At 64.7% G+C, this 115,343-nt stretch carries 90 protein-coding genes, 9 tRNA genes, 9 rRNA genes, 1 pseudogene and 1 riboswitch (2 of these 110 only partly in view); of the genes and pseudogenes, 55 read left to right on the top strand and 54 right to left on the bottom strand.

Features of this window, described 5'->3' with window-relative positions; all coding sequences use genetic code 11:
- Positions 1-415 carry the start of a tetratricopeptide repeat protein gene (locus tag ACEN98_RS19020; protein ID WP_413386441.1) on the bottom strand. Its footprint begins 2,066 nt before the window's first position, so only the first 415 of its 2,481 coding nucleotides appear in the window; its start codon is at positions 413-415; its stop codon lies off the left edge, out of view.
- A 494-nt stretch (positions 416-909) separates the two neighbouring features.
- On the opposite strand from ACEN98_RS19020, the gene ACEN98_RS19025 reads away from it, so the two are divergent.
- The gene (locus ACEN98_RS19025) at positions 910-1,692 is read left to right on the top strand and encodes an NF038120 family PEP-CTERM protein (RefSeq protein ID WP_413386443.1); all 783 of its coding nucleotides are present in this window, start codon (positions 910-912) and stop codon (positions 1,690-1,692) included.
- An 18-nt stretch (positions 1,693-1,710) separates the two neighbouring features.
- The gene (locus ACEN98_RS19030) at positions 1,711-4,863 is read left to right on the top strand and encodes a S8 family serine peptidase (RefSeq protein WP_413386445.1); all 3,153 of its coding nucleotides are present in this window, start codon (positions 1,711-1,713) and stop codon (positions 4,861-4,863) included.
- Positions 4,864-4,958: 95 nt separating this feature from the next.
- Here the strand turns inward: ACEN98_RS19030 and ACEN98_RS19035 are convergent, their stop codons facing one another.
- On the bottom strand, positions 4,959-5,399 hold the full coding sequence (locus tag ACEN98_RS19035) for a hypothetical protein (RefSeq protein WP_413386447.1): 441 nt from the start codon (positions 5,397-5,399) through the stop codon (positions 4,959-4,961).
- Between the two features lie 129 nt (positions 5,400-5,528).
- Between ACEN98_RS19035 and ACEN98_RS19040 the strand changes: the two genes are divergently transcribed.
- Both ACEN98_RS19040 and ACEN98_RS19045 read left to right on the top strand, forming a co-directional pair.
- The gene (locus ACEN98_RS19040) at positions 5,529-6,689 is read left to right on the top strand and encodes an MGDG synthase family glycosyltransferase (RefSeq protein ID WP_413389058.1); all 1,161 of its coding nucleotides are present in this window, start codon (positions 5,529-5,531) and stop codon (positions 6,687-6,689) included.
- Entirely contained in the window at positions 6,682-7,149 is a 468-nt protein-coding gene (locus ACEN98_RS19045) for a hypothetical protein (RefSeq protein ID WP_413341381.1), read from the top strand. Before ACEN98_RS19040 ends, ACEN98_RS19045 begins: the two co-directional genes overlap by 8 nt.
- Here the strand turns inward: ACEN98_RS19045 and ACEN98_RS19050 are convergent.
- From ACEN98_RS19050 to ACEN98_RS19080, 7 genes and pseudogenes are all read right to left on the bottom strand, one after another.
- Positions 7,118-7,849: an HAD family hydrolase gene (locus tag ACEN98_RS19050; RefSeq protein ID WP_413386449.1), complete on the bottom strand. Its 732-nt coding sequence runs from the start codon at positions 7,847-7,849 to the stop codon at positions 7,118-7,120. The two genes, ACEN98_RS19045 and ACEN98_RS19050, sit on opposite strands and share 32 nt — an antisense overlap.
- Before the next feature lie 64 nt (positions 7,850-7,913).
- Positions 7,914-8,204 (bottom strand): annotated as a pseudogene (locus tag ACEN98_RS19055) (lipid A hydroxylase LpxO); the annotation flags it as partial.
- 253 nt (positions 8,205-8,457) lie between these two features.
- Positions 8,458-10,137 carry a GH39 family glycosyl hydrolase gene (locus ACEN98_RS19060; protein WP_413386451.1) on the bottom strand — a complete coding sequence of 560 codons (1,680 nt, stop codon included), beginning with the start codon at positions 10,135-10,137 and terminating at the stop codon, positions 8,458-8,460.
- A 105-nt stretch (positions 10,138-10,242) separates the two neighbouring features.
- Complete coding sequence (locus tag ACEN98_RS19065; protein WP_105380867.1) at positions 10,243-10,587, bottom strand: zinc ribbon domain-containing protein YjdM; 345 nt, start codon at positions 10,585-10,587, stop codon at positions 10,243-10,245.
- A 67-nt stretch (positions 10,588-10,654) separates the two neighbouring features.
- Positions 10,655-10,730, bottom strand: a tRNA-Phe gene (locus tag ACEN98_RS19070).
- A gap of 36 nt (positions 10,731-10,766) precedes the next feature.
- A complete protein-coding gene (locus ACEN98_RS19075) occupies positions 10,767-11,252 on the bottom strand; it encodes an acyl-CoA thioesterase (RefSeq protein ID WP_056129259.1) in 486 nt (161 codons plus the stop codon).
- Between the two features lie 78 nt (positions 11,253-11,330).
- Positions 11,331-13,037, bottom strand: a complete 1,707-nt coding sequence (locus ACEN98_RS19080) for a methyl-accepting chemotaxis protein (protein WP_413386453.1) — start codon at positions 13,035-13,037, stop codon at positions 11,331-11,333.
- 136 nt (positions 13,038-13,173) lie between these two features.
- Here ACEN98_RS19080 and ACEN98_RS19085 point away from each other — a divergent pair, with 136 nt between their 5' ends.
- The gene (locus ACEN98_RS19085) at positions 13,174-13,869 is read left to right on the top strand and encodes an alpha/beta fold hydrolase (RefSeq protein WP_413386455.1); all 696 of its coding nucleotides are present in this window, start codon (positions 13,174-13,176) and stop codon (positions 13,867-13,869) included.
- 3 nt (positions 13,870-13,872) lie between these two features.
- On the opposite strand, the gene ACEN98_RS19090 is transcribed toward ACEN98_RS19085, so the two are convergent.
- The 5 genes from ACEN98_RS19090 to ACEN98_RS19110 form a co-directional block, all read right to left on the bottom strand.
- A complete protein-coding gene (locus ACEN98_RS19090; RefSeq protein WP_413386457.1) occupies positions 13,873-15,327 on the bottom strand; it encodes a catalase in 1,455 nt (484 codons plus the stop codon).
- Positions 15,328-15,559: 232 nt separating this feature from the next.
- A complete protein-coding gene (locus ACEN98_RS19095; protein ID WP_413342407.1) occupies positions 15,560-15,988 on the bottom strand; it encodes an organic hydroperoxide resistance protein in 429 nt (142 codons plus the stop codon).
- Positions 15,989-15,992: 4 nt separating this feature from the next.
- Positions 15,993-16,484 carry a MarR family winged helix-turn-helix transcriptional regulator gene (locus ACEN98_RS19100; RefSeq protein ID WP_413386459.1) on the bottom strand — a complete coding sequence of 164 codons (492 nt, stop codon included), beginning with the start codon at positions 16,482-16,484 and terminating at the stop codon, positions 15,993-15,995.
- 75 nt (positions 16,485-16,559) lie between these two features.
- Complete coding sequence (locus ACEN98_RS19105; protein ID WP_413386461.1) at positions 16,560-17,402, bottom strand: CAP domain-containing protein; 843 nt, start codon at positions 17,400-17,402, stop codon at positions 16,560-16,562.
- A 217-nt stretch (positions 17,403-17,619) separates the two neighbouring features.
- Complete coding sequence (locus ACEN98_RS19110; RefSeq protein ID WP_413386463.1) at positions 17,620-18,063, bottom strand: nuclear transport factor 2 family protein; 444 nt, start codon at positions 18,061-18,063, stop codon at positions 17,620-17,622.
- Between the two features lie 152 nt (positions 18,064-18,215).
- On the opposite strand from ACEN98_RS19110, the gene ACEN98_RS19115 reads away from it, so the two are divergent.
- Positions 18,216-19,361, top strand: coding sequence for a branched-chain amino acid ABC transporter substrate-binding protein (locus tag ACEN98_RS19115; RefSeq protein WP_413386464.1), 1,146 nt, complete (start codon positions 18,216-18,218; stop codon positions 19,359-19,361).
- Between the two features lie 7 nt (positions 19,362-19,368).
- The gene (locus ACEN98_RS19120; RefSeq protein ID WP_413386466.1) at positions 19,369-20,007 is read left to right on the top strand and encodes a hypothetical protein; all 639 of its coding nucleotides are present in this window, start codon (positions 19,369-19,371) and stop codon (positions 20,005-20,007) included.
- Between the two features lie 16 nt (positions 20,008-20,023).
- Here the strand turns inward: ACEN98_RS19120 and ACEN98_RS19125 are convergent, their stop codons facing one another.
- The gene (locus ACEN98_RS19125; protein ID WP_413386467.1) at positions 20,024-20,398 is read right to left on the bottom strand and encodes a hypothetical protein; all 375 of its coding nucleotides are present in this window, start codon (positions 20,396-20,398) and stop codon (positions 20,024-20,026) included.
- A 94-nt stretch (positions 20,399-20,492) separates the two neighbouring features.
- Between ACEN98_RS19125 and ACEN98_RS19130 the strand changes: the two genes are divergently transcribed.
- Together ACEN98_RS19130 and ACEN98_RS19135 are read left to right on the top strand one after the other, a co-directional pair.
- A complete protein-coding gene (locus tag ACEN98_RS19130) occupies positions 20,493-21,008 on the top strand; it encodes a YgjV family protein (RefSeq protein WP_413386469.1) in 516 nt (171 codons plus the stop codon).
- 80 nt (positions 21,009-21,088) lie between these two features.
- A complete protein-coding gene (locus ACEN98_RS19135) occupies positions 21,089-24,355 on the top strand; it encodes an SNF2-related protein (protein ID WP_413386471.1) in 3,267 nt (1,088 codons plus the stop codon).
- A 213-nt stretch (positions 24,356-24,568) separates the two neighbouring features.
- Here ACEN98_RS19135 and ACEN98_RS19140 read toward each other — a convergent pair whose 3' ends face one another.
- On the bottom strand, positions 24,569-24,985 hold the full coding sequence (locus ACEN98_RS19140) for an organic hydroperoxide resistance protein (RefSeq protein WP_413386473.1): 417 nt from the start codon (positions 24,983-24,985) through the stop codon (positions 24,569-24,571).
- A gap of 34 nt (positions 24,986-25,019) precedes the next feature.
- The gene (locus ACEN98_RS19145; protein WP_413386475.1) at positions 25,020-26,012 is read right to left on the bottom strand and encodes an alpha/beta fold hydrolase; all 993 of its coding nucleotides are present in this window, start codon (positions 26,010-26,012) and stop codon (positions 25,020-25,022) included.
- Between the two features lie 199 nt (positions 26,013-26,211).
- Here ACEN98_RS19145 and ACEN98_RS19150 point away from each other — a divergent pair, with 199 nt between their 5' ends.
- Positions 26,212-27,738: a carboxylesterase/lipase family protein gene (locus ACEN98_RS19150; RefSeq protein ID WP_413386477.1), complete on the top strand. Its 1,527-nt coding sequence runs from the start codon at positions 26,212-26,214 to the stop codon at positions 27,736-27,738.
- 42 nt (positions 27,739-27,780) lie between these two features.
- Positions 27,781-28,587: a class I SAM-dependent methyltransferase gene (locus ACEN98_RS19155; protein WP_413386479.1), complete on the top strand. Its 807-nt coding sequence runs from the start codon at positions 27,781-27,783 to the stop codon at positions 28,585-28,587.
- Here ACEN98_RS19155 and ACEN98_RS19160 read toward each other — a convergent pair.
- Positions 28,584-29,417: a helix-turn-helix domain-containing protein gene (locus ACEN98_RS19160; protein ID WP_413386481.1), complete on the bottom strand. Its 834-nt coding sequence runs from the start codon at positions 29,415-29,417 to the stop codon at positions 28,584-28,586. The genes ACEN98_RS19155 and ACEN98_RS19160 overlap by 4 nt on opposite strands.
- A 137-nt stretch (positions 29,418-29,554) precedes the next feature.
- Here ACEN98_RS19160 and ACEN98_RS19165 point away from each other — a divergent pair, with 137 nt between their 5' ends.
- On the top strand, positions 29,555-30,484 hold the full coding sequence (locus ACEN98_RS19165; protein WP_413386483.1) for an alpha/beta fold hydrolase: 930 nt from the start codon (positions 29,555-29,557) through the stop codon (positions 30,482-30,484).
- A gap of 283 nt (positions 30,485-30,767) precedes the next feature.
- Complete coding sequence (locus tag ACEN98_RS19170; protein ID WP_413386485.1) at positions 30,768-31,559, top strand: PEP-CTERM sorting domain-containing protein; 792 nt, start codon at positions 30,768-30,770, stop codon at positions 31,557-31,559.
- A 102-nt stretch (positions 31,560-31,661) separates the two neighbouring features.
- Here the strand turns inward: ACEN98_RS19170 and ACEN98_RS19175 are convergent.
- From ACEN98_RS19175 to ACEN98_RS19190, 4 genes are all read right to left on the bottom strand, one after another.
- Positions 31,662-31,732 (bottom strand) — tRNA-Phe (locus tag ACEN98_RS19175).
- A gap of 15 nt (positions 31,733-31,747) precedes the next feature.
- The gene (locus ACEN98_RS19180; RefSeq protein ID WP_413386487.1) at positions 31,748-32,233 is read right to left on the bottom strand and encodes a hypothetical protein; all 486 of its coding nucleotides are present in this window, start codon (positions 32,231-32,233) and stop codon (positions 31,748-31,750) included.
- Positions 32,234-32,253: 20 nt separating this feature from the next.
- The gene (locus ACEN98_RS19185; RefSeq protein ID WP_413386489.1) at positions 32,254-35,097 is read right to left on the bottom strand and encodes a UvrD-helicase domain-containing protein; all 2,844 of its coding nucleotides are present in this window, start codon (positions 35,095-35,097) and stop codon (positions 32,254-32,256) included.
- Between the two features lie 206 nt (positions 35,098-35,303).
- Positions 35,304-35,379 (bottom strand) — tRNA-Phe (locus ACEN98_RS19190).
- Between the two features lie 135 nt (positions 35,380-35,514).
- On the opposite strand from ACEN98_RS19190, the gene ACEN98_RS19195 reads away from it, so the two are divergent.
- The 6 genes from ACEN98_RS19195 (at position 35,515) to ACEN98_RS19220 (ending at position 42,974) form a co-directional block, all read left to right on the top strand.
- Positions 35,515-36,753 (top strand): FAD-dependent monooxygenase, encoded by a 1,239-nt coding sequence (locus ACEN98_RS19195; RefSeq protein WP_413386491.1) that lies wholly within the window; start codon positions 35,515-35,517, stop codon positions 36,751-36,753.
- A gap of 27 nt (positions 36,754-36,780) precedes the next feature.
- Positions 36,781-37,503 carry a DsbC family protein gene (locus ACEN98_RS19200; protein WP_371767897.1) on the top strand — a complete coding sequence of 241 codons (723 nt, stop codon included), beginning with the start codon at positions 36,781-36,783 and terminating at the stop codon, positions 37,501-37,503.
- Between the two features lie 156 nt (positions 37,504-37,659).
- Complete coding sequence (locus ACEN98_RS19205) at positions 37,660-38,118, top strand: (2Fe-2S)-binding protein (protein ID WP_413338139.1); 459 nt, start codon at positions 37,660-37,662, stop codon at positions 38,116-38,118.
- Between the two features lie 10 nt (positions 38,119-38,128).
- Complete coding sequence (locus tag ACEN98_RS19210) at positions 38,129-40,348, top strand: molybdopterin cofactor-binding domain-containing protein (RefSeq protein WP_413386493.1); 2,220 nt, start codon at positions 38,129-38,131, stop codon at positions 40,346-40,348.
- 2 nt (positions 40,349-40,350) lie between these two features.
- The gene (locus ACEN98_RS19215; protein ID WP_413389059.1) at positions 40,351-40,941 is read left to right on the top strand and encodes a nucleotidyltransferase family protein; all 591 of its coding nucleotides are present in this window, start codon (positions 40,351-40,353) and stop codon (positions 40,939-40,941) included.
- A gap of 203 nt (positions 40,942-41,144) precedes the next feature.
- A complete protein-coding gene (locus tag ACEN98_RS19220; protein WP_413386495.1) occupies positions 41,145-42,974 on the top strand; it encodes a M61 family metallopeptidase in 1,830 nt (609 codons plus the stop codon).
- A gap of 78 nt (positions 42,975-43,052) precedes the next feature.
- On the opposite strand, the gene ACEN98_RS19225 is transcribed toward ACEN98_RS19220, so the two are convergent.
- The 10 genes from ACEN98_RS19225 to rpe form a co-directional block, all read right to left on the bottom strand.
- Positions 43,053-44,609 carry an ATP-binding protein gene (locus ACEN98_RS19225; protein WP_413386497.1) on the bottom strand — a complete coding sequence of 519 codons (1,557 nt, stop codon included), beginning with the start codon at positions 44,607-44,609 and terminating at the stop codon, positions 43,053-43,055.
- A 5-nt stretch (positions 44,610-44,614) separates the two neighbouring features.
- The gene (locus ACEN98_RS19230; protein ID WP_413386499.1) at positions 44,615-45,421 is read right to left on the bottom strand and encodes an alpha/beta fold hydrolase; all 807 of its coding nucleotides are present in this window, start codon (positions 45,419-45,421) and stop codon (positions 44,615-44,617) included.
- Positions 45,422-45,497: 76 nt separating this feature from the next.
- Positions 45,498-45,983, bottom strand: coding sequence for a TonB family protein (locus tag ACEN98_RS19235; protein ID WP_413386501.1), 486 nt, complete (start codon positions 45,981-45,983; stop codon positions 45,498-45,500).
- Between the two features lies 1 nt (position 45,984).
- Positions 45,985-46,785 carry an indole-3-glycerol phosphate synthase TrpC gene (gene trpC / locus ACEN98_RS19240; protein WP_413386503.1) on the bottom strand — a complete coding sequence of 267 codons (801 nt, stop codon included), beginning with the start codon at positions 46,783-46,785 and terminating at the stop codon, positions 45,985-45,987.
- 8 nt (positions 46,786-46,793) lie between these two features.
- Complete coding sequence (locus ACEN98_RS19245; protein WP_413386505.1) at positions 46,794-47,432, bottom strand: LysE family translocator; 639 nt, start codon at positions 47,430-47,432, stop codon at positions 46,794-46,796.
- A gap of 1 nt (position 47,433) precedes the next feature.
- Positions 47,434-48,468: an anthranilate phosphoribosyltransferase gene (gene trpD / locus ACEN98_RS19250; protein ID WP_413386507.1), complete on the bottom strand. Its 1,035-nt coding sequence runs from the start codon at positions 48,466-48,468 to the stop codon at positions 47,434-47,436.
- Between the two features lie 115 nt (positions 48,469-48,583).
- The gene (locus ACEN98_RS19255) at positions 48,584-49,153 is read right to left on the bottom strand and encodes an anthranilate synthase component II (protein WP_413386509.1); all 570 of its coding nucleotides are present in this window, start codon (positions 49,151-49,153) and stop codon (positions 48,584-48,586) included.
- Between the two features lies 1 nt (position 49,154).
- Positions 49,155-50,651, bottom strand: coding sequence for an anthranilate synthase component I (gene trpE, locus ACEN98_RS19260; protein WP_413386511.1), 1,497 nt, complete (start codon positions 50,649-50,651; stop codon positions 49,155-49,157).
- Positions 50,652-50,857: 206 nt separating this feature from the next.
- The gene (locus tag ACEN98_RS19265) at positions 50,858-51,556 is read right to left on the bottom strand and encodes a phosphoglycolate phosphatase (protein WP_413386513.1); all 699 of its coding nucleotides are present in this window, start codon (positions 51,554-51,556) and stop codon (positions 50,858-50,860) included.
- Positions 51,556-52,236: a ribulose-phosphate 3-epimerase gene (rpe, locus tag ACEN98_RS19270; protein ID WP_413340269.1), complete on the bottom strand. Its 681-nt coding sequence runs from the start codon at positions 52,234-52,236 to the stop codon at positions 51,556-51,558. Before rpe ends, ACEN98_RS19265 begins: the two co-directional genes overlap by 1 nt.
- A gap of 110 nt (positions 52,237-52,346) precedes the next feature.
- Between rpe and apaG the strand changes: the two genes are divergently transcribed.
- Positions 52,347-52,721, top strand: coding sequence for a Co2+/Mg2+ efflux protein ApaG (gene apaG, locus ACEN98_RS19275; RefSeq protein ID WP_413340250.1), 375 nt, complete (start codon positions 52,347-52,349; stop codon positions 52,719-52,721).
- On the opposite strand, the gene ACEN98_RS19280 is transcribed toward apaG, so the two are convergent.
- Positions 52,722-52,850: a hypothetical protein gene (locus tag ACEN98_RS19280; RefSeq protein WP_267873821.1), complete on the bottom strand. Its 129-nt coding sequence runs from the start codon at positions 52,848-52,850 to the stop codon at positions 52,722-52,724.
- Between the two features lie 22 nt (positions 52,851-52,872).
- Between ACEN98_RS19280 and ACEN98_RS19285 the strand changes: the two genes are divergently transcribed.
- Complete coding sequence (locus tag ACEN98_RS19285) at positions 52,873-54,084, top strand: murein transglycosylase A (RefSeq protein WP_413386514.1); 1,212 nt, start codon at positions 52,873-52,875, stop codon at positions 54,082-54,084.
- Between the two features lie 3 nt (positions 54,085-54,087).
- On the opposite strand, the gene ACEN98_RS19290 is transcribed toward ACEN98_RS19285, so the two are convergent.
- Positions 54,088-55,350 (bottom strand): MFS transporter, encoded by a 1,263-nt coding sequence (locus ACEN98_RS19290; RefSeq protein ID WP_413344705.1) that lies wholly within the window; start codon positions 55,348-55,350, stop codon positions 54,088-54,090.
- A gap of 91 nt (positions 55,351-55,441) precedes the next feature.
- On the opposite strand from ACEN98_RS19290, the gene ACEN98_RS19295 reads away from it, so the two are divergent.
- The 9 genes from ACEN98_RS19295 to ACEN98_RS19335 all read left to right on the top strand — a co-directional run bounded on the left by ACEN98_RS19295 (position 55,442) and on the right by ACEN98_RS19335 (position 66,470).
- Entirely contained in the window at positions 55,442-56,218 is a 777-nt protein-coding gene (locus ACEN98_RS19295) for an enoyl-CoA hydratase (RefSeq protein WP_160406459.1), read from the top strand.
- A 380-nt stretch (positions 56,219-56,598) separates the two neighbouring features.
- Positions 56,599-58,127 (top strand): 16S ribosomal RNA (locus ACEN98_RS19300).
- Between the two features lie 81 nt (positions 58,128-58,208).
- Positions 58,209-58,285, top strand: a tRNA-Ile gene (locus ACEN98_RS19305).
- An 11-nt stretch (positions 58,286-58,296) separates the two neighbouring features.
- A tRNA-Ala gene (locus ACEN98_RS19310) sits at positions 58,297-58,372 on the top strand.
- Between the two features lie 220 nt (positions 58,373-58,592).
- A 23S ribosomal RNA gene (locus ACEN98_RS19315) occupies positions 58,593-61,469 on the top strand.
- A gap of 126 nt (positions 61,470-61,595) precedes the next feature.
- Positions 61,596-61,708: ribosomal RNA gene (rrf, locus tag ACEN98_RS19320) — 5S ribosomal RNA — on the top strand.
- The 16S, 23S and 5S rRNA genes sit together here with 2 tRNA genes alongside, the layout of an rRNA operon.
- A 190-nt stretch (positions 61,709-61,898) precedes the next feature.
- Positions 61,899-63,077, top strand: coding sequence for a helix-turn-helix domain-containing protein (locus ACEN98_RS19325; RefSeq protein ID WP_413386515.1), 1,179 nt, complete (start codon positions 61,899-61,901; stop codon positions 63,075-63,077).
- Between the two features lie 100 nt (positions 63,078-63,177).
- Positions 63,178-65,220, top strand: a complete 2,043-nt coding sequence (locus ACEN98_RS19330) for a beta-galactosidase (RefSeq protein WP_413386516.1) — start codon at positions 63,178-63,180, stop codon at positions 65,218-65,220.
- Between the two features lie 26 nt (positions 65,221-65,246).
- The gene (locus tag ACEN98_RS19335; protein WP_413386518.1) at positions 65,247-66,470 is read left to right on the top strand and encodes a glycoside hydrolase family 5 protein; all 1,224 of its coding nucleotides are present in this window, start codon (positions 65,247-65,249) and stop codon (positions 66,468-66,470) included.
- A 3-nt stretch (positions 66,471-66,473) separates the two neighbouring features.
- Here ACEN98_RS19335 and ACEN98_RS19340 read toward each other — a convergent pair whose 3' ends face one another.
- The 14 genes from ACEN98_RS19340 to cobT form a co-directional block, all read right to left on the bottom strand.
- On the bottom strand, positions 66,474-66,875 hold the full coding sequence (locus ACEN98_RS19340) for a DUF2061 domain-containing protein (RefSeq protein ID WP_413386520.1): 402 nt from the start codon (positions 66,873-66,875) through the stop codon (positions 66,474-66,476).
- 174 nt (positions 66,876-67,049) lie between these two features.
- Positions 67,050-68,507 carry a cobyric acid synthase gene (locus tag ACEN98_RS19345; protein ID WP_413386522.1) on the bottom strand — a complete coding sequence of 486 codons (1,458 nt, stop codon included), beginning with the start codon at positions 68,505-68,507 and terminating at the stop codon, positions 67,050-67,052.
- The gene (locus tag ACEN98_RS19350; RefSeq protein ID WP_413386524.1) at positions 68,504-69,382 is read right to left on the bottom strand and encodes a cobalamin-binding protein; all 879 of its coding nucleotides are present in this window, start codon (positions 69,380-69,382) and stop codon (positions 68,504-68,506) included. The genes ACEN98_RS19345 and ACEN98_RS19350 overlap by 4 nt, the downstream gene beginning before the upstream one ends.
- The gene (gene cobD, locus ACEN98_RS19355; protein WP_413386525.1) at positions 69,379-70,380 is read right to left on the bottom strand and encodes a threonine-phosphate decarboxylase CobD; all 1,002 of its coding nucleotides are present in this window, start codon (positions 70,378-70,380) and stop codon (positions 69,379-69,381) included. The genes ACEN98_RS19350 and cobD overlap by 4 nt, the downstream gene beginning before the upstream one ends.
- Positions 70,373-71,314 carry a CobD/CbiB family cobalamin biosynthesis protein gene (locus tag ACEN98_RS19360; protein ID WP_413386526.1) on the bottom strand — a complete coding sequence of 314 codons (942 nt, stop codon included), beginning with the start codon at positions 71,312-71,314 and terminating at the stop codon, positions 70,373-70,375. Before ACEN98_RS19360 ends, cobD begins: the two co-directional genes overlap by 8 nt.
- Positions 71,308-71,868 (bottom strand): bifunctional adenosylcobinamide kinase/adenosylcobinamide-phosphate guanylyltransferase, encoded by a 561-nt coding sequence (gene cobU / locus ACEN98_RS19365; RefSeq protein ID WP_413386527.1) that lies wholly within the window; start codon positions 71,866-71,868, stop codon positions 71,308-71,310. Before cobU ends, ACEN98_RS19360 begins: the two co-directional genes overlap by 7 nt.
- A complete protein-coding gene (locus ACEN98_RS19370) occupies positions 71,865-73,163 on the bottom strand; it encodes a cobyrinate a,c-diamide synthase (protein ID WP_413386528.1) in 1,299 nt (432 codons plus the stop codon). The genes cobU and ACEN98_RS19370 overlap by 4 nt, the downstream gene beginning before the upstream one ends.
- Positions 73,163-73,789, bottom strand: coding sequence for a cob(I)yrinic acid a,c-diamide adenosyltransferase (gene cobO / locus ACEN98_RS19375; protein WP_413386529.1), 627 nt, complete (start codon positions 73,787-73,789; stop codon positions 73,163-73,165). The genes ACEN98_RS19370 and cobO overlap by 1 nt, the downstream gene beginning before the upstream one ends.
- Positions 73,782-74,561: an ABC transporter ATP-binding protein gene (locus ACEN98_RS19380; protein WP_413344173.1), complete on the bottom strand. Its 780-nt coding sequence runs from the start codon at positions 74,559-74,561 to the stop codon at positions 73,782-73,784. Before ACEN98_RS19380 ends, cobO begins: the two co-directional genes overlap by 8 nt.
- A complete protein-coding gene (locus ACEN98_RS19385) occupies positions 74,558-75,580 on the bottom strand; it encodes a FecCD family ABC transporter permease (protein WP_413386530.1) in 1,023 nt (340 codons plus the stop codon). The genes ACEN98_RS19380 and ACEN98_RS19385 overlap by 4 nt, the downstream gene beginning before the upstream one ends.
- 33 nt (positions 75,581-75,613) lie before the next feature.
- Positions 75,614-77,458, bottom strand: a complete 1,845-nt coding sequence (locus ACEN98_RS19390) for a TonB-dependent receptor domain-containing protein (protein WP_413386531.1) — start codon at positions 77,456-77,458, stop codon at positions 75,614-75,616.
- 61 nt (positions 77,459-77,519) lie between these two features.
- Positions 77,520-77,754: riboswitch (cobalamin riboswitch) on the bottom strand.
- On the bottom strand, positions 77,749-78,276 hold the full coding sequence (cobC, locus tag ACEN98_RS19395; protein ID WP_413386533.1) for an alpha-ribazole phosphatase family protein: 528 nt from the start codon (positions 78,274-78,276) through the stop codon (positions 77,749-77,751). It overlaps the preceding riboswitch by 6 nt.
- Entirely contained in the window at positions 78,273-79,055 is a 783-nt protein-coding gene (locus ACEN98_RS19400; protein WP_413386534.1) for an adenosylcobinamide-GDP ribazoletransferase, read from the bottom strand. Before ACEN98_RS19400 ends, cobC begins: the two co-directional genes overlap by 4 nt.
- Positions 79,055-80,080 (bottom strand): nicotinate-nucleotide--dimethylbenzimidazole phosphoribosyltransferase, encoded by a 1,026-nt coding sequence (gene cobT / locus ACEN98_RS19405; RefSeq protein ID WP_413386535.1) that lies wholly within the window; start codon positions 80,078-80,080, stop codon positions 79,055-79,057. The genes ACEN98_RS19400 and cobT overlap by 1 nt, the downstream gene beginning before the upstream one ends.
- A 470-nt stretch (positions 80,081-80,550) precedes the next feature.
- Here cobT and ACEN98_RS19410 point away from each other — a divergent pair.
- From ACEN98_RS19410 to ACEN98_RS19465, 12 genes are all read left to right on the top strand, one after another.
- Positions 80,551-82,079 (top strand): 16S ribosomal RNA (locus ACEN98_RS19410).
- An 82-nt stretch (positions 82,080-82,161) separates the two neighbouring features.
- Positions 82,162-82,238, top strand: a tRNA-Ile gene (locus ACEN98_RS19415).
- An 11-nt stretch (positions 82,239-82,249) separates the two neighbouring features.
- Positions 82,250-82,325 (top strand) — tRNA-Ala (locus ACEN98_RS19420).
- 220 nt (positions 82,326-82,545) lie between these two features.
- Positions 82,546-85,438 (top strand): 23S ribosomal RNA (locus ACEN98_RS19425).
- Positions 85,439-85,564: 126 nt separating this feature from the next.
- Positions 85,565-85,677, top strand: a 5S ribosomal RNA gene (gene rrf / locus ACEN98_RS19430).
- A gap of 225 nt (positions 85,678-85,902) precedes the next feature.
- Entirely contained in the window at positions 85,903-86,175 is a 273-nt protein-coding gene (locus ACEN98_RS19435) for a hypothetical protein (protein ID WP_413386536.1), read from the top strand.
- 87 nt (positions 86,176-86,262) lie between these two features.
- The gene (locus ACEN98_RS19440) at positions 86,263-88,320 is read left to right on the top strand and encodes a TonB-dependent siderophore receptor (protein ID WP_413386537.1); all 2,058 of its coding nucleotides are present in this window, start codon (positions 86,263-86,265) and stop codon (positions 88,318-88,320) included.
- 9 nt (positions 88,321-88,329) lie between these two features.
- The gene (locus ACEN98_RS19445) at positions 88,330-89,436 is read left to right on the top strand and encodes a DUF1624 domain-containing protein (protein ID WP_413386538.1); all 1,107 of its coding nucleotides are present in this window, start codon (positions 88,330-88,332) and stop codon (positions 89,434-89,436) included.
- A gap of 31 nt (positions 89,437-89,467) precedes the next feature.
- On the top strand, positions 89,468-90,934 hold the full coding sequence (locus tag ACEN98_RS19450) for a DUF2868 domain-containing protein (RefSeq protein ID WP_413386539.1): 1,467 nt from the start codon (positions 89,468-89,470) through the stop codon (positions 90,932-90,934).
- Positions 90,931-92,415: a DUF3482 domain-containing protein gene (locus ACEN98_RS19455; RefSeq protein WP_413386540.1), complete on the top strand. Its 1,485-nt coding sequence runs from the start codon at positions 90,931-90,933 to the stop codon at positions 92,413-92,415. The genes ACEN98_RS19450 and ACEN98_RS19455 overlap by 4 nt, the downstream gene beginning before the upstream one ends.
- Positions 92,416-92,533: 118 nt before the next feature.
- A complete protein-coding gene (gene pedF / locus ACEN98_RS19460) occupies positions 92,534-93,007 on the top strand; it encodes a cytochrome c-550 PedF (protein ID WP_413342425.1) in 474 nt (157 codons plus the stop codon).
- A gap of 7 nt (positions 93,008-93,014) precedes the next feature.
- The gene (locus ACEN98_RS19465; RefSeq protein ID WP_413386542.1) at positions 93,015-93,845 is read left to right on the top strand and encodes a substrate-binding periplasmic protein; all 831 of its coding nucleotides are present in this window, start codon (positions 93,015-93,017) and stop codon (positions 93,843-93,845) included.
- On the opposite strand, the gene ACEN98_RS19470 is transcribed toward ACEN98_RS19465, so the two are convergent.
- From ACEN98_RS19470 to ACEN98_RS19480, 3 genes are all read right to left on the bottom strand, one after another.
- The gene (locus tag ACEN98_RS19470; RefSeq protein ID WP_056129743.1) at positions 93,846-94,031 is read right to left on the bottom strand and encodes a 4-oxalocrotonate tautomerase; all 186 of its coding nucleotides are present in this window, start codon (positions 94,029-94,031) and stop codon (positions 93,846-93,848) included.
- A gap of 10 nt (positions 94,032-94,041) precedes the next feature.
- Positions 94,042-94,773, bottom strand: coding sequence for a class II aldolase/adducin family protein (locus ACEN98_RS19475; RefSeq protein WP_413386543.1), 732 nt, complete (start codon positions 94,771-94,773; stop codon positions 94,042-94,044).
- A gap of 72 nt (positions 94,774-94,845) precedes the next feature.
- A complete protein-coding gene (locus tag ACEN98_RS19480; RefSeq protein ID WP_413386544.1) occupies positions 94,846-96,948 on the bottom strand; it encodes a TonB-dependent receptor family protein in 2,103 nt (700 codons plus the stop codon).
- A gap of 143 nt (positions 96,949-97,091) precedes the next feature.
- On the opposite strand from ACEN98_RS19480, the gene ACEN98_RS19485 reads away from it, so the two are divergent.
- From ACEN98_RS19485 to ACEN98_RS19515, 7 genes are all read left to right on the top strand, one after another.
- The gene (locus ACEN98_RS19485) at positions 97,092-98,033 is read left to right on the top strand and encodes a beta-propeller fold lactonase family protein (RefSeq protein ID WP_413386545.1); all 942 of its coding nucleotides are present in this window, start codon (positions 97,092-97,094) and stop codon (positions 98,031-98,033) included.
- 178 nt (positions 98,034-98,211) lie between these two features.
- Complete coding sequence (gene adh / locus ACEN98_RS19490) at positions 98,212-99,732, top strand: aldehyde dehydrogenase (protein ID WP_413386546.1); 1,521 nt, start codon at positions 98,212-98,214, stop codon at positions 99,730-99,732.
- A 16-nt stretch (positions 99,733-99,748) separates the two neighbouring features.
- Positions 99,749-100,129: a DUF779 domain-containing protein gene (locus tag ACEN98_RS19495; protein WP_105381157.1), complete on the top strand. Its 381-nt coding sequence runs from the start codon at positions 99,749-99,751 to the stop codon at positions 100,127-100,129.
- Positions 100,130-100,194: 65 nt separating this feature from the next.
- The gene (locus tag ACEN98_RS19500) at positions 100,195-101,940 is read left to right on the top strand and encodes a PQQ-dependent methanol/ethanol family dehydrogenase (protein WP_413386547.1); all 1,746 of its coding nucleotides are present in this window, start codon (positions 100,195-100,197) and stop codon (positions 101,938-101,940) included.
- A gap of 286 nt (positions 101,941-102,226) precedes the next feature.
- Complete coding sequence (locus ACEN98_RS19505; RefSeq protein ID WP_413386548.1) at positions 102,227-103,384, top strand: porin; 1,158 nt, start codon at positions 102,227-102,229, stop codon at positions 103,382-103,384.
- A gap of 7 nt (positions 103,385-103,391) precedes the next feature.
- Positions 103,392-105,467, top strand: a complete 2,076-nt coding sequence (locus tag ACEN98_RS19510) for a 4Fe-4S binding protein (RefSeq protein ID WP_413386549.1) — start codon at positions 103,392-103,394, stop codon at positions 105,465-105,467.
- Positions 105,464-106,438 carry an FAD:protein FMN transferase gene (locus ACEN98_RS19515; protein WP_413386550.1) on the top strand — a complete coding sequence of 325 codons (975 nt, stop codon included), beginning with the start codon at positions 105,464-105,466 and terminating at the stop codon, positions 106,436-106,438. Before ACEN98_RS19510 ends, ACEN98_RS19515 begins: the two co-directional genes overlap by 4 nt.
- 4 nt (positions 106,439-106,442) lie before the next feature.
- Here ACEN98_RS19515 and ACEN98_RS19520 read toward each other — a convergent pair whose 3' ends face one another.
- Positions 106,443-108,386 carry a sigma-54-dependent Fis family transcriptional regulator gene (locus ACEN98_RS19520; RefSeq protein ID WP_413386551.1) on the bottom strand — a complete coding sequence of 648 codons (1,944 nt, stop codon included), beginning with the start codon at positions 108,384-108,386 and terminating at the stop codon, positions 106,443-106,445.
- A gap of 586 nt (positions 108,387-108,972) precedes the next feature.
- Between ACEN98_RS19520 and ACEN98_RS19525 the strand changes: the two genes are divergently transcribed.
- From ACEN98_RS19525 to rrf (ACEN98_RS19545), 5 genes are all read left to right on the top strand, one after another.
- Positions 108,973-110,501 (top strand): 16S ribosomal RNA (locus ACEN98_RS19525).
- An 81-nt stretch (positions 110,502-110,582) separates the two neighbouring features.
- Positions 110,583-110,659, top strand: a tRNA-Ile gene (locus tag ACEN98_RS19530).
- An 11-nt stretch (positions 110,660-110,670) separates the two neighbouring features.
- Positions 110,671-110,746 (top strand) — tRNA-Ala (locus tag ACEN98_RS19535).
- A 221-nt stretch (positions 110,747-110,967) separates the two neighbouring features.
- Positions 110,968-113,860, top strand: a 23S ribosomal RNA gene (locus ACEN98_RS19540).
- A 126-nt stretch (positions 113,861-113,986) separates the two neighbouring features.
- A 5S ribosomal RNA gene (gene rrf, locus ACEN98_RS19545) occupies positions 113,987-114,099 on the top strand.
- Between the two features lie 117 nt (positions 114,100-114,216).
- Here the strand turns inward: rrf (ACEN98_RS19545) and ACEN98_RS19550 are convergent.
- Positions 114,217-114,636 carry a hypothetical protein gene (locus tag ACEN98_RS19550; RefSeq protein ID WP_413386552.1) on the bottom strand — a complete coding sequence of 140 codons (420 nt, stop codon included), beginning with the start codon at positions 114,634-114,636 and terminating at the stop codon, positions 114,217-114,219.
- A 34-nt stretch (positions 114,637-114,670) separates the two neighbouring features.
- Positions 114,671-115,117 carry a VOC family protein gene (locus ACEN98_RS19555; RefSeq protein WP_413386553.1) on the bottom strand — a complete coding sequence of 149 codons (447 nt, stop codon included), beginning with the start codon at positions 115,115-115,117 and terminating at the stop codon, positions 114,671-114,673.
- Between the two features lie 200 nt (positions 115,118-115,317).
- Here ACEN98_RS19555 and ACEN98_RS19560 point away from each other — a divergent pair, with 200 nt between their 5' ends.
- Positions 115,318-115,343: the 5' end (the start) of a glycosyl hydrolase 115 family protein gene (locus ACEN98_RS19560; RefSeq protein WP_413386554.1), read on the top strand. 2,890 nt of this gene lie beyond the right edge of the window; the window shows 26 of its 2,916 coding nt (coding positions 1-26); it begins with the start codon at positions 115,318-115,320; its stop codon lies off the right edge, out of view.

Raw genomic sequence — 115,343 nt, forward strand, 5'->3', positions numbered from 1 at the left:
CCAGGTTGTTCAGGGCCTGCACGTGCAGCGCCGGTTTCGCGGCCAGGTCCGGGATGTCGGCGAGGATGCCCTGCCATGCGGCGAGCGCGTCATCGGGCCGGTTCATGCGTTCGTACAGCGTGCCGAGATTCAGGCGCGCCTCGACGAAGCCGGGGGCGAGTTCGATCGCCTTCAGGTAATCGCCGGCGGCGCCCGCATCGTCGCCCACGTTGCCGCGCGCGACGGCGAGGTTGAAGCAGGCGGCATACGCGGCCGGGGAGGCCGTGTGCTCGATCCAGGTGGCGTACAACCGGATGGCTTCCTGCTGCATGCCCAGTTCGACCAGCGTCTGCGCACCCTGGAACAGTTCACCGAGCGGCAGCACGCCGCGTTCGGCCTGACGGAACAAAGCATCGGTGTGCGCGGGAACATTCATCCTGGATAGGTCTCTCGAGTCTGCTTCGGGGAAGCGTCATCATACTCTGTCAGCGTGTCTCCAGCGAACGTTTGTGGCCCGTGAGCAACCAACTGGTATCAACCGTTTGTACCCAAGTTTTCAATCAAGCATGAACATTTGCAAAGACTGAAATGGTTCTTGGCAAAGGCGCATCCACATCCAGTTGCACATATGAAATCTATTTCCACGTGGATACATTGTAAAAGAGTTAGCACAAGCAAAAATGCATGTCTAGCAATTTTTCTATTTGCAATGAATTGTAATTAAAAAACGACAATTTCTTGCGTTTCGACATCGCTGTTTTCATAGGGAAATCCAAATTTTGTTCAATATCAAACATTGAGCACAATAGTTAATTCGGATAATTTTTTACGAATAAATATTGTTTTCTTGCTACATTTGAAAGTCGTGTAGTTGGTAAAAAAACACGTAGGCCCGATACCCATCGGTGCTTCCATTTCAAGGCGAGAGACATGACAACCAATCCGACTTCTTGCGTTTCCCCTGCCCAATCCGGGCTGAACAAACTGGTCCTGGGTGCAGCCGCCGCGCTTGCACTGCTGGGCACGGCACCTGCCATGGCGTCCGTGGTGAACTTCGAATCCCTGAGCCCCGACGGCATCTACGTGGACGGCGACACGCTCGGCGAGGCCGGCTACACGCTGCAAGCCATCGACAATCACGGCGGCACGAGCGGCGTCGTCGGCCTGCTCGTCAATGGCATGGACCCGACCTCCTGCTGGCTGGGCGGCTGTCCGACCAACAACACGAGCCATTCCTACCTGGGCCTGAACGACGGCGGCGTCACGATCAAGAAGGACGACGGCGGCAAGTTCAGCCTGCGTCGCCTCGACTTCGGTTTCGTCGCCCCGTTCGGCGGCCTGCCGAATTTCTCGTATGGCCAACTGCTGCTGACCGGCACGTTCGCGAACGGCGGCACGCTCGGCTACGCGCTCGACTTCCCGGGCCTCGACAACAACGGCAACCCGCTGTTCGACACCGCCACGCTGCCGGCCGGCTTCGGCTACGCCGAGCTGACCAGCCTGACGATCCACGCCTGCCTGTTCGACGGCATCGGCGGCTGCACCGTCGCGGCCGACAATTCCGATCCGTCGATTTACCAGGCGCAGTTCGCCATCGACAACCTCGCACTGGCCGAAGTGCCGGAGCCGGGCAGCCTCGCGCTGATCGGCCTGGGCATGGGCGCGCTCCTGGCGCGCCGCCGCAAATCCGCTCCTTCGTCCAACAACGCCTAAGCCGCCGAGGTATCGACCATGAAACTGCGTCCCATCACTTCGGCCGTCCTGTTCGCGCTGACCGTCGCGGCCGCCACCCACGCCTATGCCGACGGCGAAGTCCGCCGCTCGTACATCGTCCAGCTGGCCGACAAGCCGGTCGCCACCTATGACGGCGGCGTCAGCGGCCTGACGGCGACCAAGCCGGCCACCGGCCAGCGCCTGAACGTCGACGCGACGAGCGTCCAGAACTACATCACCTACCTGGAGACGAAGCAGGCGGATGTCCTGTCCACCGTCAACAAGGCCCAGGTCACCAACGAATACAAGGTCGTCTTCAACGGCTTCTCGGCCATGCTGACCGACGCCGAGGTCCGCGCGCTGAAGAAGAACCCGGGCGTCGCCAGCATCTCGGCCGACTCGATCCTGCAGCTCGACACGAGCTATACCCCGACGTTCCTCGGCCTCGATAAACCGGGCGGCCTGTGGGACCAGCTCGGCGGCCAGGACAAGGCCGGCGAAGGCATCATCATCGGTATCGTCGACGGCGGCATCTGGCCGGAGCACGACAGCTTCGCCGACCGCGTCGACGCGAACGGCAATCCGAGCCGCGACGGCACCAAGCTCGCCTACGATGCCCCGCCGGCATCCTGGAAGGGCATCTGCCAGGTCGGCGAAGGCTTCGCCGTCACCGATTGCAACAACAAGCTGATCGGCGCGCGCTACTTCAAGCAGCCGACGCAGACCTTGCACTGGACCGAATTTTTGTCGGCGCGCGACTCGGTTGCCGGCGCGGAAGGCCACGGCGGCCACGGCGACCACACGGCCAGCACGGCCGGCGGCAACGCGCACGTGAATGCCAGTGCCAGCGGCGTGTCCCTCGGCAAGATCACCGGCATGGCGCCGCGCGCCCGCATCGCCGCCTATAAAGTCTGCTGGACCGACGGCGGCACCGGCCTGAACGGCTGCGCCACCTCGAACAGCGTGGCCGCGATCGAACAGGCGGTGAAGGATGGCGTGAACGTCATCAACTTCTCGATCGGCCCGAACGCCGGCGGCGGCGCGTTCAACGAACCGACCGAAGTCGCCTTCCTCGGCGCGGCCGCGGCGGGCGTGTTCGTGGCGGCATCGGCCGGCAACTCCGGTCCGGCGACGGCACCGGTCGCCCACATCAGCCCGTGGCTCACCACGGTCGGCAACTCGACGCATAACCGCACGTATGCGGGCGACGTCGCGCTGGGCAACGGCGTGACCGTCACCGGCGCGTCCGGCAATGCCAACACGCCGTCGTCGCCGCTGATCCTCGCCAAGGATGCCGGCCTGGCGGGCGTCGATCCGGCCGACCCGAACCTGAACCTGTGCTTCGGGCCGGCCGACGGTCCGACCACGTACCTCGACCCGGCCAAGGTGACGGGCAAGATCCTCGTCTGCGACCGCGGCAGCAACGTGCTCGTCAACAAGAGCGCGAACGGCAAGACGGCCGGCGCCGTCGGCGTCATCATCGCCAACACGCCGACCAGCGCGGCGACGATCCTGAACCAGGCGCACTCGATCTCGACCGTGCACATCACGGCCGCGGACGGCCAGAAGGTCAAGGATTACTATGCCTCGACCCCGGGCGCCACCGCGGCGCTGAACAACCTGCGCGGCATCGTCGATCCGAACATCGTGGCACCGCAGATGAACAGCAGCTCGTCGCGCGGCCCGAACGTGGCCAACGCCAACATCATGAAGCCGGACGTGACCGCGCCGGGCACGGACATCCTGGCGGCCGTCAGCGCCGACCTGACCAAGGCCCAGCGCGACGCGGTCGCCGCGGGCGCACCGGCGCCGTCGAAGGACTTCGCGTTCTACACCGGCACCTCGATGGCGTCGCCGCACGTGGCCGGCATCGCCGCGCTGCTGAAACAGCGCCATCCGGACTGGAGCCCGGCGATGATCAAGTCGGCCCTGATGACGACCGCGTACGACACCTTCAACGACGGCCTGAACGGTCCGGTGTCGTGGGACAGCACGGCCCGCACGACCGGCACGCTGCCGTGGGGCCAGGGCGCCGGCCATGTGGCGCCGTCCGTCGCCGTCGATCCGGGCCTCGTGTACGACCTGGCGACGATCGACTACGCGCGCTTCCTGTGCGGCCTCGGCATCACCAACGTGTTCAGCCCGGGCACCTGCCCCGCCGTCGGCTCGATCCAGCCGTACAACCTGAACCTGCCGTCGCTGACGGCCGCCAACGTGCTGGGCATCCAGACGCTGACCCGCACGGTGAAGAACGTGGGCGGCAGCGCGGCGACGTACAACGTCAGCACCACGCTGCCTGGCTACTCGGTCGACGTGCAGCCGGCCACGCTGAACCTGGCGCCGGGCGCCAGCGCCACGTACACCGTCAAGCTGACCCGCACCAGCGCGCCGATGAACACGTGGGTGTACGGCAAGCTGACCTGGAGCGACGGCACGCACACCGTGCGCAGCCCGCTGACGGCGCGCGCCTCGACGATCGCCGTGCCGGCCACGGTGCAGAGCGAAGCGACGTCCGGCACCAAGGTCGTCACCATCGGTACCGGCTACGCCGGCCCGCTGTCCCTCGCCAAGGCCGGCCTGATCCCGGCCACCGAGTTCAGCTCGACGGTCGTCACGGCGACGAACACGGCCAACAGCGTCTGCACGGGCGGCGGCGGCACGGGCGTGAACGTGCATACCGTCACCATCCCGGCCGGCACGACGACCGCCCGCTTCGCGCTGTACGACAGCGACACGGTCGGCACCGGCAACGGCCTGTCCGACCTGGACCTGGTGGTGGCACGCGGCACGACCGTCGTCGGCACCAGCGGCGGCCAGACGGCCAACGAAATGGTCACGCTGGCCAACCCGCCGGCAGGCGAGTACAAGGTGTGCGTCGTCGGCTACGATCCGGTCGGTGGCAGCGCCACGTACAAGCTGTCGACCTGGGTGCTGAGCCCGGGCGTCACCGGCGGCAACTTCAGGGCCGTCGCACCGTCCCAGGTCGCCCTGGGCGGCACGGCATCGGTGGCGCTGTCGTGGTCCGGTCTCGCGACCGGCAAGCGTCACCTGGGTTCGGTCGCCTACGTGACCGGCGGCGCCACGGTCGGCACGACGATCGTCGAAGTCGACACGACGGATCCGATCCCGCTGTTCCAGAACGCCGGCAACAAGCAGGCGAAGGTCGAGTAATCGTCGGGTTACAGCTCGACTATGGGCCGCCACAAGCGGCCCGAAAGACAAAGGTCGCGGTGCATGCCGCGGCCTTTGTCGTTCGTGATGAAGTATCAGCGGGCGACGGGTGCCATCCCGCCGGGACCGTTGTTCGTGGCGCGCAGCACGCACTGGCCGGCGGCGCACGTCGCGCCCGGATCGGGGACGACGGAGCAGGTCGACATCATGCCTTTCTTGCTGTCCTCGGCCTGGCGCGCGGCCGCGTGTTCGGCCACGAGCGCGCGCAGGCGCGTGCCGTCGTTGTTCTTGCTGGACCACGCGAGGTAGCGCTCGGGACCGCCGCAGGCCTTGTGGCCCACGCCGATCGTGTGGCATTGATCGTCCGTGTCGCAGGCGGCAGCGCCGCGCTCGGCCTCGATGCGTGCCAGCAGGGGCGCGCTGCCCGTGGCGGTGGAGGGGACCTGCGGCGCATCGCTGCGGCAGGCGCTGCTCGCGAGCAATAGGGCCAGGCCGGCCACGCGGGCAAGGGTGCGGGGTAGGTTGAGCGGGTTCATGGGCCCATGATCGCGTGCACCGCCGCGCTTGGCAAGAGGCGCACGCGTCGTCACGGCACCGTCATATTCAACCGCTACATTGCCCTCATCAATATGCACGGCGAGGCGAGCGCGATGGGTGGGCGTTGGATGGACGAAGGCAGGGCGGGCAAGCGCATCCTCGTGCTGAGCGTGCCGGCGGGCGCCGGCCATACGCGCGCGGCCGAGGCGATCCGTGCCGCCGCGTGCGCCGTCCCCGGCATCGCCGAGGTCATCCACCTGGACGCGACCGCCTACGCGACGCCGCGCCTGCGCCAGGTCTACGCCGACCTCTACATCACGCTCGTGCGGCGCGCGCCCGCCGTGTGGAGCTGGGTCTACGACACCACCAACACGGCCGCGCCGGACGGCTGGGCGCACCGGCTGCGGCGCCGCATCGAACGGCGCGACTGCGCGCCGCTGCTGGCGAAAATCGCCGAGCTGCGCCCGGATGCCATCGTCTGCACGCATTTCCTGCCGGCCGAGATCCTGTCGCGCGAGGTTGCCGATGGCATGCTGCGCTGCCCCGTGTGGGTGCAGGTGACGGACTTCGACCTGCACCGCATGTGGGTGCACCGGCACATGGCCGGCTATTGCGCGGGCAACGACGAAGTGGCGTTCCTGATGGAAAAACACGGCATCGCGCGCGACGGCATCCACGTCACCGGCATCCCGGTCATGCCGGCTTTTATGTGCCGGCCGGACCGCGCCGCGTGTGCACGCGAACTCGGCATCGATCCCGGCCGCATGACCTTCCTGTTGATGGGCGGCGGCGCGGGGCTGGGCGGCCTGTCCACGCTGGCGCAGCGCCTGCTGGCGATCCCAGGCAATTTCCAGTTGATCGCGCTGGCGGGCCGCAATGCCGCGGAACTGGCGGCGTTGCAACGCCTGGCGGCCGCGTACCCGGGCCGGCTCGTGCCGCAGGGTTTTACGGACAAGGTCGAGCGCCTGATGGCCTGCGCCGACGTGGCCATCACGAAGCCGGGCGGCGCCACGACGGCGGAGTGCCTGGCGCTGGGCCTGCCCATGATCGTGAATGCGTCGATTCCCGGGCAAGAAGAACGCAACGCCAATTTCCTGCTCGAACATGGCGCCGCGATGAAAGCGTTCGATGCGCCGTCGCTGGAATACCGCGTGCGCTACCTGATGGCCCATCCGGCCGAACTCGACACCATGCGTACCCGCGCCCTCGCGCTGGGCCGTCCCCATGCCGCGAGCGCCGTGCTGGCGGCCATCCTGAAGCAGACCGAACCCATCGATGCCTGTGTTTGAACTTTCCCATGCCGGCCAGTTCGTCGCGACGCTGGCCGCCATCGTCGTTGCCGCTTATTTTTTTGCCCGCGTCGAAGTCGAGATCGAAGGCGAGGCCGGCTGGGCCGCGAACCTGCCCACCTGGCGCATCGAAGAGCATCCGCTGCTCGACATCTTCTGGGGCGGCCGCGCGTTGACCGGCTACCACGCGTGGATGTTTTCCTTCATCGGCGTCATTTTTCACTTCCCGCTGGCCTTCATGGGCCAGTGGTCGTTGCAGCTGGAAGCACGCGCGCTGGGCGCCGTGATGCTGTTCTGGATCGTCGAGGACTGGCTGTGGTTCGTCGTCAATCCTGCTTTCGGCTGGCGCCGCTTCAAGCGCGAACTGGTTCCCTGGCACAAGCGCTGGTTCGCGGGCGCGCCCGTCGATTACTGGATGTTCGGCGTCGTCAGCGCGCTGCTGTTCTGGTACGCGTACTGACCGGTCCGCCTCGGCCCTTGCCCAGGTCGAGCGCATGACGGATGCGCTGGCACAGTTCGCCGGACGTACGCGAGATCAGCTCGTGGGGAATCTCGAATTTCTCCGTGAGCCGGTCGTAGTCCTCGAAGCCGTACGACACCATGAACGGGTGCATGCCCGAGCCGATCGCGGCAGTGAAATCCTTGTGCTCGTCGCCGCACACGTAGGCGCGCGCCGGATTGATGCCGAATTGTTCGCGGATCGCGCGGAACTGGCTCGTCTTCTTTTCCGAGAGCGGGATGTGGACGAGGAAGTCGAGCGCATTGATGTCGATGTCGTGGCGCTGGAACAGCTGGCGCAGCGTCTCCAGCGGCTCGTTCGTGATGTTGCGCGTGACCATGCCGACGACGACGTCCGGTGCGGCGACCAGTTCCCGCACGAGGTCGGGAATCCCTTCGTACATCGTCGCTTCCTGGCGATAGACCTCCGTGAGGCTGTCGACGAGCCTGGCCCGGCTGTTCTTGCGCAAATTCTTCTTGATGATCGACGGGAATTCCTTCAGCCCGCCCAGGTACTTGAACAGGTTGTGGCGCTTCTGGAACCGGGCTTCGTCGCCGATGTCCAGCCCGTGCCGCGAAAAGGCCGCTTCGATGGCGGAAAAGGCGTCGATGGTGGTGCCGTCCGCGTCGAGGATCAGCAGGCGTTTCCTGGATTTGTACATGTGCGTCGTGGCCGGATTCCGTTGCCTCATCATACTCGCCAGCATGTTACCGGCGTATGACGGATCAGCGCCAGAACAGCACGAACGCGAGCGCGCCGAACAGGAACCATTTGAAGGCGTAGTAGACGGTGCGGCTCCAGGCTTTCCACCGCTTGCCGAACCGGCGCAGCGCGTACAGGTAGCGGAAGGCGCGGTTCAGGCCGCCCGTGCGGTCGCCGGTCTCGTTCGGCGCCGCCGACGCGCGCAGGATGAAGCCGCCAACCGCGCGGCTGACGGCCTGCGCCCAGCGGTATTTCAGCGGCCGTTCGACGTCGCAGAACAGGATGATGCGGTCGTGCACCGTCCGGTTGGCCGCACGCGGCCGCGCAGGTGCGCGACCACCGCGCTGGCGACGAACAGCAGCAGGACGATCCAGCGGCATCGGCGGACTCCGCAGTGAGAAGGCGCGCGATCGACACGCGCAATCCTGAGCTGGGCGTTCTGCTCGTACGGCCAAGGTGGCGTCATTCGATTGTTTCGCCTTGTCGACGACGGCGCTGTACGCGAGTGCGTGTTACGGACACGGCGGGCGCGATCCGACGCTGTGCCCGCCGTCCCGCGCCAGTGATTCAGTAAGTCAGCGTCACCAGCGACACCGCCTGCCTGGGCAACTGCATCCTGACGGTCGCCGTGCCGTCCGTCGTCTGCAGCGTCGACGCGGGAGCGAGCTCCGCGAGTTCGCTCGCCTTCTGCAGCGCCGCCACCTGCGCCGGCGTCGGATTCGCGGGCGAGCCCATGCGCTTCCACGCGGCGTACGAGTTGCTGTGCTCCTGGTCGATGCGGTAGTGGCGCATCTGCACCCGTTTGGCGGGAATGCCGGCGATCCGCAGTTCGACGGGCGAGCCGGCGTCGATGATGTCGTCGTCGTGGTAATTCCAGACCAGGACGGACACGCTGTGCGCGTCCTTCGCCGCCAGTGCATCGATGTCGGTGCGCGCGCCGCGCACGCCGGCGGCCTGGATGCGGGCCGCGTCGTAGGCGCGGTCGCCCGTCACCGCCACGCGCTCGCCGCGCATCTTGCCGAGCATGCGGAACACGTTCAGCACCGGCTTGTTGACGCCATTGGTCGCCAGGTCGCGGAAGCCCGCGAACCACGGCTGGTCTTCGAATTCGAACGACCAGTTCACCGCGCCGATCAGGTTCACGCCGCGCCGCGCGGCCAGGTCGTACTCGCGCGCGATCGACGCGGCCGTGTAGCTGGCGTACAGCGTGCCGTTGCGGTAGGCGTTTTCCGGGTTGGTCTGCATGCCGCAGGCGGCGCAGCCTTCCGGATCGGATTCGCCGATGATGACGGGGATGTTTTTCAGTTCCGGGTATTTTTCGACGAGCGCGAAGCCTTCGTCGAGGTGGCGGAAGTGCGCGTCCATGCCCATCCGCACGATGCCGTCGACGACCTTCGGCGCGCCCTTGGCGTGGAACGCGACGAAGTCCAGCGGCGTGCCGGTCTTGCCGGTCGCGTAATTGGTCTCGTGCAGGCAGTGCTGCAGGAAGTCGTCCATGAAGCGGCCCGCGCCGGCCGTGTGCGGGCCGCCGATGCGCGCCGTCGGCAGCGCGCGCTTCACCGCGTCGGCGGCGTAGTCGTACATCTTGAAGTACTCGCGCTTCGTGTCCGGCGCGATCAGGTACAGGCCGTCCGGCTCGTTCCACACTTCCCAGTACCAGCTCTCGACTTCCTTCTGCCCGTAGCGCGCCACGCTGTGCTTCACCCATTGGTAGACCAGCTCGGACCACTTGGCGTAATCCTTCGGCGGCGTGGCCCAGCCCGTCATGATCTCCTTGTAGGGCGTGCCCGGCTTCCAGTGGTGGCGGTAGGGCTGCGGGCGCTGCGACAGCGCTTCCGGCATGAAGCCGATCTGCGCCAGCGGCTTCATGCCGCGTTCGATGTACGTGTCGAAGATGCCGTCGATGATGGTCCAGTCGTAGACCGGCTTGCCGTCCTTGTCTTCGCTGTACATGTTCGTCGAGCCCCACTTGAGCGCGTAGCTGCCGTCGCCCGACGTCATGAGGTTGTGCGCGCGGACGTACACGGGGACGGGGCTCAGCGCGGCGATGTCGCTCAGCAGCTTTTTACCGTTGGGCGCCGTCGTGTAGTTCGGTTCGTCGTAGCCGAACCAGGCCCAGATGGGCGTCATGGGCCCCTTGGCCTGCGTGGCGTCGATGGCCAGCCTGACCGGCTGTGGCGTGGAAGGTTCGGCGGCGTGCAGCGGCGCGCAGGCCGCGAGGAGGAGGGCGGCGAGGTGTCTCTTCATTGTTGTTCTCGTGGGATCGGTCCGATGGGATGATGCTAGGCCGATCCACGATGGCCGTCCAATGACGGTTTTTCCGGTGTCGATACCGGATCGGATATCTCCCGCTCAGCTCTTGCGGACAAATTCCGACTTCAGGCTCATCGCGCCGAAGCCGTCGATCTTGCAGTCGATGTCGTGGTCGCCGTCGACGAGGCGGATGTTCTTGACCTTGGTGCCCTGCTTGACGACGCCGCCGCCGCCCTTCAGTTTCAGGTCCTTGATGACGGTGACGGTGTCGCCGTCCTGCAGCACGTTGCCGGCCGCATCGCGCCACACGCGGGCCGTCTCTTCCGCCGCCGCGTCGGCCTTGACGGGCCATTCGTGCGCGCATTCCGGGCAGACGTAGTTGCCCATGCCGTCTTCGTAGGTTAGCGTGGAACCGCAGGTGGGGCAGGGAGGCAAGGTCGTCATGGCAGTGTGCGAAAGGGACAGTGGAATGCAAAACGCCAACCGCAGGGGTTGGCGTTGCTGGAATTCTTGGTGGCCCGGGGCGGAATCGAACCACCGACACAAGGATTTTCAATCCTCTGCTCTACCAACTGAGCTACCAGGCCAAGGCGGCGCAGTATAGCACGGGTTAACAAAAAACCCTAATTTTTTGCTGCGGCACGTTCCTCATGCTGGCGGTCGAGTGCCAGGCGCAGCTCCTTGCGGGCCTTCGCTTCCTTGTGGCGGCGCAGCTCGTCCGGCCCGAACGGGCGCAGCGGCGGCACGGGGACGGGCTGCTTGTCGTCGCCCACGGCCACCATCGTGAAGAAGCAGCTGTTCACGTGGCGCACCTGCTGCGTGCGGATGTCCTCGGCCACGACCTTGATGCCGATTTCCATCGACGTGCGGCCCGTGTAGTTGACGGCGGCCAGGAACGTCACCAGCTCGCCCACGTGGATGGGCTGGCGGAACGTCACCTGGTCGACGCTCATCGTCACGACATAGGTGCCGGCATAGCGGCTGGCGCAGGCGTAGGCCACCTGGTCGAGCAGTTTCAGGATGTTCCCGCCGTGCACGTTACCGGAAAAGTTCGCGGTATCCGGCGTCATCAGGACCGTCATGGTGAGTTGGTGGGCGGGCAGGTTCATGGCGTCGAGCGTAAAGATGAAGAATAGGGAGGATGTTGCCTGAGAAACCCGGTTGCGGCAACAACCCCTATCCTTTGGTCAGAACTCTTCCCAGTCCGCCTCCACCGTGGCAGGGGTCTTGCGGACGGTGGCGGGTTTCCGTGCCGGCCGGGCCGCGGGCGCGGGCGCGGCGGCGGGCGCCGCGCGGGGTGCCGGCGGCAGCGCCGGCTTCGGCGCCGCCTGGGACTTCGCCTGGACCCGGAACACTTCCACCAGCCCGGCCAGCGCCTGCGCCTGTTCATGCATCGCCCGCGTCGCGGCCGCCGATTCCTCGACGAGGGCCGCGTTCTGCTGCGTCACGCCGTCCATCTGCACGATGGCCTGGTTGACCTGGCCGATTCCGCTGGCCTGTTCGCGGCTGGAGGCGACGATCTCGTTCATGATGCCGGTGACGCGGCCGATGCTGTCGACGATGTCGCGCATCGTCTGGCCGGCTTGGCCCGCCAGGGTCGCGCCGTCGGCCACGCGCTGGGTGGAGGCGTCGATCAGGTCCTTGATCTCCTTCGCGGCGGCGCCCGAGCGCTGGGCGAGGGCACGCACCTCGGCGGCGACGACGGCGAAGCCGCGCCCCTGCTCGCCGGCGCGCGCAGCTTCCACCGCGGCGTTCAGGGCCAGGATATTGGTCTGGAAGGCGATGCCGTCGATGACGGCGATGATGTCGACGATGCGCGCGGACGACGCATTGATCGCGCCCATCGTGTCGACCAGTTGCCCGACCATCGCGCCGCCCTGCTGCGCCACGCGCGCGGCGTCGCCGGCCATGCGGTTGGCTTCCTCGGCGCTCGTCGCGTTCTGGCCGACGGCCTGCGTCAGTTCTTCCATCGACGACGCCGTCTCTTCCAGCGCCTGCGCCTGGCTTTCCGTGCGGTGCGACAGGTCCTGCGCCTCGCCGGCCATCGTCGTGGCGGCGGCGACGATCGTGCCGGTGCCCGCGCGCACGTCCGCGACGATGCCGGCGAGGCTCGCGCGCATGCGCTCGAGGGCGGCCATCAGGCTGTCCTTGTCGCCGGCGACCACCGGCACGGCCACGCACAGGTTGCCGCCCGCGATCTCGGCCGCCACCTGCGCGGCGCGGGCCGGCTCGCCGCCCAGGCGCCGGAACAGGACGCGCGCGCACAACGTGCCGGCGACGATGCTGAAGACGAGCGTGGCGAGGCACAGCGCGGTGAGGACGTGGCTGCTGCGGTCCGCGGACGCGAGCACGGTGGCGACGCGGGTATCGATCTCTTTCTGCTGCAGCTCCAGCAGCGCCTTGACCTGGCCGAGGTACGCGGTGACGGCGGGCACGAATTCGTCGTCGAAGAGCTTGCGGGCCTCGGCATCGTTGCCCGCCTTCTTGAGCGCCATCACGCGGTCGCGCGTGACGATGTAGCGCTGGCGCGCCGTGCCGATCCGCTCGAACACGGCGCGTTCTTCCGGCGTGCCGAGCAGGTCGCCGACCTGCTTCTGCAGCGCGGTGGTGCGCGTCGTCGAATCCCGCGTTTCGGCGGCGTACCAGGTCGCGAGTTCCGGATCGGCGGAGCGGGCGATGGCCCCGGTGCGCTTGGCGGCGACCGACGTGTTCAGCAGCCAGCCGGAAATCAGCCGCTCCTTGACGAGCGGACGCTGCGTGAGCGCCTGGGTGTCGTCCGACAGGACCTGCAGGCGCCAGATGGCGATGGCCGTCGCGAGGAACGACAGCACGATGACGACGGCGAACGCGAACCTGAGCTGGTTGCGCACGCTGATGGTGGCGATGGATTTCATAAGACTCCTTGGGGTTTCCAGGCAACAAGAGTCAATGAAAATCGCAACGGGGCCGGTCCGCCTTGAGGCGACTCAGGACAGTGCCGGATAGATGGCATGCCCATCCGGCGCGGGTGAAATCGGCTAGGATGGCGGCATGGCTATCCTTCTTGTCCCCGGCTTCATGGCCGATGAAACGTTATGGGACGACATGGTGCCGGCGCTGGCGCGCTTCGGTCCCGTCGTCCATGCCGACCTGCGCCACGACACGTCGGTCGAGGCGATGGCGCACCGCGTCCTCGCGACAGCGCCGCCGACTTTCCTGCTCGTGGGTTTTTCGATGGGCGGCTACGTCGCGCGCGCGATCGCACGCCGGGCGCCGGAGCGCGTGCGCGCGCTCGTGCTGATCTCGACGTCCACCCGCGGCGACACGGCCGCGCTGCAGCAGCGCAAGGGCGCGATCGGCAACGCGGCGCCGTCCATCGCCTTCAGCGGCCTCAGTCGCACGGCCGTCGCCACGTCGCTGCACCCGAAGCAGCGCGACAACGACGCGCTGATCGAGCGGATCCGCGCGATGGGCATGCGCCTCGGCGGCGACGTGTTCCGGCGCCAGTCGCTGCTGGACCGGCCGGGCGACCTCGAACGGTCAAGCGAGATCCGCTGCCCGACGCTCGTCGTGGCGGCGGAAAACGACCAGCTGCGCAGCCTGGCGGAAGCGCAGGAGATGACGGCCGCCATTCCCGGCGCGACGCTGGCCGTCATCGCGGACACGGGGCATATGATCCCGCTCGAGGCGCCGCAGCGCCTGCTCGACGTCATCGTGCCCTGGCTGGCCGCGCAGGCGGAAGGCTGACGCTTACGCCGGGTTCTGCAGCGCGCGGATCGCGTCCGCCACGCCCTGGCCGTACGCCGTGTCGGCTTTCAGGAAATGCCCGATCTGGCGATCCTGCGTGGCGGCGTCCGCATTGGACAGGGACCCGGCGATGTTGGCGATCAGGTTGCGCTTGCCTTCTTCCGTGAGCAGGCGGAACAGGTTGCCCGCCTGCGTGAAGTGGTCGTCGGTGGCGCGGGTGTCGTAGCGGCCCGCGTTGCCTTCCACCGGCCAGCCGGCGTCGCCGTGGCCGAAGCCGCCGACGGCCGGGACGTCCGCATGCACCGGATCGTAGTTCGGCGCCGCGCCGCCGTTCGCGACGGCCATCGCGCCGTCGCGCGGCTGGTTGTGGAACGGGCAGCGCGGGCGGTTCACCGGCAGGTGCTGATGGTTCGTGCCGACGCGGTACAGCTGGGCGTCGTGGTAGGCGAACAGGCGTGCCTGCAGCATCTTGTCCGGGCTGTAGCCCAGGCCCGGCACGATGTTCGACGGCGACAGGGCGGCCTGCTCGACGTCGGCGTGGTAGTTGTCCGGATTGCGGTTCAGTTCCAGGATGCCGACGGGGATGCGCGGGAATTCGCCCTGCGGCCACACCTTGGTCAGGTCGAACGCATCCCAGCCGGTCTGCGCTTCCCAGGCGGCGCGCCGGGCGTCGTCCATCACCTGGATTTCCACGCTCCAGCGCGGGTAGTCGCCTGTTGCGATCGCGTTGAACAGGTCGCGCTGCGCATAGTCCGGGTCGACGCCGGCCAGGCGCTGGGCTTCCGCCGCCGTCAGGTTCTTGATGCCCTGCAGCGTCTTGAAGTGCCACTTGACCCACACGCGCTCGCCCGCGTCGTTGATCAGGCTGTAGGTGTGGCTGCCGAAGCCGTCCATGTGGCGGTAGCCGTCCGGCGTGCCGCGGTCCGAGAACAGGATCGTCACCTGGTGCAGGCTCTCCGGCGCCTTGCTCCAGAAGTCCCATACGTTCTGTGCGGATTTCAGGTTCGTCTGCGGATCGCGTTTCTGCGTGTGGATGAAGTCCGGGAACTTGATGCCGTCCTTCAGGAAGAACGTCGGCGTGTTGTTGCCGACCAGGTCCCAGTTGCCTTCCTCGGTGTAGAAGCGGACGGCGAAACCGCGCGGATCGCGTTCCGTGTCGGCCGAGCCTTTTTCGCCGCCGACGGTCGAGAAGCGCAGGAACGTTTCCGTCTGCTTGCCGACGGCCGAAAACAGTTTCGCCTTCGTGTACTTGCTCACGTCATGGGTGACGGTGAAGGTGCCGTATGCGCCCGAACCCTTCGCATGCACGACGCGCTCGGGGATGCGCTCGCGGTTGAAGTGCTGCAGTTTCTCGATCAGGTGGAAATCCTGCAGCAGCACGGGGCCGCGCGGACCGGCCGTGATCGAGTTCTGGTTGTCGGTGACGGGAATGCCGGAGGCGGTGGTCAGTTGGGTCATGGCGGCTCTTTCATGGTTAAGCTATCGAAGATTTTTCATCGATAGCTGCGATCTATTCATAACCATGGTAGAGCTTGTGGGGTATTCGTGCAAACTATCCGTTTATATGGATCTAATAGATAAAATTAATTAACTAAAAGCATCCTCGTAGCAGCGGACTATTGCTCGAACACCGGGGTCAGAGCCCGATTTTGGTAAATTTCCCAAATCAGGGCTCTGACCCCGGTTTGATTTAGATCAGGCTCAGCGTGACATCGATATTGCCGCGGGTCGCGTTCGAGTACGGGCACACGATGTGGGCCGAGTCGACGAGATCCTGCGCCACGGCGCGGTCCAGGCCCGGCAGGCTCACGGCCAGTTCCACGGCCAGGCCGAAACCGTTCGGGATCGGGCCGATCGAGACGCTGGCGTCGATCGACGCATCGGCCGGGACGACCACTTTCTTCTGGGCGGCGACGAACTTGATGGCGCCCATGAAGCAGGCCGAGTAGCCGGCGGCGAACAGTTGTTCCGGGTTGGTGGCGTCGCCCTTGCCGCCCATTTCCTTCGGCGGTGCCAGGCGGACGTCCAGCAGGCCGTCGTCGGTGCGGGAGGCGCCTTCGCGGCCGCCGGTGGTGTGGGCCTTGGCGGTGTACAGGACTTTATCGAGTTTGGTGGTCATGGCGTTATCCTTTCAGTGGTTGGGTTCGTACTGCACATAAATCGTCTTGCATTGCGCCGGCGAGCCTGGCGCGCATCGCCTGAATTTCGCCGACCAGTCTTACAACATCCTGCACGTCGCAACCGGTGGCGCCCAGGATGCAGGCCGGGATGGCGGCCGCGTCGTCCTTCAGCGCTCGCGCCGCGGCCGTCAGCCGGATCACCACGCGGCGCTCGTCCTGCGGATCGCGGGACCGGTCGACCAGGCCTTGCGCCTCCAGGCGCTTCAGCAGCGGGGTCAACGTCCCGGAATCGAGGTACAGGCGCTCGCCGATGTCCGACACGCTCAGGCCGTCGCGCTCCCACAGCACCAGCAGCACGAGGTACTGCGGGTACGTCACGCCCAGCTTGTCCAGGTGCGGCTTGTACACCTTCGTCATCGCCAGCGATGCCGAGTGGAGTGCGAAGCACAACTGGTTGTCGAGCAGGAGCGCTGCGTTTGCGTCGTTCGTTTCCATGGGTTGAACTATAGCGCGCAATTAAATTGTGCGCAATATGTTTGTTTTTATGAACGCCATAGCATGGGGCTATGATCAACGCGGCGTGCCGAAGACTTGCGTCCAGTAGGCGGTGCGGTTGCGGTTCTGCGGATTGATCGCGTAGGCCGCGCCCATCTCCGTGAACGTCGGATTCATGATGTTGGCGCAGTGGCCGGGACTGTCCAGCCACGACGCGACGGCTTCCTCGGGCGTGCGCTGTCCCGATGCGATGTTTTCCCCGACGCGCGCCCAGCGGTAGCCGGCTTGCGTCGCCCGGTCGGCCGGCACGCTGCCATCCGGCTGCTTGTGGTTGAAGTAGTGTTTCTGCGCCATGTCCGTGCTGTGCACGAGGGCGGCCTGGCCCAGCAGCGGGTTCCACACCAGCGGACCGGCCGGACCGAACGCCTGCGTCCCGCACGTGCGCGGCTGCGCGCGTGCCGCGTTCACGAGCGCGAGGATGTCCCGGCCCGCGTCCGGCCACTCGGGCAGCGGCGGAATGACGACGGGCCGCGCCAGCACGACCTGCCAGTCGTCGCCGATGTGCGCCGTGCCGACGGCCACGAAGTCCGCGGCGCGCAAGGTGCGGCAGTATTTTTGTGCGATGGCCTGCATTGCGGCGCGCGCATCCGGCGGCCCCGTGACCGTGATTGCCTCGGCATGTGCCGCCTCGTAGCCGGCGCGCTGCAGCGCGAATTCGAGGAACGTACCTGGACCGATGCGGATGCGGGACAGGGCCGGTTCGACATTCAGCGCCGCAACCGGCGCTGCCGCGGCGTCGTCGCAGATAACGGGCGCGGCGCGGTACGCATTGATCAGGTTGGCGAGCTCGTCCGCACGCGCGGGCGCGGCGGCGGCCAGCGTGGCGGCGAGCAGGAGTAGGCGTGTGAGGGCAGGCATGGTCCTCACCCAGATGGGGACGCCGGCGCGCCGCGGCAAGGCGCGCGACGCGGCGCCGATCGCGCAAGTGAAATCCGATCCCCACTCGCCGTCGGCATGCCGCGTCAACGGCAGCCTGCGCAACCACCGGGCTTCTACGACGCGTTCGCCGTCAAACGGGGGGACAGCATGTACCTGGCGCCACAGGACCGCGTCGTGTTCTGGTAACGCGTCCGGTTCAGTGCCGCAGCGCGGTCGCCGCGGCCGTCACGTCCGGCCGGTCGGGGCGGAACGCGCGTTCGGCCGACGCCGTGTCGTACAGCGACTCGACGCGGATGAACTTATCGTCACGCATGGTGAACACGTGGACCCACTGGCTGTCGTAGCTGCGCCCGGTGGACCTGACCATCCACATGGCCTCGCCGAGGACGACGACCTTGTCGTTTTCCGCGATGACGTCCTTGATGACGAAGCGCGTGGGCTGCATGGCCGTGATCAGCTCCGAAAAGAAGCGCCCGACTTCCGCCTTGCCGTGGAAGCTGCCGGCGAAGGGGACGGCTTCGGCGTCGGGGCCGATCCACTCGGCGTCGTCGTGGGCGTAGGCCATCATGCCGGGAATGTCGCCGCTCTGGAACAGCCGGTAGCCTTCCAGGACGAGCCGTTTGTTGTCTTGTGCGTCCATGTCTCTTTCTCCTTGTGATTGTGGTGCGGCGGGGCCGCTTCATGCAGCCTAGACGCCCGGCGCGGGAAGTCAAGAATGGCCTGTGACTTCTGGTTGTCGTAAACGCGGTCGCTGGGCATTACAATCGCGACATCACCCTGAAGGAATAGCCCATGCGTCTGATCTGCTTCGCCACCCTGTTTTCGCTGGCCTGCGTGCCGGCCGCCCACGCCCAATCGCAGGTGAAGATCGGCAGCGCCTCGCCGCTGTCCGGTCCCAGCGCGCACCAGGGCAAGGACATCGAGAACGGCGCGCGCCTCGCGATCGACGATTTGAATGCGCAGGGCGCGGCGATAGCCGGCAAGAAGGTCAAATGGGTGTTGCAGGCGGAAGACGACGGCAGCGATCCGAAGCTCGGCACGGCCGTCGCGCAAAAGCTCGTCGACGGCGGCGTCGTGGCGGTCGTCGGCCACCTGAATTCCGGCACGACGGTGCCTGCCTCGAAGATCTACAACAGCGCCGGCATCCCGCAAATCTCCCCGGCCGCAACGACGCCGCTGTACACGCACCAGGGCTATAAAACGGCATTCCGCATCGTCGCCAACGACGACCTCGTGGGCCGCGTGCTGGCCAGCTACGCCATCGACACGCTGAAGGCGAAGAAGATCGCCATCATCGACGACCGCACCGCGTTCGGCCAGGGCCTCGCCGACCAGTTCGCGAAAGACGTCAAGCGTTTGAAGGGCGCGGAGATCGTCAGCCGCCAGTTCACCAACGACCGCGCGACGGATTTCAATGCGATCCTCACGCAGATCCGCGCGCGCCGGCCGGACGTGATCTTCTACGGCGGCATGGACGCGACGGCCGGACCGATGCTCAAGCAGATGCAGGCGCTGGGCATCACCGCGAAGTTCGTGTCGGGCGACGGCGTGTGCTCGGAAAAGCTGCCGCAGCTGGCAGGCAGCGCGCTCGGCGACGACAAGGTGGTGTGCGTCGTGGCGGGCGGCGTCGATGCGCCGCTGGAGGCGGGAATGGCCGCGTTTTCGGAGCGCTACAGGAAGCGCTACGGCATGGGCTTCCAGACGTATGCGCCGTACGCGTACGACGCGACGATGACGTTCGCCGCCGCCATGCGCGCGGCCGGATCGTCCGACCCGGCGAAGTTCCTGCCGGCCCTCGCAAAGATCAGGTACCAGGGCATCACGGGCACCATCGCCTTCGATGCGAACGGCGACTTGCGCGACGCGGCCCTCACGCTGTACACCTACCGCCGTGGCCAGCTGACGAAGCTGCGGGTGGTGCGCGACAGCGTGAACTGAGCGAACGATGCGCTACCTGGACTTCAGTTCGTGGCAGGCGCTGGCGACGACCTTCCTCGGTCTCGCCGTCTTCACCCTGATCGGCGTGGGCATCCGCGTGCTCATGATGCAGACGATCCAGCAGCGGCGCGAGCGCATGAACCGCCAGATCAACGAGCGCCTGCGCACCCTGATCGCCGCGTACCGCACGCTGGGCGGCTCGTTCACGGGCGAGCTGACGGTCGATCCCAAGCACCTGCGCGACCTGCGCGCGGCCGGCCTCGACGCCGGTTCGGACCGCGCGCGCCGCATCCGCGACGCCGTCGAGGCGGCGCTGGCCGACATCCTGCTGCTCGGCACGGAGGAACACTGCCGACTCGCGGGCCAGGCCGCGAGCGACCTCGCGGCGGGACGGCCGATCCACACGGCCGACCTGGTGATCTCGCTGCGCGCCTTCATCCGCGAAGCGCTCGACCTGGGGCCGGTCCCGGACGGCGTCGCGATCCCGCTGCAGGGCCCCACGCGCACGCAGGGTGCGGGCAGCCGCGGCAAAGGGGAGGGCGGCGGCGGCAAGGGCGGTGGAGGCGGCGGCATGGACGGGGGCGGCGGCATGGGCGCTGGACTGGCGCCGGGCCAGCGGCACGACGACCACGACCCGGCCGCCTGATGCCGCGGCGCGGCCGTCAATCCGTCACGACGTGCCAGACGTTCATCTTCTTGTCGCCTGCGCGGTCGCCCGCCTTCTTGTCCTTCACGAACGTGTACAGCGGCTTGCCCTGGTAGGCAAGCTGCTTGCTGCCGTCGTCGCGCGTGACGGTGGAGTACGGCGCGGACACGGCCGCGTCGCCGGCCTTCACCGGCGGCCAGTTTTCCGCGCAGCCGCCCGTGCAGGCGCTCTTGCCGCTGCCGGCGACGTCCTTGTCGAACGTGTAGACCGTCATGCCGTGGGCGTCGACGAGGACGCCGTTCATCTTCTTGACCGGCGCCGGATCGGCGGCGTGGGCGGACAGGGCGAGGAGGGCGGACAGACAGGCGATACCGAATTTCAATGCTTTCATGGTAACTCCTTGGAAGACATCGGTTGTCAGGACTGCCCGGACATTCTAGTCCAGGATGCGGACTATAATGCCGCTCCTTCCCGAAGAGTTTCCCATGTCCCTCGACTGGTTCGCGCCGGCGCAATGCGTCGGCTACATCGCGTTCGTCCTCGGCGTCGCCTGCGCGATGCAAAAGGACGACCGCCGCTTCAAGCTGTTCATGGCCGGTGAATGCCTGGCCTACATCGTCCACTTCGCCCTGCTCGGGAACCCGACGCCCGTCGCCAGCACGACCATGTCGCTGCTGCGCTCCGTGCTGGCGCTGTACACGCGTTCGGTGTGGGTGGCGGTCGGCGTCGTCGCGATGAACCTCGCCCTGGGCCTGACGCTCGCCACGCGCATGACGGACTGGCTGCCCCTGGGCGCGTCCTGCATCGGCACGCTCGCGCTGTTTCTCCTGCGCGGCGTTCCGATGCGCCTCGCGATGCTGTGCGGAACTTTTCTATGGATCGCGAACAACATCATCGCCGGCTCGATCGGCGGCACCGCGCTCGAGATCGTGATGGCGGTCGTGAACGGCACGACGATCTGGCGCATGGCGCGCGCGGCGCGGGTGGCGCAGCCGGCCTGACGTCCGTCAACGCCGCCCGTGGAGCGTGGCGCGGCGATCGCGGATAATGTCGCCTCGATTCGAACATCGTTCACCCGCACATGGAATTCACACGCGACGACGTCAAACACCAGTTCGATCCCCGCACCTTTGCCCGGGGCGAAGCCTATTGCAGCGAAGACCGCGTCGTCGCGATCGACGTCGATGGCGCGACGATCCATGGGGAAGTCGAAGGCAGCGGCGGCAAATTCTACGGGCAGGCCATCCGCGTGACGACCGGCAAGCGCGGCGTCCAGTTCAAGGGCGACTGCGATTGCCCGATGAGCTATAACTGCAAGCATGTCGTGGCCGTGTTGCTGACGCTGCTGGACCGCGCCGCGCCCGACGTGCCGCTCGCGGCCGAGCGCTGGCTGGCGCTGCTGGCCAGGGTAAAGAACCACGTGCAGGGCGCGCACGATCCGTCGGCGCAGGCCTTCAGGATCGAGTACGTGCTCGTGCCCGATCGCCATGACAAGGCGCTGAGCCTGCACCCGTACATCGTGCACCTGGACGAGGCCGGCCGCTTCGGCTCGGCCACCATCGTGAACGACCCGTTGCACCTGCTGACGCATCGGCCGCCGTTCGTCCGGCCCGAGGATGAAGAGCCGCTGCTCCTGCTGGCCGCGCTGCGCATGGGCCAGGGTGCGCCCAGGCCGACGGGGGTGGTCGGCGGACGGCTGCTGGGCGAACTCGCCGCCGCCGGCCGGCTGTGGCGCGCGGCGACCCAGCACAAGGCCACGCGCGGAGAACTGCTGCGGATGACGCCGGGGCCGCGGCGCGCCATCGGCACTGCATGGCATGCGCATCCCGCCAGCCCCGAGGCCGTCTTGCTGGGCTGGCAGATGAGCGGAGGCGAGAAGGGCGTGCAGATCCTGCCGACCGATCCCATGTACTACATGGACGATCTCGTCGTGGGCGAACTGGCGGTGCCGGAGGCGCTCGCCGGCGTCCCGTCGGCGGCCCTGATGGACATCGTGGAACAGGCGCCGGTGCTGATCGCGGAACAGCGCGGCGGGGTCGCGGTCCGCCTGCTCGAACTGGGGCTGGACGAATTCGTGCCCGTTCCCGCGACGATGGCAGTGCGCGAGCGGCACGACGTCGTGCCCGTGCCGCGTCTCGTGCTCGACAGCCAGGACGTTCCGGGGCGGCGCGACTGGGTGGTCTGCGACCTCGCGTTCTTGTCGTTCGATTATGACGGCATGTCGACGGACGGCGTCGCCGAGCCCGTGCTGCGCATTGCGCGCGAGGACGGTGTCGACGTGATCGTGCGCGACCGGAAGGCCGAAGCGGCGGCCGGCGACATGCTGGCCGCGCTCGGTTTCATGCCGGCGCCGGCGAACTCGCCCATGCGCGAGTACTGGCCGGACGCCTTGTCCCTTCCAGACGAGACGGCCTGGCTGGCCTTCGTGCGCGACGGCCTGCCGCGCCTGCGCGAAGCGGGATGGTCGATCGAGATCGACCCGGATTTCCGCTACGACTTCGCGCACGTGGACGAGTGGTATGCCGATCTCGATGAACGCGAGGGCGACGGCAACGGCTGGTTCGACCTGGAACTGGGCATCATCGTCGGCGGCGCGCGCCATCCGCTGCTGCCGCTGCTGGTGGACATGATCCGCAAGACGCCGCTCGAATTCGGTATCGACGCCCTGGCCGCCCGTGCCGATACCGACGATTTGCCGCTGACGTTGTCCGACGGTACGCGCGTGGCCCTGCCGTGGGGCCGTGTGAAACCCATCCTGGCCACGCTGGGCGAGCTGTATTTCGGCGACCGCATCGGCGCGAAGATCCAGCTGCCGGCGCTGGATGCGGCACGCCTGGCGGAACTGGAGCGCGCCGCGCGCCTGCGCTGGCTGGGCGGCGAACGCTTGCGTGAACTGGGCCGCAAGCTGCACGATTTCGACGGCATCCGGCCGGTGGACGTGCCCGCCGGCCTGACGGCGCAGTTGCGCCCTTACCAGCGCGCCGGCCTGGACTGGATGCAGTTCCTGCGCGAATACGGCTTCGGCGGCATCCTGGCCGACGACATGGGACTCGGCAAGACCATCCAGACGCTCGCCCACATCCTCGCCGAAAAAGAGGCGGGCCGCCTCGATGCGCCGGCGCTCGTCGTGGCGCCGACGAGCCTGATGGGCAACTGGCAGGCCGAAGCGGCGCGCTTCGCGCCCGGCCTGTGCGTGCTGCTCCTGCACGGCAAGGACAGGAAGGCATCGTTCGACCTGGTCGGCGACGCCGACCTCGTGCTCACGACGTATGCCCTGCTGGGCCGCGACGAGCCGGCGCTGCGCAGGCACCGCTATCACCTTCTCATCCTCGACGAAGCCCAGTACATCAAGAATAGCCGCTCGAAGGCGGCGCAGACCGTGCGCCTGCTCGATGCCCGCCACCGCCTGTGCCTGACCGGTACGCCGGTGCAGAACCACCTCGGTGAATTGTGGTCGCAGTTCCATTTCCTGATGCCGGGTCTGCTGGGTGACGACAAACAGTTCAATACCGTGTTCCGTAAGCCGATCGAGCAACGCGGAGACGTCCAGCGCAAGAACCTGCTGGCACGCCGCGTGAAACCATTCATGCTGCGCCGGACCAAGGACAAGGTTGCCACCGAATTGCCGCCCAAGACGGAGATCGTGCTGCCCATCGAACTCGACGGCGCCCAGCGCGACCTGTACGAGACCGTGCGCGTGGCGATGGACAGGAAGGTCCGCGACGCCATCGATGCCAAGGGCCTCGCGCGCAGCCAGATCATTATTCTCGATGCCTTGTTGAAATTGCGCCAGGTCTGCTGCGATCCGCGCCTGCTGGACGCGGCCGCCAGGGTGGGGTCGGCCAAGCTGGACGCGCTGCTGGAACTGCTCGACACGTTGCTGAGCGAGGGACGCAGCGTCCTCGTGTTTTCCCAGTTCACGAGCATGCTGGCGCTGATCGGCGCCGCGCTGGACGCGCGCGGTATCACATTCGTCCAACTGACAGGCGACACGGCCGATCGCGACGCTCCCGTCGGCGCGTTCCAGCGGGGTGACGTGAGCGTGTTCCTGGTCAGCCTGAAGGCCGGGGGCGTCGGCCTGAACCTCACCGCGGCCGACACCGTCATTCATTACGATCCATGGTGGAATCCAGCGAGCGAGAACCAGGCGACCGATCGCGCCTGGCGCATCGGCCAGGACCAGCCCGTGTTCGTCTACAAGCTGATCGCGCAGGGCACGCTCGAGGAAAAAATCCAGGACATGCAGCGGCGCAAGGGCGAACTGGCCAATGCCGTGCTCGATGCCGAAGGCGGGCTCGCGGCGGCCATCGGCCGGGACGACCTGCAGGTGCTGTTCGCGCAACCCTAGGCCGGCACGCGCGCTGCGTGCATTACCGTACGGACGCCCGCGCCCGCCTGCGGCATCCTGAACCCGTGATCAATCGCAAACGAAAGGAGTACGATCATGGGCAAATATTTCCTGGCCTGGATCATGGGCGTACCGGCCATCGTGCTGGTCATCCTGTACCTGTTCTTCCACTGATGACAACGCCACCAACTGGTGGCGTTGTCGTTTCCGGGCTTACGCCACGGTGATGTTCACGTCGATATTCCCACGCGACATTTTTGAATACGGGCACGTCTGGTGCGCGGCATGGACCAGGTCCAGCGCGACGTCGCGCGGCACGCCGGGCAGGCTCACGGTCAGCCGCGCCTGCAGCGAATAGCCGTCGGTGCCGGTGCCGAGGTCGACTTCCGCATCGACTGCCGTGTCTGCCGGCAGGGTCACGTGCCGGTCGCGCGCGGCGTGGCCCAGCGCGCCGATGAAGCAGGCCGACCAGCCGGCGGCAAACAACTGTTCCGGGTTCGTGCCCTTGCCGTGGCTGCCCGGCGGCGACAGCGTGATGTCGAGGCGGCCGTCGGCGCTTTTTGCACGGCCTTCGCGGCCGCCGGTGGTGCGGGTCTTGCCGGTGTAGAGAACCTTGTCGATCTTGCTCATGGTATGTCCTTTCGATTAGATGAGGAAATGCGGATTACAGGTGGCCGACGGCGATGACGGCATCGGCGAACGCGCGCGGCGCTTCCTGCGGCAGGTTGTGGCCGATGCCCCCTTTGATGAGTTCATGCTTGTACTTGCCGGTGAAGCGCCTGGCGTACGCGGCCGGTTCCGGGTGCGGGGCGCCGTTGGCGTCGCCTTCCAGGGTGATCGTCGGCACGGTGATGGCCGGGAAGGTGGCCAGGCGCTGTTCCAATTTGTCGTATTTCGCTTCGCCCTGGACCAGGCCGAGGCGCCAGCGGTAGTTGAAGATCGTGATGGCGGCATGGTCCGGGTTCTCCAGCGACGCCGCGCTGCGCTCGAACGTGCGGTCGTCGAACTGCCATCGCGGCGACGCGGTCTTCCAGATCAGCTTGGCGAAATCGTGGCGGTTCTTCGCATAGCCGGCGGCGCCGCGCTCGGTGGCGAAGTAGAACTGGTACCACCATTGCAGCTCGGCGGCCGGCGGCAGCGGCTGCTTGCCGCTTTCCTGGCTGCCGATCAGGTAGCCGCTCACGGACACCAGCCCTTTGACACGCTCGGGCCACAGCGCGGCCACGATGTCGGCGCTGCGCGCACCCCAGTCGTAGCCGGCCAGGATCGCCTTGTCGATCTTCAGCGCATCCATCAGGTCGACGACGTCCTGCGCCAGCGCGGCCGGTTCGCCGTTGCGCACGGCCTTCGGATCCAGGAAGCGGGTCGTGCCGTAGCCGCGCAGGTGCGGCACGATCACGCGGTACCCGGCCTTCGTCAGCAGCGGCACGACGTCGACATAGCTGTGAATGTCGTACGGCCAGCCGTGCAGCAGGATCACGACGGGATCGTTGGCCGGCCCCGCGTCGACGTAGCCGACGTTCAGCACGCCCGCATCGATCTGCCTGACGGACGGGAAGGTTTCGGACGTTTGGGCGTGGGCCGGGCCGAGGGCGGCGACGGTGAGGGCGGCTGCGCCGAAGACGTTGCGCAGCGTGCGGGCGATGGGCTGGTTCATTTCGATTCCTCCGGTAACTGGTCAGATGGTCTGCTGCCGTAAATTACTTATCGCGATAATCATTATGTCGATAACTTTATCCGAGCGCCGGGCGCTTTGCAAGCGCGAAAACCATTATTTCGATAATTATTTTTGACACGCTGGCCTGCCCGAAAACGAGGCCGCTAAAATGTCTTTTCGACAAATATGAGGAGACGACATGAAAGGTGCGGCTGTTGTCGCCGGATGCCTGCTCGCTGGAATGGCCCAGGCGGCCCAGGTGACGGACCCGGTGCACGTCACGGGAGGGCGGATCGTCGGCACGGCGGCCGACGGCGTGAACGTATTCAAGGGCGTGCCGTTCGCGGCGCCGCCCGTCGGCCAACTGCGCTGGCGCGCGCCGCAGCCGGTCGTGCCGTGGCAGGGCGTGAAGACCGCGCAGGCCTACGCGCCGGCCTGCGCGCAGACGGCGGCGTGGATCCCGGATCCGAAAAGCGAAGACTGCCTGTACCTGAACGTGTGGGCGCCCGCGCAGGCGCGGAAGCTGCCCGTCATCGTCTGGATCCACGGCGGCGGCTATTACGGCGGCACGGGCGCCCAGCCCGGTTATGACGGCGGCAACCTGGCGCGGCGCGGTGTCGTCGTCGTCACCATCAACTACCGCCTCGGCATTTTCGGCTTCTTCGCCCATCCCGAGCTGACGGCGGAGTCGCCGGACAAGGCGTCGGGCAACCAGGGCATGGAAGACCAGGTCGCGGCGCTGCGCTGGGTGCGGCAGAATATCGCGGCCTTCGGCGGCGATCCGGCGCGCGTCACGATCATGGGCGAATCGGCGGGCGGCGAATCGGTCGCCGTGCTCGTCGCGTCACCGCTGGCCAAGGGCCTGTTCCAGCGCGCGATCTCGCAGAGCGGCAACTTCGCGATGCCGATCGACGCCAGCGAGAACGCCTTGTTCGACCGCACAGCCGCGGAACAGGCCGGCGTGGCGTTCACCAGGGCGGTGGGCGCGAAGCGCCTGGCGGACCTGCGCGCGCTGCCCGTCGCCGCGCTGCAGAAACCGGCATGGGCGCCGCATCCGATCGTCGACGGCCATCTGCTGCGCGAAGACTTGACGACGACGTACCGCAACCATCGCCAGAACGACGTGCCTTTGCTCGCGGGCTGGAATGCGGAGGAGGGCAAGGACCTCGCACCGGAAATCCTCGGCACCGACAAGTTCACGGCCGCCAGCCACAAGGCGCTCGTGGCGAAGCTGCTGGGCCATGCGCCGTCCACCGCCGTGCTGGCTACGTATCCCGGTGCGACGGATGCCGAAGCCAGGGCGTCGATCGACCGGCTCACGACCGACTGGTGGGGCTGGCGCACGTGGTACTGGGCGGCGCTGCAGGCGCAGTACGGCCAGGCCAGGCCCTACCTCTACTATTTCACGCACCGGCCGACCGAACCCCTGACGCCGTGCGGCTATGGCTGCGGAGCGGGGCATGGCGCGGAGATCCAGTACGTATTCGATCACCTCGGCCAGGATCCGCGGCCGTGGTCCGCATACGACCGCCAGCTGGCCGCGCGCCTGGCCGACACGTGGGCAAGCTTCGCGCGCACGGGCACGCCGAACGGCAAGGGCTTGCCCGACTGGCCCGCGTTCGACGGCCGGCCGGCGACCATCCTGCGCATCGGCGACGCGGCCGACCTGCAGGCGCGGGGCAGGCTGCCGGATTTTTCCTTGTTCGGGCAGCCGCCCACACGCTAGCGAAACGGCGTAAGCTGTCCGCTTCGATGCCGGGGAGGTCCCATGACGCTTGCCGATGCCAGGTTTGGCGGTTCCATTCCGCAGCTTTATGACCGGATGCTCGTGCCGCTCATCTTCCAGCCCTATGCGGACGACCTGGCGGCGCGGGTCGCACATGAGCGGCCCACGCACGTGCTGGAGGTTGCGGCCGGCACGGGCGTCGTCACGCGCGCGCTGGCCGCGTGCCTGCCGGCGGCCAGTACGATCGTCGCGACAGACCTCAACCAGGCGATGCTCGACCAGGCCATCGCCACCGGCACGGCGCGGCCCGTCCAGTGGCAGCAGGCGGACGCCATGCGGCTGCCGTTTCCCGACGCCGTGTTCGACGCCGTCGCGTGCCAGTTCGGCGCCATGTTCTTCCCCGACAAGGTGGCCGCCTATGTCGAGGCGCGGCGCGTGCTGCATCCCGGCGGGAAATTCATTTTCAACGTCTGGGACCGTATCGAAGACAATGACTTTGCGCAAGTCGTCACGGACGCGCTGGCACAGGCGTTTCCTCTCGACCCGCCCGGATTCCTCGCGCGCACGCCGCATGGCTACCACGACCTGGCCATCATCGCGGACGACCTGGCGCGGGCCGGCTTCACGACGCCGCCCGTGTGTTCGACGCTGGCCGCGCGCAGCCGGGCCGCCACACCGGACATACCGGCCATCGCCTATTGCCAGGGCACGCCGCTGCGCAACGAGATCGCGGCCTCCAGTCTGGCGGAAGCGACCGCGCACGCGGCGGCGGCCATTGCGCAGCGGTTCGGGCCAGGACCGGTGGATGGAAAGATCCAGGCGCACGTGATTGCTGTCGCGCGCCCCTAGCTCGCACGAATCTGCGAAGGGCTGAGCCCCAGCAGCCGGCGCATCCAGCGCGCCATGTGGCTCGGATGCGCGAAGCCGGTTTCCAACGCGACTTCCGTGACGCTGAGCCGCCCCTCGAGCAGATGCAGCCGCGCCCGTTCCACGCGCCGTTCGAGCACGAACCGGTGGACCGGCGTACTGGTCGCCTGCCTGAACAAGGCCTTGAAATGCGAAGGACTGAACCCCGCGACGGCGGCCAGTTCGGCGAGCGTCAGGTCCTGGTCCAGGTGGGCGTCGATGTAGTCGACGACGTGGCGCAGGCGCCAGGCGGGCAGCGCCCGTGCCGGCACGGTCATCGACCGCGACTGCAGCGCGACGAGGCGCACGGCGAGCGCCGACGCGAGACTGTCGGCGAACAGCCGCCCGCCCGGGTGGGCGTCATGGTCCTCGGCCTGCATCATCCAGCCGATGCGCTCGATCTGCGGATCGCGGACGTGGATCGCCGGCGCGAGGTCGAAGGCGCGCGCGCCGTGTCCCATGTCGTCGGCCGTGGCGCGCAGGTGCGCGGGCGCGAGCCGGAGCAGCAGCGAGGTGGCCGGCTGCGCCAGGGTCCAGCGCGTGCTGGAGCCGCCCGGCACGACGCAGAACTGGCCGTGCAACCGTACGCCCTGCCGCTCGGCCTTGCCCGCCCGGTACGACACCGGCACCGGCCCGCCCAGGTGAAGGCACAGCACGTGGCGTTCGTCCACGGGCGAATCGAACCGGCCCGACGGCACCGGCGACGTCAGCACGTCGAGGAGCGGCAGCGGGGCCGTCGCTGGGCTGGGATAGCAAGATGGGCGGTCGGTCATCTGATCCTCCGGTACGCGTCCCGCCAATGTACAAGGAAATCATCCGTTTGTGTCCGCCGCCGGCCGCCGGTGCGCGCCGGGTCGGCTCCGCGTCGCTAGCATCCTTCCATGTCCAACGCAGCGAAGGAGAGTCGAGCATGAAACGCAGGGATTTCTTGTACGTGACCGCCGCAGCGGTCGTAGCCGGCCGTGCGCAGGCGGCGCAGACGGAGGTGGAACGTTATCGCCACGCGCGGCGCCATGTGGACCTGCCGTGTGGCCGGATTGCCTACGTCGAGCGCGGCACGGGTGCCGCGGCGCTGTTCCTGCACGGGGCGCCGCTCAACGGCTTCCAGTGGCGCGGGGCGCTCGACCGCCTCGCCCCGTACCGGCGCTGCATCGCCCCCGATTTCATGGGCCTCGGCTACTCGCAGGTCCCCGCAGACCAGTCGGTGGCGCCCGCCGCCCAGGTGGCGATGCTGGCGGCGCTGCTGGATGCGCTGGGCGTCAGCCAGGCCGACATCGTCGCTTCCGACAACGGCGGCGCGGTCGCGCAGCTGTTCCTGGTTCGCTTTCCGGCGCGCGTGCGCACGCTGGTGCTCACCAACTGCGACACGGAGCCCAACAGCCCGCCGCCGCTGATCCAGCCGGTGCTCGACATGGCCCGTGCGGGCACGCTGGCCGACGACACCGCGCAGTGGCTGGCCGACGGAAACCTGGCGCGCGCGACGTTCGGCGCGGCCGCGTACCACGACCCGGCGCTGCTCACGGACGACATCATCGACTACTACGTGGCACCGATGGTGAGCACGCCGTTGCGGCGCAGGCAGTACCACGCATTCCACGACGCGCTCGCGCCGAATCCGCTGGCGGGCATCGAGGCGGCGCTCAAACGCACCACGGCGCCGGTGCGGATGGTATGGGGCGCCAGCGACATGATCTTTCCGCTGGCGGATGCCGCTTATCTTGACCGTATTTTCCCGCGCTCGCAGGGAATATATCGAGTTCCAAAAGGAAAATTATTTTTTCAGGAGGAATTTCCCGATGTAATTGCGGAAGAGGTATTGCGATTATGGCGTGCTGGTTGAATACAAGAGTTGATTAAAATTATCGAGATTTTCCCTAATTAAATAAGAGGATGAGCATAATATGAAGCCGTATCGGGTTTAATGAATGCATATGTTTTATATTCTATCGCCGATTTACCCGATTTAAATGTCGGTGTATTTAACAGTTACAGGATCTATATCGATGCGGATTTAAAAAATCCATTTTCTTTCAAGTAGATAAGTGCGTGGCACAGGAATTGCTAAGGTGTCGCAGTGCATTAGTTGCACCCATAACTCTTATTGACTTGAAAGGACTACACAGATGAAATTAAAATTCGCGCTGGCCGCTGCCCTCGCATTCACCGCCATTACCGGTACCGCACACGCCGGCGCCTTTATCAATGGTGGTTTTGAAGATGGCAATGCAAACGGCTGGACGACTGGGGAAGGGTATCGTTGGGATACGCTGAATACGAGCCTGTCGCCCGCCACTTTCCTGCCGGGCGGCAGCAAGTACACGGGGCCGGCAACCCGCTCGTCCGTCAACGCCGCTGGCACGGTCGATCCGTTGCTGGGCTCGTTGCTGGGTTCGACCGTTTATTCGGGCCAGTACTCGTATCGTGTCGAAGACACTTCGGACGGCGGTAATGCATCGGTCCTCAGCCAGAAAGTGACGAATTACACCGAATCGAATATCTTCTTCGCCTGGAAAGCCGTGCTGGAAAATGGCGGCCACACCGCCGATGAATCGGCCGAATTGCTGATCACGCTGACCGACGATACGACGGGCACGGTCCTGATCAATCGCGTCTACAATGCCGGCGACGGCGGCGGCGGTGTCGACAGCCGTTTCACCATGAATGGCGACCTGTTTTATACGTCGGCGTGGCAAATCGAACAGCTCGCGATCGATTCGTCGCTGTCGGGCCACGATTTCACGCTGTCGATTCTGGCTGCCGATTGCCAGCCGTCCGCACACACGGGTTATGCCTATATCGACGGTTTTGGCGCGGTTATCCCGCCGGTAAAAGTTCCGGAACCGGCATCGGCCGCGCTGATGCTGCTGGGTGCCGGCGCAATGCTGCGTTCGCGTCGTCGCAAGCAGGCTAAATAAAACACGTATGAATAAAACGCCATCCGCGGATGGCGTTTTAATATCGATAGCCTGAAAACAAAAGCGCCGACCTGCAAGGGTCGGCGTTTTCGCTTGAAACTTTGGTGGCCCGGCGCGGATTCGAACCACCGACACAGGGATTTTCAATCCTGCGCGCGGTCGCTTGCGCTGCCCCCTGGCGTGACAGCTCAGACGAAGTTCCTGATGAACTCGTAGTAGGCGCACGGCCCGAAGGACGAATGGCGAATCACCGATTTCTTGATCAAGGTGATAAGAGCAACATAATCCTTGAGCGTGAGATCGTTGTCTTTGCCGATGTTTTCGACGCCAATCTCGACCACGTGGGCGACGATGCCGTCGAAGGCTGGATGGTTCAGCACCTTCTCGTTTTTCGCGAAGCCGAATTTTTGTTTCACTGCGATGATCGAATTGTCGAGACCCACGATACACAAGGCATCGGTCAGTTCGGGTATGGCTTCGTACTCGGCTCTGAGGTGGGTTTCGATGGTTTGGCAAATGCCGAGTTGCAAATCATTCTTCGGGTCCATTGTAGTTACCTCGTTGTCGTAAGCCGCTTGCTGGCGGTGGATCTGGTCAAAAAATACCGTAGCGTCGCAGTCCCGCTCATTTGTGTGGACGATCAAGACCGTTGCGGCCGGGCTGGAGGCGTTCACGGACGTCGGTACGCACAAGATCATTGCCGTCCGGCGCGTCGGATGATCGGCTCGGCCGTGACCGGCAGTCCGGCAAGCCCGAGCAGATCATTGATATGCCGATCGTAGCGCGGATCGGCCAATTCCTTGACGAGAGGAAGGTTGAGGGCTGAATACACCGGCACCCATTCGTCACTGCCATCAGGACCGCGACTGCGCAGCGACAATGCCGGATTCAACTGGTAGACCCCGGTTGCCACGCGCTTGAACAGGTGCCTGTTATAGGCGTAGTCGCGATCGACCTCGTTGCGGGCCAATACGCCTGAGATGAAGGCCCGCTTCCTGCGTTCGGGAGGCAGTACGGCAGCCGGCATCCTTTCGTACGCGCCGAGCAGCATCCCGGCATCGAAGCCGCCTCGGTCGCTGGCGTCCGCATTGCCGAAGCACGACTTGAACAGCACCCACATCGTTTGCAGTATCAGGTATTCGGACTGACGCGCGTCGATGCGCACGAGGCGCTCGCCGACCATCACGTCGATGCGAGCTGGCGCCACCAACTGGTAGACCGCGCCGAACGGCCCCTTGGCGTATTCATCGTCGCGCAGCGCAGCCGCGATCGCCCAGTGCAGCGCGTTGCGGCCCAGGTGATCGACGGCCGTGGTATCGGCGCCGCGTTCGAGCAATGCAGTCACCAGGGGAACGTTGCCGGCCGCCGTTGCCGCCATGAGCGGCGTCTGGTTCATCGGCGTCCGATGCTCGACGCCATGTTTATCGCATAATTTCAGGATGTCCTTGAAATTGCGAGCGAAATAGGGTTGGTAATGGCGCCGGCCAAACGTGACGGCATGCATGGGAAAACCGCGTGCCTGGCCGAAGCCGGCGTCGTGCACCAGGAAATAGGCGAGGATCGGTTCGTCGAAGCAGGTCGCGTAATCATACAGCTGGGTCTTGGTTTTGCTGCCCGGTACCTGTTCGCGGAACACCCTGGACAGCGTCTCACGCAGCCTGGCCTCGTCGAGCACGGGCCAGGGGACGGGTGACGTCTTCAGTATCATGCGTTCGATCGCGTCGGCCTGTTCCTGCTTGCCCTGCAATGCCAGCCTGCGCGCTTCCTTCTGCCAATCCTCGAGGCTCGATGCTTGCGCGGCCGTTTTCGCCGGGGCGTCCAGGTTTGCGATATCGAGCAGGCGCAGCAGCGGATGTCCTTTATCCGATTCGACCAGGTAGACATTGTGGATAGCCCGCGTCAGCGCCACGTACAGCGCGTTGACGTAGAACTTGTAGATTTCGAGCGATTTGTCGCCCTTGTCCCTGGCGCGGCCGTACTGCAGTTCATCCCCGGTAAGGTCGGATTCACCGACTCCCTCCGCGATTGCGGCGAACTGGGCGCGGTTGTCCGAAACAAAGCGGTACAGGACAATGCTGTCGTACTCGAGGCCCTTCGCTTCATGTACCGAGAAGATCAACGGGGTGTCGAAGTGCTTTCTCGCCTCGGCCTTATCTTCGTCGCGCAATACCAGCACCGCAAAGCGGGTCGAGCGGCGTGTTTGCGCGTTCAGGTCGCGCCGCACGGCATCGCTGTCGGTCAGCAGGCTGGCGGTGCCCTCATCCTGCTTGACGGCTTCGACCAGAAAATTGCTCTCGCGGTCAATGGAGCCAAAGCGCCTGTGCTTGATTTTCAGGAGCGTGTTGGCAATCCGCGTGACCAGCTTGCCGTTCCTGAAATTGGCGCGCAGGACTTGCAGTTGCTGTCGTTCGGCCAGTTCGGGATCGTGCCAGAACAGACTCTTGACTTTCCCCCATGAAAAGAAATTCGGGTGGACGATCTGGTTCGAGTCGCCGCACAGCAAGAATTGTCCCGGCTTCTTCAGCATGCGCAACACGAGCGCCAACTGGACCGGGGTAAGGTCCTGCACCTCGTCGATCACCACGAAATCGTAGCGCGGCTGCACTTGCCGCCGCCAGTCGTGCGACACCAGGTTCGAGTCGAACAGCCGGGCCTCCTGCAGCCAGACCCGGTATTTTTCGAACAGGTCGTACAACGCGGTGCGATCGCCGGACGAGAAGATCGATTGACGTGCGCCGAGCGCCGCATACTGGTCGCGCGTCAGCACGCCCGCGGCGTCAGCGGTGATCACGCCCCGGATTTCTTCGTATGCCTGGTGGGCGCCGATGCCCTTGAATTGCTGGCGCATGCGCGCGAACCAAGTGGAAAAATCGCGCCAGCTGGCTTCGCGGCCCTGCGGGATGCGGATCGACTCGAGGAACTCGCGGAAGGACAGGAAATCCGTTTCCTGTCCTTCGCGTTCGAAACCATGCGCGTAGTACAGGTCGCGCGCCGACTGGGCAAGGTAGGCCGACAGCGTCACGTACAGGATATCGCCCTGCGCCTGCTTCATCTTCTCGAGCGTCAGCGCGGTCTTGCCGCTTCCCGCGCTACCGACGATGATCAAGGGGGTGGCTTGCAAATAGACTGCCTGCTGTGCATCGTCGAACGAAATGACCTTGTCGAGCCAGTGCACCTGTGGCCGGTTCGGGTTCACATACCCCACCGGCTCGGCTTCCCGGATGGCTTCGGCCAGATCGGCTGCCGGAATCTTGGTATCGTCGATACTGGCCCCGCGGAGAAAGCGCGACTTGTCGTAGGCGTGCTGCTCGATCACTTCCAGCATCAGGGCATAGGTTTCGCCATCGTAGCGGACGATGGAGAACAGCAAGCGGTCGGCATAATCGAGTTTTGCTCGATAAAACTTACCCTGCGTAAGGTTGGTCAGTTTCTTGACATCGGCCGCGCGGAAGTCGTCGCGCTCGATCGCTTCTCGTACCCTGGCATACTGGTTTTTGTTGCGCGGAGGGGAAAATTCGATGTATTCGAGGATTTTCATGGACGCCTGTCACGTATTGATACGGAATAAAAATTAATCGATACCGAGACTGTGGATTAGTCAGATTGGATGAGCCAGCCTGGACAATTGGGTCTGATGCCGCCGCCTCAACGCCGCTTTGTACCGGAAATAGATCGGATGCAAGATTTCGGATCCCGGAAACGAAAACGCCGACCTGCAGGGGTCGGCGTTTTCGCTTGAAACTTTGGTGGCCCGGGGCGGAATCGAACCACCGACACAAGGATTTTCAATCCTCTGCTCTACCAACTGAGCTACCAGGCCAAAGGAGGCATGATTATAGCGACGGGTTTGCGAAGCTGCAAGGGCCTGTCGAGCAGTTTTTTTGGCAACGGCCAGGACGATATGCCCGTCCCGTTCGCAGGAAGCAGGCCACGGTGAAGGTCTATAATGTTCATCATGAGCACACAGACCACTTCCTCCGCACATCATCGCAACGTCGCCCGCCGCAGCGACATCTGCATCGTCGGCAATGGCGCCATCGCCAAGACGGCGGCCCTGGGCCTGTCGCAGGCCGGGCACAGCGTCACCTTGCTCGTGCCGCCCGCGCGGCCGGATGCGCCGGAGGCGTCGACCGGCGCCGAAAAACCCTGGGATGTGCGCGTGTACGCGCTCAACCATACGGCGCATACGTTGTTGTCGTCGCTGAAAGTATGGGGCGCGCTCGACATGGCGCGCGTGGCGCCCGTCGACGCCATGGACGTGCAGGGCGACGGGGAGCAGGGCGGCCATCTCGGGTTCGATGCGTTCGGCGCCCATGCGGGCTCGCTCGCGTGGATCGTCGAGGACAGCAACCTGAACCAGGCGCTCGACGCGGCGCTGCGCTTCGCCCAGAACGTCGAGACCGTCACGGGACGCGCCTGCCGCATCGTGAGCAGCGCGGAAGACGTCGAGGTCGAGCTGGAAGACGGCAAGGTGCTCGCGGCCCAGCTGCTCGTCGGCGCCGACGGCCGCGATTCCTGGGTGCGCGGGCAGTGCGACATCGGCATCGATTACCGTTCGTACCACCAGCGCGCCATCGTGGCGAATTTTGCGTGTGAGAAGCCGCATCACAACGTCGCCTATCAGTGGTTCACGTGCAAGGAAGGCATCGTCGCGCTGCTGCCGCTGCCGGGGAATAAAGTGTCGCTCGTGTGGTCCGCGCCGGACACGCTGGCGGACACGATCATGAACGAATCGCTGGGCGAACTGGCGATCCGCCTGGGCGAGTATTCGGAAAACAGGCTGGGCCTGCTGAAGCCGCTGCAGCCGGAAAACGTCAAGGCGATCCCGCTGGCGCTCGTGCGCCCGCACGCGATCACGGCGCCGCGCGTCGCGCTCATCGGCGACGCGGCCCACGCGGTGCATCCGCTGGCCGGGCACGGCATGAACCTGGGCTTCGGCGATATCAATGCGCTGCTCGACACGCTCGCCGCGCGCGACGACCACCAGGGCATCGGCGACGAGCGCCTGCTGGCGCGCTACGCGAGAGCGCGCAAGGAAGACGTATTGCTGATGCAACTCGCCACGGATGGCTTGGAGCGCTTGTTCGGCGCAAATCTTGAGCCCGTGCGCGTGGTTCGCAATTTAGGATTAAACTTGCTGGATAAGTTGCCTCTGATCAAGCGACGGCTGATCGCCCACGCGATGGGCAGGTAACGCGGCACATCATTAAGGAATTCACTCATGGGTAAAACGAAGCTCGCCGTCCTGCTGGCGACCGGCCTGATCACGTCATGCGTCGGCGCGCAGAATTCGGTCGAGGCGAACATCAAGAAGGCGATCGAACCGCGCCTCGGCGGCGCCAAGATCGAGTCGATCAAGGAAACGCCGTACGCCGGCCTGTACGAACTCCGCGTCGCGGGCGACATCCTGTACACGGACAAGAAAGGTGAATACCTCATCATCGGCCATGTCTACGATGCCAAGACGACGCGCGACCTGACCCGCGAGCGCATCGACGACATCAACAAGATCAAGTTCTCCGACCTGCCGCTGAACGACGCCATCAAGCAGGTCAAGGGCGACGGCAAGCGCGTGATCGCCGTGTTCGAAGACCCGAACTGCGGCTACTGCAAGCGCCTGCGCCAGACGACGCTGAAGAACATGGACAACGTGACGATCTACACGTTCCTGTACAACATCCTGTCGCCGGACTCGTTCGAGAAATCGAAGAATGTCTGGTGCGCCCCGGACCGCGCCAAGGCCTGGGATGACTGGATGATCAACAACAAGCCGGCACCGGCCGCGCCGGCGAGCTGCGAGTCGCCGAACGAGAAGGTGCTGGCGCTGGGCCAGAAGCTGCACATCACCGGCACGCCGGCGATCTTCTTCTCGGACGGCAGCCGGATTCCGGGCGCCGTCGACCAGAAGACGCTCGAGGCCAAACTGGCCGCCCTCAAGCAGTAAAACGAAAAGCCCGGCACCGCCGGGCTTTTTTTGCTCGCATGTGCAAACGTTTGGTGGGCATGGAGTGCCGTAGGGTGGGTTCCCCGAGCCCACAATGCGACCGCAACACCAAACCGGCAAACCAACAAACCAACATACCAAAGCAAGGGAGAAGACATGCTCACATTGAACATCAACGGGCGCGACGTCCAGGTCGACGCCGATCCCTCCACGCCCATCCTGTGGACGCTGCGCGACAACCTGAACATGACCGGCACCAAGTTCGGCTGCGGCGCCGCCCTGTGCGGCGCCTGCACGGTGCACCTGGACGGGCAGGCGATCCGCTCCTGTGTCACGCCGATCTCCGCCGCCACGGGCCACAAGATCACGACCATCGAAGCGATGGAATCCGACAAGGTCGGCAAGGCCGTGCAGGACGCGTGGGTCAAGCATGACGTCCCGCAGTGCGGCTATTGCCAGAGCGGCCAGGTGATGAGCGCCACGGCCCTGCTGCGCGTGAACAAGAAGCCGACCGACACCGACATCGACAACGCCATGAGCGGCAACATCTGCCGCTGCGGCACTTACCAACGCATCCGCGCGGCCATCAAGGATGCCGCCAAAACCCTGGCGTAAGGAGGCCCGCATGCTATTCGAACAGATGAAAAATGCGGCGCCCGCCGGCGGCCGCTTTGCCCCGACCTCGCGCCGCGGTTTCCTGAAAGCCGGCACGCTGGCCACCGGTGGCCTCGTGCTCGGCTTCGTGCTGCCAACTGGCGGCCGCTTCGCCCGCGCCGCCGATGCCGCCAAGCCGACGGCCTACGCGCCGAACGCCTTCCTGCGCGTGGCGCCGGACAACACGGTAACCGTGCTGGTCAACCGTCTCGAGTTCGGCCAGGGCGTGCACACGGCGCTGCCGATGGTGATCGCGGACGAACTCGATGCCGACTGGAGCCAGGTGCGCGGCGAGCTCGCGCCGGCCGCCGACGTGTACAAGGATCCGGCCTTCGGCATCCAGATGACGGGCGGCTCGGGCACCATCGCCCACTCGTTCACGCAATACCGCGAAGTGGGCGCCCGCGCCCGCGCGATGCTGGTCCAGGCCGCCGCCCAGCAGTGGAAGGTGGATCCGTCCCAGTGCCGCACGGCGAAGGGCGTCGTCTACGGCCCGGCGGGCCAGAAGGCGACTTATGGCTCGCTGGCCGAAGCGGCGATGGCCCTGCCGGTGCCGCAGACCGTCGCGTTGAAGGACCAGAAGGCGTTCCGCTACATCGGCAAGCCCATGCCGCGCCTGGACGCGCGCGCCAAGTCGACGGGCCGCCAGCAGTTCGGCCTGGACGTCAAGCCGGCCGGCACCAAGGTCGCCGTCGTCGCGCATCCGCCCGTGTTCGGCGCGAAGGTGGCGAAGTTCGATGCAGCCAAGGCCAAGGCCGTGCGCGGCGTGATCGCCGTGCTGGAGATTCCGGTTGACCGGGGCGGCCGCGGGGTGGCCGTCGTCGCCGACGGCTACTGGCCGGCGAAACAGGCACGCGACTTGCTCGCCATCGAGTGGGACACGAGCGCCGTCGAGAAAGTCGACAGCGCCAAGCAGCTGGCGCAGTTCGCGGAACTGGCGAAGACGCCGGGCGCCGTCGCCCGCAAGGCCGATACGTCGAAGCTCGCGGGCGCCAGCAAGAAAATCTCGGCCGTCTACGAATTCCCGTACCTGGCGCACGCGCCGATGGAACCGATCAACTGCACGGTCGACCTGAAGGACGACGCGTGCACCCTGTGGGTCGGCTCGCAATTCCAGACCATCGACCAGGCCGCTGCCGCCGCGACGGCAGGCCTGAAGCCCGGGCAGGTCACCCTGAACACGATGATGGCGGGCGGCGGCTTCGGCCGGCGCGCCGTGCCGACGTCGGACTTCATCGTGGAAGCCGTCAACATCGCCAAGGCCTACAAAGCGGCGGGCCATGCGGGTCCGGTGAAGCTGATCTGGAGCCGCGAGGACGACATCCGCGGCGGCTACTACCGTCCGTCGCACATCCACCGCGCGGACATCGGCCTGGACGCCGGCGGCAACATCGTCGCGTGGGACCACACGATCGTCGGCCAGTCGATCATCACCGGCACCGCGTTCGAACCGATGATGGTCAAGAACGGCGTCGACGCCACGATGGTCGAAGGCATGGGCGAGCCGTACGACGTGCCGCTGAACCTGACGGCGCATGCGGTGAAAGCCAACGTGCCCGTGCTGTGGTGGCGCTCCGTCGGGTCCACCCACACGGCGTTCGTGATGGAGACGCTGATCGACGAGGCGGCCCATGCTGCCGGCCAGGACCCGGTCGCGTACCGCAAGAAGCTGATCGACGCGAAGCATGCGCGCCATCATGCGGCGCTGGATCTCGCCGTCGCGAAATCCGGCTACGGCAAGAAGACGCTGCCGAAAGGGCGTGCATATGGCGTCGCGCTGCACGAGTCGTTCAACACGGTCGTCGCCTACGTCGTCGAAGCGTCGATCGTCGACGGCAGCCCGAAAGTGCACAAGGTCACGGCCGCCGTGCACTGCAACCTGCCCGTCAACCCGATGTCCATCGAGGCGCAAGTGCAGGGCGCCGCGCTGATGGGCCTCGGCACGACGCTGCCGGGTGCGCGCATCACGCTGAAGGATGGCGTCGTCGAGCAGCAGAACTTCGGCGACTACACGGTGGCGCGCATGAACGACATGCCGCAGGTGGACGTCCACATCGTGCCGTCGCAGGATCCGCCGACGGGCATGGGCGAGCCGGGCCTGCCGCCGCTGGCGCCGGCGCTGGCCAATGCCGTGTTCAAGCTGACCGGCAAGCGCCTGCGCAAGCTGCCGTTCGACCTGGCGGCGGCGTGAACCTGTCCCCGGTCGCGCATGTTGTCGGCCTTCTGTTGGCGGCCGGCCGGGGGCGCCGTTTCGATCCGGCCGGCGTGCGCAACAAGCTGCTGCAGCCGCTGGCCGGCGAACCCGTCGTCGTGGCCAGCGCGCGCAAGCTGCTGGCCGCCGTCCCGCGCGTCGTCGCCGTCGTGCCGCCGCTTGACGCCGGCGTGGGCGGGCAACTGGCCGCGCTCGGCTGCGACGTGACCGTGTGCCCGGATGCCGACAGCGGCATGGCGGCTTCGCTCACGCATGCCATCCGTTATTCGCTGCCATCGAACCCGCAGGCCTGGCTCGTGGCGCTGGGCGACATGCCGTATGTCGATCCGGCCACCCTGCGCCGCCTCGCCGAGACACTGGCCGCCGGTGCGGGCATCGCGGCACCCGTGCTGGATGGGCGGCGCGGCAATCCGGTCGGATTCGGGGCCGTGCACCTGGACGCGTTGCTGGCGTTAAGCGGCGACGCGGGCGCGCGGCGGCTGTTGCAGGCGTTTCCGGTGACCGAGGTGCCGGTCGACGACCCGGGGATTTTCCGCGACATCGACCTGCCGGGCGACCTTACGGGAACGTAATCCCAACCGTGTGAACATGCGGTTCTGTTCACGCTGGCCACGTGAACATGCGGATCTGTTCACGCTGGCCACGTGAACATGCAGATCTGTTCACGCTGGTCACGTGAACATGCAGATCTGTTCACGCTGGCCGCGTGAACATGCTCTTTTTCTGAAAAATCCGATTACACTACGGCGCATCGGAGAGAGATTGTTCACGTCATATGAAAAAAGCACCCCAGAAGCAGCCGCCGGCCATCCAGTACACCATCGTCCCGAAGGACCTCGCCGGGCACCTGTTCAACGTCACCGTCACCGTGGCGGCGCCGCATCCGGACGGGCAGGTGTTCGCGCTGCCGGCCTGGATCCCGGGCAGCTACATGATTCGAGAGTTCGCGCGCAACATCGTGCGCATCCGCGCCGAGGCCGCGGGTGAAGCGGTCCGTCTCACGAAGCTGGACAAGCATAGCTGGCAGGCCGCGCCCGCCGCCGGGCCGCTGACGCTGCATTACGAGGTGTATGCGTGGGACCTGTCGGTGCGCGCCGCCCACCTGGACCAGACCCACGGCTTCTTCAACGGCACGAGCGTGTTCCTGCGCGTCGTGGGCCAGGAGACGCGGCCGCACCAGGTCGACATCCAGCGTCCGGGCGACCCGGCCGCCCGCACGTGGCGCGTGGCCACCTCGCTGCCGGAAGGGGGCGCGAAGCGCTACGGCTTCGGCACCTATGTCGCGGGCGACTACGATGAGCTGATCGACCACCCCGTCGAGATGGGCGATTTCGTGCTGGGCGGCTTTACCGCGCACGGCGTACGCCACGATATCGTCATCACGGGCCGCGTGCCGAACCTGGACATGGCGCGCCTGGAAAAAGACCTGAAAGCCATCTGCGAGACCCAGATCGCGTTCTTCGAGCCGAAGACGAAGAAGGCGCCGATGGACCGCTACGTGTTCCTGACGATGGTCGTCGGCGACGGCTACGGCGGCCTGGAACACCGCGCGTCGACGGCGCTGATCTGCGCGCGCACCGACCTGCCGACGACGGCCGCGCCGAAGACCGCCGAGCCAAACGAGGGCTACATCAAGTTCCTGGGCCTGTGCAGCCACGAGTACTTCCACACCTGGAACGTCAAGCGCATCAAGCCGGCCGTGTTCGCGCCGTATGACCTGCAGGTCGAGAACTACACGCCGCTGCTCTGGCTGTTCGAGGGTTTTACGAGCTATTACGACGACCTGATGCTCGTGCGCAGCGGGATCATCAGCGAGGCCACGTACTTCAAGCTGCTCGGCAAGACGGTCGGCAGCGTCCTGCGTGGCACGGGCCGCACGAAGCAGAGCATTGCCGAGTCCAGCTTCGACGCCTGGAGCAAGTACTACCGCCAGGACGAGAACGCGCCGAACGCGATCATCAGCTATTACACCAAGGGTTCGCTGGTCGGCCTCGCGCTCGACCTGACGATCCGCGCGAAGACGGAAGGCGCGAAGTCGCTGGACGACATCATGCTCGCCTTGTGGGACCGCTACGGCCGCGACTTCTACAAAGGCAAGGAAGGAGGTGGGCGCGGGGTCACCGAGCAGGAGGTGGAAAGCCTGTTCGACGAGGTGAGCGGCGTGCGGTTGAAGTCGATCTTCGACCGCTACATCCGCGGCACGGAAGACATCCCGCTGGCCAAGCTGTACGCACCGTTCAGCGTGAAGGTGATGGAAGAGCGCAAGAACGCCAAGCCGTCGCTGGACGCCGGCATCGGCCGCGACGCCGCCGGGGTCAAGCTGACGCAGGTGCACGAAGGCGGCGCGGCGCACCAGGCGGGCCTGTCGGCCGGCGACATCCTGATCGCCGTCGACAGCCTGCGCGTGAACGGCAACCCGTCCAACCTGGACCAGCTGCTCGCGCGCTACCGCGTGGGCGACACGGTGACCGTGCACGCGTTCCGCCGCGACGAGCTGATGGCGTTCGACGTCACCCTGCAGGGCGACCGCGTGCCGTGCGTGCAGATCTCGGTGGCGCCGGGCACGCGCAAGGGGCCGGCGGTGAAGCGGCCGAGCGCCAGCTGAGCGTAGGGTGGGCGGCCCTCCGCCCACGCGTAATGCTTGCACATCGCCGGCGTCACGCGTGGGCACGGGGTGCCCACCCTACGGCAAATAGGATCGCAAGAGATCGAAATCGATCGGCTTGGTGAGGTGACGGTCGAACCCGGCCGCGAACGCCCGCTCGCGGTCCTTCTGCTGGCCCCACCCGGTCGTCGCAATCAGCGTGATGCCGGCCCCCGCAGACAGCTGGCGCACGCGGCGCGCCAGTTCGTAGCCGTTCATGTCCGGCAGGCCGATGTCGAGCAGGGCAACGGCCGGCGCGAAGGCGGGGAGCATCTCCAGCGCCTGGGCGGCCGTCGCCGCCGTTTTCACCTCGCAGCCGTGCAGCTCCAGCGTCATCGCCAGCGTCTCGGCGGCATCCTCGTTGTCGTCCACGACGAGGACGCGCAGTTGGGCCGGCGCCGCCGTTCCGGACGGTGCCTGCAAAGACGGCGCCCACACGCTGCCTTGCGCCAGCGGCAGCCGGATCGTGAACGTGCTGCCCAGGCCCGGGCCCGGGCTGTCCGCATGCACGCTGCCGCCGTGCAGTTCGACGATCCCGCGCACGAGCGCCAGGCCGATCCCGAGGCCGCCTTTCGACCGTTCGAGCGCCGGTTCGAGTTGCGAGAACATGTTGAAGACGGTGGCGAGCGCCGAGGCGGGCAGGCCGATGCCGTTGTCGCGCACGCTGATCTCGGCCGTGCCGTCGTCGCACGACAGCCGCAGCTCGATCGTGCCGCCATCCGGCGTGTACTTGGCCGCGTTGGTGAGCAGGTTGATGACGACCTGCGCGAGCCGCGTCGCATCGCCGTCCACGACCACGGGCGGCGCCGCGATGGACAGGCGCAGCGTGTGGCGCGCCGCTTCCATCGTCGCGGCGAGGTCGTGCGCCGCGCCCTGCACGAGGGCGGACAATTCCACCGGCGCGCGTTGCAGTTGCATGCGGCCCTGCGTGATGCGCGAGACTTCCATCAGGTCGTCGACGAGGCGCGTCAGGTGGCGCATCTGCCGGTCGAACGCCTGGAGCAGGCGGTTGTCCGTTCCGTGGCCGAACTTCAGCTTGAGGACGTCGAGCGCGCTGCGCATCGGCGCGAGCGGGTTGCGCAGTTCATGCGACAGGGTTGCGAGGAATTCGTCCTTGCGCCGGTCCGCGGCCGACAGCTGCGCATTCAGCTTTTGTAATTCCTCCTCGGCGCTGCGGCGCGCGTCCAGCGCCGCTTCCGCCGCCTTGCGGGCCGCCAGCAGTTCGCGTTCGTACGCGCGCCGGTCGGAGGCCTTGAACAGGGCCCAGTGGTCGATCATGCCGTCCGCTTCCTGGCGGCGGCTGATGTTGATCAGCATGGGCAGGCGCTCCTGGCGCTTGTTGCGCAGGTCGACCTGGATCTCGGCCACGGAGCCCTGCACCTGCAGGATCGGCTGGCAATGCGTGTGGTAGAACAGGCGGGCGCCCACCGGCAGCAGATCCTGCATGCGCACCTTGCCGACGAGCTCCTCCTCCGCATAGCCGAGCCACGTGCACGCCATGCTGTTCGCCCTCAGGATCACGCCGTCGGCCTCCGTCAGCAGCAATGCGCAGGCGGCTTGATCGAACAGGATGTCGCCGGAGGGCGCGGTCGGCACGGATGTCAGCGCAGTGCGTGCGCGAGGAAGTTGTCGATGGCGCGCGAGCTTTCCGTGGGCGCGCTCATGTGCGGGCAATGACCGACGTTCTCGATGACGTGCAGGACGCTGTCTGGCAGGTGCCGGTGCAGGAAGTCGCCGACGGCACGGGGCGCAACGAGGTCGTCGCTGCATTGCAGGATCAACGCCGGCACGGTCGAACGGGGCACGTCCGCGCGGTGGTCGGACAGGAATGTCACGCGGGCGAAATGCTTGGCGATCTCGGGATCGTTGCGGCAAAAGCTCTCGGTCAGCTCCTTGCGCAGTTCCGGACGGTCGGGCACGCCCATGATTGCGGGCGCCAGGCTGCTCGACCAGCCGAGGTAATTGGCGTCCATCGTCTCGAGCAGCTCGTCGATGTCTTCCCGGCTGAACCCGCCGACGTAGTCGCCGTCGTTGATGTAGCAGGGCGACGGGCCCACCATGACCTGCGCGACGAATTTTTCCGGTGCCTTGATCGTGGCCAGCAGGCCGATCATCGTGCTGACGGAATGGCCGACGAAGATGACGGGACCGGTCGCGCATTCGTCGACGATCTCGAGCAGGTCGTCCGCGTAGCCGTGCAGGGTGCCGTACTTGTCGCGGTCGTACGCGGACAGGTCGGAACCGCCGCTGCCGACCAGGTCGAACGCGATCGTGCGGAAGCGATCCTCATAGGCCGGCGCCAGGAACCGCCACATGGTCTGGTCGCAGCCGAAGCCGTGGGCAAACACCATCGTCGCCGGGCCGGTGCCGGCCAGCCGGACATTGTTCCTGCGCTGTATTGTCGACATGAATATCAAATGTGTAAAAGTGTAACGAATAATTATAGACCGAATATTGCCGAGCAGGCGCACCCGTCGCGCATGGTCACGGCGACGGCGATTCCGACGCCTGCGGCCCCGCCAGGCTGCGCAGCTGATACCGCTCGCTGTCCGCGAACAGGAAGGTTTCGGAGAACGTGAGCCGGCCCGCCGGCGGGGGCGGCAGCGGCGAACTGCGCCGCACGGACGCCAGCGCGATCTCGGACGCATCCGGATTGCGCGAGCGCTGCACGGCCACGTCCGCCAGCTGGCCGTCGCGGTCGACGGTGATCTCGAGCACGACGATGGCCGGCAGCATGGGCGGCAAGGTGCCCGTCCAGGCGCGTTCGGGATTGTGGTCGGCCACGTGGTGCGCGACCTGGGTCTTGTAGTCGTCCAGGCCAGCGGGCGCGGGGGCCGTCGGCGGGGCGGGATGGAAGATACGTCCGACGGAAGAGGTGACAGCCTCGGTGGCCGTCCTGACGCTCGAGCATCCGCACAGGCCTGCGATCGAGATAACGAGAACGAGGCCTGCGCGGATGATCGTGTTCATGTCAGTCGAATAAGCGTTTGAGTTCCGTGCCGGGATCGGGCGCGCGCATGAACGCTTCGCCCACCAGGAACGCATGCACGTTGGCGTCGCGCATGCGCTTGACGTCGGCGGGCGCCAGGATCGCGGACTCCGTGACCACGAGCCGTTCCGCCGGAATGCGCGGCAGCAGGCCGATGGTCGTGTCGAGCGTGACCTCGAAGGTGCGCAGGTTGCGGTTGTTGATGCCCAGCAGGCGCGTCTTGAGCTTCAGGGCCGCATCCAGTTCGTCGCCGTCATGGACTTCGACCAGCACGTCCATGCCGAGTTCCTGGGCACATGCCTCAAGATCCGCCATCAGGCCATGATCCAGCGCAGCGACGATCAGCAGAATCGCGTCCGCACCCATCGCGCGGGCTTCGTATACCTGGTACGGGTCGATGATGAAATCCTTGCGGATCACGGGCAGGTTGCACGCGGCGCGCGCCTGCTTCAGGTACTCGGGCGAGCCCTGGAAGAATTGCACGTCGGTCAGGACGGACAGGCACGATGCGCCGCCCGCGGCATAGCTCCGGGCGATCTCGGCCGGACGGAAGTCGGCGCGGATCACGCCTTTCGACGGCGACGCTTTTTTCACTTCGGCGATCACGCCCGCACGGCCCGCGTCGATGCTGCGGCGCAGGCTCGCCTCGAAGCCGCGCAGGTCGGCGCGCAGGGCGGCATCGCTTTCGACGTCGCGGCGCAGGCTGTTGAAATCGCGCTGCTGCTTGGCCGCGGCGACTTCCGTGGCTTTGACGTCGAGGATCTTGTTCAGGATATCGGACATGGTGGTATTCAGTGTTGTTTCGCCAGCGCCAGCTTGACGCCGAGCCAGACGAACAGGCCGCCGGTGGCGCGGTTGAGCCATTGCGCGACGGCGGGATTCAGTTTCAGGCGCGCGCGTGCCTGCGCGGTGAACAGCGCCAGCGCATGGCACCACAACATGCCGTTGATGTTGAAGATGGCGCCCAGGATCAGGAAGGCGGCCGCCTTGTGCGGCGCGCTCGCGTCGATGAATTGCGGGACGAAGGCGAGGAAGAACAGCGCCACCTTCGGGTTCAGCACGTTCGTCAGGATGCCTTGCGCGTAGATGCGGCGCAGGGGCAGCGGGGCGATGGTGAGCGGCTGAGCGGCGGCACCGTCGCCGCGCTTGCTGAGCAGCATGCCGATAGCCAGGTACAGGATGTACGCGGCGCCAAGCAGCTTGACGACGGTGAACGCGGCGGCCGACGTGGCCAGGATCGCCGACAGCCCGAGGGCCGCAGCGAAGATGTGCACGAAGGTGCCCGTGCCGATGCCGAGGGCCGCCGCGCTGCCGGCGCGCCAGCCCTGCGTCGCGCTGCGCGTCATGATGAGCAGCGAATCCGGCCCCGGCATGATGTTCAGCAGCAGGCCGGACACGACGAACAGCGCGAGGTCGTGGATGCCGAACATGTCAGCTCGCCGCGCCGAGCTGGCGCGTGACGCTCACGAACTGGTCGAGCTTCGCCAGCGCCGCGCCCGACGCGATGGCGGTGCGGGCGCGCAGCAGGCCGTCCTCGATGGACGCCGCCACGCCGGCCGCGTACAACGCCGTGCCCGCGTTCAGCGCCACGATGTCGTGGGCCGGACCCGGTTCGCCGCGCAGCGCTTCCATGATGCGCGCCTTCGATTCGGTGGCGTCGGCCACTTTCAGGTTGCGGCTGGCGATCATCGCGAGGCCGTAGTCTTCCGGGTGGATCTCGTATTCGCGGATTTCGCCGTTGACGAGTTCACCGACCATCGTGCCGGCGCCGAGCGAGACTTCGTCCATGTTGTCGCGGCCCCAGACGACGAGCGCATGCTGGGCGCCGAGGCGCTGCAGCACGCGCACCTGGATGCCGACGAGGTCCGGGTGGAACACGCCCATCAGGATGTTCGGCGCGCCGGCCGGATTCGTCAGCGGGCCGAGGATGTTGAAGATGCTGCGCACGCCCATCTCGCGCCGGACGGCGGCCACGTTCTTCATGGCCGCGTGGTGGTTCGGGGCGAACATGAAGCCGATGCCCGTCTGCGCGATCGACTGGGCAATCTGCTCGGGTTTCAGGTCGATGTGCGCGCCGAACGATTCGATGACGTCCGCGCTGCCGGACGACGACGACACACTGCGCCCGCCGTGCTTGGCGACGCGCGCGCCCGCGGCGGCTGCGACGAACATCGACGCGGTCGAGATATTGAAAGTGTGCGCGCCGTCGCCGCCGGTGCCGACGATGTCGACGAGGTGCGTCGTGTCGGCCATCGGGACCTTGGTGGAGAATTCGCGCATCACCTGCGCCGCGGCGGTGATTTCGCCGATGGTTTCCTTCTTCACGCGCAGGCCCATGGTCAGCGCGGCGACCATCGTCGGCGAGATTTCGCCGGACATGATCTGGCGGAACAGGTGCAGCATCTCGTCGTGGAAGATTTCACGGTGCTCGATGCAGCGGAGGAGGGCTTCTTGTGGGGTGATCATGGCAGGTCCAGTATGAATATACACCTCGTCGCCCCCGCGTAGGCGGGGGCCCAATTGCTGTGCGGCGTGCAAGCAACTTGGGTTCCCGCCTTCGCGGGAACGACGTCGTTCTTGCTTAGGCGGTGCGTTCGAGGAAGTTCTTCAGCATCGCATGCCCGTGCTCCGACAGGATCGACTCGGGGTGGAACTGCACGCCCTCGATGTCGAATTCCTTGTGGCGTACGCCCATGATTTCGCCGTCGTCCGTCCACGCCGTCACTTCCAGGCACGCCGGCAGCGACGCGCGCTCGATCGCCAGCGAGTGGTAGCGGATCACCGTGAAGGGGCTCGGCAGGCCCTTGAACACGCCTTCGCCGATGTGCGCGATCTTCGACGTCTTGCCGTGCATGACCTGCTTGGCGCGGATGATCTTGCCGCCGAACGCTTCGCCGATGGCCTGGTGGCCCAGGCACACGCCGAGGATCGGCTTCTTCCCCTTGAATTCGCGCAGCACGTCCACCGACACGCCGGCATCCTTCGGCGACTTCGGACCCGGCGAGATGCAGATGCGGTCCGGGTCCAGGTCCGCGATTTGTTCGAGGGTGATCTCGTCGTTGCGCACGGTGCGCACTTCCTCGCCCAGCTCACCGAAGTACTGCACGATGTTGTAGGTGAACGAGTCGTAGTTGTCGATCATGAGCAGCATGTCAGATCTCCCCATCCAGTCCGTCTTGCACTTGCTCGGCCGCGCGCAGCACGGCGCGCGCCTTGTGTTCCGTTTCCAGCCATTCCATCTCGGGGATGGAATCCGCGACGATGCCCGCCGACGCCTGCACGTACAGGTTGCCGTCCTTGATCACGCCCGTGCGGATCGCGATCGCCACGTCCATCTCGCCGCCGAAGGAGAGATAACCGCAGGCGCCGCCGTAGATGCCGCGCATCACGGGTTCGAGTTCGTCGATGATTTCCATCGCGCGCACTTTCGGCGCACCCGTCAGCGTGCCGGCCGGGAAGGTGGCGCGCAGCACGTCCAGGTTCGACATGCCGTCCTTGAGCGTGCCTTCCACGTTGGAGACGATGTGCTGCACGTGCGAGTACTTCTCGATGACCATCTGGTCCGTGACTTTCACGCTGCCGGTCGTGGCGATGCGGCCGATGTCGTTGCGCGCCAGGTCGATCAGCATCACGTGTTCCGCCACTTCCTTCGGATCGTTCAGCAGTTCGTGCGCCAGTTCGGCGTCGCGTTCCGGCGTCGAACCGCGCGGGCGCGTGCCGGCGATCGGGCGCAGCGTCACCTTGCGGCCGCCGTCGGCGTCCTTCTCGTTGCGCACCAGGATCTCGGGCGACGAACCCACGATCTGCATGTCGCCGAAGTTGTAGTAGTACATGTACGGCGACGGATTCAGCGAGCGCAGCGAACGGTACAGCGACAGCGGCGAATCCACGTACGGCTTGCGGATGCGCTGGCCGATCTGCACCTGCATCAGGTCGCCCGCCATCACGTATTCCTTCGCGACGGCGACGGCCTTCAGGTAGTCTTCCTTGCTGAAGTCGCGCACGGCCTCGGTCCGTACGGAGCTCGACGTCACCGGCGCGTCCACGCTCCGGCGCAGCATCACGCGCAAGTCCTTCAGGCGCTGGCGGGCCTTGTTGTAGGCTTCGGGCTGGGACGGATCGGCATATACGATGAGATACAGTTTGCCCGACAGGTTGTCGATCACCGCCAGCTCTTCCGTCACCATCAGCTGGATTTCCGGCAGGTCCAGTTCGTCGCGCGGCGCCGTGTGCGCCAGCTTCTTCTCGATGTGGCGCACGGTGTCGTAGCCGAAGTAGCCGGCCAGGCCGCCGCAGAAGCGGGGCAGGCCCGGGCGCAGCGCGACCTTGAAGCGGGATTGATAGGCCTCGATGAAGTCGAGCGGATTGCCTTCGTGCGTCTCGATGACGTCCCCGTTCTTCTCGACCGTCGTGACATTGCCGCGCGTGCGCAGCAGCGTCCTGGCCGGCAGGCCGATGAAGGAGTAGCGGCCGAAGCGCTCGCCGCCGACCACGGACTCGAGCAGGAAGGTGTTCTTGCCGGCGTCCTGGCTCTGGGCCAGCTTCAGATACAAGGTGAGCGGGGTTTCGAGATCGGCAAATGCTTCCGCGATCAGGGGAATACGGTTATAGCCTTGCGTGGCGAGCGATTTGAATTCGAGTTCGGTCATGCTTTTCTCCGGGCCGCCCGCAGGGAAGGGGAACGGGCGGCGATTTCTTCAAAAAACCTGCCGGTATCTATGTGCACAGGGCGTGCACCGGCAGCAATCAGCTTGGGTCAGATGGACCAGGATTGCCAGCGTCGCCACAGCCAGGCCTCATGGGCACCGGTTGGGTTGACGATGTGTTTTTTGGCGAAAAACATGGAGTAGATGGTTTAGGAGTTGGCTTTGTTATGAGCGCTGATCAGTTCAGCCGCTTCAAGTAGCGAACCAACTATACCATCGGAATTAATACTTTGCACAGGTTTTCCGTGGTTGTAGCCATACGGGACCGACAACACGAAACACCCGGCCGCGCGCGCGGCTTCGGCGTCGTTGCTGGAGTCGCCGATCGCGACCACGCGCGCCGGCTCCACGTCGAAGTCGCGGCAGACCTGCAGCAGCGGCATCGGATCCGGCTTCTTGCGCGGGAACGAGTCGCCGCCGTAGACCAGCTCGAACCAGGGCGTGAGGCCCTTCTTCGCGAGGAGCGGCTGGGTGAACGCGACGGGTTTATTGGTCACGCACGCGAGGCGCAGGCCCAGGTCCTTCAGGGCCTGCAGGCCTTCGATCACGTGCGGATACAAGGTCGCGCGTTCGCCGTTGATGGCGAGGTAGTGGCGCTGGTAGGCGGCCATCGCGTCGTCGAACACGGCGTCGATGCGGTCCGTGTCGTAGTCGCGGGCCAGCACGTCGCGGATCAGCTTTTCCGATCCCTTGCCGACCATCGGTTCGATGATCTGCTGGGTGATCGGCGCCAGGCCGAATTCCGCGCGCATGCCGTTCAGCGCAAGCTCGAAATCCGGCACGGTGTGCAGCATCGTGCCGTCCAGGTCGATGATGGCGGCCCGGATCGCCGCAGCGCCAGCTTTCATCAGGCGGCCTTTTTCGAGACGGTGGCCAGTTCGGCGCGCATCGCGTCGATGACGGCCTTGTAGTCCGGCTTGCCGAAGATGGCGGAACCGGCCACGAACGTGTCGGCGCCGGCTGCTGCTGCGGCGGCGATGTTGTCGGCCTTGATGCCGCCGTCGACCTCCAGCAGGATGTCGCGGCCCGATTCATCGATCATGCGGCGCGCGAGCGCGATCTTCTTCAGCGCTTCCGGAATGAACGACTGGCCGCCGAAGCCCGGGTTGACGGACATGATGAGGATCATGTCGATCTTGTCCATCACGTGTTCCAGGTGGTGCAGCGGGGTGCCCGGGTTGAACACGAGGCCGGCCTTGCAGCCGTTGTCGCGGATGAGCTGCAGCGTGCGGTCGATGTGTTCCGACGCTTCCGGGTGGAAGGTGATGATGTCGGCACCGGCCTTGGCGAAATCGGGAATGATGCGGTCGACCGGCTTGACCATCAGGTGGACGTCGATCGGCACCTGCACGTGCGGACGGATGGCCTGGCATACCAGCGGGCCGATCGTCAGGTTGGGAACATAATGGTTGTCCATCACGTCGAAGTGGATGATGTCGGCGCCGGCGGCGACGACATTGCGCACTTCCTCGCCCAGGCGGGCGAAGTCGGCGGACAGGATGCTGGGAGCGATGCGGTAGGTCATGATGGGCCGGGGTTGCTTAAGACAAAGCCAGCATTGTACGCCGACGCCGTGCTTTCGGCCGACGTTGTATCATGTGGGCCAAGCGCTCTTTTGCCATTTCAACAAGGAACACCATGCCCGCCTACGATTTCGAGATCACCGTCAGGACCCAATACCTGCCGGAGCAATCCCACCCGGAGCGGACGCAGCACGTGTTCACCTACACGATCACGATCAGGAACACGGGCACCGTGGCGGCCCAGCTGATCTCGCGTCACTGGGTGATCACGGACGCCAACAACAAGGTGCAGGAAGTGCGGGGCCTGGGCGTCGTCGGCCACCAGCCGCTGCTGCAGCCGGGCGAGCAATTCGAATACACGAGCGGCACCCAGATGGAAACGCCGCAGGGTTCGATGGTCGGCGAGTATTTCTTCGTCGCCGAGGACGGCCACCGTTTCGAAGTCAAGATTCCCGAATTCGTGCTGTCGCTGCCGCACGCATTGCACTGATCAGATCTCGGGCGTATCGTTCTTCCTGGTCGAGGACGGCTTCTGCTCGGGCTTGCGGCCCGAGAACATCGTCCACCAGACGATGAACACCAGCAGGAACAAGGCCACGCCGGCCTCCAACATCAGCATCCACATTCCGTTGTCATCCCATATGTTTTCGACACGCCGCAGTGTACCCGCTTTATTGACCCTCGTCGCCTTGCTGGCGGCATGTACCACGACGCCGCCCCCGCAGCCGCCGGTCAGGCTGCCGCCGCCCGTCGGGCCCGTGCCGGTGCCGCCGACCCAGCCGCCGGCGCAGCCGCAACAACCGCCGCCGCCCGCGCCCCTGTTCACGCCGGTCTCGTTCGATGCGTTGCCGGGCTGGCAGCAGGACGACCTGCGCCAGGCCTGGCCTGCGTTCCAGGCTTCCTGCCGCGCGCTGGGCGCGAAGCCGGACTGGAAGGCGCCGTGCGCGGCCGGCAAATCGGTCGACCCCGACGACGGCACGGCCATCCGCCAGTTCTTCGAGACGTATTTCGTGCCGAATCTCGTGCGCACGCCCGACGGCGCGGACGCGGGCCTGATCACGGGCTACTATGAGCCGATGCTGCGCGGCGCCCGCAAGCGCGGCGGCGCATACCAGACGCCTCTCTATAAAGTACCGGACGACCTGATCACCGTGAACCTGGCGAGCGTCTACCCGAGCCTGAAGGGCATGCGGCTGCGCGGACGCCTCGTCGGCAAGACCGTCGTCCCGTACGCCACGCGCGCCGACATCGAGCGCGCGCGCATCCCGGGCAAGGAACTGGTGTGGGTCGACGATCCCGTGGAGGCGTTCTTCCTCGAAGTGCAGGGCTCCGGCCGCGTGCAGCTGGACGACGGCGACACCGTGCGCATCGCCTACGCCGACCAGAACGGCCATCCGTACAAGGCGATCGGCCGCTGGCTGATCGACCAGGGAGAGTTGGCGCCGGGCGAGGCGACGGCGCAGGGCATCAAGGCGTGGATCGCCGCGCATCCGGAGCGTCGCCAGGAACTCCTCAACGTCAACCCGAGCTACGTGTTCTTCCGCGAGGAGCGCCTGCCCGATCCGAACGTCGGCCCGAAGGGCGCCCTGGGCGTGCCGTTGACGCCCACGCGCTCCGTCGCCGTCGACCCGGCCTTCATCCCGCTCGGCGCGCCGCTGTTCCTGTCGACGACGGAACCGGCGGGCGACGTGCCGCTGCGGCGCCTCGTGATGGCGCAGGACACGGGCGGCGCCATCAAGGGCGCCGTGCGCGCGGACTTCTTCTTCGGCTTCGGCGGCCAGGCGGCCGACAACGCGGGCCGCATGAAGCAGCGCGGGCAGATCTGGGCGCTGCTGCCGCGACCGGGTAACTGAGGCTTATTGCCGTATCCGGTGCAGGCGGGTGCCGAACAGCGTGGTGAACGTCAGCAGCAGGGCGCCCGCCGCGACGACCGTCAGGCCGCCGCGCACGCCGAGCCGCTCGGCCAGCGCACCGGCACCGGCCGCGCCGATGGGCGCCACGGCCACCGTCATGAAGCGCATCGTCGACGTCATCCGCCCCAGCAGCGCATCGGGCGTGACGCGCTGGCGCAGCGCGAGATAGGGCAGGAAGAACAGGGTGCCGCCGCAATCGAGGCAGAACACGACGCCGGCATAGGCGGCCGCCGTGGCGGCGCGGCTGCCCAGCAGGTCGCGCGGGATCGTCGGCATCAGCATGAAGCCGAGGCACGAGATGCACAGGCCCGTGGCGATGGCGCCGCCGGAGCCGAAGCGGCGCGTCAGCGGTTTCAATAGCAGAGAGCTCAACAAGACGCCGGCGCCGCCCAGCATCTGCGAGGTGCCCATCAGGCCCGGCGACATCCCCAGCACGCGCGTGGCGAACAGCACGTACAGCGCCGTGTAGCCATAGAACAGCAGGTGCCAGCAGGCGGACGTCCACGCCAGCAGGCGCAGCACCGGCTGGCTCCACACGAATTTCAATCCTTCGGCCACGTCGCGCAGTACGTGCGATTGGGGCGGCTGCGGTTGCGGCTCGCGCGTGCGGATCCGGCGCAGATTCCACAGCGAGACCGTAAAGCCGGCCACGTTGCACAGGATCGCGACAGGCGCCCCCAGTGCCTGCACGAGCAGGCCCGCGATGCCGGGACCGAGCAGGCGCGAGGCGGATTCGGTCGCGCCCAGCTTCGATTGCGCATCGATGAGGCCATCGCGGCCCACGAGGAACGTCAGGAAGATCTGCTCCGCGCTGCCGCCCACGACGAATCCCGTCCCCAACATGAACTGCACGGCGTACAGCCAGTGCACGCTGAGCCACCCCTGCCACCACGCGAACGGCACGCTGGCGAGGCTCAGCGCGACCATCGCATCGCTGGCCAGCATGACGGGCAGGCGCCGGCTGCGGTCGAGCAGGACGCCCGTCGGCAGCGAGAACAGCAGGAACGGCAGGGAGCCGACGGCGGCCAGGGTACCCATCTGGGCTGGCGTCGCGTGCAGCAGCAGGGCCGCGCAGATCGGGAGGGCCAGCAGCGTGATCTGGGCGCCGAAGTTGGTCAGCGTGCTGCTGAACCAGAAACGGCGAAAGTCGGCGTTGCGCAGCTGGCGGTCGGTCGACAGGCGGCTGAGGAGGGAGAGAGGGGGCACGGGTAGATGATAACAAACGCATGATTGCCGTATACGTCACATGCGTCGTTCAGGCGCTACAATCTGGGCTCATCTTATTAAGGGGTGTCCCATGGAATATTCTGACCTGCTGATCGAACACCACGACAAGGTGGTCGTGATCCGCCTGAACCGTCCGAAGGCGCTGAACGCCCTCAACGACAACATGATGAACGAGCTGGGCGACGCGCTCTACAAATTCGACGCCGATCCGGCCGTCAACGTCATCATCCTGACCGGCAGCGACAAGGTGTTCGCCGCGGGCGCCGACATCGCCGCGATGGCCAATTACACGTATGCCGATACGTATCCGGGTAATTACATCGGCCGCAACTGGGAACACATCCTCAATGTGCGCAAGCCGGTGATCGGCGTCGTCGCCGGCTATGCGCTGGGTGGCGGCTGCGAACTGGCGATGATGTGCGACTTCCTGATCGCGTCGGAGACGGCCAAGTTCGGCCAGCCGGAGATCAAGGTCGGCGTGACCCCGGGCGCGGGCGGTACGCAGCGCCTCCCGCGCGCGATCGGCAAGTCGAAAGCCATGGACATGCTGCTGACGGCGCGCATGATCGACGCGGCGGAAGCTGAGCGCACGGGTCTCGTGTCCCGCGTCGTGCCGGCCGACCTCGTGATGACGGTGGCGCTGGAAGTGGCGGAGACGATCGCCGCGATGCCGGTGTCGGTGGCCATGCAGATCAAGGATGCGGTCAACCGCGCGTTCGAGACGACCCTGACCGAAGGCGTACGTTATGAGCGCCGCTTCTTCCATGCGGGCTTCGGTACGCCGGCGCAGAAGGAGGGGATGGCGGCGTTCCTGGAGAAGCGCAAGCCGAATTTCGAGGGTATGTAATTCCCAACACCCCTTGCACGGATGCGGGCGGGTTTGCTATAGTTCGCGTCCTGCTTCTGCAGCGCATGAAATCGAACGAATTCAGTGTGTTGCAGAAACAGCGAGGGGTTGACGAGTTAAGCGAAGCACTGCATAATCTCACTTCTCTGCTGCTGACGAACAAAACGATTCGCAAGCGCAGCAAGGCAGTACCGAATACAGCTCTTTAACAATCAACAGTCGATAAGTGTGGGCGTTTGATGAGGTGCCAGTATCGCTTCGGTGATACTGAATGCTTAAATTATCAAATGTTCACGCAAAAGAAATACGTTGCTCAGCAATGAGTGACGGTCAGTATTTTGAGTGAGCGACATGCTACGAAAGTAGCAAAAACAGAGATTAAACTGAAGAGTTTGATCCTGGCTCAGATTGAACGCTGGCGGCATGCTTTACACATGCAAGTCGAACGGCAGCGCGGGGCAACCTGGCGGCGAGTGGCGAACGGGTGAGTAATATATCGGAACGTACCCAAGAGTGGGGGATAACGTAGCGAAAGTTACGCTAATACCGCATACGATCCAAGGATGAAAGTGGGGGACCTTCGGGCCTCATGCTCCTGGAGCGGCCGATATCTGATTAGCTAGTTGGTGAGGTAAAGGCTCACCAAGGCGACGATCAGTAGCTGGTCTGAGAGGACGACCAGCCACACTGGGACTGAGACACGGCCCAGACTCCTACGGGAGGCAGCAGTGGGGAATTTTGGACAATGGGCGCAAGCCTGATCCAGCAATGCCGCGTGAGTGAAGAAGGCCTTCGGGTTGTAAAGCTCTTTTGTCAGGGAAGAAACGGCTCAGGCTAATATCCTGGGCTAATGACGGTACCTGAAGAATAAGCACCGGCTAACTACGTGCCAGCAGCCGCGGTAATACGTAGGGTGCAAGCGTTAATCGGAATTACTGGGCGTAAAGCGTGCGCAGGCGGTTTTGTAAGTCTGTCGTGAAAGCCCCGGGCTTAACCTGGGAATTGCGATGGAGACTGCAAGGCTTGAATCTGGCAGAGGGGGGTAGAATTCCACGTGTAGCAGTGAAATGCGTAGAGATGTGGAGGAACACCGATGGCGAAGGCAGCCCCCTGGGTCAAGATTGACGCTCATGCACGAAAGCGTGGGGAGCAAACAGGATTAGATACCCTGGTAGTCCACGCCCTAAACGATGTCTACTAGTTGTCGGGTCTTAATTGACTTGGTAACGCAGCTAACGCGTGAAGTAGACCGCCTGGGGAGTACGGTCGCAAGATTAAAACTCAAAGGAATTGACGGGGACCCGCACAAGCGGTGGATGATGTGGATTAATTCGATGCAACGCGAAAAACCTTACCTACCCTTGACATGTCAGGAACCTCCGAGAGATTGGAGGGTGCCCGAAAGGGAGCCTGAACACAGGTGCTGCATGGCTGTCGTCAGCTCGTGTCGTGAGATGTTGGGTTAAGTCCCGCAACGAGCGCAACCCTTGTCATTAGTTGCTACGAAAGGGCACTCTAATGAGACTGCCGGTGACAAACCGGAGGAAGGTGGGGATGACGTCAAGTCCTCATGGCCCTTATGGGTAGGGCTTCACACGTCATACAATGGTACATACAGAGGGCCGCCAACCCGCGAGGGGGAGCTAATCCCAGAAAGTGTATCGTAGTCCGGATCGCAGTCTGCAACTCGACTGCGTGAAGTTGGAATCGCTAGTAATCGCGGATCAGCATGCCGCGGTGAATACGTTCCCGGGTCTTGTACACACCGCCCGTCACACCATGGGAGCGGGTTTTACCAGAAGTAGGTAGCTTAACCGCAAGGAGGGCGCTTACCACGGTAGGATTCGTGACTGGGGTGAAGTCGTAACAAGGTAGCCGTATCGGAAGGTGCGGCTGGATCACCTCCTTTCTAGAGTGGCACGGGAGCTAACGCTCCATCATCAAGCGCCTACGCTTATCGACTGTTCAAAGTTAAACGAGAAGAGTTTTCGGGGCTGTAGCTCAGCTGGTTAGAGCACCGTGTTGATAACGCGGGGGTCGTTGGTTCGAGTCCAACCAGCCCTACCACGTTATGCGTCGGGGGATTAGCTCAGCTGGGAGAGCACCTGCTTTGCAAGCAGGGGGTCGTCGGTTCGATCCCGTCATCCTCCACCACTCTCTGTTCACTGCATTTATGTAAGCCTGCGTGGTTTAGATAAGTGTAGTTCTCGTTCTTTAACAATCTGGAAGAAGTAAAGTTTTCTTTAAGCGTGTAGCTGGTCTAACGATCAGATGCACACTTAGGGTAGAAAATCTGTATGTATCAACAAACAACACAGCTGAACTCTTGTTGTTATGACGTTCCCTGATACTCATGCAGGGGCCAACGTTATAGGGACAAGTGAATAAGTGCACATGGTGGATGCCTTGGCGATTACAGGCGACGAAGGACGTAGTAGCTTGCGATAAGCTGCGGGGAGTGAGCAAACACACTTTGATCCGCAGATTTCCGAATGGGGAAACCCGGCCTTTTAGGTCATTGCATACTGAATACATAGGTATGCAAAGCGAACGCGGCGAACTGAAACATCTAAGTAGCTGCAGGAAAAGAAATCAACCGAGATTCCCAAAGTAGTGGCGAGCGAAATGGGATGAGCCTTGTACGTGATAGTCGATCGAATAGTGGAACAGCCTGGAAATGCTGGCCATAGAGGGTGATAGCCCCTTACACGAAATTCGAACGGTGGTACTAAGCGTACGACAAGTAGGGCGGGACACGAGAAATCCTGTCTGAAGATGGGGGGACCATCCTCCAAGGCTAAATACTCGTAATCGACCGATAGTGAACCAGTACCGTGAGGGAAAGGCGAAAAGAACCCCGGGAGGGGAGTGAAATAGATCCTGAAACCGTGTGCATACAAACAGTCGGAGCCTCTTCGTGGGGTGACGGCGTACCTTTTGTATAATGGGTCAGCGACTTACATTCAGTGGCGAGGTTAACCGAATAGGGGAGCCGTAGAGAAATCGAGTCCGAACAGGGCGACAGTCGCTGGGTGTAGACCCGAAACCAGGTGATCTACCCATGGCCAGGATGAAGGTGCGGTAACACGCCCTGGAGGTCCGAACCCACTAATGTTGAAAAATTAGGGGATGAGCTGTGGGTAGGGGTGAAAGGCTAAACAAACCTGGAAATAGCTGGTTCTCTCCGAAAACTATTTAGGTAGTGCCTCAAGTATCACCATCGGGGGTAGAGCACTGTTATGGCTAGGGGGTCATTGCGACTTACCAAACCATTGCAAACTCCGAATACCGATGAGTGCGAGCTTGGGAGACAGACGTCGGGTGCTAACGTCCGGCGTCAAGAGGGAAACAACCCAGACCGCCAGCTAAGGTCCCAAAGATTGGCTAAGTGGAAAACGAAGTGGGAAGGCTAAAACAGTCAGGATGTTGGCTTAGAAGCAGCCATCATTTAAAGAAAGCGTAATAGCTCACTGATCGAGTCGTCCTGCGCGGAAGATGTAACGGGGCTAAGCCAGTCACCGAAGCTGCGGATATGTGCTTGCACATATGGTAGGAGAGCGTTCCGTAAGCCTGAGAAGGTGTCTTGTAAAGGATGCTGGAGGTATCGGAAGTGCGAATGCTGACATGAGTAGCGATAAAGAGGGTGAAAAGCCCTCTCGCCGAAAGCCCAAGGTTTCCTGTTCAACGTTCATCGGAGCAGGGTGAGTCGGCCCCTAAGGCGAGGCAGAGATGCGTAGCTGATGGGAAGCAGGTTAATATTCCTGCACCGTCGTATGATGCGATGGGGGGACGGATCGCGGAAGGTTGTCCAACTGTTGGAATAGTTGGTTCTTGACTCATAGAAGGCGCTTAGGCAAATCCGGGCGCGTAATTCAAGGGGTCGAGACGTGTGTCCTTGTGACACGAAGCAATCGGAAGTGGTTCCAAGAAAAGCCTCTAAGCTTCAGTCATACGAGACCGTACCGCAAACCGACACAGGTGGGCGAGATGAGTATTCTAAGGCGCTTGAGAGAACTCGGGAGAAGGAACTCGGCAAATTGGTACCGTAACTTCGGGATAAGGTACGCCCCGGTAGCTTGAATGGTTTACTCCATGAGGGTGAAAGGGTTGCAATAAACTGGTGGCTGCGACTGTTTAATAAAAACACAGCACTCTGCAAACACGAAAGTGGACGTATAGGGTGTGACGCCTGCCCGGTGCTGGAAGATTAAATGATGGGGTGCAAGCTCTTGATTGAAGTCCCAGTAAACGGCGGCCGTAACTATAACGGTCCTAAGGTAGCGAAATTCCTTGTCGGGTAAGTTCCGACCTGCACGAATGGCGTAACGATGGCCACACTGTCTCCTCCCGAGACTCAGCGAAGTTGAAATGTTTGTGATGATGCAATCTACCCGCGGCTAGACGGAAAGACCCCATGAACCTTTACTGTAGCTTTGCATTGGACTTTGAACCAATCTGTGTAGGATAGGTGGGAGGCTTTGAAGCGGGGACGCCAGTTCTCGTGGAGCCAACCTTGAAATACCACCCTGGTTCGTTTGAGGTTCTAACCTTGGCCCGTGATCCGGGTCGGGGACAGTGCATGGTAGGCAGTTTGACTGGGGCGGTCTCCTCCTAAAGTGTAACGGAGGAGTTCGAAGGTACGCTAGGTACGGTCGGACATCGTGCTAATAGTGCAATGGCATAAGCGTGCTTAACTGCGAGACCGACAAGTCGAGCAGGTACGAAAGTAGGACATAGTGATCCGGTGGTTCTGTATGGAAGGGCCATCGCTCAACGGATAAAAGGTACTCTGGGGATAACAGGCTGATTCCTCCCAAGAGTTCATATCGACGGGGGAGTTTGGCACCTCGATGTCGGCTCATCACATCCTGGGGCTGTAGCCGGTCCCAAGGGTATGGCTGTTCGCCATTTAAAGTGGTACGTGAGCTGGGTTTAAAACGTCGTGAGACAGTTTGGTCCCTATCTGCCGTGGGCGTTGGAAATTTGAAGGGGGCTGCTCCTAGTACGAGAGGACCGGAGTGGACGAACCTCTGGTGTACCGGTTGTCACGCCAGTGGCATTGCCGGGTAGCTAAGTTCGGAAGAGATAACCGCTGAAAGCATCTAAGCGGGAAACTCGCCTTGAGATGAGATTTCCCGGAGCCTTGAGCTCCTTGAAGGGTCGTTCGAGACCAGGACGTTGATAGGTCAGGTGTGGAAGTGCAGTAATGCATTAAGCTAACTGATACTAATTGCCCGTACGGCTTGTCCCTATAACCTTGGCAGTCATTGCCAATGCAAGGGTTCAGCTGTTTGTTGAGACAACAGATTACGAAAACTGCTTCTTCCGGATTCAGAGTGACGCATGCACTATGCAAGCGGCACTCGTACAAGTTATGCCTGATGACCATAGCAAGTCTGTACCACCCCTTCCCATCCCGAACAGGACCGTGAAAAGACTCTGCGCCGATGATAGTGCTGCAACCAGTGTGAAAGTAGGTTATCGTCAGGCTAGTTATATGCAGAAGCCCGCTCAGTATGCACTGAGCGGGCTTTTTGCTTTTCAGCTGTCCACAATGGATATCAAATTCAGCCTCGCAAACGAAAATTTTCGCATCGTCATAGAAAAAACTGCAGCGTTGATACGATATTGAAGCCTGGTGGCGTTAAGCTTCCTTGACGAGACACCCGATGTAGCCAAGATGCAAAATTTCTATAAAAAAGCGCTTTATGCGCTCCTTTTGTTGCTGGTCGCGGACGCTTTGATCGCCTGCCTGTGCGTGTACCAAAGTTATCCATCCGCCGCGCTGATGCCGCCGGGAGGCGGGGGCCTGTACTGGCGCCCGGTCACGAAGACGGACGCGCCGGAGGGCGGTACCTCGACCATACGCGTCATCGAGACCGCCCAGCGATCGCTTCGTTTCGACTTCCGGCTCACGCGGGCGACGACGTATCCGTTCGTCTCGGCCGACATGTTGTTCGAGGACGGCGAGGGCAATGCCGTGCCGGTGGATTTGTCGAGATTCGACACCATCACGTTCACGGCCAAATGCAATCCGATGAATGCCCTCATATTCGCCCTGCCGACATTCGACGCGGCCATCTCGAAGCCGGGCGACTACCTGACCTACCCGTCGCCGCTCACGTTTTTCTCCTGCAATGAGCGGGGTACGCCCGTATCGCTGGACCTGACGCGGCTGACCATCCCCCAGTGGTGGTACGACAGGATGCATCTCGACCTGTCGCACCAGTCTTATCAACTGACCCAGGTGGCGAAATTCGTCTTCGGTGTCAGCCAGCAGACCCCGCGCGACCGCGACAGCCGCGTGGAAATCAGTCATGTCACGTTGCATGGTCGCGATTATCGCTATCTCGTCGCGCTGGCGATCGTCCTCGTGGGCAGTTGGTGCGCGTTCGCGTTCTGGTTTTTCCGGGCCCATGCGCGCGAACTGGCGGCCAGCCTGGACAGCAAGCTCAGGAAGGATTTGCCGCTCGTCGCCTATCGGCAGCTGACGCTCGAACCGTTCAAGGACAAGGAAAAAGCGGCCGTCCTGCGTTTCATCGCGACGAATTACACGAATCCCGACCTGGACCTGGACCGCGTCGTCGCGGGAACGGGCGCCAACCGCAACAAGGTCAATGAAGTACTGAAGGCGGAACTCGGCATGACGTTCACGGCCTACCTGAAAAAACTGCGGCTGACGGAATCGGCCCGGCTGCTCACCGAGGCGCCGGCCGTGACCGTGGCCGAGGTCGCCTACTCCGTCGGTTACGCCAACGTCTCGTATTTCAACAAGCTGTTCAAGGAAGAATACGGCTGCACGCCCAAGGTTTTCAAGAGCGTGGCGAGCGCCGCGCAGCAGGAGCAGCACGACTCATAACAAATCCTGCATTTTTTGCTAAATCTTCCGCATTGGCGTTAGCGAGGCGCCGCCGGGCACCTTTATTCTTTTGTGGTCGAGAAACCTTCAAAGATCCAAAATGAAACTCATTGCAAAGATCGCCTTCGCCCTGGCCACGCTGGCCGGGCCTGCCTCGCTCCCGCTCGCCGCCCCCGTGGGCTGGCCCGGCCCGGGACAACTGTTCGTCGGGACATGCTACCAGCCCGTCGACCGCACGCCCGACCAGATCCAGCGCGACATCGCCCTGATGAAGAAGGCCGGGTTCAACGTCGTCCGGATGGGCGACCTGTCCTGGGATTACTTCGAACCCGAAGACGGCAAGTTCAAATTCGAGGAATTCGACCGCATCGTCGACGCCATGCAGGCGAACGGCATCAAGGTGATCGTGGATATTCCCGGCACGCCGGCGCCCCTGTGGCTGCATCGCAAATACCCCGGCGTGAACCTCGTGAATGCACAGGGCGCGACCGTGCAGCCGGCCGAGCGCTACATGCTCGACATCAGCGATCCGGATTACCGCCGTCACGCCGTCCGTCTGGCCGAGAAGCTGACGCAGCGCTACGGCAAGCATCCGGCCGTGATCGCGATCGGCTTCGACAACGAGATCGGCAACACGTTCATGTCCTATTCGAAGGCCGACCGGACCCGCTTCGTCGCCTGGCTCAAACGAAAATACGGTACGCTGGATGCGCTGAACCAGGCGTGGGCGACCCAGCGCTGGTCGCGCCACCTGTCGTCGTGGGACGAAGTGGAGCTGCCGTATGCGGACGGTCCCGGCCCGGCCGAGCGCAACCTCGACCTGCGCCGCTTCTGGTCCGACAACACGATCGCCGTGCTGAAGGACCTCGAAGCCGTCCGCGTGAAGTATGCGCCGGACAAGCCGGCGATCTCGAACCTGTGGGACAGCGCCGGGCGCAAGGGCTTCGACTATCTGTCGACGTATCGCCAGTATGCGCATTACGGTGCGATGGGCTTTTATCCGGGCGAGCCGGTCGGATCCGGCTTTGAAGCATTGATGATGAAGGCTGGCCTGGATACGCCGATCTGGTTCAACGAATTCACCGCCGGCGGCCCGGGCTACTACGGCACGAAAGGGCGCTCGCGCATGTGGGCTCACTTCGGCCTGCTGCTCGGCGCCCAATCCGTGATGGCATGGACGTACAATTCCCACCTCGGCGGCGAGGAGCAGGCGTTGATGGGCCTTCTCGACCACGACAGCAAGCCGTCGTGGAAGCTGTGGGAATTCGGCACGATCGCCCGCGAGTTCAAGACGCTGCAGGCACTGGGCTTCCCGCGCCACACGGAACCGCAGGTCGCGTTCGCGTACTCGTTCGACAGCCGTAATGCTTCCACGCCGCCGGGGCCGTCGAACACGATGCGCCAGTACTTCACGATCCCGTACATGGACCAGCTCCACAACGCGTTCGCGCCCATCTTCAACGATAACATCGACACCGCCGTCATCCACGTGGGCCATGACGACCTGCGGCGCTACAAGATGGTCGTGGTGGCGGCCGACGTCTTGATGGACAAGGCGAGTGCGGACGCGCTGCGCCGCTACGTGCAGGACGGCGGCACCGTCGTGATGACGGCGTTCTCCGCGAAGGTCAGCGAGACGGGCCAGTGGTTCGACACCCCGCTGCCGGGCCGCCTCAGCGACGTGTTCGGCCTGCGCACCAGCGAGTACTACAACGCCGACGCGCCGCTCGACGTCGGCTTCGACGGCAAGACCGTGAAGACGACGACGAAGTTCTACGAAGTGCTGGAACCGTCCACCGCGAAGGTCGTCGCGCGCCTGACCAACGTGCCGGATGCGCCGCCCGCGATCACCGAAAACCGCTACGGCAAGGGCAGGGCGATCTACGTCGCCACGGCCGCGCAGCGCCCCGTGATGCAGGCGTTGTACCGCAGCCTGTACGGCGAACTTGGCATCAAGCCGGGCCCCGCGACACCGGAAGGCGTCTATGCCCGCGAGGTCGATGGCCGCACGCTGTACGTCAACACGACGACGCAACCGCAGGACGTGAAGTTCGACGGTACTGCCACCGGCGTGCTCGGTGGCCGCGCGTGGGAGGGCACGCTGCGGCTCGAGCCCTTCGGCGCCGAGCTGCTGCGCAAATAAGCGCCGACCATGTTCGGGAAGACGGAATGAATCGTTTCATGAAGAAGATCGGTCTTGCCTGCGCCGCGCTGCTGGTGCTGGGGTTGGCGCTCGCCGCGCTGCGCGCCCGGACGCCTGCGCCGGTACCGGTACACTACCCCAGCTACAATTCGAACCCGCTGCCCGCCGACATGTCGGGCATGCGCGACGACGCGGTGCACATGGCGGGCAGGATGCGCCTGGGCTGGAACGTCGGGAATACGATGGAAGCCATCGGCGGCGAGACCAACTGGGGCAATCCGCTCGTCAGCAACAGCCTGATCCGGCTGGTCAGGCAGAGCGGCTTCGATGCCATCCGCCTCCCCGTGGCGTGGGACCAGTATGCCGACCCGGGGACGGGCAAGATCAGCGACACCTGGCTGGCCCGTGTGAAGCAGGTGGTGCAGTACTGCGTCGACAACGACATGGTCGTGCTGGTGAACATCCACTGGGACGGCGGCTGGCTCCAGGAGAACTTCACGGCCGACAGGCAGGCCGCCGTCAACGCGAAACAGAAGGCGTACTGGGAACAGATCGCCACGCTGCTGCGCGACTTCGATGGCCGCGTGCTCTTCGCCAGCGCCAACGAACCGGACGTCAAGGACGCCGGCCAGATGGCCATCCTGGCGTCGTACCACCAGACCTTCGTCGATGCCGTGCGCTCGACCGGCGGCCGCAACGCCTACCGCGTGCTGGTGGTCCAGGGGCCAAGCACCGACATCGAGAAGACCAACAAGCTGATGACGGCCATGCCGACCGATACGGTCCCAGGCCGTCTGATGGCGGAAGTCCACTTCTATACCCCGTTCAACTTCGCCCTGATGACGAAGGACGAAGCGTGGGGCAAGCAAGCCTATTACTGGGGCGCGGCGTATCACTCCAGGACCGACACCGCCCATAATGCGACCGCGGGCGAGGAGGCACTGGTCGACGACCTGTTCGGCCGCATGAAGGCGCAGTTCGTGGACAAGGGCATCCCCGTCCTCCTCGGCGAATTCGGCGCGATCCGCCGCTCGCAACTGACGGGCGGCGATCTCGAGCGGCACCTCGCCGGCCGCGCCTACTATCACAAGTACGTCGTCAAGACCGCCCTGAAGAACGGCATGATCCCGTTTTACTGGGACACGGGCGATCTCGGTCGGAACAGCTTCGGCCTGTTCGACCGGAAGAACGGCACGGTCTTCGACCGGCAGACGCTCGAGGCGCTGCGCGAGGGCGCGTCCGGGGAGTGATTGTCAGGTTGGGGACGTACCGACGCCGCGGCCGATCGCGTTGTCCCACAACCGGTCGTGCAGCGGCATCAGGATCACGTTGCAGACCGGCTCGAGCAGCGCCGCCATGCCGCCGAAGGCCACCGACCCGGTGGCCAGGTACAGGACGCCGAACGCCACGCCACCGTGCATCGTCGCCTGGCTGATCTTTTCGAGGCTGGCCAGCAGGTAGCGGCGCCGCCCGCTGGCCGCATGCACGCGGCGCGCCCACGCCCGTTCGTGGAACGGCAGCAGCAGCACGTTCAGCACGGGTTCGACCAGCACGGCGAGTCCGCCGAGCGCGATCGACCCCGTGAACGCATAGGCGATCGCGAAACCGATCGCCATGTGCGTGATGACCTGACTGCCTTTGCGTGCCGCTGCCATGAGATACCCCTTTATCGTCCAGCTCGCTCAAATGATATCGATTCTCATTTGAGTGGGCCAATCGGATGATTTTAAGCCGGCGATAGGCTGGCTTTATCGACCATCGAAGAGACCCCGCGACGGACCTGCCGCTCGGCCTGCAGATTGACCTGATGTCGGCGCTGGGCACGGCGGCTAGGCGAGCGCCAGCAGCCGGTCGAGGAGCGGCGCCGCCGCATCCGCGATCCGGTCCAGGCTCGCCTCCCGCAGCGCCGCCGTGTCGACGACATGCGCGCTGTGCAGCCCCGCCCAGCGCAGTAGCGCCGTGCACGCATCGGCATGGTCGAACAGGCCGTGCAGATAGGTGCCCAGCACCTGGCCGTCGTCCGAGCAGGCACCTTCCGGGCGGCCGCCGATCTCGAACGCGGGCCGGGACAACGCATCGCCCGTCGACACGCCCATGTGGATCTCGTAGCCGGTAACCGCCGCCTCCAGCGCATCGGGCGCGAACACGCAGCGGCCCGTCACCTGCGCGAGGCGCTTCTGGCGCGTCAGCGTCGTGCCCAGGCTCAGCAGGCCGAGGCCTTTCGAGTGGCCGGCCGCGTCTTCCACGCCGTGCGGATCGTCGACGCAGGATCCCAGCATCTGGAAGCCGCCGCAGATGCCGATCACCCTGCCGCCATAGCGCAGGTGGCGGCGGATGCGCTCCGGCCAGCCCTGCGCCTGCAGCCAGGCCAGGTCGCCGCGCGTGTTCTTGCTGCCGGGGAGGATGATGAGGTCCGCATCGGGCACCGGCTCGCCTTCGCGCACGAAGCGCAGGTCGACGTCGGGATGGACGCGCAGCGCATCGAAATCCGTGTGGTTGCTCATGCGCGGATAGCTGGGCACGACCACGCGGAACGCGCCGGTCCCGGGCGCCACGGCCTGCACGGCATCTTCCGCATCGAGATACAGCCCGTGCAGATAAGGCAGCACGGCCAGCACCGGCTTGCCCGTCTGTTCTTCGAGCCAGTCCAGGCCCGGTTCGAGCAGCCTGATGTCGCCGCGGAAGCGGTTGATGACGAAGCCGTGGATGCGCGCGCGTTCGCTGTCCGACAGGCAGGCCAGCGTGCCGACGATGTGGGCGAATACGCCGCCGCGGTCGATGTCGGCGACGAGGATCACCGGGCAGTCGACCGCCTCCGCGAACCCCATATTGGCGATGTCGCGGTCGCGCAGGTTGATCTCGGCCGGGCTGCCGGCGCCTTCCACGATCACGGCATCGTACTGCGCACGCAGCCGCGCATGCGATTCCAGCACGGCCTGCATCGCCACCGTCTTGTACTGGTGGTAGTCGCGCGCATTCATCTCGGCGCGCACGCGGCCGTGGATGACGACTTGCGCACCCGTGTCGCTCGATGGTTTCAGCAGCACCGGGTTCATGTCCGTGTGCGGTTCGAGTCCCGCGGCGACGGCCTGCAGCGCCTGGGCGCGGCCGATCTCGCCGCCGTCGCTCGTGACGGCGCTGTTCAGGGCCATGTTCTGCGGCTTGAACGGCGCCACGCGCACGCCGCGCCGCACCAGCAGCCGGCACAGCGCGGCGACGAGCGTGCTCTTGCCCGCGTCCGACGTCGTGCCCTGCACCATCAGGGTGGGATACGGGAAGCGGGTCATTTCGGACGATGGCTGCGCGCCAGTTCGAGCTTTTCGCACAGCTGCGCGGCACCGGCGATCATGCGCGGGCCGGAGCGGTTGAGCAGGTTGCCGTCGATGGTGAACAGGTTGTGGTTGCGGACGGCGGTGAGTGTCCCGTAGGGCTTCCAGAGGCTCACGCCGCCGTAGTTCTTTTCCGCGGTGGCGAAGATCGCTTCCGGATTCTCCTGCAGCACGGCTTCGATCGACACGACGGGCGCCGTCACGGGCAGCTTGTCGAAGATGTTCTCGCCGCCGCACAGGCGCAGCGCGTCGCTGACGATGTGGCGGCCGTTCAGCGTGTACAGCGGCTTGTCCCACACCTGGTAAAAACTGCGCACGACGGGGCGCTTCGCATACCGGGCGCGCAGGTCGGCGATCTTGCCGCGCAGGCTTGCCGCCGCAGGGCCGGCGACGGCGTCGGTGCCCATCAGCTGGCCGAGCTTCCGCACGTTGTCCGCGATGTCTTCCAGCTTCTGCGGCTCGCTGTGGAACATCGGGATGCCGAGCTTCTGCACCATCTCGATCTGGCGCTCGGAACTGCCGTGGCGCCAGACGACGACCAGGTCGGGTTTCAAGGCCATGATGCGTTCCAGGTCGACTTCGCGGTTCGAGCCGATCTGCTGGATCGTCTTCGCTTCCTCGGGAAAGTCGCTGTACGAGACGACGCCCACGACATGGCTGCCGCCGCCCGCCGCGAACAGCAGCTCGGTGACGTGCGGCGCCAGCGAGATCACGCGCTGGGCCGGTTTCGCGACGGTGACGGTGGCGCCGGCGTCGTCCGTGACGCTGACGGCAGCCTGCGCCTGCAGGCTGGCCGCGCACAGGAGCGCGGCTGCGATGATCGATCGTTTCATGTGTCGTTCCATTCCCGGAGTGCTTGTTCGATGCGCCGCCATGCGGATTCGTTCCCCGGCAGGCCGACGCGGATGCCGCGCGCCGCGCCCGGGAACAGCCGTACCCAGATCGCGCGCCGCGCCATGTGTTCATGAAAAGCCTCGGCGCGCGGCTCCGCCCACCAGTGGAACAGCGGGGTGCCGTGGGCGTCGATGCCGTAGTGTGCAAGCAGGGCGTGCATGCGCGCGCCGTCGCGTGCGAGGCGCGTTTGCGTGGCCTGTTGCCAGCCGTGGTCGCGCAAGGCCGCGATCGCGATCTCCTGCGCCGGGGCGCTGACGGCCCATGGCCCGAGCAGGTCGTCCAGCGCCGTCAGCAGGGCCGTATCCGCGCCGACGAAGCCGAGCCGCAAGCCGGCCAGGCCGAAGAATTTGCCGACCGAGCGCAGCACAATCAGACCCAGGGGACCGGGCCGACCGGCGTGAGCGGCCACGCTGAGCGCCCGTGCCGTGTCCCCGAACGCCTCGTCCACGACGAGCCAGCCGCCGCGCGCCGCGAGCCGTTCCGCCCAGTGCAGCAGGCGTGCCGGCGCCACCGTCGCGCCGGTCGGATTGTTCGGGTTGATGACGACGACCACGTCGCTGCCGTCCACCGCGTCGTCGAGCGCGTCGTACGCCACCTGATGCATGACGTGGCCGTGGCGGCCCCAGTGATGCGCGTGTTCCGCATACGAAGGCGCGGACACCGTCACGCGCGCCGGCCCGGCCAGCTCGGCGCGCAGGCGCGGCAGGGCCTGGATCGCGGCCTGCGTGCCGGCCACCGGCAGCAGGTGCGGTGCGCCGTAGTACGCGCATGCGGCGCGCAGGAGCTCCGGATCCCGTTCCGGCAGGCGGTGCCACGCATCCGGCGTCGGCGCGGGCGCCGGATAGCCGTGCGGATTGATGCCGGTGGAGAGGTCGATCCAGTCCGTGCCGCCATAGCGTTGTTGCGCCGCGCGCAGGTTGCCGCCGTGTTCAAGCATGGATCGCTCCATCCAATACGAATAGCGCGGCGCCGACCACGACGACCCACAGCAGCGTGGTACGCCACACGAGGCGCCAGGCACGCAGGATGTCGTCCGCGCACGCGTCCGGACCGGTGCCGAGCGGGGGCCGCTGTTCCGTCACGCCGTCGTACACGGCCGCGCCACCGAGCTGCACGCCCAGCGCGCCGGCGCCGCTGGCCATCACGGGGCCCGCGTTCGGGCTGCTCCACGCGGGCGCCTGCGCGCGCCAGCAGCGCCAGGCTCTCAGCCGTCCCCGTTCCGCCAGCAGCACGTACGACAGGGCAGTCAGGCGCGCCGGCACATAGTTCAGCGCATCGTCGATGCGCGCGGCCACGCGGCCGAACAGGTTGAAGCGCGCATTGCGGTAGCCCCACATGGCATCCAGCGTGTTCGCGAGGCGGAACAGCACGACGCCGGCGCCACCGCCGACGAGGAACCAGAACAGCGTGCCGAACACGGCGTCGTTGCCGTTTTCGAGCAGCGATTCGGCGCCGGCCTTGGCGAGGTCGGATTCGCCGGCCTGCTCCGTGTCGCGGCTGACGATGCGCGACGTCAGGCCGCGCGCCGCATCGAGGTCGCCGCGCACGAGCGCCGCATGGATCGGCAACGTATGGTCGCGCAGGCTGCGCAGGCCGATGCCCAGGTACAGCAGCACGGCATGGACGGCCGCGCCGGCGTACGCGCATGCAAGCCACGCCAGCGCGCATAACGGCAGCACGGCGAGCATCCACGCGAGCAGGCCGCGCGCGATGCGCGAGCGTCCCCCGTTGAGCCGGCGTTCCAACGCGGACGCCAGCCGGCCGAAGCCGACGAGCGGATGCCAGCGCCGCGCCTCGCCCAGCAACAGGTCGAGCAGTACGCCGGCGACGAGCGCCAGCGCGAGCGTCGTGGGCGCCAGTCCGCTCAGCATGGCGCGCCCTTCAGCACGAGCGGCAGGCCGGCCGCGACGAACAGCACGCGGTCGCAGCGGGCGGCCACGTCCTGGTTCAGGCGGCCCGCTTCGTCCACGAACGCGCGCGACACGGCGCCGTAGGGCACGATGCCCATGCCGGTTTCGTTCGATACGAAGACGACGTCGCCGGCGGGTGTCGCGTCCAGCCAGTCGAGCAGCGCGGCGCGTTCGTCGACGAACAGCGGCGGCAGGTCGATGGGGCCGACCTCGGGAAATTCCTGCCGCGTGGAGAACATCAGGTTCGTGAGCCACAACGTCAGGCAGTCGACGAGCACGATGCGCTCCGGCGCACACAGGATTCGCAACGTGGCCGCGAGCGCCGTCGGCTCTTCCACTGTTTTCCACTCCGCCGGCCGGCGCGCGCGATGATGGTCGATCCGTGCCGACATCTCCGTATCGCCCCCGTACGACGTCGCGACGTAGACGACGTCCTTGCCGGACTCGCGCGCGAGCCGCTCGGCCAGACCGCTCTTGCCGGACCGTGCGCCGCCGAGGAGGAGGGTGCGGCTCATTCCAGCTCTCCCTGCAACAGGCTCGCGACGGCGGCCGGATTGGAGGCAAAGAACGCGTGGAAGTACGACGCCGTCAGCGACCCGACGCGGTAGACCGCTTCGCCCTGCGCGCCGGACGGATGTTTCACGGTCCACGCGACCGGCGCAAGCGGCGTCTCCAGGCGCGAATAGTGGAAGGTGTGGCCGCGCATCTGCCCGGCGTTCGTCGCGAGGCCCTGCGATCCCAGTCCCGCGAGGCGTTGCTGCATCAGCACGCGGCCCGGCAGCAGGCCGGCCATCGGCCAGTCGCGGCCCTCCTTGTCCACGAGCGACTCGGCCAGCACCATCATGCCGCCGCATTCCGCGAGGATAGTCAGGCCGGCCGCATGCGCCGCGCGGATCGATTCGCGCCAGCGCCCGGCCTGCGCCAGCGCTTCGCCGTGCAGTTCCGGGTAGCCGCCCGGCAGGTAGACGGCGTCGGCATCCTCGGGCACAGGTTCGTCCGCCAGCGGCGAGAACCACATGATGCGCGCGCCCAGCGCTTCCAGCGTGTCGACGTTGGCCGGGTACAGGAAGCAGAACGCGGCGTCGCGCGCGATCGCCACCGTGAGCCCGGCCAGCAGCGGCGCGACCGGTTCTTCCGGCAACGCCTCGTCCGGCAGCTGGGGCGCCAGGGCGTTCCACTGCGCCGAGTCCAGCTGCAACTGGTCGGCCAGTTCGTCGAGGATGGCGTCGATGTCGGCGACTTCGCCCGGCACGACGAGGCCGAGATGGCGTTCCGGCAGCCGGCGCGCCTGCTTCGGCAGGGTCGCGAGCAACGGGATGTCGCGCAGCGACGCCGCGACCATGCGTGCATGGCCTTCGCTCGCGACGCGGTTGGCGACGACGCCGGCCATCCGCACGGGCCCATAGTCGCGCAGGCCCATGACGACCGCGCCGGCCGTCTGTGCCATTGCCGATGCATCGATCACGGCCAGCACGGGCAGGTCGAATGCGCGCGCGAGGTCGGCGGCGGACGGATCGCCGTCGTACAGGCCCATCACGCCTTCCACCAATACGACGTCCGCTTCGCGCGCGGCGCGGGCCAGGCGCCGGCGGCTCTGCTCCAGGCCGACCATCCACAGGTCGAGCGTGTGCACCTTCGCGCGGCTCGCGTGCTCGAGGACCATCGGGTCGATGAAGTCGGGCCCGCATTTGAAGACGTGCACGCGCTGGCCCATGCGGCGCAGGCGCCGCGCCAGCGCGGCCGTGACCGTCGTCTTGCCCTGGCCGGACGCGATGGCCGCGACCAGCAGCATGCGGGCGCCGGAGGCCATCACCACTCCGTCCCGGCCTGCGCCGCGATGCCCGCCTTGAAGGCGTGCTTGACGACGTTCATTTCGGTCACGGTGTCCGCGACGGCGATGAGTTCCGGCGGCGCGGCGCGGCCCGTCACGACGACGTGCTGCATCTCCGGGCGGTCGAGCAGGTCGGCGATCACCGTGTGCACGTCCAGGTAGCGGTATTTCAGCGCGATGTTCAATTCGTCCAGCACGACGAGGCCGTAGGCGGGATCGGCCAGGAAGCGGCGCGCCTGCCCCCACGCTTCCTCGGCCTTGGCGATGTCGCGCTCGCGGTTCTGCGTCTCCCACGTATAGCCTTCGCCCATCGCGTGGAAGCCGACGTCGTCGGGGAAGCGGCGCAGGAACAACTCTTCGCCGGTGGACATCGCGCCCTTGATGAACTGGACGACGCCCACCTTCATGCCGTGGCCCAGCGCGCGCGCGACCATGCCGAACGCGCTCGAGCTCTTGCCCTTGCCGTTGCCGGTGTTGACGATGATGATGCCGATCTTCTTGTCGGCCGCGGCGATCTTGGCGTCGATGACGGCCTTCTTGCGCTCCATGCGCGCCCGGTGGCGCTCGTTCAGTTCCGCGGTTTGTTCAGGGGTCATGTCAGTCATGAGGCGCCTCCAGGGGAATGAAAATACGACGGCCCTTGTTCTCGATCGCGTCGATCGGGTGGCCGAGAAAGCTGCTCAGCAGCGGTGCCTGCAGTGCGTCGTCGACGGTGCCGGCATGCCAGCGGCCGTCGCCCATCAGCAGCAGGGCGTGGGTGGAAATACTGTGTGCCAGGTTCAGGTCGTGGCCGATCATCACGATGGTCTTGCCGCTTTGCCGGCACAGGCGCGACAGCAGCGACATCGTGCGCACCTGGTGCGCCAGGTCGAGCGCGTTCGCCGGCTCGTCCAGCAGCAGCAGCGGCGTGTCCTGCGCGAGCAGTGCCGCGATGGCCACGCGCTGGCGCTCGCCGCCGGACAACGTACGGACATCGCGCGTGGCGAGGTGGTCGACTTCCATCGCCACGAGGGCGTTCACGGCCGCGTGGTGGTCGTCGCTCTGTTCCCAGTAATGGTTGGCGTGGTAAGGATGGCGCGCGGACAGCACGGTTTCCATCACGCTGTACGCGAACGCGTCGCTGCGCGACTGCGGCAGGTACGCGCGTTCGTGTGCCAGCGCTTCCAGCGGCCAGGCGGACAGCGGGCGGTCGTGCAGCGCGACGGTGCCGGCATCGGGCGCGCGCAGGCCGGCCACGGTGCGCAGCAGGGTGCTCTTGCCGGCGCCGTTGCGGCCGATGATGGACCAGCATTCGCCGGCGCGCACCACCCAGTCCAAGCCGTGCACGAGCACGCGGTCGCCGGCGCGCAATTCCAGTTGTCGGGTCGCGATCGTCATTTGTGCAGGCGGTGCAGTTGATACAGGAAGACGGGCGCGCCGATCAGCGCCGTGATGGCGCCGACTGGCAGCTGGGTCGGTGCGACGACCGTGCGCGCGACCGTATCGCACAGCACGAGCAGGCTGCCGCCACCCAGCACGGCGGCCGGGATGAGCACGCGGTGGTCCGGGCCGAACGCGAAGCGGCAGGCGTGCGGCACGATCAGGCCGACGAAGCCGATGGCGCCGGCGCTCGTCACCGCGCTCGCCGTCAGCACGGCCGACACGAAGAACAGGCCCTTGCGCACGGCGCCCACGCGTACGCCCAGCGTGGCGGCGGCTTCCGCGTGCAGCGCGAGCATGTTCATCGCCCGCGCGTTGCGCAGCGCGTACGCGAGCGCCGCGGCCAGCACGATCCAGGGCAGGATGCGCAGCGGCGCGCCGGCCAGGTCGCCGATCATCCAGAACACCATGCTGCGCAGGCGTCCTTCCGGCGCGATCGACAGCATCAGCGTGACGAGCGCCATGCTGGCCGCCTGCATGATCGTGCCCGTCAGCAGCAGCATCGACGTGCCGCCTTCCACCGCAACTCCGCTGCGCATGTCGCGCCGCGCGAGCAGGTAGAGCAGCAGGGCGATCGTCACCGCGCCGGCCATCGCCGCGCCGTCCACGGTGGCCGCCGCGCACATCATCAGGAGCGCGAACAGCGCGCCGACCGACGCGCCGGCCGAGATGCCGAGCACGTACGGGTCGGCGAGCGGATTGCGCAGCAGCGCCTGCATCATGACGCCGGCCAGCGCGAGCGCGCCGCCGGTGACGAAGGCCATCAGCGCGCGGCCGGCGCGCAGCTCGACGAGCGATGCGGCCAGCGATTCCGGCCGGCCGCGCAGCACCTGCGCCACCGCGTCCGGCAGCTCGGCCGGCGCGACCGCAATCGATCCGCTCATGCCCGCGACGAGCAGGCTGGCGACCGCCACGCACAGCAGCGTGACAATGATTGGAATGGCGCGCTGGCGCAGTGGCGGTGGAACAGGGTGCATGGCTCGTCGGAACATGGTGGTTAGCGAACTCCCTCAGTGGCTACCATATTGGAAACCCGCGAACCAGGTGCGCCCGGAGGTGCCATAGTTGCGCGCCAGGTCGTAGTGCTTGTCGGCCGCGTTGTCGAGGCGGACCAGCAGCGACCAGTCGCGCGTCATGTGCCAGGTAGTGTACAGGTTCAGCAGGCCGTAGCCGCCGAGGCGGTTGGCGTTGGCGGCATCGTCGAAGCGGCGGCCGGAGGCCTGCAGCTCGACGCCGGTTTCCACGGCACCCACGGTGTAGTCGGCCGCGAAACTGGCGTGGCGGCGCGCGCGTCGGGCCAGCTGCTTGCCGGTCGTCTCGTCGCGCGGATCCTGCAGATCGGCGCTGGCACGCAGGTCCAGGTTGCCGATGCGGGTGTCGGCCGCCAGCGTCAGGCCTTCCAGCAGGGCGTGGTCGACGTTGTACGCGCAGCTGCCGTTCGGGCGGCCCGGGCACGGCGTGACGGACACGATCATGTCGGTCAGGCGGTTGCGGTAGTAGTTCGCCTGCAGATCGACGCCGGCCACGCGGTACTGCACGCCCACTTCCGCATTGCGGCCCCGTTCGGGCTGGTTCGACGTCAGGCCATAGCCCGGGTAGTACAACTCGTTGAACGTGGGGGCGCGGAAGCTCGTGCCGTAGCTCGCCGTGGCGCGCAGGTCCTGCGTGAACTCGTAGCCGTAGCCGACGGCGCCCGTCGTCTTGCCGCCGTATTCGGAATGGTCGTTGCGCGCGCTGACGTCCAGCAGGTGGCTGCCGCGGCGCAGGTCGTACGAGGCCGCGAGGGAATTCGTGATGCGCGTGCGGTTGATGTCCCTGATGGCGCTGGACAGGACTTGTTCCTTGCGGTGGCCGGCCAGCACCTGCAGCGTGTCGCCGGCGATGTCGAACGTGTTCTGCCACGTGAACTCGTCCTGGCGCGTGTTCAGCTGCGTGGTGCCGGACGGCGCCGTGCTCGTGAAGCTGCCCAGTTTATCTTCCGAGCGCGCGGCCTGGACGCTGCTGCGCCAGTTCGGGAGGAAGCGGTCGTTCAGGAAGACGCTGTAGCTGTCGAGTTCCTGGATGTTGTGGGTGTCGAAGGCTGACTTGCCGCTGTCGTATTGCGCGCTCAGGCGGCTCTGCATGAATTGCGCGCCGATCTCGTGACCCTCGGCCAGGCGCAGTGCGAGTCGTGCGTTGACGCTGTTGCGCGTGTAGCCGTCATCGTCCGCGTTGTAGCTCGACGAGCCGGGACGCGTGGACGAGAAGCCGTCCGATTCTTCGTGTGCGCCGGAGAGGGCATACGTCACGCCGTGCTCTCCGCCCGTCGAGCCGTGCACGCTGGCGTCGTACTGGTTGGTGCCGTACGTGCCGCCGCCCGCGCTGGCGCTGAACATCGGCGCGCCTTCGCTCTTCTTCGTGAAGATCTGCACGACGCCGCCGATGGCATCCGCTCCGTACAGGGAGCTCAGGGGGCCGTAGACGATCTCGATGTGGTCGATGGCCGACAGCGGGATCGCATTCCACGACGCCGCGCCCGTGGTCGCGGAGCCGATGCGGACGCCGTCGACGAGGACGACGACCTGGTTGCTGTTGGCGCCGCGCAGGAACACGGTGGTGTTGGTACCGGCGCCGCCGTTGCGCGAGATTTCGATGCCGCGCTGGCGGCGCAGCACGTCGGCGACGGAGCCGGCGCCCGCGCGGGCGATGTCGTCGCTGGAGATGACGACGGTGTCCGGGATGACGTCTTCGGCGCGCTGCGGCGTGCGATTCGCGGTGACGATGACGGTGTCGGGGATGGGATCGGCGTGGGCCGATGCGGCGGCAGCGAATGCGAGCGAAAGCGCGGCTGCCTGCCGGGAAACAGGAAAGGACATGACGTTTTTATTGTGATGGACAACCGGCCGACGTCCCCGTCAGCCAGGTGAACAGAAGCGCAGGGCGCTTCCACCTTTTGGCCGGTATCCGGGCTGGCGAGTATGGCCGTCCGACCTTCCCATGCGGATGCACAGTGGTATGTGGGGACGGTTGCCGCGCACGCGTGGGAGCGTGCCGGCACTTGCTTACCGTTGCGGGGGCAGCACACGTTGGCGCCTGTCTGAAGAGCGCTTCGTGTTTCCCGTTTAACTGCGCCCCAGAGAGGAGCGCGAGCACCAAAACCCCGACATTATACGCCCAGCACGACCAGCTGGCCGTAGCCGATGCGATGCGGCGTCTGCGCCGCGTTCAGTGCCGCCTGTTCCAGCGGCACGCCGCCATGCAGCGCCGCCAGCAGGCGGATCGTGCCGGCGTGGCAGACGATGAGCGCGGACGGTGCGCGCAGGTCGGCGACGAAGGCCTGCACGCGACGCGCCACGTCCAGCACGTTCTCGGCGCCACCGGGGCGGTAGTGGAGCAGGTCGGCGGTCCAGGCGTCGACGTCGGCGCGCGGGATGTCCGACCATGGGCGCAACTCCCACGCGCCGAAATCCATCTCGGCCAGGCGCGCGTCGAGCGTCACGCGGCCCGGCGCCAGGCGCTCGGCCAGCAAGGCGCAACGTCGCAATGGGCTCGAGTAGACGGGCAGGTCGCGCGGCAGGGCGAGCCCGGATTGCACGCGTGCGAGTTCTGCTTCGGTGATCGGCACGTCGCTGGCGCCGTAGCACAGGCCGGGCGCAACGTCCGGTTGCGGATGGCGGACCAGGTATAGCGTCATGCGTTCCAGGCGCCGTGGCCCAGCGTGGCCAGCACGGCGACATGGATGAGCGCTTCGGCCAGCTGCTGGACGGCGCCGAGGCAGTCGCCCGTGTAGCCGCCGAGACGGCGCACGAACAAACGGCCCAGCCACACCGCGGCGAGTGCCGCTGCGATGATCGCGGCCAGCATGGCGGCCGGCGTCAGCGCATTCGTGGCCAGAACGTACGCGGCCGGCAGCGTGCAGGTGATCGTCGCGATCGCGAATTCGGCCGTCGTCATTTGCTGCGCCAGCGGCTTGGCCTTGCCTTCGCCGCGCACGTAGTCCAGCTTCCAGATCAGCGCCGTGGCGGCAAGGCGCGAGAGCGGATGCGCGACGAACAACGCGGCCACGGCCACGTGCGGCGGCAGCATCGCCAGCGCGGACAGCTTGGTCGCCAGCATGCACACGATGCCGATCGCGCCGTACGCGCCGACGCGCGAATCCTTCATGATCTCCAGCGCCCGTTCCTTCGTCATGCCGCCACCGAGGCCGTCGCACGTGTCGGCGAAGCCGTCTTCGTGGAATGCGCCCGTGATATAGATCGACGCCGCGGTCGACAGCACGGCCGCCACGGGCGCGGGCAGCACGAGTGCGGCTGCGTAATAGACGCCGGCCGCAACCGCCGCGACGACGACTCCGACGAGCGGGAAGTAGCGCGACGCATGCTGCAGCCATGCGGCCTCGAAGCCGACCCAGCCCGGGATCGGCAGCCGCGTGAAGAACTGCAGCGCGATGAAGAACAGGCGGACTTGATGCATCAGGCGGATTTTTCGCTGACGCTGGCCGACTCGAAGGTCGCCATCTCGTTCAGGAAGTTCGCGGCCGCGTGCAGCAGCGGCAGGGCGAGCGCGGCGCCCGTGCCTTCGCCGAGGCGCAGGTTCAGGTGCAGCAGCGGCTCGGCGCCGAGCGCGTCCAGCATGCGGCGGTGGCCAGATTCGTCCGAACAGTGCGCGAACACGCAGTAATCCAGGATCGCGGGTTCGATGCGCGCCGCGACGAGCAGGGCACTCGTGACGATGAAGCCGTCGATCAGCAAGACCTTGCGCAGCGCGGCCGCCTTCAGCATGGCGCCGGCCATCATCGCGATCTCGAAGCCGCCGAACGTGGCCAGCACGGCGCGGGGATCGTCGACGCCGGCATGGCGCTCGGCCGCCGCTTCGATCACGCGCTGCTTGCGCAGCACGCCGTCCGGCGACAGGCCGGTGCCGGCGCCGACGCAGTCCGCGACGGAAATCCCCGTCAGCTTGTGCATCAGCGCGGCGGCCGCCGTCGTATTCCCGATACCCATCTCGCCGAAGCCGACCACATTGCCGGGCAGGTCGGCCGCGAGGGCCGCGCCACGTTCCAGCGCGGTGGCGCATTGCGCCGGCGTCATCGCCGGTTCGGCCGCGAAGTTGCGCGTGCCCGGTGCCACCTTGCGGTCGACGAGGCCGGGGCGTGCGCCGAAATCGTGATTCACGCCCGCATCCACGACGTGCAGGGCTATACCGTTCTGGCGCGCGAACACGTTGATGGCGGCGCCCTGGGCGAGGAAGTTCTCGACCATCTGCCACGTGACGTCCTGCGGGTAGGCGGAGATGCCTTCCGCGACGACGCCATGGTCGCCCGCGAACACGAGAATGGCCGGCTGCCGGATCGTCGGCGCGACCGTATTCTGGATCAGTCCGAGGCGGCTGGCCAGCCGTTCGAGGGCGCCGAGGCTGCCGAGCGGCTTCGTCTTGTTATTGATGGCGGCGGTGAGGGCGGCGGACAGATCGGGATTCGTCGTGGGGGCGATGCGCATGGGGACTCCATGGGGGGGATGAAGCCGGCAAAGATAGCACAGAAGCAACTCGAAAATTCTTACGGTAAGCCCCTTGCATACCTCCGATCTGGTTTGCTATAGTTCGCCTCCTGCTTCGGCAGTGCAAGAAAAGTTCAGCGAAATCAAACAGTTGAGCTAGGTGGTTTGACAACGCCGCTTGCGCTGACGAAAAAGATGAGTTGACGAGTTAAACGAAACACTGCATAATCTCGTTCCTCTGCTGCTGACGAACAAAACGATTCGCAAGCGCAGCAAGGCAGTACCGAATACAGCTCTTTAACAATCAACAGTCGATAAGTGTGGGCGTTTGATGAAGTGCCAGCATCCTTCGGGGTGCTGAATGCTTAAATTATCAAATGTTCACACAAAAGAAATACGTTGCTCAGCAATGAGTAACGGTCAGTATTTTGAGTGAGCGATCTGCTACGAAAGTAGCAAAAACAGAGATTAAACTGAAGAGTTTGATCCTGGCTCAGATTGAACGCTGGCGGCATGCTTTACACATGCAAGTCGAACGGCAGCGCGGGGCAACCTGGCGGCGAGTGGCGAACGGGTGAGTAATATATCGGAACGTACCCAAGAGTGGGGGATAACGTAGCGAAAGTTACGCTAATACCGCATACGATCCAAGGATGAAAGTGGGGGACCTTCGGGCCTCATGCTCCTGGAGCGGCCGATATCTGATTAGCTAGTTGGTGAGGTAAAGGCTCACCAAGGCGACGATCAGTAGCTGGTCTGAGAGGACGACCAGCCACACTGGGACTGAGACACGGCCCAGACTCCTACGGGAGGCAGCAGTGGGGAATTTTGGACAATGGGCGCAAGCCTGATCCAGCAATGCCGCGTGAGTGAAGAAGGCCTTCGGGTTGTAAAGCTCTTTTGTCAGGGAAGAAACGGCTCAGGCTAATATCCTGGGCTAATGACGGTACCTGAAGAATAAGCACCGGCTAACTACGTGCCAGCAGCCGCGGTAATACGTAGGGTGCAAGCGTTAATCGGAATTACTGGGCGTAAAGCGTGCGCAGGCGGTTTTGTAAGTCTGTCGTGAAAGCCCCGGGCTTAACCTGGGAATTGCGATGGAGACTGCAAGGCTTGAATCTGGCAGAGGGGGGTAGAATTCCACGTGTAGCAGTGAAATGCGTAGAGATGTGGAGGAACACCGATGGCGAAGGCAGCCCCCTGGGTCAAGATTGACGCTCATGCACGAAAGCGTGGGGAGCAAACAGGATTAGATACCCTGGTAGTCCACGCCCTAAACGATGTCTACTAGTTGTCGGGTCTTAATTGACTTGGTAACGCAGCTAACGCGTGAAGTAGACCGCCTGGGGAGTACGGTCGCAAGATTAAAACTCAAAGGAATTGACGGGGACCCGCACAAGCGGTGGATGATGTGGATTAATTCGATGCAACGCGAAAAACCTTACCTACCCTTGACATGTCAGGAACCTCCGAGAGATTGGAGGGTGCCCGAAAGGGAGCCTGAACACAGGTGCTGCATGGCTGTCGTCAGCTCGTGTCGTGAGATGTTGGGTTAAGTCCCGCAACGAGCGCAACCCTTGTCATTAGTTGCTACGAAAGGGCACTCTAATGAGACTGCCGGTGACAAACCGGAGGAAGGTGGGGATGACGTCAAGTCCTCATGGCCCTTATGGGTAGGGCTTCACACGTCATACAATGGTACATACAGAGGGCCGCCAACCCGCGAGGGGGAGCTAATCCCAGAAAGTGTATCGTAGTCCGGATCGCAGTCTGCAACTCGACTGCGTGAAGTTGGAATCGCTAGTAATCGCGGATCAGCATGCCGCGGTGAATACGTTCCCGGGTCTTGTACACACCGCCCGTCACACCATGGGAGCGGGTTTTACCAGAAGTAGGTAGCTTAACCGCAAGGAGGGCGCTTACCACGGTAGGATTCGTGACTGGGGTGAAGTCGTAACAAGGTAGCCGTATCGGAAGGTGCGGCTGGATCACCTCCTTTCTAGAGTGGCACTGGGAGCTTACGCTCCATCATCAAGCGCCTACGCTTATCGACTGTTCAAAGTTAAACGAGAAGAGTTTTCGGGGCTGTAGCTCAGCTGGTTAGAGCACCGTGTTGATAACGCGGGGGTCGTTGGTTCGAGTCCAACCAGCCCTACCACGTTATGCGTCGGGGGATTAGCTCAGCTGGGAGAGCACCTGCTTTGCAAGCAGGGGGTCGTCGGTTCGATCCCGTCATCCTCCACCACTCTCTGTTCACTGCATTTATGTAAGCCTGCGTGGTTTAGATAAGTGTAGTTCTCGTTCTTTAACAATCTGGAAGAAGTAAAGTTTTCTTTAAGCGTGTAGCTGGTCTAACGATCAGATGCACACTTAGGGTAGAAAATCTGTATGTATCAACAAACAACACAGCTGAACTCTTGTTGTTATGACGTTCCCTGATACTCATGCAGGGGCCAACGTTATAGGGACAAGTGAATAAGTGCACATGGTGGATGCCTTGGCGATTACAGGCGACGAAGGACGTAGTAGCTTGCGATAAGCTGCGGGGAGTGAGCAAACACACTTTGATCCGCAGATTTCCGAATGGGGAAACCCGGCCTTTTAGGTCATTGCATACTGAATACATAGGTATGCAAAGCGAACGCGGCGAACTGAAACATCTAAGTAGCTGCAGGAAAAGAAATCAACCGAGATTCCCAAAGTAGTGGCGAGCGAAATGGGATGAGCCTTGTACGTGATAGTCGATCGAATAGTGGAACAGCCTGGAAATGCTGGCCATAGAGGGTGATAGCCCCTTACACGAAATTCGAACGGTGGTACTAAGCGTACGACAAGTAGGGCGGGACACGAGAAATCCTGTCTGAAGATGGGGGGACCATCCTCCAAGGCTAAATACTCGTAATCGACCGATAGTGAACCAGTACCGTGAGGGAAAGGCGAAAAGAACCCCGGGAGGGGAGTGAAATAGATCCTGAAACCGTGTGCATACAAACAGTCGGAGCCTCTTCGTGGGGTGACGGCGTACCTTTTGTATAATGGGTCAGCGACTTACATTCAGTGGCGAGGTTAACCGAATAGGGGAGCCGTAGAGAAATCGAGTCCGAACAGGGCGACAGTCGCTGGGTGTAGACCCGAAACCAGGTGATCTACCCATGGCCAGGATGAAGGTGCGGTAACACGCCCTGGAGGTCCGAACCCACTAATGTTGAAAAATTAGGGGATGAGCTGTGGGTAGGGGTGAAAGGCTAAACAAACCTGGAAATAGCTGGTTCTCTCCGAAAACTATTTAGGTAGTGCCTCAAGTATCACCATCGGGGGTAGAGCACTGTTATGGCTAGGGGGTCATTGCGACTTACCAAACCATTGCAAACTCCGAATACCGATGAGTGCGAGCTTGGGAGACAGACGTCGGGTGCTAACGTCCGGCGTCAAGAGGGAAACAACCCAGACCGCCAGCTAAGGTCCCAAAGATTGGCTAAGTGGAAAACGAAGTGGGAAGGCTAAAACAGTCAGGATGTTGGCTTAGAAGCAGCCATCATTTAAAGAAAGCGTAATAGCTCACTGATCGAGTCGTCCTGCGCGGAAGATGTAACGGGGCTAAGCCAGTCACCGAAGCTGCGGATATGTTTCTTAGTATTTATACTTTGATCCATATGGTAGGAGAGCGTTCCGTAAGCCTGAGAAGGTGTCTTGTAAAGGATGCTGGAGGTATCGGAAGTGCGAATGCTGACATGAGTAGCGATAAAGAGGGTGAAAAGCCCTCTCGCCGAAAGCCCAAGGTTTCCTGTTCAACGTTCATCGGAGCAGGGTGAGTCGGCCCCTAAGGCGAGGCAGAGATGCGTAGCTGATGGGAAGCAGGTTAATATTCCTGCACCGTCGTATGATGCGATGGGGGGACGGATCGCGGAAGGTTGTCCAACTGTTGGAATAGTTGGTTCTTGACTCATAGAAGGCGCTTAGGCAAATCCGGGCGCGTAATTCAAGGGGTCGAGACGTGTGTCCTTGTGACACGAAGCAATCGGAAGTGGTTCCAAGAAAAGCCTCTAAGCTTCAGTCATACGAGACCGTACCGCAAACCGACACAGGTGGGCGAGATGAGTATTCTAAGGCGCTTGAGAGAACTCGGGAGAAGGAACTCGGCAAATTGGTACCGTAACTTCGGGATAAGGTACGCCCCGGTAGCTTGAATGGTTTACTCCATGAGGGTGAAAGGGTTGCAATAAACTGGTGGCTGCGACTGTTTAATAAAAACACAGCACTCTGCAAACACGAAAGTGGACGTATAGGGTGTGACGCCTGCCCGGTGCTGGAAGATTAAATGATGGGGTGCAAGCTCTTGATTGAAGTCCCAGTAAACGGCGGCCGTAACTATAACGGTCCTAAGGTAGCGAAATTCCTTGTCGGGTAAGTTCCGACCTGCACGAATGGCGTAACGATGGCCACACTGTCTCCTCCCGAGACTCAGCGAAGTTGAAATGTTTGTGATGATGCAATCTACCCGCGGCTAGACGGAAAGACCCCATGAACCTTTACTGTAGCTTTGCATTGGACTTTGAACCAATCTGTGTAGGATAGGTGGGAGGCTTTGAAGCGGGGACGCCAGTTCTCGTGGAGCCAACCTTGAAATACCACCCTGGTTCGTTTGAGGTTCTAACCTTGGCCCGTGATCCGGGTCGGGGACAGTGCATGGTAGGCAGTTTGACTGGGGCGGTCTCCTCCTAAAGTGTAACGGAGGAGTTCGAAGGTACGCTAGGTACGGTCGGACATCGTGCTAATAGTGCAATGGCATAAGCGTGCTTAACTGCGAGACCGACAAGTCGAGCAGGTACGAAAGTAGGACATAGTGATCCGGTGGTTCTGTATGGAAGGGCCATCGCTCAACGGATAAAAGGTACTCTGGGGATAACAGGCTGATTCCTCCCAAGAGTTCATATCGACGGGGGAGTTTGGCACCTCGATGTCGGCTCATCACATCCTGGGGCTGTAGCCGGTCCCAAGGGTATGGCTGTTCGCCATTTAAAGTGGTACGTGAGCTGGGTTTAAAACGTCGTGAGACAGTTTGGTCCCTATCTGCCGTGGGCGTTGGAAATTTGAAGGGGGCTGCTCCTAGTACGAGAGGACCGGAGTGGACGAACCTCTGGTGTACCGGTTGTCACGCCAGTGGCATTGCCGGGTAGCTAAGTTCGGAAGAGATAACCGCTGAAAGCATCTAAGCGGGAAACTCGCCTTGAGATGAGATTTCCCGGAGCCTTGAGCTCCTTGAAGGGTCGTTCGAGACCAGGACGTTGATAGGTCAGGTGTGGAAGTGCAGTAATGCATTAAGCTAACTGATACTAATTGCCCGTACGGCTTGTCCCTATAACCTTGGCAGTCATTGCCAATGCAAGGGTTCAGCTGTTTGTTGAGACAACAGATTACGAAAACTGCTTCTTCCGGATTCAGAGTGACGCATGCACTATGCAAGCGGCACTCGTACAAGTTATGCCTGATGACCATAGCAAGTCTGTACCACCCCTTCCCATCCCGAACAGGACCGTGAAAAGACTCTGCGCCGATGATAGTGCTGCAACCAGTGTGAAAGTAGGTTATCGTCAGGCTAGTTATTAAGAAAACCCCGTCGAGTGATCTCGACGGGGTTTTTCGTTTTGGAAAACCGAAGCCCGCTCGCCCGGATTGGCACTGCCAATCCGAGCGAGCGGGCTTTTTGCTTTTCCGCGCCCCGACTTCAGCTACAATGCCCCGCTGTTGTCTTTCCATTACGCCGAATGTCGCGCTCCTTCGTCCACGTACTGCTGTCGCTCCTGCTGCTCATCACGCAGCAGATGTCGTTGCAGCATGCGGCGACGCACGTCGCGGAGGCTGCCAGTCCGCAAGCGGCAGCGCAGGTGGAGCGGGGCGCCGACGGCAAGCCGGCATTGCGCGATCTCTGCGCTCTGTGCCTCGACGGCGCCCAGCTGGCATTCGCGGCGCCGCCATCGGTGCATGTCTTCGTGCCGCTCGCGCTGGCGGACGCGGGCCCCGTCGACCCGATTCGCACCGGCATCCGTCCGCAGCCGGTCCACGTCTACCAGCCGCGCGGTCCACCCCAAGCCTGATCAGTTCCTCCAATCGATGCATCGTACCGCCATGGCGCCTGCGCCCTGGCGGCGTTACGCGTTATTCGCTGAACAGGATTTGGAAACATGAAGATCAAGAACACCCATCTGCGGTGCGTGCCGCTGCTCGCCGGTACGCTGTCTTTCCACGCCATGGCCGAACCGCCGGCCGGCACCGTGCTCGTCACCGGCCAGCGCACGGCCTACCATGCCCTCACCGTGGCCGGCGCCACGAAAACCGATGCGCAGCCGCTCGACCTGCCGCAAAGTACCCGGACGCTGGAGGCCGACCTGCTGCGCGACGCGGGCGTCACCAACCTGGCCGGCGCGCTCGAACTGGCCAGCGGCATCGCCCGCCAGAGCGACCTGGGTGGCCTGTGGGACAGCTACGCGATGCGTGGCTTCACGGGCGATCCGAACTTCGGGTCCGACTACATGGTCAACGGCTTCAGTTCGAGCCGTGGCTACAACGGCCTGCGCGACGTCGCGGATACCCAGTCCATCGAGATTTTGAAGGGACCCGCATCGGCGCTGTATGGCCGCGGCGAGCCGGGCGGCACGGTCAACATCGTGACGAAGAAGCCGCGCTTCGCGCCGCAATACGGCATCGACGCCGCGCTGGCAAGCCATGGCACGCGGCGCGCCGCGGCCGACCTGACCGGGCCGTTGTCGGACAGTGTCGCGTACCGGTTCAACCTGGCGCACCAGGCGGGCGGCAGCTTCCGCGACCTGGTGCACACCGAGCGCACCTACGTCGCGCCGTCCATCCTGTGGCACGCGGGCGAAGACACGACGGTGTCGTACGAGATCGAAGCGACGCGCCAACGCACGCCGTTCGACCGCGGCGTCGTCGCGATCCCGGGCCGGTTGCCAGTCTCGCGTTTCCTCGGCGAGCCTGCCGACGGTCCGGTCATCGTGCAGTCGGTGGGACAGCAGCTGTTCGTCCAGCACGCGCTGGGCGCAGGCTGGTCGGTGCAGGGTGGCGCATCCTATCGCGACAGTGCGCTCGCCGGCTATTCGACGGAAGCCAGCGACCTCGCGGCGGATGGCCGGACGCTGCGCCGCCAGCGGCGGCATCGCGACTTCGCGGCCATCGACCGTTCCGCCCGCGTGGAGCTGCTGGGCAGGCTCGCAAACCACGCCGTGCTGGTCGGCGCCGACACCTACCGGTTCGATGACCGGCGCGTGCAGCTGCGCCGCAATCCGTCGGCCGCGCATCCGTACGCGCTCGACATCGTCGACCCCGTGTACGGCGGCACGGCCGCGCCGCTCGCCCTGTCGATCGATACGCTCGAACACCAGCGCGCCACGGGGCTCTACGTGCAGGACCAGTTGGACCTGGCGGCGCGCTGGAAAGCGCTCGTTGGCGTGCGCCACGACCGGTACCGCCAGACCGTGATCAACCACCGCACGGCGGCCGTCAACCACCAGCGCCTCGGCGCCACCAGCCCGCGCGCGGGACTGGTCTACCAGCCGGCTGCCACGGTCGCGCTGTACGCGAGCACCGCGCGCGGCTTTCGCCCGAACAGCGGCATCGGCATCGACAACCAGGCGTTCCCGGCGGAAGAGAGCCGCGCCGACGAAGTGGGCGCGAAGCTCGACATGCCCGGCGGGCTGGCGGGCACGCTGGCGGTCTACCGGATCCGCAAGAAGAACGTCCTCACGACGAATCCCGTGAACCCGGACTACGCGATTCCTGCGGGCGAGGTCGCGAGCCGGGGCGTGGAACTGGATGTATCGGGCCGGTTGCGGCGCCACCTGAAGCTGTCGGCGTCGTATGCGTACACGGACGCGCGCGTAACCCGTGGCGACAACACCATACGTACCGGCAGCCGCGTTCCCAACGTGCCGCGCCACAGCGCCAATGTGCTGCTGGTGGCGGGCGATGCACGGCTGTCGGCCGGCGCGGGACTCGCGTACGTGGGCGAGCGCTTCGGCGACGTGGCGGCGTCCAGCGACTTTTGGCTGCCCGGCTACACGACGGCCCGCGTCATGGCGGCGTATGCGCCGGACAAACGCTGGCGCGTCGCGCTGAACGTCGACAACCTGTTCGACCGCCGCTACTACGCCAGTTCGTACAGCCGGTTGTGGGTCGCGCCGGGCAGCACGCGCACGGCGACGGCAACCCTGTCTTACCGCTACTGAGGAACCGCCATGAACACCCGACGTGTTCTCTCGATCGACGTGATGCGCGGCCTCGTCATGCTCCTGATGACGGTCGACCACGTGCGCGAGACGTTCTATCTTCAGCACCAGGTCGGCGATCCGATGGACGTGGGCGCGACGCCACCCGCGCTGTTCTTCACCCGCCTGGCGGCGCATTTCTGCGCGCCGATGTTCGTGTTCCTGACCGGCCTGTCGGCGTGGCTGTATGCGCACCCGCCCGGCGGCCCGCGCGGCGCGACGGGGTTCCTCGTCAAGCGCGGCCTGTTGCTGCTCGCGCTCGAGGTCACGGTCGTGAATGCCGCCTGGTCGGGGACGCCGCAGTCCACCATTTACCTGCAGGTGATCTGGGCCATCGGCCTCGCCATGCTCGCGCTGGCGCTGCTGCACCGCCTGCCGCTCGCGCTGCCCGGTGTGCTGGGTCTGATCATCGTGGGCGGGCACAATGCGCTGGAACAGGGGGCGTTGCCCCCGGCGGCGTGGACGATCCTCGAACAGCGCGGCTTCCTCGCGCTGGATCCGGTCCGCATCAAGGTCAGCTATCCCGTGCTGGCCTGGATCGGCGTGATCCTGCTGGGCTATGCGTGCGGCCCCTTGTATGCCAGGACGGCCGCGCCCGCGCTGCGCACGCGCTGGCTGACCCTCGTTGGCATCGCCTGTTTCGCGTCGCTCGTCGTCCTGCGCAGCGTGAACGCGTACGGCGAGCCCGTGCCGTGGACGCCGCAGGCGGACCCCGTGCGCGCCGCGATGGCCTTCCTCAACTTCACGAAGTATCCACCGTCGCTCGACTTTCTCCTGTTGACGTTCGGCGTGGGCGCCATCGTGCTCGCGTGGGTCGAGCGCGTGGACACGGCGCCGACCCGCGCCGCGGCGGTGTTTGGCGGGGCGCCGCTGTTCTACTACCTGCTGCACCTGTATGCGCTACTGGCGCTGCAGAAGCTCGCCGCCGCCGCGCTGGGCGTGCCGCGTGCGGACGTGGCGCACGTCTGGCAGGTGTGGGCGATCGCCGCGCTGCTGGCTGTCGTCCTGTATCTGCCGACGCGGCTGTTCGGCGCGTACAAGCGCACGAGCGGGAAACGATGGGTGAAGTATTTCTGATAAGCTTGTCAACTCATCCAGAGAGGAGCCCATGAACGAGCGGACCGCACGCGATGTCGTCCTGATGCGCGCCATCGAAACCGCCGACACGAAGCGCGAGATCCTGACCGAAGACGACCGCGTCTACGCCAGCCGCAGCGCGCGCGAGCTGGCGCACTGGCAGGCGGCCGAAGGCAAGAGCGAGCCGCGGCTCGACCACTTCCTCGGCCAGCGCGCGGAACTCGTCCTCAAGCGGCTGGCCGAGCGCACGCCCGCGTTTGCCGCGTTCCGCCAGCGGCGCAGCCTGCTGCCAATGCTGGCCGTGCTGCTGCCCATCATCGGCTTCGCGGCCGGCGCGGGGCTGGACCGTATCGGCAATCCGCATCGCGTCGACCTGCTGTCGGCGCCGCTGCTCGCGATCCTCGCGTGGAACCTGCTGGTCTACGTCGCGCTGATCGTGTGGGCGCTCGTGCCGTCGAAGCGCACCGGCTGGGCGAGCCCGCGGCTGCTGCGCCGCCTGTCCGTCGGCAAGGCCGCGCTGCCGCGCAAACTGCCGGCGCCGCTCGCCGCCGGCATCGCCCAATACTTCACGGACTGGTCGGCGCTGACGGCCAAGCTCACGCATTTGCGCCTCGGCCGCACCATCCACCTCGCGGCCGCCGCGTTCGCGCTCGGTGCGATCGCGTCGTTGTACGCGCGCGGCGTGCTGACACAATACGCGGCCGGGTGGGAGAGCACGTTCCTCGATGCCCAGCAGGTGCACACGCTGCTGTCGGTCCTGTTCGCACCCGCGCTGGCCGTGTTCCCGCTGCAGGGTTTTACCTTGGCCGACGTCCAGGCGCTGCGCTTCGTGCAGGAGCCGTCGCCCGCCGGCGGCGCACGCTGGGTGCACCTGTATGCGGCGACGCTGTTCCTGCTCGTCGTGCTGCCGCGCCTCGTACTGGCGCTCGTGTCCGGACTGCGCGCGCGCCGCCTCGCGCACCGCTTTCCGCTCGACCTCGGCCAGCCGTATTACCGGCTGCTGGCCGACCGCGTCGGCGCGTCCGGTCCGGCCGTGCTGCGCGTGATCCCGTACAGCTTCACCGTCGACGAGCCGCGTCATAAAGGCCTCGCGGCCGTCGCGGCGATGGTGCTCGGCGAACAGGCGCAGCTGATGCTGCGCCCATCGTGCCCGTACGGCGAGGAGCCGCAGGAGCTGCTCCGCGATGCGCGCCTCGACGATGCCGACGTCGCCATCACGGCCGTCCTGTTCAACCTCGCCGCCACGCCGGAGCGCGAGAACCACGGCGCGTTTCTCGAGTACCTGGCGCGGAACACGCCGCGCGGCATCGCCGTGCTGCTGGACGAATCGGGGCTCGTGGAGCGCGGCGCCGTCGACGCTCGCCTCGTCGAGCGCGTCGCGTTGTGGCACCAGTTCTGCCAGTACCACCACATCCAGGGGACCGTCGTCGACCTGCTGCATCCGGAGCGCCATCCGCTCGATCTCGGCAGCGGCCTTCCGGTGTCGGGGGGCGCATGAGCGCGCAACCCGTCGATATCCAGTTCGCGCTCGTCTCGCACACGAACAACGGCAAGACGACCCTCGCACGCACCCTGGTGGGCATGGACGTGGGCGAGGTGCGCGACGCCGCCCACGTGACCGTGTTCGCCGAAGCGCATACCTTGCAGGCCAGCGGCGCGGGCGACCGCCTGCTGTTGTGGGACACACCCGGCTTCGGCGATTCCGTCCGGCTGCTCAAGCGCCTCGCGCAGGCCGGCAATCCGATCGGCTGGTTCATGCGCGAGGTATTCGACCGCTACCGTGACCGGCCGTTCTGGCTCAGCCAGCAGGCGCTGCGCGCGGCGAAGGACGCGGCCGACGTCGTGCTGTACCTCGTGAATTCGTCCGAGGACCCGCGCGATGCCGGCTACCTGCCGGCCGAGATGCGGATCCTCGAATGGCTCGGCAAACCGGTCGTCGTGCTGCTCAACCAGCTGGGGCCACCGCGGCCGGACGAGCAGGAGCAGGCGGAGCAGGCGCGCTGGAAAGCGCACCTCGACCAGTTCTCGATCGTGCGCGACGTGCTCGCGCTCGACGCGTTCGCGCGCTGCTGGGTGCACGAGGACGTGTTCTACGAGCGCGTCGGCAAGCTGATCGACGAATCCAAACGCGACGGCTATGCGCGGCTGCTCGCCGCGTGGCAGGCGCACAACGTGCAGCGGTTCCGCGAGGCCGTGACGCTCGGCGCGCAGATGCTGGCCGGCGCCGCGCGCGACAGCCAGGCCATCGAGCAGGAGGGCAAGGCGAATTTGTTCAAGTCGGCGCTGAAGGCCGTCGGTCTCGGCAAGGATGAACAGAAGCGCCAGGAGGCGGCGATGGCCGGCCTCGTCGAGCGGCTGGAGCGACGCATCGGCGACACGACGGTCGGCCTCCTGCGCCTGCACCGGCTCGACCCGGGCGACGCGGGCCGCATCAATGCCCGCGTGCGCGAGAACTTCGCCGTGCGTGCGCCCATCGACAAGGCGCAGGCGGGGCTGCTCGGTGCCGTCGTTTCCGGCGCTGCGACGGGCCTGTCGGCCGACCTGATGGCCGGCGGCCTCACGCTGGGTGGCGGCGCGCTGCTCGGCGCGATCGTCGGCGCGCTCACGATGGCCGGTGCGGCCTGGGGTTTCAATACCACGACGGACCGCGACCGGCCGACCGTGCAGTTCGCGGATCCGTTCCTGCGCACGCTCCTCGTCGGCAGCGTGCTGCGCTACCTGGCGGTCGCCCATTTTGGGCGCGGACGCGGCAACTTCGTCGAAGGGGAGGCGCCGCCGTTCTGGCAGGCCGAGGTCGAACGCAGCGTCGCCGCGCACGAGGCGGAACTGGCGCCGTTGTGGAAGGCCGTGCGTGGCGCGCCCGATGCTGCGGCGGCCGCCGCGCCCGTGCAGGCGCTGCTCGGCCGCGTGATGGCGGAAACGCTCGAACGCCTGTATCCGGAGGCGGCGGCACGCGCGCTGGCACGTGCGGACATGTGACACCTGTTGCAAATTGGGACAGGCGCGGGCCGCGAACGCCGCCATCCAGGGCGTATGAAGCATGGCACGCCGATTGCTCATGTAGGGATAGACCGATAAACCTACAGGAGACATCACCATGAAGCACAAATTCCGCATCGCCGCCGGCGCAGTCGCCGTTGCCGCCGCCGCACTCACCTCGCTCTGGGCCAACGCGCACGGCAACGTGGTCCCGCAAGCCGTCGACACGACGGGCCTGCCCGCCCTCGGCGACAAATGGCGCGACGAGAATCCGTACCGCACCAACAAGCTGGCGCTGAAGATCGGCGCGTCGGCCTACGGGCAGAACTGCGCCCGCTGCCACGGGCTGGAAGCGGTGTCGGGCGGGATCGCACCGGACCTGCGCCTGCTCGATCGCGACTGCACCGGCATCAAGAACGAGAAGAAGAAGGATGCCTGCTACAAGGAGATCGACAACTACTTCCTGACCAGCATCCGCCACGGCAAGGTGCGCAACGGGGCCGTCTACATGCCGCCGTTCGAAGGCGTGTTCAACCAGGAAGCGATGTGGGCCATCAAGACCTACCTCGAATCCCGCCGCGCCGCCGACTGAGGCCGTCATGTCGACCCTGACTTCGCCGTCGCGTCGCCGGCTGCTCGCGGCGGGCCTCCTGCTGGGTACCGGCATCGCCTTCGCCGACGACACACCCGTGCTGCGCACCGCGGGCACCCTCAAGGTGGCCGTCTACAACGAGCTGGCGCCGTTCTCCAACCACGGCCTGGGCATCGACGCCGACCTGGGCGCCGCGCTGGCCGGCAAGCTCGGGCTGAAGCTGGCGTTGTTGCCGTTCGATGCCGGTGACGATCTCAACGACGACCTGCGCAACATGGTGTGGAAGGGCCACTACCTCGGCTACGGCCCGGCCGACGTGATGCTGCACGTGCCCGTGGACCGCATGCTGATGAACGCGAATCCGCAGGTCGAGATCTTCGCGCCGTACTACGTGGAGACCGTGCGGCTCGTGCGCAGCGCGCAGGCGATTCCGCAGTTCGATGGCGTCGATGCGCTGGCGGGCAAGCGCATCGGCGTCGAGAAGGTGTCGATCTCCGGCATGGTGATGCTGGGCGAGGGCGGAGGACGCTTCCGCGAGCAGGTGCACATCTACCCGACCGCGATCGAAGCGCTGGAACAATTGAAGGCGGGTGCCCTGGATGCGGTGCTGGCCACGCGCGCCCAGATCGAGTCGGTGATGAAGGGCGATCCCGCGTTCCCGCTGCAGAAGGTGCCGTTCGACCGCCTGCCGCGCGGCGGCTGGGCGGTCGGCATGGCGGTGAAGAAGGATAACCTCGGTCTCGCGCGCCGGCTGCAGGCCGCGCTGAACGACCTGGCGGCCAGCGGCGAACTGAAGACGCTCTTCGCGAAGTACGGGGTGCAGGTCGTCAGGCCGTGATCATTCGTCGGACCATAGTTTACCGCCCGTGGCCCAGTGCTCGCGCTTGACTTCGTGGATCAGGATGTCCACGGAGTCGGGCGAGCACTCCAGCGTCCTGACGGTGGCTTCCGTGACGGCCTTTACGAAGGCGCGCTTTTGTTCCGGCGTGCGGCCTTCGAACAGTTGAACGTTAATGGTCGGCATAGGGGTTCCTTCAGGTTCGGTATCGGGGACTGGCGGCGTCCAGGCGGCGCAGCAGCGACGGCCATTCGAGCACGCCTTCGGGCGAGCCGTCGCCCACGAGCTGCGCATGGGCCGTCGCGCACATGGCAGCGGGCGGTTGCACGAGCGGCACGCCGGCCGCCTGTGCGCGCAGCTGCGCCTCGCAGGCGCGGTCCAGGGTTTCCATCAGCACGAAGGCTTCCGCGATCGTACGGCCCACGGTCAGGCTGCCGTGGTTCCGCAGCAGCATGGCGGGGCGGCTGCCCAGGTTGTCCACGAGGCGCGCCTGCTCGTCAAGGGTCATCGCGATGCCTTCGTAGTCGTGGTACGCGAGCTCGCCATGAAAGCGCAGCGCGTACGGCGACAGCGGCAGCAGGCCGTCCTGCTGCATGCCGACGGCGATGCCGGCCACGTTATGCAGGTGCATGACGCAGGCGGCATCCGGCCGCGCCTCGTGCACGGCCGCGTGCAGGCGGAAGCCGGACCGGTTCACCGGCGCCGGCAATGCGCCGATCACGTTGCCGGCGCCGTCGACCTTGACGAGGTTCGACGCCATCACTTCATCGAAGCACAAGCCGAACGCGTTGATCAGGTAGTGGCCCGGCTCGCCGGGCACGGCGGCCGAGATGTGGGTGTAGATGCCGTCGGCCCAGCCGTACAGCGCGCATAACCGGTAGCACGCGGCGAGGTCGACGCGTGTTTGCCATTCCGAGAGTTTGTCCATCACGCGAGCGTAACAGGCAACGCGCACGCCGGTCATATGCCGGCGTGCATGAATGTTATGCGCCTCGCGTATTCAGAACTGATACTGGACGCTGGCGCCCAGCACCCAGTTGCGGCCCGGCGCCGGCTCGTAATACCGCTTGTTGCTGTCGCCGACGATGACGGAGCCGACGTACGTACGGTCGAACACGTTGTTCACGCGCGCGTACTCGCGCACGCGCCACGCGCCCAGCGGCTGGCTGGCCTGCACGCGCGCGTTGACGATCGCATAGCCCGGCGCCGGCGTCGCCGCGTTGGCGTCGTCCGGATTGACCTTGCCGCTGGCGATGGTTTCCAGCGCCGCCTGCAGGCGGCCGTCCGCATCCTTCCACGCCAGTTCGCCGAACAGGCTCGTTCTCGGCACGCCCGGCAGGCGGTTGCCCTCGGCGACGCCGGTGAATGCCTCGTCGTAGATCGCACGCAGCACCGTGGCCGCCACGCGGGCGGAGAAGCCCGCGCGCAGGTCGGCGTCGAGCGACAGTTCCAGGCCCTGGCGCAGGGTGGCGCTCGCGTTGCGGTAGCTCGTGCGGCCGCCGCTGGAACTGTCGACGACCAGCTCGTCGTGCGTGCGCACCTGGAAGACGGCCGCGTTGACGCGCACGTCCTGGCCGACCAGGGCTTTCGCACCGGCCTCCAGTTGCGTGCTCGTCGCCGCGCCGAGGCGGTAGTTGAAGCCGTTGCCCGTGCCCGAGTAAAAGACTTCGTTCAGCGTCGGCGTCTCGAAGCCGCGCGCCGCGCTCGCGTAGACGTTCAGCGTGGGCGTCACCTTGTACAGCGCGCCGAGCAGCGGCGTCGTGTGGCGGTAGTCGACGCTGCCGCCGTCGTTGCCGTTGGCGAGATAGTGGTCGTCCACGTCGAAGCTCACGCGGCTGTGGCGCAGGCCGCCCGTGAACACCCATTGTCCGCGCTCCCATTCCAGCTGCAGGTAAGGATCGACGTTGCGCACGTCGTCTTCCTCGTCGCGGCGCAGGTTGCCCTTCACGCCGAACGTGGTGCCGACGTAGTTCTCGTACCCCTTGCGCGCATCGTTCGATTTGCCGGCTTCCAGGCCGACGGTCGCGCGGAGACTCCCATCGCCGAGCGGGCGCGCCATCTGCCAGTTCGCATCGATGCCGTAGAAATCGCGGTCGAAGTCGACGACGCCGCCGGAATGGCTGGCCGGTGCCTGGAACGCCTTCGAGAACGACTGGTACTGGATCACGCTGCGGTTGCCGCCATAGATCGCGACGTGCAGGCGATCCTGGCCGAACTTCTCGTCCCACGCGAGGCCGACCTGCGTGTGGTGGATGCTCTTGCGCGTGTCGTAGCGGTCGGCCAGCGTGCGTTTCGGCGTCTGCGGATCCGTCGCATCGATCTCGCCGGCGCGCGGGTCGCGCTGGAACGTGGCCCAAGTGACGCCGAGCGGGTCTTGCGTGTCGTCCTGGCGCAGGCCGCTGGCCGTCACCGTCAGCTTGCCGGTGGCGGACGTGTCGAACGTGAGCTTGGCATACGCCTGGTCGCGCGTGGCGGCGCTGTGGGCGCGGTAGCCGTCCGTCTCGAAACGCGAGCCGTCCAGCAGCCAGCCGAACGCGCCCTGCTTGCCGCCCGTATTGACATCCGCTTTGCGCATGCCGTCGCTGCCGGCCGAGACATTCGTTTCGATATAGGGCGCGCGGCGTGGATCACGGGTGAACAGTTGTATCACGCCGCCGGCGTGGTTGCCGTACAAGGTGGAGAAGGGGCCGCGCAGGACTTCGATGCGCTCGGCCATGTCGAGGTTGAACGTCGCGGCCTGCCCCTGGCCGTCCGGCATGGTGGCCGGGATGCCGTCCGCGACGAGGCGCACGCCGCGCACGCCGAACGCGGACCGGGCGCCGAACCCGCGCGAGGAGATCTGCAGGTCTTGCGCATAGTTCTGGCGGTTCTGCACGACGAGCCCCGGCACCGTGGCCAGCGCCTCGGACGCGTTGACGCGCGGCTGTGCGGCGCCGATGCGGTCCGCGTCGACGACGTCGATCGCGGCCGGCAGGTCGAAGCTCGTGTGCTCGGCGCGCGTGGCGCTGACGACGACCACGCTCATCGGCGCATCGGGTGCGGCGGCGGCCGCCAGGGGGGCGGCGGCGAACAGCGCCGCCACGAAATTCAAACGGTGATTCATCTTGTCTCCTGTCGAATGGTCGCCCTTGTCATCCGGGCGCTGACCATGAGCGCATGCAATATACCTGCCAGCCCGGAAACGTGCTGCCCGCATGGCATGGCGCTTGCAATCCGGAGAGTACCGACCACACTCAAAGGACCATCATGTCACGTCTTCGTTCCCTCATCGTCCTGCTGGCCTGCGGCTTCGGCGCCGCGCAGGCCGCCCCCTTCGCCTACGTCCCCAACGAAAAATCCGGCAGCGTCAGCGTGATCGACACAGCCACGGGCGCGGCCGTGCGCCAGATCGCGGCCGGCAAGCGCCCGCGCGGCATCGCGGCCGATCCGGCGGGCAGCCGGCTGTACGTCACGGACGCCGCCGGCAGCGCGCTGCTCGTGCTGGATGCCGCCAGCGGCGCGACGCTGGCCACGATCCCGCTCGGCAGCTCGCCCGAGGGCGTGAACGCGTCGCGCGACGGCCGCTGGGTCGCCGTCGCCGTCGAGGATTCCAACAGCGTGGCGCTCGTCGACGCGGCCGCGCGCAAGCTCGTCGCCGACATTCCCGTCCAGGGCAAGAACCCCGAGCACGCCGTGTTCAGCCCGGACGGGCGCTGGCTGCTCGTCTCGGCCGAGAACGCGGAGCAGGTCGACGTGATCGACGTGGCCGCACGCCGCCAGGTCGGTTCGATCGCTGTGGGCCTGCGCCCGCGCGGCATCGGCTTCGCGCCGGACGGCACGCGGGCCTACGTCGCGTGCGAGCTCGCGGGCGCGGTGTACGTGCTGGACATCGACAAGCGCCGCAGCATCGCCACGATCCCGGCGGGGAAGAACCCGGCCGGCATCGTCGTGTCGCCCGACGGGAAGACGGTATTCGTGTCGAACGGCGCGGACGGCAGCGTGATGCGCATCGACGCCGCGCGCAATGCGGTGGACGCCACCATCGCCGTCGGCAAGCGGCCCTGGAACATGGCGCTGACGCCGGACGGCAGCCGGCTGTACGTGGCGAACGGGCGCTCGGACAGCGTGTCCGTGATCGACACGGCCGCGGGCAGCAAGACGGGCGACATCGCCGTGGGCCAGCTGCCGTGGGGCGTGGTGATCCGCTGACCTGTTCAAGTTTGGAACACCTGTACCAGAAACAGCCGGCGCCTGGCGGTCCAACACGGCAAAAACAGGGGAAAGCGGGCTGGCACGGGGTTTGCGAAAGAAGGGATGTACCGAGCAAACACCAGTGCCCGCAATGGCCACCAATTCGGCCACCCAACCCACAACGAAAGAGGATGACATGAATCTCGCAGACATCAGCAAACTCGGCGTCGCCAATCCGTTCCGCCAACGCTACGACAACTTCATCGGCGGCAAATTCGTCGCGCCGGTCAAGGGCGAGTACTTCGCCAACGTCACGCCGATCAGCGGCCAGCCGTTCTGCGAAGTGGCCCGTTCGACGGCCGAGGACGTGGAGCTGGCGCTGGACGCCGCCCACGCCGCCAAGGATGCCTGGGCGAAGACGTCGCCGGCCGAACGCGCCAACATCCTGAACCGCATCGCCGACCGCATGGAGCAGAACCTGCGCCTGATCGCGACCGCCGAGACCGTCGACAACGGCAAGCCGATCCGCGAAACGATGGCGGCCGACATCCCGCTGGCGATCGACCACTTCCGCTATTTCGCGAGCTGCATCCGCACGCAGGAAGGCGCCATCTCGACCATCGACGACCAGACCTACGCCTACCACTTCCACGAGCCGCTGGGCGTGGTCGGCCAGATCATCCCGTGGAACTTCCCGATCCTGATGGCCGTGTGGAAGCTGGCCCCGGCACTCGCCGCCGGCAACTGCGTCGTGCTGAAACCGGCCGAGCAGACCCCGGCCTCGATCATGGTGCTGGTCGAGCTGATCGCCGACCTGCTGCCGGCGGGCGTGCTGAACGTCGTCAACGGCTTCGGCCTGGAAGCGGGCAAGCCGCTCGCATCGAGCAAGCGCATCGCCAAGATCGCCTTCACGGGCGAGACGGGCACCGGCCGCCTGATCATGCAGTACGCCGCGCAGAACCTGATTCCGGTAACGCTGGAACTGGGCGGCAAGTCGCCCAACATCTTCTTCGCCGACGTGATGGACGCGGACGACGACTTCTTCGACAAGTGCCTGGAAGGCTTCGCGATGTTCGCGCTGAACCAGGGCGAGGTATGCACCTGCCCGTCGCGCGTGCTGATCCAGGAATCGATCTACGAGAAGTTCATCGAGCGCGCGCTGGCGCGCGTGGCGCAAATCAAGGCCGGCAACCCGCTCGACGAGGGCACGATGATCGGCGCCCAGGCGTCGAAGGAGCAACTGGAAAAGATCCTGTCCTACCTCGACATCGGCCGCCAGGAAGGCGCGCAGGTGCTGGCCGGCGGCGAGCGGGCGAAGCATGACGGCGACCTGTCCGGCGGCTACTACGTGCGTCCGACCGTGTTCAAGGGCGACAACAGCATGCGCATCTTCCAGGAAGAGATCTTCGGCCCGGTCGTCTCGGTGACGACGTTCAAGGACGAGGCGGACGCGCTGCGCATCGCCAACGACACGCTGTACGGCCTGGGTGCCGGCCTGTGGACGCGCGACGGCAGCCGCGCCTTCCGCGTCGGCCGCGCGATCCAGGCGGGCCGCGTGTGGACCAACTGCTATCACCTGTACCCGGCACACGCCGCATTCGGCGGCTACAAGCAGTCGGGCATCGGCCGCGAGAATCACAAGATGATGCTCGACCACTACCAGCAGACCAAGAATCTGCTGGTGAGCTACAGCCCGAAAGCGCTGGGCTTCTTCTAACTGGCAGAGAGGCGCCATGACAGCCAATATCGAACGCGTGATGGCGACTCCCGCCGCGCTGGCCTTCATCGGCGAGCTGCGGCGGCGCCACGGGCCGCTGATGTTTTTCCAGTCCGGCGGCTGCTGCGACGGCAGCACGCCGATGTGCTACGCCGCCGGGGAGTTCGACCTGTCCGACACGGACGTCTACCTGGGCAACCTGGACGGCGCGCCGTTCTACATCGGGCTGGAGCAGTTCGGTTACTGGGAACACACCCAGCTGATCATCGATGTGGTGGAAGGCAACGGCGGCATGTTCTCGCTCGATAACGGCACGGGCCGGCGCTTCCTCACGCGCTCGCGCCTGTTCACGGACGAGGAAAACGGCCAGCTGCGCAGCCAGGCGCCGGGACCTTAAACGACGACAAAGCAGTAGGGTGGGCACCACGTGCCCACCATACAACGACAACAAAGGAGACAAGCATGAAGACGAGAATGACCATCCTGCTCGCAGGACTCGCCCCGCTGGCGTTCATCGCCCAGGCGGCCGACATCACCAACGCGATGATCGAAAACGCGGCCAAGGACACGAAGAACGTGCTGTCCTTCGGCATGGGTACGCAGGGCCAGCGTTTTTCGACGCTCACGCAGATCAACACGAAGACCGTCGGCCAGCTGGTCCCGGCCTGGTCGTTCTCGTTCGGCGGCGAGAAACAGCGCGGGCAGGAGTCGCAGCCCATCATCGCCAACGGCAAGATGTTCGTCACCGCGTCGTATTCGCGCATCTATGCGATCGACCTGAAGACGGGGAATAAACTGTGGAAGTACGAGCACCGCCTGCCGGAAGCGATCATGCCGTGCTGCGACGTCGTCAACCGCGGCGCCGCCGTGTACGGCAACCTCGTCATCTTCGGCACGCTGGATGCGCAACTGGTCGCCCTCGACCAGAGCACCGGCAAGGTCGTGTGGAAGGAAAAGGTCGACGACTATGCGGCCGGCTACTCCATGACGGCCGCGCCGCTGATCGCCAAGGGCGTCCTGATCACGGGCGTCTCGGGCGGCGAGTTCGGCATCGTGGGCCGCGTGGAAGGCCGCAACCCGCTGACGGGCGAGCTGCTGTGGTCGCGCCCGACCGTCGAAGGCCATATGGGCTACAAGTACGACAAGGACGGCAAGGCGATTGATGCGGGCGTCACCGGCACGGTCAACAAGAGCTGGCCGGGCGAGCTGTGGAAGACGGGCGGCGCATCGACCTGGATGGGCGGCACGTATGACCCGGCCACGGGCCTCGCGTACATCGGCACCGGCAACCCGGCACCGTGGAACAGCCACCTGCGCCCCGGCGACAACCTGTACTCGTCGTCGACGCTCGCGCTGGATCCGACGACGGGCCAGATCAAGTGGGCCTACCAGAGCACGCCGAACGATTCGTGGGACTTCGACGGCGCCAACGAATTCGTCACGTTCGACATGAACGGCAAGCGCTACGGCGGCAAGGCCGACCGCAACGGCTTCTTCTACGTGATCGACGCGAAGACGGGCCAGCTGCAGAATGCCTTCCCGTTCGTGAACAAGATCACGTGGGCGAGCGGCATCGACCTCAAGACGGGCCGTCCGAACTTCATCGCCGCCAACCGTCCCAGCGATCCGACGAAGGGCGACGGCAAGAAGGGTTCGACCGTGTTCGCCGCGCCGGCCTTCCTCGGCGCGAAGAACCAGATGCCGATGGCGTACAGCCCGCAGACCGGCCTGTTCTACGTGCCCGCCAACGAGTGGGGCATGGAGATCTGGAACGAACCGATCACGTACAAGAAGGGTGGCGCTTACCTCGGTGCCGGCTTCACGATCAAGCCGCTGAACGACGACTACATCGGCGCGCTGCGCGCGGTGGATCCCAGGACGGGCAAGATCGTCTGGGAGAACAAGAACACGGCACCGCTGTGGGGCGGCGTGATGACGACGGCCGGCGGGCTCGTGTTCTACGGCACGCCCGAGGGCTTCCTGAAGGCGGTCGATGCGAAGTCGGGCAAAGAACTGTGGAAGTTCCAGACCGGTTCGGGCGTCGTCGCGCCGCCGGTGACGTGGGAAGACGGCGGCGTGCAATACGTGGCCGTCGTCTCCGGCTGGGGCGGTGCCGTGCCGCTGTGGGGCGGCGAGGTTGCGAAGAAGGTGAACTTCCTGGAGCAGGGCGGCTCGGTCTGGGTCTTCAAGCTCGCAACCAAGATTTGATTTGAACTCCAGGTAAGTGGTCAGGGAGGGTTATGCATCGGCTGCGGCGGCGGCCGGCGTCAAGACCCTGTTTTGCCGCGGCTTCGGCCGCGGTTTTTTTATTTATACCGTTTAGTTAGTTTTGGTGTGCGGACGGTCAAAACTGCAACACCTGATCCGATTCGCCACAGAAAAATACGCTGTTTCCTCGCTTTTCCCCGGGTGAGCGACCGGGCACGCAACTTGCCATCACTGTCGGTACATCTCAACGATGTATCCCACTACAAACAAGAAAGCGAGGAGACAAATGAAGAAGGTTCACGCATTGGCCGTCATGGCCTCGATCGGCGCCTGCACGCAAGCTTCCGCGGTCGACCTGAAGGCCGGCGACTGGACGGTCAACGTCGGCGGCATCGTCAACGCCTATTACACGGGCGTCTCGTGCAACGGCGACGCCGTCGGCGGGCTGGCGCTGGGCGGCCGCGCGCTCGGCTGCGGCGGCGAGGATCACCGCACTACCATCGGCAACGGCCTGCTGCCCAGCGGCCTCGTGACGTCCGTGTCGTCGACGCAGGGCGGCTTCGACGTCACCGCCAAGATCGGCATCTACGTCGCCACGGCGACGGACAGCGCGATCGCGCAAAACAGCACGGTCGACGTGCGCCAGGCCTTCTTCACGTTCGGCCGCGCGGACCTCGGCACGTTCAAGCTGGGCCGAGACTACGGCATCTTCGGCGCGAATGCGATCCTGAACGACATGACCCTCGTCGGCGCCGGCGCGCCGGTGCAGGCCACGCAGCGCGGCCGCGTGACGCTGGGCCACATCGGCGCCGGCTACAGCTACCTGGGCACGTATGGCCAGATCGTCTACAGCACGCCCAAGAACGACGCAGGCATCGGCTTCGACTTCGGCGTGATGAGCCCCGTGTCCGACACGCCGGTCATCGCCGGTCCGCGCTACTCGACCCGTTCGAGCCCGCAGGTGCAGGCGCGCCTCTCGTTCGCGCAGGACGGTTTCAAGGCCTGGCTCGGTGCCAAGACCCAGCGCTTCGAAACGCAGACGCCGGGCGCGAGCGACCTCACGATGAACGGCTTCGAAGCCGGCGCATCGTACCAGCTGGGCGCCGCCGGCCTGCTCGTCAACGCGCAGACGGGCCGCGCGCTGGGCATCCTGTCCGACGCCGACCAGGGCGACGTGCGCTCCAGGAACTTCCTCGTGCAGGGCACGTTCAAGACGACCGATGCCCTGAAACTGGGCCTGTCGTGGGGGCGCAGCGCCAACGACGACAACACCGTCGGCACGGGCGGCCTGAAGTCGAACGCCAACCTGACGGCCGGCGCCTACTATGCGCTGAACAGCGCGATCACGCTGGTGGCCGAGATCGGGCAGACGCGCTCGAAGGGCTTCGGCGGCGCCACCGCGCGCATGAACGGCGGTTCCGTCGGCGGCATCATCTTCTTCTGATGCGGCCATGAACCTGCTCCGCCTCGTCATCTGCTGGCTCCTGCTTTGCGCCGCGGCGCACGCCGGCACGCTGACGCAGGCGGAGCTGGCGCGGCGCTTCCCGGCGCCGCTGGTCGTCGGCGAAAAATCGGCCGACATCCCGGCCTGGCCGCTGTTCAAGCAGAACGGCACGGTGACGGAGCTGGTCGGCTATGCGTTCGAATCGGCCGACCTGGCGCCGGTGCCGGGCTTCGCCGGCGTGCCGCCGAATCTCCTCGTCGTCATGGACCCGAAAGGCACCTTCCTCGACGTGGCGGTGCTGTCGCAGCACGAACCGGTGTTCCTGGAAGGTCTCGGGGAAGCGCCCCTGCGGGAGTTTCTGCAGCAGTACCGCGGGCGGTCGCTGGGGCAGGGCATCACGGTCGGCGGCGCGAAGGGCAGCCTGGACGGAGTGTCGAAGGCGACGGCGTCCGTCCGCATCATCAACCAGAGCGTCCTGTCGGCCGCGCTGAAGGTGGCGCGCGCCAAGCTCGGTTTTGCGCAGGGGCGCGATCCGGGCCGCATCGGCCGGATCCGCATGGATGTCTTCGCGCCGCTGTCGCTGCAGGAGATGCTCGATGCGGGCCTCGTGCGGCATGTCCGCGTGCGCCGGGGCGACGTCGAGCGGCTGTTCGCGGGGAGTAGCGGCGCCGGACTGGATGCACAGGCGCTCGCGCAGCCTGACGACGTCTTCATCGACCTGTGGGTCGCGTGGGCGTCGGTGCCGGCCGTCGGCCGCAACCTGCTGGCGCCGCGCACGTGGAACCGGCTGCAGGGCAGGCTGGAACCGGGCGACCACGCGCTGCTCGTGCTGACGGCCGGTCCGCATACGCTTACCGGGGCGGACTTCGTGCGCGGCAGCGTCCCGCGCGGCATCGTGCTGCGCCAGGACCGCCTGCCGGTGGAGATGCGCGACCTCGATCTCGAACCGCGCCTGGCCGACGGCGTGCACCTGCCGGCCGACGAGATGCTGCTGCTCCGGGTCATCGCGCAGGCGGGCCTGGATCCGGCGCGCGCCCTCGACTTCGCGCTGCCCGTCACGCGCAGCAAGGGGATCGTCTATCCCGAGCGGATCACGCGCGAGATCGCGTTCTCGTACCGCCTGCCGGAGGCGTACTACATCGCCCCGGAGGGCGCCGCGCCGGCGTGGCAGGCCAGCTGGAAGGCGCGCCGCGTGGAGTTGCTCGTGCTGGGCGTGGCGCTCGCCCTGCTCGCGGCCGCGCTGTGGCAGCAGCGCCGGCTGGTGGCCCACGCGCGCCGCTTCGCCTGGCTGCGCCGCGCGTGGCTGCTGTTCACCATCGGCTTCATCGGCTATGCGGCGCAGGCGCAGCTGTCCATCGTCAATCTCACCGGCATCGTGCAGGCCCTCCGGGCAGGGCGGGGCCTGGATTACCTGCTGTTCGATCCGCTGACCGTGGCGCTGTGGGCGTTCGTGCTCGTCTCCCTGTTCATCTGGGGGCGCGGCACGTTCTGCGGCTGGTTGTGTCCCTTCGGCGCGCTGCAGGAATTCGCGGGTCTCGCGGGACAGGCGCTGCGGCTGCCGCAGGTCGCCGTGCGGCGCGTGCTCGATGCGCGCCTGAAGCGCGTGAAGTACGGCGTGCTGGCGGCGATCCTGCTGGCGGCCGTGTGGGCGCCGGCGCAGGCAGACCGGCTCGTCGAACTGGAACCGTTCAAGACCGCGATCACCCTGAATTTCGTGCGCGCCTGGCCGTTCGTCGCGTATGCCGCCGGCCTGCTGCTGGCCGCCATGGTCGTCAACAAGGCGTTCTGCCGCTATCTCTGTCCGCTCGGCGCGGCGCTCGCGCTGCTGGGCCGCGTGCGCCTGCTCGACTGGATCCCGCGGCGCGCCGAATGCGGCACGCCGTGTCAAACGTGCCGCCACCGCTGCGGCTACAACGCGATCGTCCCGAGCGGGAAGGTCGACTACGAGGAGTGTTTTCAATGTATGGAATGTGTCGTTATCCACGCAAGCGACGAACAGTGCGCGCCGCGGATCTTGGAGCGGAAGCGCAGCCGGACGATTCCGATCGTCCCGGCCCCGGACGTCATCGACAGGAGAGCATGATGCACAGAAGGACCTTCATCGCCGCCACCCTGGGCGGCATGGCCGGCGCCGCGGTGGCCGACGCGGCCGCAGCCGACGAACTGCCACTGCACAGCGGCGCCGCGCTGGCATTCGGGACGACGATCAGCGTCGCCGTGCGCCATGCGGACCCGGAAGCCGCGCAGCAGGCCATCGCCGCCGCATTGGGCGAGGCGCGCCGCGTGGATGCGCTGATGAGCCTCCACCAGCCGCCCAGCCAGGTGTTCCGGCTGAACCGCGACAAGGTGTTGCACGGGCCCGACCCGCATCTGCTGACGGTGCTGGAGCATGCGCGCACCTTGTCGCGCCTGACGCAGGGCGCGTTCGACATCACGGTGCAGCCGCTGTGGCGCGCGTTCGATTCGGCGCACGGCGTGCCGCCCGAGCCCGAACGCATGCGCGCGCAACGCCTCGTCGGCTGGACGCAGGTGCAGGCGGGGCCGGAACGCGTCGTGCTGGCACGGAAGGGGATGGCGATCACGCTGAACGGCCTCGCGCAAGGCTATGCGACGGACCTCGCGCTGGCCGCGCTGCGCCGGCACGGCATCCGCCACGCGCTCGTCGACACGGGCGAATACGGTGCGCTGGGCCGCACCGGCGGGCGGCCATGGCACCTGGGCATCCGCGATCCGCGCAACGAAGACGCGGTGGCCGCGAGCCTGGTGCTGGACGGGCGCTGCGCCGCCACGTCGGGCGATTACGCGTCGGCGTTCACGTCGGACCTGCGCCACCACCACATCTTCGATCCGGCCAGCGGCGATTCGCCGACGGAGCTGGCCAGCGTCACGGTGCTGGCGCCCACCGGACTGGAGGCCGACGGCCTGTCGACCGCATTCATGGTGATGGGCGCACGCCGCGCGCACGCGCTGGCCGCGCACCTGCCGGGCGTGGACCTGCTTACGATCGGCAAGGACGGCGCGCGCTGGAAGTCGTCCGGCTTCCCGGCCGCTTGATCATTCATGGGGAGGTCTTCAGATGCGGCAGCTTGCGGTAAATGGTGTTGCGCGAGACGCCCAGCGCGCGTGCCGTCGCCGACACGTTGCCGCCGTTCGCCTCGAGCGACTTGAGGATCGCGGCCAGTTCCATCTCTTCGAGATTGGCGCCGGACGCGATCATCTGCTGGGCGGCGGGCGCGCTCGCGGGCGCGGCGTCGGGCGCCTCCGCGATGTCGTCCAGGAAGTCGTCCGGCATGTGGCGCAGGCCGATTTCTTCCTCGTCGCCGGCCATGATCGCGGCGGTGCGCAGGAGGTTCGTCAGCTGGCGGAAGTTGCCCGGCCATTTGTGGCGCTTGAACAGCCGCAGTACCTCGTCGGAGATCGTGTGCGTGCCGCCCGTTTCGTTCTCCACAGAGAGGATTTTTCGCACCACCGTTTCGAGGTCGGTGCGCTCGCGCAGCGGCGGCAGTTTTACCACGAGGCCGTTCAGGCGGTAATACAGGTCTTCGCGGAACAGGCCCTCGGCGATGCGGCGGCGCAGGTTGTGGTTCGTCGCACAGATCACTTCCACGTTCACCGGGATCGACTTGCCGCTGCCGAGCGGGGTAACCATCCGTTCCTGCAGCACGCGCAGCAGGCGGGCCTGCAGCGGATAGGGCATGTCGCCGATCTCATCGAGGAACAGCGTGCCGCCGTTCGCTTGCAGGATCTTGCCGACCGCCCCCTTCTTGCGCGCGCCGGTGAACGCGCCGTCCTCGTAGCCGAACAGCTCCGATTCGATCAGCGTCTCGGGAATCGACGCGCAGTTCACGGCGACGAACGGCCCTTGCGCGCGCGGCGAATCGTTGTGGATGGCCTGGGCCAGCAATTCCTTGCCGGTGCCCGTCTCGCCCATGATCATGATCGGCACGTCGCGCCCGAGCACGCGGTTGACCTTGTCGATGACCTGCTCGAGCTGCGGGTCGCCCGTGTTCAGGTAGCGCAGGCCGGACAGGCGCCGCGTGGGTGCCTTCGCGGGCACCTGTGCGATGGGCGCCATCTGCGTCGCATCGTCGAACGCGCCGGTGAGCACGTGCACGCCGTTCGTCAGCCGCAGTTCCGCCCGGCCGCGCACGCGCACGCCGTTGTGCATGCACAGGTCGAGCAGGCCGGGTGCCGCCGTGCGGTAGTGATCGTACAGGGCGGAGACGGGAAGGCCGAACAGGGAGCTGAACGTATGGGCCTGCAGTGCGGGATACGAGAGGCCCAGCTGGAACAGGCCGTTGCGGTTGGCGGCAAGGAAGCGGCCGCCCGGGCTGAACGACGCGATCCCTTCCATCAGCGTGCCGATGAATTCGGGGCGCGTGTGGAAGTGCAGGGTGATCGCGTTTTCGAACGTCGCCGCGAACAGCTGGTTCTCGATCATCAGCGCGGACATGCGCACGAGGGCCATCGTGTGCTTGTGAAAGCTGCGCCGGTCGCCGCTGACGTCCAGCACGCCGACCACGTTGCCGCGGTGGTCGGTGATCGGTGCCGCGGAGCAGGTCAGGAAGTGGTTCGCGGAGAGGAAGTGCTGGTCCGCATGGATCGTCGTCGGCACCCGTTCCGCGATCGCGGTGCCGATCGCGTTCGTGCCCTTGCTCTCCTCGGACCAGGCGACGCCCGCCGTCAGCGCGACGCGGTTGGCCTTTTCGAGGAAGTCGGCGTCGCCCAGCGAATGCACGATCACGCCCTGCGCATCCGTCAGCAAGACCATGTTGTGGGTGTTGGCGATCTGCTGGTACAGCGTTTCCATCGCGGGCACCGCGTGGCTGTACAGCAGGCGATTCTGTTCGACCAGATAGGACAGGTCGGTGCCGGATACGGGGGTGAAATCGGGCCGTGAATCGGGACTCAGGCCGAATTGTTCGGAGCGTCGGTGCGAGATCGCGATCATCGTTGCCATGTCGTCGCCGGGGGCGAGCAAGCCTGCGTGTTGATAAGTCATTCCAAGTCTCCTGGTTGGCCCTGGACCGCGGCTCTATATTGGGAATCGACTGTTCATAAATGTAGCACCTGTACCTGAACGGAACAATCAGGCGTGTAAATATGCTCCGTTTTATTGATGCTTTGTTTTATGCAACACACAGTAAGCAAGCTGGATGCCAGCTTTTTAGGCACTGCAAGACAGGCCTTGCGCAGGTGCCCGCGCGTTTGCTATAGTTCGCGTCCTGCTTCTGCAGCGCACAAAAAGTTTAACTGAATCAACCAGTTAAGCTTGTCAGATCGATTACATCGAGTGTGTTGCAGAAATAGACGAGGGGTTGACGAGTTAAGCGAAACACTGCATAATCTCGTTCCTCTGCTGCTGACGAACAAAACGATTCGCAAGCGCAGCAAGGCAGTACCGAATACAGCTCTTTAACAATCAACAGTCGATAAGTGTGGGCGTTTGATGAAGTGCCAGCATCCTTCGGGGTGCTGAATGCTTAAATTATCAAATGTTCACGCAAAAGAAATACGTTGCTCAGCAATGAGTGACGGTCAGTATTTTGAGTGAGCGATCTGCTACGAAAGTAGCAAAAACAGAGATTAAACTGAAGAGTTTGATCCTGGCTCAGATTGAACGCTGGCGGCATGCTTTACACATGCAAGTCGAACGGCAGCGCGGGGCAACCTGGCGGCGAGTGGCGAACGGGTGAGTAATATATCGGAACGTACCCAAGAGTGGGGGATAACGTAGCGAAAGTTACGCTAATACCGCATACGATCTACGGATGAAAGTGGGGGACCTTCGGGCCTCATGCTCCTGGAGCGGCCGATATCTGATTAGCTAGTTGGTGAGGTAAAGGCTCACCAAGGCGACGATCAGTAGCTGGTCTGAGAGGACGACCAGCCACACTGGGACTGAGACACGGCCCAGACTCCTACGGGAGGCAGCAGTGGGGAATTTTGGACAATGGGCGCAAGCCTGATCCAGCAATGCCGCGTGAGTGAAGAAGGCCTTCGGGTTGTAAAGCTCTTTTGTCAGGGAAGAAACGGCTCAGGCTAATATCCTGGGCTAATGACGGTACCTGAAGAATAAGCACCGGCTAACTACGTGCCAGCAGCCGCGGTAATACGTAGGGTGCAAGCGTTAATCGGAATTACTGGGCGTAAAGCGTGCGCAGGCGGTTTTGTAAGTCTGTCGTGAAAGCCCCGGGCTTAACCTGGGAATTGCGATGGAGACTGCAAGGCTTGAATCTGGCAGAGGGGGGTAGAATTCCACGTGTAGCAGTGAAATGCGTAGAGATGTGGAGGAACACCGATGGCGAAGGCAGCCCCCTGGGTCAAGATTGACGCTCATGCACGAAAGCGTGGGGAGCAAACAGGATTAGATACCCTGGTAGTCCACGCCCTAAACGATGTCTACTAGTTGTCGGGTCTTAATTGACTTGGTAACGCAGCTAACGCGTGAAGTAGACCGCCTGGGGAGTACGGTCGCAAGATTAAAACTCAAAGGAATTGACGGGGACCCGCACAAGCGGTGGATGATGTGGATTAATTCGATGCAACGCGAAAAACCTTACCTACCCTTGACATGTCAGGAACCTCCGAGAGATTGGAGGGTGCCCGAAAGGGAGCCTGAACACAGGTGCTGCATGGCTGTCGTCAGCTCGTGTCGTGAGATGTTGGGTTAAGTCCCGCAACGAGCGCAACCCTTGTCATTAGTTGCTACGAAAGGGCACTCTAATGAGACTGCCGGTGACAAACCGGAGGAAGGTGGGGATGACGTCAAGTCCTCATGGCCCTTATGGGTAGGGCTTCACACGTCATACAATGGTACATACAGAGGGCCGCCAACCCGCGAGGGGGAGCTAATCCCAGAAAGTGTATCGTAGTCCGGATCGCAGTCTGCAACTCGACTGCGTGAAGTTGGAATCGCTAGTAATCGCGGATCAGCATGCCGCGGTGAATACGTTCCCGGGTCTTGTACACACCGCCCGTCACACCATGGGAGCGGGTTTTACCAGAAGTAGGTAGCTTAACCGCAAGGAGGGCGCTTACCACGGTAGGATTCGTGACTGGGGTGAAGTCGTAACAAGGTAGCCGTATCGGAAGGTGCGGCTGGATCACCTCCTTTCTAGAGTGGCACTGGGAGCTAACGCTCCATCATCAAGCGCCCACGCTTATCGGCTGTTATAAAGTTAAACGAGAACAGTTCGGGTCTGTAGCTCAGTCGGTTAGAGCACCGTGTTGATAACGCGGGGGTCGTTGGTTCGAATCCAACCAGACCCACCAGTTACCAAAATGGGGGATTAGCTCAGCTGGGAGAGCACCTGCTTTGCAAGCAGGGGGTCGTCGGTTCGATCCCGTCATCCTCCACCATTCGACTGTTTAGACTATCTTTATCCAAGACCTGCGTCTTCGATAAGTGTAGTTCTCGTTCTTTAACAATCTGGAAGAAGTAAAGTTTTCTTTAAGCGTGTAGCTAACGAAAGTTGGATGCACACTTAGGGTAGAAAATCTGTATGTATCAACAAACAAAGTAAGCTGAATCCTTGTCGATATGACGCTCCCTGATACTCATGCAGGGGCCAACGTTATAGGGACAAGTGAATAAGTGCACATGGTGGATGCCTTGGCGATTACAGGCGACGAAGGACGTAGTAGCTTGCGATAAGCTGCGGGGAGTGAGCAAACACACTTTGATCCGCAGATTTCCGAATGGGGAAACCCGGCCTTTTAGGTCATTGCATACTGAATACATAGGTATGCAAAGCGAACGCGGCGAACTGAAACATCTAAGTAGCTGCAGGAAAAGAAATCAACCGAGATTCCCAAAGTAGTGGCGAGCGAAATGGGATGAGCCTTGTACGTGATAGTCGATCGAATAGTGGAACAGCCTGGAAATGCTGGCCATAGAGGGTGATAGCCCCTTACACGAAATTCGAACGGTGGTACTAAGCGTACGACAAGTAGGGCGGGACACGAGAAATCCTGTCTGAAGATGGGGGGACCATCCTCCAAGGCTAAATACTCGTAATCGACCGATAGTGAACCAGTACCGTGAGGGAAAGGCGAAAAGAACCCCGGGAGGGGAGTGAAATAGATCCTGAAACCGTGTGCATACAAACAGTCGGAGCCTCTTCGTGGGGTGACGGCGTACCTTTTGTATAATGGGTCAGCGACTTACATTCAGTGGCGAGGTTAACCGAATAGGGGAGCCGTAGAGAAATCGAGTCCGAACAGGGCGACAGTCGCTGGGTGTAGACCCGAAACCAGGTGATCTACCCATGGCCAGGATGAAGGTGCGGTAACACGCCCTGGAGGTCCGAACCCACTAATGTTGAAAAATTAGGGGATGAGCTGTGGGTAGGGGTGAAAGGCTAAACAAACCTGGAAATAGCTGGTTCTCTCCGAAAACTATTTAGGTAGTGCCTCAAGTATCACCATCGGGGGTAGAGCACTGTTATGGCTAGGGGGTCATTGCGACTTACCAAACCATTGCAAACTCCGAATACCGATGAGTGCGAGCTTGGGAGACAGACGTCGGGTGCTAACGTCCGGCGTCAAGAGGGAAACAACCCAGACCGCCAGCTAAGGTCCCAAAGATTGGCTAAGTGGAAAACGAAGTGGGAAGGCTAAAACAGTCAGGATGTTGGCTTAGAAGCAGCCATCATTTAAAGAAAGCGTAATAGCTCACTGATCGAGTCGTCCTGCGCGGAAGATGTAACGGGGCTAAGCCAGTCACCGAAGCTGCGGATATGTTTCTTAGTATTTATACTTTGATCCATATGGTAGGAGAGCGTTCCGTAAGCCTGAGAAGGTGTCTTGTAAAGGATGCTGGAGGTATCGGAAGTGCGAATGCTGACATGAGTAGCGATAAAGAGGGTGAAAAGCCCTCTCGCCGAAAGCCCAAGGTTTCCTGTTCAACGTTCATCGGAGCAGGGTGAGTCGGCCCCTAAGGCGAGGCAGAGATGCGTAGCTGATGGGAAGCAGGTTAATATTCCTGCACCGTCGTATGATGCGATGGGGGGACGGATCGCGGAAGGTTGTCCAACTGTTGGAATAGTTGGTTCTTGACTCATAGAAGGCGCTTAGGCAAATCCGGGCGCGTAATTCAAGGGGTCGAGACGTGTGTCCTTGTGACACGAAGCAATCGGAAGTGGTTCCAAGAAAAGCCTCTAAGCTTCAGTCATACGAGACCGTACCGCAAACCGACACAGGTGGGCGAGATGAGTATTCTAAGGCGCTTGAGAGAACTCGGGAGAAGGAACTCGGCAAATTGGTACCGTAACTTCGGGATAAGGTACGCCCCGGTAGCTTGAATGGTTTACTCCATGAGGGTGAAAGGGTTGCAATAAACTGGTGGCTGCGACTGTTTAATAAAAACACAGCACTCTGCAAACACGAAAGTGGACGTATAGGGTGTGACGCCTGCCCGGTGCTGGAAGATTAAATGATGGGGTGCAAGCTCTTGATTGAAGTCCCAGTAAACGGCGGCCGTAACTATAACGGTCCTAAGGTAGCGAAATTCCTTGTCGGGTAAGTTCCGACCTGCACGAATGGCGTAACGATGGCCACACTGTCTCCTCCCGAGACTCAGCGAAGTTGAAATGTTTGTGATGATGCAATCTACCCGCGGCTAGACGGAAAGACCCCATGAACCTTTACTGTAGCTTTGCATTGGACTTTGAACCAATCTGTGTAGGATAGGTGGGAGGCTTTGAAGCGGGGACGCCAGTTCTCGTGGAGCCAACCTTGAAATACCACCCTGGTTCGTTTGAGGTTCTAACCTTGGCCCGTGATCCGGGTCGGGGACAGTGCATGGTAGGCAGTTTGACTGGGGCGGTCTCCTCCTAAAGTGTAACGGAGGAGTTCGAAGGTACGCTAGGTACGGTCGGACATCGTGCTAATAGTGCAATGGCATAAGCGTGCTTAACTGCGAGACCGACAAGTCGAGCAGGTACGAAAGTAGGACATAGTGATCCGGTGGTTCTGTATGGAAGGGCCATCGCTCAACGGATAAAAGGTACTCTGGGGATAACAGGCTGATTCCTCCCAAGAGTTCATATCGACGGGGGAGTTTGGCACCTCGATGTCGGCTCATCACATCCTGGGGCTGTAGCCGGTCCCAAGGGTATGGCTGTTCGCCATTTAAAGTGGTACGTGAGCTGGGTTTAAAACGTCGTGAGACAGTTTGGTCCCTATCTGCCGTGGGCGTTGGAAATTTGAAGGGGGCTGCTCCTAGTACGAGAGGACCGGAGTGGACGAACCTCTGGTGTACCGGTTGTCACGCCAGTGGCATTGCCGGGTAGCTAAGTTCGGAAGAGATAACCGCTGAAAGCATCTAAGCGGGAAACTCGCCTTGAGATGAGATTTCCCGGAGCCTTGAGCTCCTTGAAGGGTCGTTCGAGACCAGGACGTTGATAGGTCAGGTGTGGAAGTGCAGTAATGCATTAAGCTAACTGATACTAATTGCCCGTACGGCTTGTCCCTATAACCTTGGCAGTCATTGCCAATGCAAGGGTTCAGCTGTTTGTTGAGACAACAGATTACGAAAACTGCTTCTTCCGGATTCAGAGTGACGCATGCACTATGCAAGCGGCACTCGTACAAGTTATGCCTGATGACCATAGCAAGTCTGTACCACCCCTTCCCATCCCGAACAGGACCGTGAAAAGACTCTGCGCCGATGATAGTGCTGCAACCAGTGTGAAAGTAGGTTATCGTCAGGCTAGTTATTAAGAAAACCCCGTCGAGTGATCTCGACGGGGTTTTTTGTTTTGGAAAAACGAAGCCCGCTCGCCCGGATTGGCACTGCCAATCCTCGCTCTGAGCGGGCTTTTTGCTTTTCAGCGCGGCGCCAGCATCGCCCAGATCAGCACCATCCCGACGATAAACGGAATCCAGAGCATCCGGCGAACCCGCACCGATAGCCAGTACAGCGCCAGCATGGCGAGAACGGGCACATTGTTGTCGAGTTTACGAATCAACAGCAGCGCAACGACGCCCTGCAGCGTGACCGCATACCACGCCATGCGGCCGGCCGTGCGGACGCTGTTGCCCCGGCTTGCGTCGCGGTCGTCATAGGTGGCCAGGATGCCGAGCGCCAGCGGGATGGAGTCGGGCGATGCGTCCTCGCCCATGCGGCCCTGGCGCAGATTGACCAGGTAGCGGCCGGATGCGCCCGGGGCCGGGCACAACTCGATTTCACAATGGACGATGCTGTCTTTTTGTCGCCGGACCAGGCTCGCCGTTCTGGTCAGTTTCACGCATCGCCCGCGGGGTCATGTGGAATCTTGCATTCTATGCATCGTTGCTCTGCCGGTAAACGTGCAGACGTGCGGCGATGGGATGGTCCGGCCGCAGCTGCAGCAGGTCCCACAGGTTGCCGTACAGGTCCGCGAACACGGCCACGGTGCCGTAGTTCTCTTCCTTCGGATCGCGCACGAAGTGCACGCCATGCCCGCGCAGGCGTTCGTAATCGCGCCAGAAATCGTCGGTGTTCAGGAACAGGAAGACGCGGCCACCGGCCTGGTTGCCGGCGAACGGCACCTGTTCCGGCTTCGATGCCTTGGCCAGGAGCAGGGTGGTGCCGGCGCCGCCCGGGGGCGCCACCACGACCCAGCGCTTGTCCTGCGCCGGCTGGTACGTGTCGTCCAGCAGCTCGAAACCGAGTTTGCCGACGTAGAAATCGATGGCTTCGTCGTAGTCGCGCACGACCAGGGCGATGTGGACGATGGCTTGGCGCATAGGGACCCCTTTGTTGTTTATTGGCTAAATAGAAGTGTAGCAGCCGTTTGACCGGCACCCCGGCTGTCGGTAGACTCGAATGATTGCGCTACCAAAAATAACGATAAAGCAATGTTTTATAACATCCGGGGGCCGTCGGTCATTCAACGGAGGAGACGTTCATGCAGCGAAGTACAAGTAGGGATGTATGGCGACGCCTTGTGACGGCAGTGGCGGGATTGCTGAT

This window comes from Massilia sp. CT11-137, from assembly GCF_047302885.1.
In the GTDB taxonomy this organism is placed as follows: domain Bacteria; phylum Pseudomonadota; class Gammaproteobacteria; order Burkholderiales; family Burkholderiaceae_D; genus Telluria; species Telluria orientalis.

Coding starts and splice junctions, on each gene's coding strand:
- ACEN98_RS19025 (WP_413386443.1), top strand. CDS start 910: ATGACAACCAATCCGACTTCTTGCGTTTCCCCTGCCCAATCCGGGCTG.
- ACEN98_RS19030 (WP_413386445.1), top strand. CDS start 1,711: ATGAAACTGCGTCCCATCACTTCGGCCGTCCTGTTCGCGCTGACCGTC.
- ACEN98_RS19035 (WP_413386447.1), bottom strand. CDS start 5,399: ATGAACCCGCTCAACCTACCCCGCACCCTTGCCCGCGTGGCCGGCCTG.
- ACEN98_RS19040 (WP_413389058.1), top strand. CDS start 5,529: ATGGACGAAGGCAGGGCGGGCAAGCGCATCCTCGTGCTGAGCGTGCCG.
- ACEN98_RS19050 (WP_413386449.1), bottom strand. CDS start 7,849: ATGTACAAATCCAGGAAACGCCTGCTGATCCTCGACGCGGACGGCACC.
- ACEN98_RS19060 (WP_413386451.1), bottom strand. CDS start 10,137: ATGAAGAGACACCTCGCCGCCCTCCTCCTCGCGGCCTGCGCGCCGCTG.
- ACEN98_RS19065 (WP_105380867.1), bottom strand. CDS start 10,587: ATGACGACCTTGCCTCCCTGCCCCACCTGCGGTTCCACGCTAACCTAC.
- ACEN98_RS19075 (WP_056129259.1), bottom strand. CDS start 11,252: ATGAACCTGCCCGCCCACCAACTCACCATGACGGTCCTGATGACGCCG.
- ACEN98_RS19080 (WP_413386453.1), bottom strand. CDS start 13,037: ATGAAATCCATCGCCACCATCAGCGTGCGCAACCAGCTCAGGTTCGCG.
- ACEN98_RS19085 (WP_413386455.1), top strand. CDS start 13,174: ATGGCTATCCTTCTTGTCCCCGGCTTCATGGCCGATGAAACGTTATGG.
- ACEN98_RS19090 (WP_413386457.1), bottom strand. CDS start 15,327: ATGACCCAACTGACCACCGCCTCCGGCATTCCCGTCACCGACAACCAG.
- ACEN98_RS19095 (WP_413342407.1), bottom strand. CDS start 15,988: ATGACCACCAAACTCGATAAAGTCCTGTACACCGCCAAGGCCCACACC.
- ACEN98_RS19100 (WP_413386459.1), bottom strand. CDS start 16,484: ATGGAAACGAACGACGCAAACGCAGCGCTCCTGCTCGACAACCAGTTG.
- ACEN98_RS19105 (WP_413386461.1), bottom strand. CDS start 17,402: ATGCCTGCCCTCACACGCCTACTCCTGCTCGCCGCCACGCTGGCCGCC.
- ACEN98_RS19110 (WP_413386463.1), bottom strand. CDS start 18,063: ATGGACGCACAAGACAACAAACGGCTCGTCCTGGAAGGCTACCGGCTG.
- ACEN98_RS19115 (WP_413386464.1), top strand. CDS start 18,216: ATGCGTCTGATCTGCTTCGCCACCCTGTTTTCGCTGGCCTGCGTGCCG.
- ACEN98_RS19120 (WP_413386466.1), top strand. CDS start 19,369: ATGCGCTACCTGGACTTCAGTTCGTGGCAGGCGCTGGCGACGACCTTC.
- ACEN98_RS19125 (WP_413386467.1), bottom strand. CDS start 20,398: ATGAAAGCATTGAAATTCGGTATCGCCTGTCTGTCCGCCCTCCTCGCC.
- ACEN98_RS19130 (WP_413386469.1), top strand. CDS start 20,493: ATGTCCCTCGACTGGTTCGCGCCGGCGCAATGCGTCGGCTACATCGCG.
- ACEN98_RS19135 (WP_413386471.1), top strand. CDS start 21,089: ATGGAATTCACACGCGACGACGTCAAACACCAGTTCGATCCCCGCACC.
- ACEN98_RS19140 (WP_413386473.1), bottom strand. CDS start 24,985: ATGAGCAAGATCGACAAGGTTCTCTACACCGGCAAGACCCGCACCACC.
- ACEN98_RS19145 (WP_413386475.1), bottom strand. CDS start 26,012: ATGAACCAGCCCATCGCCCGCACGCTGCGCAACGTCTTCGGCGCAGCC.
- ACEN98_RS19150 (WP_413386477.1), top strand. CDS start 26,212: ATGAAAGGTGCGGCTGTTGTCGCCGGATGCCTGCTCGCTGGAATGGCC.
- ACEN98_RS19155 (WP_413386479.1), top strand. CDS start 27,781: ATGACGCTTGCCGATGCCAGGTTTGGCGGTTCCATTCCGCAGCTTTAT.
- ACEN98_RS19160 (WP_413386481.1), bottom strand. CDS start 29,417: ATGACCGACCGCCCATCTTGCTATCCCAGCCCAGCGACGGCCCCGCTG.
- ACEN98_RS19165 (WP_413386483.1), top strand. CDS start 29,555: ATGAAACGCAGGGATTTCTTGTACGTGACCGCCGCAGCGGTCGTAGCC.
- ACEN98_RS19170 (WP_413386485.1), top strand. CDS start 30,768: ATGAAATTAAAATTCGCGCTGGCCGCTGCCCTCGCATTCACCGCCATT.
- ACEN98_RS19185 (WP_413386489.1), bottom strand. CDS start 35,097: ATGAAAATCCTCGAATACATCGAATTTTCCCCTCCGCGCAACAAAAAC.
- ACEN98_RS19195 (WP_413386491.1), top strand. CDS start 35,515: ATGAGCACACAGACCACTTCCTCCGCACATCATCGCAACGTCGCCCGC.
- ACEN98_RS19200 (WP_371767897.1), top strand. CDS start 36,781: ATGGGTAAAACGAAGCTCGCCGTCCTGCTGGCGACCGGCCTGATCACG.
- ACEN98_RS19205 (WP_413338139.1), top strand. CDS start 37,660: ATGCTCACATTGAACATCAACGGGCGCGACGTCCAGGTCGACGCCGAT.
- ACEN98_RS19210 (WP_413386493.1), top strand. CDS start 38,129: ATGCTATTCGAACAGATGAAAAATGCGGCGCCCGCCGGCGGCCGCTTT.
- ACEN98_RS19220 (WP_413386495.1), top strand. CDS start 41,145: ATGAAAAAAGCACCCCAGAAGCAGCCGCCGGCCATCCAGTACACCATC.
- ACEN98_RS19230 (WP_413386499.1), bottom strand. CDS start 45,421: ATGTCGACAATACAGCGCAGGAACAATGTCCGGCTGGCCGGCACCGGC.
- ACEN98_RS19235 (WP_413386501.1), bottom strand. CDS start 45,983: ATGAACACGATCATCCGCGCAGGCCTCGTTCTCGTTATCTCGATCGCA.
- trpC (WP_413386503.1), bottom strand. CDS start 46,785: ATGTCCGATATCCTGAACAAGATCCTCGACGTCAAAGCCACGGAAGTC.
- ACEN98_RS19245 (WP_413386505.1), bottom strand. CDS start 47,432: ATGTTCGGCATCCACGACCTCGCGCTGTTCGTCGTGTCCGGCCTGCTG.
- trpD (WP_413386507.1), bottom strand. CDS start 48,468: ATGATCACCCCACAAGAAGCCCTCCTCCGCTGCATCGAGCACCGTGAA.
- ACEN98_RS19255 (WP_413386509.1), bottom strand. CDS start 49,153: ATGCTGCTCATGATCGACAACTACGACTCGTTCACCTACAACATCGTG.
- trpE (WP_413386511.1), bottom strand. CDS start 50,651: ATGACCGAACTCGAATTCAAATCGCTCGCCACGCAAGGCTATAACCGT.
- ACEN98_RS19265 (WP_413386513.1), bottom strand. CDS start 51,556: ATGAAAGCTGGCGCTGCGGCGATCCGGGCCGCCATCATCGACCTGGAC.
- apaG (WP_413340250.1), top strand. CDS start 52,347: ATGCCCGCCTACGATTTCGAGATCACCGTCAGGACCCAATACCTGCCG.
- ACEN98_RS19280 (WP_267873821.1), bottom strand. CDS start 52,850: ATGCTGATGTTGGAGGCCGGCGTGGCCTTGTTCCTGCTGGTGTTCATC.
- ACEN98_RS19285 (WP_413386514.1), top strand. CDS start 52,873: ATGTTTTCGACACGCCGCAGTGTACCCGCTTTATTGACCCTCGTCGCC.
- ACEN98_RS19295 (WP_160406459.1), top strand. CDS start 55,442: ATGGAATATTCTGACCTGCTGATCGAACACCACGACAAGGTGGTCGTG.
- ACEN98_RS19325 (WP_413386515.1), top strand. CDS start 61,899: ATGCAAAATTTCTATAAAAAAGCGCTTTATGCGCTCCTTTTGTTGCTG.
- ACEN98_RS19330 (WP_413386516.1), top strand. CDS start 63,178: ATGAAACTCATTGCAAAGATCGCCTTCGCCCTGGCCACGCTGGCCGGG.
- ACEN98_RS19335 (WP_413386518.1), top strand. CDS start 65,247: ATGAATCGTTTCATGAAGAAGATCGGTCTTGCCTGCGCCGCGCTGCTG.
- ACEN98_RS19340 (WP_413386520.1), bottom strand. CDS start 66,875: ATGGCAGCGGCACGCAAAGGCAGTCAGGTCATCACGCACATGGCGATC.
- ACEN98_RS19345 (WP_413386522.1), bottom strand. CDS start 68,507: ATGACCCGCTTCCCGTATCCCACCCTGATGGTGCAGGGCACGACGTCG.
- ACEN98_RS19350 (WP_413386524.1), bottom strand. CDS start 69,382: ATGAAACGATCGATCATCGCAGCCGCGCTCCTGTGCGCGGCCAGCCTG.
- cobD (WP_413386525.1), bottom strand. CDS start 70,380: ATGCTTGAACACGGCGGCAACCTGCGCGCGGCGCAACAACGCTATGGC.
- ACEN98_RS19360 (WP_413386526.1), bottom strand. CDS start 71,314: ATGCTGAGCGGACTGGCGCCCACGACGCTCGCGCTGGCGCTCGTCGCC.
- cobU (WP_413386527.1), bottom strand. CDS start 71,868: ATGAGCCGCACCCTCCTCCTCGGCGGCGCACGGTCCGGCAAGAGCGGT.
- ACEN98_RS19370 (WP_413386528.1), bottom strand. CDS start 73,163: ATGGCCTCCGGCGCCCGCATGCTGCTGGTCGCGGCCATCGCGTCCGGC.
- cobO (WP_413386529.1), bottom strand. CDS start 73,789: ATGACTGACATGACCCCTGAACAAACCGCGGAACTGAACGAGCGCCAC.
- ACEN98_RS19380 (WP_413344173.1), bottom strand. CDS start 74,561: ATGACGATCGCGACCCGACAACTGGAATTGCGCGCCGGCGACCGCGTG.
- ACEN98_RS19385 (WP_413386530.1), bottom strand. CDS start 75,580: ATGCACCCTGTTCCACCGCCACTGCGCCAGCGCGCCATTCCAATCATT.
- ACEN98_RS19390 (WP_413386531.1), bottom strand. CDS start 77,458: ATGTCCTTTCCTGTTTCCCGGCAGGCAGCCGCGCTTTCGCTCGCATTC.
- cobC (WP_413386533.1), bottom strand. CDS start 78,276: ATGACGCTATACCTGGTCCGCCATCCGCAACCGGACGTTGCGCCCGGC.
- ACEN98_RS19400 (WP_413386534.1), bottom strand. CDS start 79,055: ATGCATCAAGTCCGCCTGTTCTTCATCGCGCTGCAGTTCTTCACGCGG.
- cobT (WP_413386535.1), bottom strand. CDS start 80,080: ATGCGCATCGCCCCCACGACGAATCCCGATCTGTCCGCCGCCCTCACC.
- ACEN98_RS19435 (WP_413386536.1), top strand. CDS start 85,903: ATGTCGTTGCAGCATGCGGCGACGCACGTCGCGGAGGCTGCCAGTCCG.
- ACEN98_RS19440 (WP_413386537.1), top strand. CDS start 86,263: ATGAAGATCAAGAACACCCATCTGCGGTGCGTGCCGCTGCTCGCCGGT.
- ACEN98_RS19445 (WP_413386538.1), top strand. CDS start 88,330: ATGAACACCCGACGTGTTCTCTCGATCGACGTGATGCGCGGCCTCGTC.
- ACEN98_RS19450 (WP_413386539.1), top strand. CDS start 89,468: ATGAACGAGCGGACCGCACGCGATGTCGTCCTGATGCGCGCCATCGAA.
- ACEN98_RS19455 (WP_413386540.1), top strand. CDS start 90,931: ATGAGCGCGCAACCCGTCGATATCCAGTTCGCGCTCGTCTCGCACACG.
- pedF (WP_413342425.1), top strand. CDS start 92,534: ATGAAGCACAAATTCCGCATCGCCGCCGGCGCAGTCGCCGTTGCCGCC.
- ACEN98_RS19465 (WP_413386542.1), top strand. CDS start 93,015: ATGTCGACCCTGACTTCGCCGTCGCGTCGCCGGCTGCTCGCGGCGGGC.
- ACEN98_RS19470 (WP_056129743.1), bottom strand. CDS start 94,031: ATGCCGACCATTAACGTTCAACTGTTCGAAGGCCGCACGCCGGAACAA.
- ACEN98_RS19475 (WP_413386543.1), bottom strand. CDS start 94,773: ATGGACAAACTCTCGGAATGGCAAACACGCGTCGACCTCGCCGCGTGC.
- ACEN98_RS19480 (WP_413386544.1), bottom strand. CDS start 96,948: ATGAATCACCGTTTGAATTTCGTGGCGGCGCTGTTCGCCGCCGCCCCC.
- ACEN98_RS19485 (WP_413386545.1), top strand. CDS start 97,092: ATGTCACGTCTTCGTTCCCTCATCGTCCTGCTGGCCTGCGGCTTCGGC.
- adh (WP_413386546.1), top strand. CDS start 98,212: ATGAATCTCGCAGACATCAGCAAACTCGGCGTCGCCAATCCGTTCCGC.
- ACEN98_RS19495 (WP_105381157.1), top strand. CDS start 99,749: ATGACAGCCAATATCGAACGCGTGATGGCGACTCCCGCCGCGCTGGCC.
- ACEN98_RS19500 (WP_413386547.1), top strand. CDS start 100,195: ATGAAGACGAGAATGACCATCCTGCTCGCAGGACTCGCCCCGCTGGCG.
- ACEN98_RS19505 (WP_413386548.1), top strand. CDS start 102,227: ATGAAGAAGGTTCACGCATTGGCCGTCATGGCCTCGATCGGCGCCTGC.
- ACEN98_RS19510 (WP_413386549.1), top strand. CDS start 103,392: ATGAACCTGCTCCGCCTCGTCATCTGCTGGCTCCTGCTTTGCGCCGCG.
- ACEN98_RS19515 (WP_413386550.1), top strand. CDS start 105,464: ATGATGCACAGAAGGACCTTCATCGCCGCCACCCTGGGCGGCATGGCC.
- ACEN98_RS19520 (WP_413386551.1), bottom strand. CDS start 108,386: ATGACTTATCAACACGCAGGCTTGCTCGCCCCCGGCGACGACATGGCA.
- ACEN98_RS19555 (WP_413386553.1), bottom strand. CDS start 115,117: ATGCGCCAAGCCATCGTCCACATCGCCCTGGTCGTGCGCGACTACGAC.